This is a genomic window from Blastococcus sp. SYSU D00922 (assembly GCF_054050495.1).
Genome location: NZ_JBJGZL010000003.1, coordinates 56427 through 168783 on the forward strand (window position 1 = coordinate 56427; position 112357 = coordinate 168783).

Annotated in this window: 112 protein-coding genes, 1 tRNA gene and 1 riboswitch (2 of these 114 only partly in view); of the genes, 43 read left to right on the forward strand and 70 right to left on the reverse strand. The window is 74.1% G+C overall.

Annotated features, from left to right (window positions below; translation table 11 throughout):
- Positions 1-281, reverse strand: partial view of an ABC transporter ATP-binding protein gene (locus ACI78T_RS05175; RefSeq protein ID WP_456557016.1) — the start only. The gene continues 634 nt to the left of window position 1, outside the view; the window shows 281 of its 915 coding nt (coding positions 1-281); the start codon lies at positions 279-281; its stop codon lies beyond the left edge, outside the window.
- A 91-nt stretch (positions 282-372) separates the two neighbouring features.
- Here ACI78T_RS05175 and ACI78T_RS05180 point away from each other — a divergent pair, with 91 nt between their 5' ends.
- Complete coding sequence (locus ACI78T_RS05180) at positions 373-1068, forward strand: UdgX family uracil-DNA binding protein (protein WP_456557017.1); 696 nt, start codon at positions 373-375, stop codon at positions 1066-1068.
- A gap of 207 nt (positions 1069-1275) precedes the next feature.
- Here the strand turns inward: ACI78T_RS05180 and ACI78T_RS05185 are convergent, their stop codons facing one another.
- A complete protein-coding gene (locus ACI78T_RS05185) occupies positions 1276-2643 on the reverse strand; it encodes an MFS transporter (RefSeq protein ID WP_456557018.1) in 1368 nt (455 codons plus the stop codon).
- Positions 2640-3287 carry a pyridoxamine 5'-phosphate oxidase gene (pdxH, locus tag ACI78T_RS05190; protein ID WP_456557019.1) on the reverse strand — a complete coding sequence of 216 codons (648 nt, stop codon included), beginning with the start codon at positions 3285-3287 and terminating at the stop codon, positions 2640-2642. Before pdxH ends, ACI78T_RS05185 begins: the two co-directional genes overlap by 4 nt.
- Before the next feature lie 200 nt (positions 3288-3487).
- On the opposite strand from pdxH, the gene ACI78T_RS05195 reads away from it, so the two are divergent.
- The 3 genes from ACI78T_RS05195 to ACI78T_RS05205 all read left to right on the forward strand — a co-directional run bounded on the left by ACI78T_RS05195 (position 3488) and on the right by ACI78T_RS05205 (position 8621).
- A complete protein-coding gene (locus ACI78T_RS05195) occupies positions 3488-4618 on the forward strand; it encodes a citrate synthase 2 (protein ID WP_456557020.1) in 1131 nt (376 codons plus the stop codon).
- 96 nt (positions 4619-4714) lie between these two features.
- Positions 4715-5830 carry a phosphoserine transaminase gene (gene serC / locus ACI78T_RS05200; RefSeq protein ID WP_456557021.1) on the forward strand — a complete coding sequence of 372 codons (1116 nt, stop codon included), beginning with the start codon at positions 4715-4717 and terminating at the stop codon, positions 5828-5830.
- 103 nt (positions 5831-5933) lie between these two features.
- Entirely contained in the window at positions 5934-8621 is a 2688-nt protein-coding gene (locus ACI78T_RS05205) for an ATP-binding protein (RefSeq protein WP_456557022.1), read from the forward strand.
- Positions 8622-8625: 4 nt separating this feature from the next.
- On the opposite strand, the gene ACI78T_RS05210 is transcribed toward ACI78T_RS05205, so the two are convergent.
- The gene (locus ACI78T_RS05210) at positions 8626-10101 is read right to left on the reverse strand and encodes a circularly permuted type 2 ATP-grasp protein (RefSeq protein WP_456557023.1); all 1476 of its coding nucleotides are present in this window, start codon (positions 10099-10101) and stop codon (positions 8626-8628) included.
- A complete protein-coding gene (locus tag ACI78T_RS05215; RefSeq protein ID WP_456557024.1) occupies positions 10098-11996 on the reverse strand; it encodes a S9 family peptidase in 1899 nt (632 codons plus the stop codon). Before ACI78T_RS05215 ends, ACI78T_RS05210 begins: the two co-directional genes overlap by 4 nt.
- A 237-nt stretch (positions 11997-12233) precedes the next feature.
- Between ACI78T_RS05215 and sepH the strand changes: the two genes are divergently transcribed.
- Complete coding sequence (gene sepH, locus ACI78T_RS05220) at positions 12234-13169, forward strand: septation protein SepH (RefSeq protein WP_456557025.1); 936 nt, start codon at positions 12234-12236, stop codon at positions 13167-13169.
- 73 nt (positions 13170-13242) lie between these two features.
- Positions 13243-13716: a general stress protein gene (locus ACI78T_RS05225; RefSeq protein ID WP_456557026.1), complete on the forward strand. Its 474-nt coding sequence runs from the start codon at positions 13243-13245 to the stop codon at positions 13714-13716.
- Here ACI78T_RS05225 and ACI78T_RS05230 read toward each other — a convergent pair.
- Positions 13713-14519 (reverse strand): TrmH family RNA methyltransferase, encoded by an 807-nt coding sequence (locus tag ACI78T_RS05230; protein ID WP_456557027.1) that lies wholly within the window; start codon positions 14517-14519, stop codon positions 13713-13715. The genes ACI78T_RS05225 and ACI78T_RS05230 overlap by 4 nt on opposite strands.
- A 148-nt stretch (positions 14520-14667) precedes the next feature.
- On the opposite strand from ACI78T_RS05230, the gene ACI78T_RS05235 reads away from it, so the two are divergent.
- Genes ACI78T_RS05235 through ACI78T_RS05245 form a run of 3 tightly spaced genes read left to right on the forward strand, consistent with a single transcriptional unit; the run spans position 14668 to position 16801 of the window.
- The gene (locus ACI78T_RS05235) at positions 14668-15387 is read left to right on the forward strand and encodes an ABC transporter ATP-binding protein (RefSeq protein ID WP_456557028.1); all 720 of its coding nucleotides are present in this window, start codon (positions 14668-14670) and stop codon (positions 15385-15387) included.
- Positions 15384-16184: an ABC transporter permease gene (locus ACI78T_RS05240; protein ID WP_456557029.1), complete on the forward strand. Its 801-nt coding sequence runs from the start codon at positions 15384-15386 to the stop codon at positions 16182-16184. Before ACI78T_RS05235 ends, ACI78T_RS05240 begins: the two co-directional genes overlap by 4 nt.
- Entirely contained in the window at positions 16100-16801 is a 702-nt protein-coding gene (locus tag ACI78T_RS05245) for a TetR/AcrR family transcriptional regulator (RefSeq protein ID WP_456557030.1), read from the forward strand. The genes ACI78T_RS05240 and ACI78T_RS05245 overlap by 85 nt, the downstream gene beginning before the upstream one ends.
- A gap of 1 nt (position 16802) precedes the next feature.
- Here ACI78T_RS05245 and ACI78T_RS05250 read toward each other — a convergent pair whose 3' ends face one another.
- Genes ACI78T_RS05250 through ACI78T_RS05260 form a run of 3 tightly spaced genes read right to left on the reverse strand, consistent with a single transcriptional unit; the run spans position 16803 to position 20085 of the window.
- A complete protein-coding gene (locus ACI78T_RS05250; protein ID WP_456557031.1) occupies positions 16803-17669 on the reverse strand; it encodes an alpha/beta fold hydrolase in 867 nt (288 codons plus the stop codon).
- A 44-nt stretch (positions 17670-17713) separates the two neighbouring features.
- On the reverse strand, positions 17714-19267 hold the full coding sequence (locus tag ACI78T_RS05255; RefSeq protein ID WP_456557032.1) for an APC family permease: 1554 nt from the start codon (positions 19265-19267) through the stop codon (positions 17714-17716).
- Entirely contained in the window at positions 19264-20085 is an 822-nt protein-coding gene (locus tag ACI78T_RS05260; protein WP_456557033.1) for a thioesterase family protein, read from the reverse strand. Before ACI78T_RS05260 ends, ACI78T_RS05255 begins: the two co-directional genes overlap by 4 nt.
- Positions 20086-20112: 27 nt before the next feature.
- Here ACI78T_RS05260 and ACI78T_RS05265 point away from each other — a divergent pair, with 27 nt between their 5' ends.
- Positions 20113-21081, forward strand: a complete 969-nt coding sequence (locus ACI78T_RS05265; protein WP_456557034.1) for an aldo/keto reductase — start codon at positions 20113-20115, stop codon at positions 21079-21081.
- A 16-nt stretch (positions 21082-21097) separates the two neighbouring features.
- Here the strand turns inward: ACI78T_RS05265 and thpR are convergent, their stop codons facing one another.
- The 5 genes from thpR to ACI78T_RS05290 are packed head-to-tail and all read right to left on the reverse strand — an operon-like array spanning position 21098 to position 25499.
- Positions 21098-21673 carry an RNA 2',3'-cyclic phosphodiesterase gene (gene thpR, locus ACI78T_RS05270; protein ID WP_456557390.1) on the reverse strand — a complete coding sequence of 192 codons (576 nt, stop codon included), beginning with the start codon at positions 21671-21673 and terminating at the stop codon, positions 21098-21100.
- Positions 21670-22056: a hypothetical protein gene (locus ACI78T_RS05275; RefSeq protein WP_456557035.1), complete on the reverse strand. Its 387-nt coding sequence runs from the start codon at positions 22054-22056 to the stop codon at positions 21670-21672. The genes thpR and ACI78T_RS05275 overlap by 4 nt, the downstream gene beginning before the upstream one ends.
- Positions 22057-22097: 41 nt before the next feature.
- Complete coding sequence (locus ACI78T_RS05280; protein WP_456557036.1) at positions 22098-23489, reverse strand: MFS transporter; 1392 nt, start codon at positions 23487-23489, stop codon at positions 22098-22100.
- Positions 23486-23920 carry a MarR family winged helix-turn-helix transcriptional regulator gene (locus tag ACI78T_RS05285; RefSeq protein WP_116450132.1) on the reverse strand — a complete coding sequence of 145 codons (435 nt, stop codon included), beginning with the start codon at positions 23918-23920 and terminating at the stop codon, positions 23486-23488. Before ACI78T_RS05285 ends, ACI78T_RS05280 begins: the two co-directional genes overlap by 4 nt.
- A 43-nt stretch (positions 23921-23963) precedes the next feature.
- Positions 23964-25499: an NCS2 family permease gene (locus ACI78T_RS05290; protein ID WP_456557037.1), complete on the reverse strand. Its 1536-nt coding sequence runs from the start codon at positions 25497-25499 to the stop codon at positions 23964-23966.
- Between the two features lie 140 nt (positions 25500-25639).
- Here ACI78T_RS05290 and ACI78T_RS05295 point away from each other — a divergent pair, with 140 nt between their 5' ends.
- Positions 25640-25852, forward strand: coding sequence for a DUF2530 domain-containing protein (locus ACI78T_RS05295; protein WP_456557038.1), 213 nt, complete (start codon positions 25640-25642; stop codon positions 25850-25852).
- On the opposite strand, the gene ACI78T_RS05300 is transcribed toward ACI78T_RS05295, so the two are convergent.
- Positions 25849-26643, reverse strand: a complete 795-nt coding sequence (locus tag ACI78T_RS05300) for a DUF3027 domain-containing protein (protein ID WP_456557039.1) — start codon at positions 26641-26643, stop codon at positions 25849-25851. The genes ACI78T_RS05295 and ACI78T_RS05300 overlap by 4 nt on opposite strands.
- Positions 26644-26715: 72 nt before the next feature.
- Here ACI78T_RS05300 and ACI78T_RS05305 point away from each other — a divergent pair, with 72 nt between their 5' ends.
- Positions 26716-28242: an MFS transporter gene (locus ACI78T_RS05305; RefSeq protein WP_456557040.1), complete on the forward strand. Its 1527-nt coding sequence runs from the start codon at positions 26716-26718 to the stop codon at positions 28240-28242.
- Complete coding sequence (locus ACI78T_RS05310; RefSeq protein ID WP_456557041.1) at positions 28239-28730, forward strand: DUF2771 family protein; 492 nt, start codon at positions 28239-28241, stop codon at positions 28728-28730. The genes ACI78T_RS05305 and ACI78T_RS05310 overlap by 4 nt, the downstream gene beginning before the upstream one ends.
- Here the strand turns inward: ACI78T_RS05310 and ACI78T_RS05315 are convergent.
- Positions 28727-29122, reverse strand: coding sequence for a cold-shock protein (locus ACI78T_RS05315; protein ID WP_116449707.1), 396 nt, complete (start codon positions 29120-29122; stop codon positions 28727-28729). The genes ACI78T_RS05310 and ACI78T_RS05315 overlap by 4 nt on opposite strands.
- Positions 29123-29274: 152 nt before the next feature.
- On the opposite strand from ACI78T_RS05315, the gene ACI78T_RS05320 reads away from it, so the two are divergent.
- Both ACI78T_RS05320 and ACI78T_RS05325 read left to right on the forward strand, forming a co-directional pair.
- Positions 29275-29634, forward strand: coding sequence for a YidH family protein (locus ACI78T_RS05320; RefSeq protein ID WP_456557042.1), 360 nt, complete (start codon positions 29275-29277; stop codon positions 29632-29634).
- On the forward strand, positions 29631-29951 hold the full coding sequence (locus ACI78T_RS05325; protein ID WP_456557043.1) for a DUF202 domain-containing protein: 321 nt from the start codon (positions 29631-29633) through the stop codon (positions 29949-29951). The genes ACI78T_RS05320 and ACI78T_RS05325 overlap by 4 nt, the downstream gene beginning before the upstream one ends.
- A 4-nt stretch (positions 29952-29955) precedes the next feature.
- Here the strand turns inward: ACI78T_RS05325 and ACI78T_RS05330 are convergent, their stop codons facing one another.
- Complete coding sequence (locus tag ACI78T_RS05330; RefSeq protein WP_456557044.1) at positions 29956-30447, reverse strand: hypothetical protein; 492 nt, start codon at positions 30445-30447, stop codon at positions 29956-29958.
- Between the two features lie 76 nt (positions 30448-30523).
- A complete protein-coding gene (locus ACI78T_RS05335; protein WP_456557045.1) occupies positions 30524-31090 on the reverse strand; it encodes a hypothetical protein in 567 nt (188 codons plus the stop codon).
- A 76-nt stretch (positions 31091-31166) separates the two neighbouring features.
- On the opposite strand from ACI78T_RS05335, the gene ACI78T_RS05340 reads away from it, so the two are divergent.
- Both ACI78T_RS05340 and ACI78T_RS05345 read left to right on the forward strand, forming a co-directional pair.
- The gene (locus ACI78T_RS05340; protein WP_456557046.1) at positions 31167-31934 is read left to right on the forward strand and encodes an endonuclease/exonuclease/phosphatase family protein; all 768 of its coding nucleotides are present in this window, start codon (positions 31167-31169) and stop codon (positions 31932-31934) included.
- 51 nt (positions 31935-31985) lie between these two features.
- The gene (locus tag ACI78T_RS05345) at positions 31986-32306 is read left to right on the forward strand and encodes a hypothetical protein (protein WP_456557047.1); all 321 of its coding nucleotides are present in this window, start codon (positions 31986-31988) and stop codon (positions 32304-32306) included.
- 23 nt (positions 32307-32329) lie between these two features.
- On the opposite strand, the gene ACI78T_RS05350 is transcribed toward ACI78T_RS05345, so the two are convergent.
- The 3 genes from ACI78T_RS05350 to ACI78T_RS05360 all read right to left on the reverse strand — a co-directional run bounded on the left by ACI78T_RS05350 (position 32330) and on the right by ACI78T_RS05360 (position 34832).
- The gene (locus ACI78T_RS05350) at positions 32330-33985 is read right to left on the reverse strand and encodes an AMP-binding protein (protein ID WP_456557048.1); all 1656 of its coding nucleotides are present in this window, start codon (positions 33983-33985) and stop codon (positions 32330-32332) included.
- A complete protein-coding gene (locus ACI78T_RS05355) occupies positions 33982-34209 on the reverse strand; it encodes a hypothetical protein (RefSeq protein WP_456557049.1) in 228 nt (75 codons plus the stop codon). Before ACI78T_RS05355 ends, ACI78T_RS05350 begins: the two co-directional genes overlap by 4 nt.
- A 101-nt stretch (positions 34210-34310) precedes the next feature.
- Entirely contained in the window at positions 34311-34832 is a 522-nt protein-coding gene (locus ACI78T_RS05360) for a hypothetical protein (RefSeq protein WP_456557050.1), read from the reverse strand.
- 47 nt (positions 34833-34879) lie between these two features.
- On the opposite strand from ACI78T_RS05360, the gene ACI78T_RS05365 reads away from it, so the two are divergent.
- The 5 genes from ACI78T_RS05365 (at position 34880) to ACI78T_RS05385 (ending at position 43614) form a co-directional block, all read left to right on the forward strand.
- Positions 34880-37132 carry a helicase-associated domain-containing protein gene (locus ACI78T_RS05365; protein ID WP_456557051.1) on the forward strand — a complete coding sequence of 751 codons (2253 nt, stop codon included), beginning with the start codon at positions 34880-34882 and terminating at the stop codon, positions 37130-37132.
- Positions 37133-37212: 80 nt separating this feature from the next.
- A complete protein-coding gene (locus ACI78T_RS05370; protein ID WP_456557052.1) occupies positions 37213-38502 on the forward strand; it encodes a class I SAM-dependent methyltransferase in 1290 nt (429 codons plus the stop codon).
- A gap of 95 nt (positions 38503-38597) precedes the next feature.
- A complete protein-coding gene (locus ACI78T_RS05375) occupies positions 38598-40283 on the forward strand; it encodes a DNA repair helicase XPB (protein ID WP_456557053.1) in 1686 nt (561 codons plus the stop codon).
- Between the two features lie 156 nt (positions 40284-40439).
- Positions 40440-41570, forward strand: a complete 1131-nt coding sequence (locus ACI78T_RS05380; protein WP_456557054.1) for a DUF3592 domain-containing protein — start codon at positions 40440-40442, stop codon at positions 41568-41570.
- Positions 41571-41853: 283 nt separating this feature from the next.
- A complete protein-coding gene (locus ACI78T_RS05385) occupies positions 41854-43614 on the forward strand; it encodes a DEAD/DEAH box helicase (protein WP_456557055.1) in 1761 nt (586 codons plus the stop codon).
- Between the two features lie 115 nt (positions 43615-43729).
- On the opposite strand, the gene ACI78T_RS05390 is transcribed toward ACI78T_RS05385, so the two are convergent.
- Both ACI78T_RS05390 and ACI78T_RS05395 read right to left on the reverse strand, forming a co-directional pair.
- Entirely contained in the window at positions 43730-46723 is a 2994-nt protein-coding gene (locus ACI78T_RS05390) for a helix-turn-helix transcriptional regulator (protein WP_456557056.1), read from the reverse strand.
- 61 nt (positions 46724-46784) lie between these two features.
- Positions 46785-46916 carry a hypothetical protein gene (locus tag ACI78T_RS05395; RefSeq protein ID WP_456557057.1) on the reverse strand — a complete coding sequence of 44 codons (132 nt, stop codon included), beginning with the start codon at positions 46914-46916 and terminating at the stop codon, positions 46785-46787.
- Positions 46917-47179: 263 nt separating this feature from the next.
- Here ACI78T_RS05395 and ACI78T_RS05400 point away from each other — a divergent pair, with 263 nt between their 5' ends.
- Positions 47180-47428, forward strand: a complete 249-nt coding sequence (locus ACI78T_RS05400; RefSeq protein ID WP_456557058.1) for a DUF6458 family protein — start codon at positions 47180-47182, stop codon at positions 47426-47428.
- A 55-nt stretch (positions 47429-47483) separates the two neighbouring features.
- On the opposite strand, the gene ACI78T_RS05405 is transcribed toward ACI78T_RS05400, so the two are convergent.
- Positions 47484-48788 carry an MFS transporter gene (locus ACI78T_RS05405; RefSeq protein ID WP_456557059.1) on the reverse strand — a complete coding sequence of 435 codons (1305 nt, stop codon included), beginning with the start codon at positions 48786-48788 and terminating at the stop codon, positions 47484-47486.
- A gap of 274 nt (positions 48789-49062) precedes the next feature.
- Positions 49063-49818: a phospholipid scramblase-related protein gene (locus ACI78T_RS05410; RefSeq protein WP_456557060.1), complete on the reverse strand. Its 756-nt coding sequence runs from the start codon at positions 49816-49818 to the stop codon at positions 49063-49065.
- Between the two features lie 62 nt (positions 49819-49880).
- Between ACI78T_RS05410 and ACI78T_RS05415 the strand changes: the two genes are divergently transcribed.
- Positions 49881-51164 (forward strand): ArgE/DapE family deacylase, encoded by a 1284-nt coding sequence (locus ACI78T_RS05415; RefSeq protein ID WP_456557061.1) that lies wholly within the window; start codon positions 49881-49883, stop codon positions 51162-51164.
- Positions 51161-51787: an HD domain-containing protein gene (locus ACI78T_RS05420; protein ID WP_456557062.1), complete on the forward strand. Its 627-nt coding sequence runs from the start codon at positions 51161-51163 to the stop codon at positions 51785-51787. The genes ACI78T_RS05415 and ACI78T_RS05420 overlap by 4 nt, the downstream gene beginning before the upstream one ends.
- Here the strand turns inward: ACI78T_RS05420 and ACI78T_RS05425 are convergent.
- Complete coding sequence (locus ACI78T_RS05425) at positions 51762-52034, reverse strand: DUF4031 domain-containing protein (RefSeq protein WP_456557063.1); 273 nt, start codon at positions 52032-52034, stop codon at positions 51762-51764. The two genes, ACI78T_RS05420 and ACI78T_RS05425, sit on opposite strands and share 26 nt — an antisense overlap.
- Positions 52035-52071: 37 nt before the next feature.
- Here ACI78T_RS05425 and ACI78T_RS05430 point away from each other — a divergent pair, with 37 nt between their 5' ends.
- Positions 52072-53064 carry a Gfo/Idh/MocA family protein gene (locus ACI78T_RS05430; protein WP_456557064.1) on the forward strand — a complete coding sequence of 331 codons (993 nt, stop codon included), beginning with the start codon at positions 52072-52074 and terminating at the stop codon, positions 53062-53064.
- On the opposite strand, the gene ACI78T_RS05435 is transcribed toward ACI78T_RS05430, so the two are convergent.
- Complete coding sequence (locus ACI78T_RS05435; RefSeq protein ID WP_456557065.1) at positions 53061-53867, reverse strand: DUF72 domain-containing protein; 807 nt, start codon at positions 53865-53867, stop codon at positions 53061-53063. The genes ACI78T_RS05430 and ACI78T_RS05435 overlap by 4 nt on opposite strands.
- Before the next feature lie 25 nt (positions 53868-53892).
- On the opposite strand from ACI78T_RS05435, the gene ACI78T_RS05440 reads away from it, so the two are divergent.
- Positions 53893-54303, forward strand: a complete 411-nt coding sequence (locus ACI78T_RS05440) for a VOC family protein (RefSeq protein WP_456557066.1) — start codon at positions 53893-53895, stop codon at positions 54301-54303.
- Positions 54304-54541: 238 nt separating this feature from the next.
- On the opposite strand, the gene groL is transcribed toward ACI78T_RS05440, so the two are convergent.
- From groL to thrC, 3 genes are all read right to left on the reverse strand, one after another.
- On the reverse strand, positions 54542-56170 hold the full coding sequence (groL, locus tag ACI78T_RS05445; protein WP_456557067.1) for a chaperonin GroEL: 1629 nt from the start codon (positions 56168-56170) through the stop codon (positions 54542-54544).
- Between the two features lie 287 nt (positions 56171-56457).
- Positions 56458-56658, reverse strand: coding sequence for a cold-shock protein (locus tag ACI78T_RS05450; protein ID WP_135099472.1), 201 nt, complete (start codon positions 56656-56658; stop codon positions 56458-56460).
- Between the two features lie 210 nt (positions 56659-56868).
- A complete protein-coding gene (gene thrC / locus ACI78T_RS05455; RefSeq protein ID WP_456557068.1) occupies positions 56869-58170 on the reverse strand; it encodes a threonine synthase in 1302 nt (433 codons plus the stop codon).
- A gap of 12 nt (positions 58171-58182) precedes the next feature.
- Positions 58183-58311, reverse strand: a riboswitch (SAM riboswitch).
- A 139-nt stretch (positions 58312-58450) separates the two neighbouring features.
- Between thrC and ACI78T_RS05460 the strand changes: the two genes are divergently transcribed.
- Positions 58451-59308, forward strand: coding sequence for a hypothetical protein (locus ACI78T_RS05460; RefSeq protein WP_456557069.1), 858 nt, complete (start codon positions 58451-58453; stop codon positions 59306-59308).
- A gap of 19 nt (positions 59309-59327) precedes the next feature.
- Positions 59328-60149 carry an HAD family hydrolase gene (locus tag ACI78T_RS05465; RefSeq protein ID WP_456557070.1) on the forward strand — a complete coding sequence of 274 codons (822 nt, stop codon included), beginning with the start codon at positions 59328-59330 and terminating at the stop codon, positions 60147-60149.
- A 7-nt stretch (positions 60150-60156) separates the two neighbouring features.
- Here the strand turns inward: ACI78T_RS05465 and ACI78T_RS05470 are convergent, their stop codons facing one another.
- The 8 genes from ACI78T_RS05470 to ACI78T_RS05505 form a co-directional block, all read right to left on the reverse strand.
- Positions 60157-60771, reverse strand: a complete 615-nt coding sequence (locus tag ACI78T_RS05470) for a dihydrofolate reductase family protein (protein ID WP_456557071.1) — start codon at positions 60769-60771, stop codon at positions 60157-60159.
- A gap of 46 nt (positions 60772-60817) precedes the next feature.
- Positions 60818-61264 (reverse strand): hypothetical protein, encoded by a 447-nt coding sequence (locus ACI78T_RS05475; RefSeq protein WP_456557072.1) that lies wholly within the window; start codon positions 61262-61264, stop codon positions 60818-60820.
- A gap of 75 nt (positions 61265-61339) precedes the next feature.
- Positions 61340-62212, reverse strand: coding sequence for an ABC transporter permease (locus ACI78T_RS05480; protein WP_456557073.1), 873 nt, complete (start codon positions 62210-62212; stop codon positions 61340-61342).
- A complete protein-coding gene (locus ACI78T_RS05485) occupies positions 62209-65034 on the reverse strand; it encodes an alpha/beta fold hydrolase (RefSeq protein ID WP_456557074.1) in 2826 nt (941 codons plus the stop codon). Before ACI78T_RS05485 ends, ACI78T_RS05480 begins: the two co-directional genes overlap by 4 nt.
- 140 nt (positions 65035-65174) lie before the next feature.
- Positions 65175-66332, reverse strand: coding sequence for a LytR C-terminal domain-containing protein (locus ACI78T_RS05490; protein ID WP_456557075.1), 1158 nt, complete (start codon positions 66330-66332; stop codon positions 65175-65177).
- 213 nt (positions 66333-66545) lie between these two features.
- Positions 66546-66869, reverse strand: coding sequence for a DUF3263 domain-containing protein (locus ACI78T_RS05495; protein ID WP_456557076.1), 324 nt, complete (start codon positions 66867-66869; stop codon positions 66546-66548).
- Between the two features lie 118 nt (positions 66870-66987).
- Entirely contained in the window at positions 66988-67905 is a 918-nt protein-coding gene (rarD, locus tag ACI78T_RS05500; RefSeq protein WP_456557077.1) for an EamA family transporter RarD, read from the reverse strand.
- A gap of 25 nt (positions 67906-67930) precedes the next feature.
- A complete protein-coding gene (locus ACI78T_RS05505; protein ID WP_456557078.1) occupies positions 67931-68362 on the reverse strand; it encodes a CBS domain-containing protein in 432 nt (143 codons plus the stop codon).
- Between the two features lie 87 nt (positions 68363-68449).
- On the opposite strand from ACI78T_RS05505, the gene ACI78T_RS05510 reads away from it, so the two are divergent.
- The gene (locus ACI78T_RS05510) at positions 68450-68848 is read left to right on the forward strand and encodes a DUF5313 family protein (protein ID WP_456557079.1); all 399 of its coding nucleotides are present in this window, start codon (positions 68450-68452) and stop codon (positions 68846-68848) included.
- A 72-nt stretch (positions 68849-68920) separates the two neighbouring features.
- Here ACI78T_RS05510 and ACI78T_RS05515 read toward each other — a convergent pair whose 3' ends face one another.
- Positions 68921-69127, reverse strand: coding sequence for a dodecin (locus tag ACI78T_RS05515; protein ID WP_456557080.1), 207 nt, complete (start codon positions 69125-69127; stop codon positions 68921-68923).
- 168 nt (positions 69128-69295) lie between these two features.
- On the opposite strand from ACI78T_RS05515, the gene ACI78T_RS05520 reads away from it, so the two are divergent.
- A complete protein-coding gene (locus ACI78T_RS05520; protein WP_456557081.1) occupies positions 69296-69904 on the forward strand; it encodes an RNA polymerase sigma factor in 609 nt (202 codons plus the stop codon).
- Between the two features lie 3 nt (positions 69905-69907).
- Here ACI78T_RS05520 and ACI78T_RS05525 read toward each other — a convergent pair whose 3' ends face one another.
- The 4 genes from ACI78T_RS05525 to ACI78T_RS05540 form a co-directional block, all read right to left on the reverse strand.
- Positions 69908-70102 (reverse strand): hypothetical protein, encoded by a 195-nt coding sequence (locus ACI78T_RS05525; protein ID WP_456557082.1) that lies wholly within the window; start codon positions 70100-70102, stop codon positions 69908-69910.
- Positions 70103-70130: 28 nt separating this feature from the next.
- Positions 70131-72896 carry a helix-turn-helix transcriptional regulator gene (locus tag ACI78T_RS05530; protein WP_456557083.1) on the reverse strand — a complete coding sequence of 922 codons (2766 nt, stop codon included), beginning with the start codon at positions 72894-72896 and terminating at the stop codon, positions 70131-70133.
- Positions 72897-72985: 89 nt separating this feature from the next.
- Positions 72986-73058, reverse strand: a tRNA-Thr gene (locus ACI78T_RS05535).
- A gap of 75 nt (positions 73059-73133) precedes the next feature.
- Positions 73134-73844, reverse strand: a complete 711-nt coding sequence (locus ACI78T_RS05540; RefSeq protein WP_456557084.1) for a hypothetical protein — start codon at positions 73842-73844, stop codon at positions 73134-73136.
- Positions 73845-73993: 149 nt separating this feature from the next.
- On the opposite strand from ACI78T_RS05540, the gene ACI78T_RS05545 reads away from it, so the two are divergent.
- The 4 genes from ACI78T_RS05545 (at position 73994) to ACI78T_RS05560 (ending at position 78495) form a co-directional block, all read left to right on the forward strand.
- Positions 73994-74902: a universal stress protein gene (locus ACI78T_RS05545; protein WP_456557085.1), complete on the forward strand. Its 909-nt coding sequence runs from the start codon at positions 73994-73996 to the stop codon at positions 74900-74902.
- 54 nt (positions 74903-74956) lie between these two features.
- The gene (locus ACI78T_RS05550) at positions 74957-75724 is read left to right on the forward strand and encodes an ABC transporter permease (RefSeq protein WP_456557086.1); all 768 of its coding nucleotides are present in this window, start codon (positions 74957-74959) and stop codon (positions 75722-75724) included.
- A 103-nt stretch (positions 75725-75827) separates the two neighbouring features.
- Complete coding sequence (locus ACI78T_RS05555) at positions 75828-77174, forward strand: trypsin-like peptidase domain-containing protein (RefSeq protein ID WP_456557087.1); 1347 nt, start codon at positions 75828-75830, stop codon at positions 77172-77174.
- A 46-nt stretch (positions 77175-77220) separates the two neighbouring features.
- Positions 77221-78495, forward strand: coding sequence for a DUF445 domain-containing protein (locus ACI78T_RS05560; protein ID WP_456557088.1), 1275 nt, complete (start codon positions 77221-77223; stop codon positions 78493-78495).
- A gap of 109 nt (positions 78496-78604) precedes the next feature.
- Here ACI78T_RS05560 and rlmB read toward each other — a convergent pair whose 3' ends face one another.
- The 5 genes from rlmB to ACI78T_RS05585 are packed head-to-tail and all read right to left on the reverse strand — an operon-like array spanning position 78605 to position 82685.
- Positions 78605-79582, reverse strand: a complete 978-nt coding sequence (gene rlmB, locus ACI78T_RS05565) for a 23S rRNA (guanosine(2251)-2'-O)-methyltransferase RlmB (protein WP_456557089.1) — start codon at positions 79580-79582, stop codon at positions 78605-78607.
- A complete protein-coding gene (cysS, locus tag ACI78T_RS05570) occupies positions 79564-80964 on the reverse strand; it encodes a cysteine--tRNA ligase (protein ID WP_456557090.1) in 1401 nt (466 codons plus the stop codon). The genes rlmB and cysS overlap by 19 nt, the downstream gene beginning before the upstream one ends.
- A 25-nt stretch (positions 80965-80989) precedes the next feature.
- Complete coding sequence (gene ispF / locus ACI78T_RS05575; protein WP_456557091.1) at positions 80990-81496, reverse strand: 2-C-methyl-D-erythritol 2,4-cyclodiphosphate synthase; 507 nt, start codon at positions 81494-81496, stop codon at positions 80990-80992.
- Positions 81493-82155 carry a 2-C-methyl-D-erythritol 4-phosphate cytidylyltransferase gene (gene ispD / locus ACI78T_RS05580; RefSeq protein WP_456557092.1) on the reverse strand — a complete coding sequence of 221 codons (663 nt, stop codon included), beginning with the start codon at positions 82153-82155 and terminating at the stop codon, positions 81493-81495. The genes ispF and ispD overlap by 4 nt, the downstream gene beginning before the upstream one ends.
- Before the next feature lie 47 nt (positions 82156-82202).
- Positions 82203-82685 (reverse strand): CarD family transcriptional regulator, encoded by a 483-nt coding sequence (locus tag ACI78T_RS05585; RefSeq protein ID WP_026857724.1) that lies wholly within the window; start codon positions 82683-82685, stop codon positions 82203-82205.
- 172 nt (positions 82686-82857) lie between these two features.
- On the opposite strand from ACI78T_RS05585, the gene ACI78T_RS05590 reads away from it, so the two are divergent.
- Positions 82858-83664: a UbiA family prenyltransferase gene (locus tag ACI78T_RS05590; RefSeq protein WP_456557093.1), complete on the forward strand. Its 807-nt coding sequence runs from the start codon at positions 82858-82860 to the stop codon at positions 83662-83664.
- 1 nt (position 83665) lies between these two features.
- Here the strand turns inward: ACI78T_RS05590 and ACI78T_RS05595 are convergent, their stop codons facing one another.
- Genes ACI78T_RS05595 through ACI78T_RS05605 form a run of 3 tightly spaced genes read right to left on the reverse strand, consistent with a single transcriptional unit; the run spans position 83666 to position 86853 of the window.
- Positions 83666-85243 carry a cryptochrome/photolyase family protein gene (locus tag ACI78T_RS05595; RefSeq protein ID WP_456557094.1) on the reverse strand — a complete coding sequence of 526 codons (1578 nt, stop codon included), beginning with the start codon at positions 85241-85243 and terminating at the stop codon, positions 83666-83668.
- Positions 85244-85280: 37 nt separating this feature from the next.
- Entirely contained in the window at positions 85281-86252 is a 972-nt protein-coding gene (locus tag ACI78T_RS05600; protein WP_456557095.1) for a hypothetical protein, read from the reverse strand.
- A gap of 10 nt (positions 86253-86262) precedes the next feature.
- Positions 86263-86853 (reverse strand): RNA polymerase sigma factor, encoded by a 591-nt coding sequence (locus tag ACI78T_RS05605; protein WP_456557096.1) that lies wholly within the window; start codon positions 86851-86853, stop codon positions 86263-86265.
- Positions 86854-87053: 200 nt separating this feature from the next.
- Here ACI78T_RS05605 and ACI78T_RS05610 point away from each other — a divergent pair, with 200 nt between their 5' ends.
- From ACI78T_RS05610 to disA, 3 genes are all read left to right on the forward strand, one after another.
- Positions 87054-87737, forward strand: a complete 684-nt coding sequence (locus ACI78T_RS05610; RefSeq protein WP_456557097.1) for a hypothetical protein — start codon at positions 87054-87056, stop codon at positions 87735-87737.
- A 57-nt stretch (positions 87738-87794) separates the two neighbouring features.
- Positions 87795-89159 (forward strand): DNA repair protein RadA, encoded by a 1365-nt coding sequence (gene radA / locus ACI78T_RS05615; RefSeq protein WP_456557098.1) that lies wholly within the window; start codon positions 87795-87797, stop codon positions 89157-89159.
- A gap of 121 nt (positions 89160-89280) precedes the next feature.
- A complete protein-coding gene (gene disA, locus ACI78T_RS05620) occupies positions 89281-90366 on the forward strand; it encodes a DNA integrity scanning diadenylate cyclase DisA (RefSeq protein ID WP_142027640.1) in 1086 nt (361 codons plus the stop codon).
- 32 nt (positions 90367-90398) lie between these two features.
- Here disA and ACI78T_RS05625 read toward each other — a convergent pair whose 3' ends face one another.
- Positions 90399-91067, reverse strand: a complete 669-nt coding sequence (locus ACI78T_RS05625; RefSeq protein ID WP_456557099.1) for a MucR family transcriptional regulator — start codon at positions 91065-91067, stop codon at positions 90399-90401.
- A gap of 77 nt (positions 91068-91144) precedes the next feature.
- On the opposite strand from ACI78T_RS05625, the gene ACI78T_RS05630 reads away from it, so the two are divergent.
- Positions 91145-92032: an A/G-specific adenine glycosylase gene (locus ACI78T_RS05630; RefSeq protein ID WP_456557100.1), complete on the forward strand. Its 888-nt coding sequence runs from the start codon at positions 91145-91147 to the stop codon at positions 92030-92032.
- A gap of 150 nt (positions 92033-92182) precedes the next feature.
- Here the strand turns inward: ACI78T_RS05630 and ACI78T_RS05635 are convergent, their stop codons facing one another.
- From ACI78T_RS05635 to ACI78T_RS05665, 7 genes are all read right to left on the reverse strand, one after another.
- Complete coding sequence (locus ACI78T_RS05635; protein WP_456557101.1) at positions 92183-94720, reverse strand: ATP-dependent Clp protease ATP-binding subunit; 2538 nt, start codon at positions 94718-94720, stop codon at positions 92183-92185.
- A 372-nt stretch (positions 94721-95092) separates the two neighbouring features.
- Positions 95093-95440 (reverse strand): histone-like nucleoid-structuring protein Lsr2, encoded by a 348-nt coding sequence (locus ACI78T_RS05640; protein ID WP_456557102.1) that lies wholly within the window; start codon positions 95438-95440, stop codon positions 95093-95095.
- A gap of 174 nt (positions 95441-95614) precedes the next feature.
- Positions 95615-97129, reverse strand: coding sequence for a lysine--tRNA ligase (lysS, locus tag ACI78T_RS05645; protein ID WP_456557103.1), 1515 nt, complete (start codon positions 97127-97129; stop codon positions 95615-95617).
- A gap of 35 nt (positions 97130-97164) precedes the next feature.
- Positions 97165-97953, reverse strand: coding sequence for a type III pantothenate kinase (locus ACI78T_RS05650; protein ID WP_456557104.1), 789 nt, complete (start codon positions 97951-97953; stop codon positions 97165-97167).
- The gene (gene panD / locus ACI78T_RS05655; RefSeq protein WP_277394592.1) at positions 97950-98363 is read right to left on the reverse strand and encodes an aspartate 1-decarboxylase; all 414 of its coding nucleotides are present in this window, start codon (positions 98361-98363) and stop codon (positions 97950-97952) included. Before panD ends, ACI78T_RS05650 begins: the two co-directional genes overlap by 4 nt.
- A gap of 8 nt (positions 98364-98371) precedes the next feature.
- Complete coding sequence (gene panC, locus ACI78T_RS05660) at positions 98372-99244, reverse strand: pantoate--beta-alanine ligase (RefSeq protein ID WP_456557105.1); 873 nt, start codon at positions 99242-99244, stop codon at positions 98372-98374.
- A 5-nt stretch (positions 99245-99249) separates the two neighbouring features.
- Positions 99250-100200 carry a Rossmann-like and DUF2520 domain-containing protein gene (locus tag ACI78T_RS05665; protein WP_456557106.1) on the reverse strand — a complete coding sequence of 317 codons (951 nt, stop codon included), beginning with the start codon at positions 100198-100200 and terminating at the stop codon, positions 99250-99252.
- Positions 100201-100490: 290 nt separating this feature from the next.
- Between ACI78T_RS05665 and ACI78T_RS05670 the strand changes: the two genes are divergently transcribed.
- Positions 100491-101231 carry an SDR family oxidoreductase gene (locus ACI78T_RS05670; RefSeq protein ID WP_456557391.1) on the forward strand — a complete coding sequence of 247 codons (741 nt, stop codon included), beginning with the start codon at positions 100491-100493 and terminating at the stop codon, positions 101229-101231.
- 4 nt (positions 101232-101235) lie between these two features.
- Here the strand turns inward: ACI78T_RS05670 and ACI78T_RS05675 are convergent, their stop codons facing one another.
- Complete coding sequence (locus ACI78T_RS05675) at positions 101236-102750, reverse strand: DUF6779 domain-containing protein (protein ID WP_456557107.1); 1515 nt, start codon at positions 102748-102750, stop codon at positions 101236-101238.
- A 92-nt stretch (positions 102751-102842) separates the two neighbouring features.
- Here ACI78T_RS05675 and ACI78T_RS05680 point away from each other — a divergent pair, with 92 nt between their 5' ends.
- Positions 102843-103451, forward strand: a complete 609-nt coding sequence (locus ACI78T_RS05680) for a DUF1684 domain-containing protein (RefSeq protein WP_456557108.1) — start codon at positions 102843-102845, stop codon at positions 103449-103451.
- A gap of 3 nt (positions 103452-103454) precedes the next feature.
- Here the strand turns inward: ACI78T_RS05680 and ACI78T_RS05685 are convergent, their stop codons facing one another.
- From ACI78T_RS05685 to ACI78T_RS05695, 3 genes are all read right to left on the reverse strand, one after another.
- Positions 103455-104450 carry a glycine betaine ABC transporter substrate-binding protein gene (locus tag ACI78T_RS05685; RefSeq protein WP_456557109.1) on the reverse strand — a complete coding sequence of 332 codons (996 nt, stop codon included), beginning with the start codon at positions 104448-104450 and terminating at the stop codon, positions 103455-103457.
- A 151-nt stretch (positions 104451-104601) separates the two neighbouring features.
- Positions 104602-105333 (reverse strand): ABC transporter permease, encoded by a 732-nt coding sequence (locus ACI78T_RS05690; RefSeq protein ID WP_456557110.1) that lies wholly within the window; start codon positions 105331-105333, stop codon positions 104602-104604.
- Positions 105330-106019 (reverse strand): ABC transporter permease, encoded by a 690-nt coding sequence (locus ACI78T_RS05695; RefSeq protein ID WP_456557111.1) that lies wholly within the window; start codon positions 106017-106019, stop codon positions 105330-105332. Before ACI78T_RS05695 ends, ACI78T_RS05690 begins: the two co-directional genes overlap by 4 nt.
- Before the next feature lie 26 nt (positions 106020-106045).
- Between ACI78T_RS05695 and ACI78T_RS05700 the strand changes: the two genes are divergently transcribed.
- Positions 106046-107227 (forward strand): ABC transporter ATP-binding protein, encoded by a 1182-nt coding sequence (locus tag ACI78T_RS05700; protein ID WP_456557112.1) that lies wholly within the window; start codon positions 106046-106048, stop codon positions 107225-107227.
- Here the strand turns inward: ACI78T_RS05700 and ACI78T_RS05705 are convergent.
- The 7 genes from ACI78T_RS05705 to hpt all read right to left on the reverse strand — a co-directional run.
- Positions 107224-107739 carry a DUF3180 domain-containing protein gene (locus ACI78T_RS05705; protein ID WP_456557113.1) on the reverse strand — a complete coding sequence of 172 codons (516 nt, stop codon included), beginning with the start codon at positions 107737-107739 and terminating at the stop codon, positions 107224-107226. The genes ACI78T_RS05700 and ACI78T_RS05705 overlap by 4 nt on opposite strands.
- Entirely contained in the window at positions 107736-108239 is a 504-nt protein-coding gene (gene folK / locus ACI78T_RS05710) for a 2-amino-4-hydroxy-6-hydroxymethyldihydropteridine diphosphokinase (protein WP_456557114.1), read from the reverse strand. The genes ACI78T_RS05705 and folK overlap by 4 nt, the downstream gene beginning before the upstream one ends.
- Positions 108236-108598, reverse strand: a complete 363-nt coding sequence (gene folB / locus ACI78T_RS05715) for a dihydroneopterin aldolase (protein ID WP_456557115.1) — start codon at positions 108596-108598, stop codon at positions 108236-108238. The genes folK and folB overlap by 4 nt, the downstream gene beginning before the upstream one ends.
- On the reverse strand, positions 108591-109439 hold the full coding sequence (folP, locus tag ACI78T_RS05720) for a dihydropteroate synthase (protein WP_456557116.1): 849 nt from the start codon (positions 109437-109439) through the stop codon (positions 108591-108593). The genes folB and folP overlap by 8 nt, the downstream gene beginning before the upstream one ends.
- A complete protein-coding gene (folE, locus tag ACI78T_RS05725) occupies positions 109436-110047 on the reverse strand; it encodes a GTP cyclohydrolase I FolE (RefSeq protein WP_456557117.1) in 612 nt (203 codons plus the stop codon). The genes folP and folE overlap by 4 nt, the downstream gene beginning before the upstream one ends.
- On the reverse strand, positions 110044-112032 hold the full coding sequence (gene ftsH / locus ACI78T_RS05730; RefSeq protein WP_456557118.1) for an ATP-dependent zinc metalloprotease FtsH: 1989 nt from the start codon (positions 112030-112032) through the stop codon (positions 110044-110046). Before ftsH ends, folE begins: the two co-directional genes overlap by 4 nt.
- A gap of 282 nt (positions 112033-112314) precedes the next feature.
- Positions 112315-112357, reverse strand: partial view of a hypoxanthine phosphoribosyltransferase gene (gene hpt / locus ACI78T_RS05735; RefSeq protein ID WP_456557119.1) — the end only. Its footprint extends 542 nt past the window's final position; only the last 43 of its 585 coding nucleotides appear in the window; the start codon falls outside the window, past its right edge; the stop codon is at positions 112315-112317.

Genomic DNA, 112357 nt, shown 5'->3' on the forward strand with positions numbered 1-112357 from the left:
TAGGCGACCTGCTCGCCGACCTTCATCTTCGGGTAGAGCCCGCGCTCCTCCGGCATGTAGCCGATGCGCCGGCGGATGCCCTGGTCCAGGGCCTGCCCGCGCCAGCGGACCTCCCCCGCGTCGGGTCGCACCAGGCCCATGGCGATGCGCATCGTCGTCGTCTTGCCGGCGCCGTTGGACCCGCAGAACCCGAACATCGACCCGGGGGCGACGGTGAAGCCGACCCCGTCCAGGACACGGTTGTCGCCGAAGCTCTTGTGAAGCCCGTCGAACTCGAGCACATCTCCCCCAGCAGTAGGTGGAACGGTCCTGTCACGCACCGTATCCGCCCCTCGCCTCGCGCCCGGCGCGCCACTGCGGTGTCATCGGGACATGAGCGTCGAGCAGGGAGTCGCCCAGCCGCCGACCGGCGTGGGGCTCGACGGCCTGCGCGCCGCGGCCGCCGGCTGCCGCGCGTGCGAGCTGTGGGAGCCGGCGACCCAGACGGTCTTCGGCGAGGGGCCCGAGACGGCGCGCATCGTGTTCGTCGGCGAGCAGCCCGGCGACCAGGAGGACCGCAAGGGCGAGCCGTTCGTCGGCCCGGCAGGGCGGCTGCTGGACAAGGCGCTGGGCGACGCCGGCATCGACCGCCGCGACGCCTACATCTCCAACGCGGTCAAGCACTTCCGCTTCACCGTGAAGGGCAAGCGGCGGATCCACCAGACGCCCGGCCCGGAGCACCTGCGCGCGTGCCGCCCGTGGCTGGAGGCTGAGTTCGCCGTCCTCCAGCCGGAGGTGGTCGTCTGCCTGGGGGCCACGGCGGCCAAGGCGCTGATCTCGCCGTCCTTCCGGATCACCAAGGACCGCGGCCGGCTGATCCCGTGGACCCCGCCCGGTGTCGCCCCGGTGGTCGACGACGGCTCGCAGGAGGCGGACGACGACGAGCCGGACGAGGGCGCGCCCGCGCAGACGTGGATGCTCGCGACGACGCACCCGTCGGCGATCCTGCGGACGCCCGACGAGGCCCGCGACGCGGCCTACGAGGCGCTCGTCGCCGACCTGAAGGTGGTGGCCGGCGCCCTCGCCTGACGACGCGCCCTACTTCCGGGAAGTAGGGGTCCGGCCGCCGTCCTGGAGCCCTACTTCCCCGAAGTAGGGCCTCATCGCCGATCTACACCGCGAGGGCGGGGTTCCGGGGCCTCCAGCGGTCCAGCGAGGCCCCGTCTCCCCGCCCTCGGGCGGCTCACGCCCGCGCCCGGTCGAGCGATACCGGAACGTGTCGTAGCCGTGGCAGTGTTACGCGCTGCCCGGCCGGTCCTCGCCACTCTCGGGGGCGGGCGAGCCCGGCCGGGCCGCCACCGCCGAGCGCGACGCGCGGAAGAGCCAGAAGGACGGGACCACCAGCGCCACCACGGCCATCGCCACGACGACGACCACGCCGCCGGACACCATCGCCACGCTGACCGACGCGGCGCTCGCGATGGCCCCGGCCCGCAGGTCGCCCAGCCGCGGCCCACCCGCGACGACCACGATGAACACGCCCTGCATCCGGCCGCGCATGTCGTCCGGCGCGGCGAGCTGGAGCATCGAGGAGCGCAGGACGGCGCTGACCATGTCGCCGGCGCCGGCCACGGCCAGGCACAGGACGGCGAGCCAGAGCGTCGGCGCCAGCCCGAAGCCGATGATCGCCACGCCCCACACCGCGATCGCGGCGAGGACGACGGCGCCCTGGCGGTCGACCCGCGAGACCCAGCCCGACGTGAGCCCCATGACCAGCGCGCCGATCGACACCCCGGCGAACAGCCAGCCCAGGCTGTTCGGCGACTCGGCGTACCTGGTCTCCGAGAGCTCGGGGAAGACCGCCTGCGGCCAGGCGAACATCATCGCGATGATGTCGACGACGAACGTCATCAGCAGGACCGGCTGGGTGCGCAGGAAGGCGAAGCCCTCCCCCACCCCGCGGACGGCGGCCCGCAGCCGGAGCGGCCCCTCGACGCCGTGCGGCGGCAGCGACGGCAGCCCGCGCAGCAGCACCGCGGCCACCAGGAAGCCCAGCGCGTCGATCGCGTAGGCGAGGAACAGCTCCCCCATACCGATCAGGACGCCGGCCAGCAGCGGGCCGACGATCACGCCGGCCTGCCGCACCGTCATGGCCAGCGCGTTGGCCGCGGGGACGCCGGCCGGGCCGACGATCGCCGGGATCACGGCGCTGCGGGTCGGCTGGTTGACCGCGGCGAAGCCGGACACGCAGGCGGTGAGGATCCACAGCAGCACCAGGTTGCCGCCGCCCGGCAGCAGCGCCTGCAGGGCGAGCAGTGCGCTCGTCACCGCCGCACCGACCGAGGTGATGAGCATCAGCCGGCGCCGGTCCATCGCGTCCGCGATCGCCCCGCCGAGGAGCCCGAAGACGATCAGCGGCACCAGGGCGACGATCGAGGTGACGCCGACCAGCAGCGACGACCCGGTGAGCGCGTAGACCTGGAACGGGACGGCGACCAGCGTCATCTGCTGGCCGAGCATCGTCGCCGCGACGCCCCAGAACAGCCGCCGGTAGTGCGGGTTGCGCAGCGGCGTGGTGTCGATCGCCCAGCCGCGCCTCCCGGTGACGGGGACCGGCTCCTCGACCGCCTTGCCTCCCTCGACGGGGTCGACGGGAGACGTCATGGGGCGAGCCGCTGCACGACCCAGCCGCCGCCTTCCTCGTCGTCCCGCACGAACCGCAGCCGGTCGTGCAGCCGGTCCTTGCCGCCCTGCCAGAACTCCACGCGGTCGGGGATCACCCGGTAGCCGCCCCAGATCTCGGGGCGGGGCACCTTCTCCCCCGGCGTCTGCTCGTCGAGCAGGCGCACCCGCTCGGCGAGCTCCTCCCGCGAGTCCACGACCGTCGACTGCACCGAGGCCACCGCCGCGAGCTGCGACCCCCGCGGCCGGGGGTCCCACAGCCCGTCGGAGGCGGTGGGCCCGATCCTCTCCACCCGGCCGGCCATCCGGACCTGCCGCTGCAGCGCGTGCCAGGGGAAGACGAGCGCGGCGCGCGGGTTGGCGGCCAGCTGCGCGCCCTTGGCCGACGCGTAGCTGGTGCCGAAGACGACGCCGTACTCGTCGTAGCCCTTCATCAGCACGACCCGGGCGTCCGGGGCGCCGTCGGCGTCGGCCGTGGCCAGCACCACGGCGTTGGGCTCGGGCAGTTCCGCGGCCACGACGTCGGCGAACCACCTGTCGAACTGCTCCACCCAGGTGGACGCGAGCTCCTCCTCGGTCAGCCGGCCGGCGGTGTAGTCGTTGCGCATGCGGGTGAGGTCGGGCACGCCGCCATGCTGGCACCGTCCGCCGGCACCGGCTCGCGAAGGCGGGCCGCGCGGGATCCCCGCAGCACGCGGAGAGGGCTCCCCACCAGGCCCGGAGCGGCCCCGCCTGCACCGGGCGTCCCCGCACGGCCTAGTGTCGGAAGGCAATCTGCGTGCCATCCCCCCGGCGCGCAGGGTCCGCGCGCAGAGGAGCATGCGAGATGGCCGACGACTTCGTACCCGGCCTGGAAGGCGTCATCGCCTTCGAGACCGAGATCGCCGAACCGGACAAGGACGGCGGCGCCCTCCGCTATCGCGGCGTCGACATCGAGGACCTCGTCGGCAAGGTGACCTTCGGCAACGTCTGGGCCCTCCTGGTCGACGGGAAGTTCGGCCCTGGCCTGCCGCCGGCCGAGCCGTTCCCGATCCCCGTGCACACCGGCGACGTGCGCGTCGACGTCCAGGCCGCCCTGGCGATGCTGACGCCCATCTGGGGCTACCGCCCGCTGCTGGACATCGACGCCGAGGAGGCCCGCGAGGAGCTCGCCCGGGCCGCCGTCATGGCGCTGTCCTACGTCGCCCAGTCCGCCCGCGGCATCGGCATCCCCGCCGTCCCGCAGAAGCGGGTCGACGAGGCGTCGACCATCGTCGAGCGGTTCATGATCCGCTGGCGCGGCGAGCCCGACCCCCGCCACGTCGCCGCCGTCGACGCCTACTGGACGTCGGCCGCCGAGCACGGCATGAACGCCTCCACCTTCACCGCCCGCGTCATCGCCTCCACCGGCGCCGACGTGGCCGCCTCGCTGTCGGGCGCCATCGGCGCCATGTCGGGCCCGCTGCACGGCGGCGCCCCCTCCCGCGTCCTGCACATGCTCGACGAGGTGGAGAAGACCGGCGACGCCGAGAAGTACGTCAAGGACCTGCTCGACCGCAAGGAGCGGTTGATGGGCTTCGGCCACCGGGTCTACCGCGCCGAGGACCCCCGCGCCCGCGTGCTCCGCCGCTCCGCCGAGGAGCTGGGCGCGCCCCGCTTCGAGGCCGCTCTCGCCCTGGAGAACGCCGCGCTCAAGGAGCTGCGCGAGCGCCGTCCCGACCGCCCGGTCGAGACCAACGTCGAGTTCTGGGCGGCGATCGTCCTCGACTTCGCCGAGGTGCCCAGCCACATGTTCACCTCGATGTTCACCTGTGCCCGCACCGCCGGCTGGTGCGCCCACATCCTCGAGCAGAAGAACACCGGCCGCCTCGTGCGCCCCTCGGCCCGCTACATCGGTCCCGAGCCGCGCAAGCCCGAGGAGGTCGAGGGCTGGGACACCATCCAGACCAAGGCCACGACGCAGGTCGCGCCTGCCTGAAGGCGCACTCCCTGACCTCGACGGCCCGGTCCCGCTCCCCTGCGGTCCCGGGCCGTCGTCGTTCGCCCCGCTAACGAGAACCGAGAGGCACGCCCGGTGACCATCACCATCCCCGCAGAGCTCCTGCCCGCCGACGGCCGGTTCGGCTGCGGACCCTCCAAGGTCCGCCCCGAGGCGCTGCGCGCGCTGGCCGGCGAGGGCGCCGCGGTCATGGGCACCTCCCACCGGCAGGCGCCGGTGAAGAACCTGGTCCGGGAGATCCGCGAGGGGCTGACCCAGCTGTTCGACCTGCCCGACGGCTACGAGGTGGTCCTGGGCAACGGCGGGACGACGGCGTTCTGGGACGCCGCCGCGTTCGGCCTGATCCGCGACCGCGCGGCCTTCGGCACCTACGGCGAGTTCTCCGCCAAGTTCGCCTCCGGCGTCACGGAGACGCCCTTCCTGGGCGACCCGGTCATCGCGAAGGGCGAGCCCGGCTCGCTGGCGCTGCCGCGGGGCCAGGCCGGCATCGACGCCTACGGCTGGGCCCACAACGAGACCTCGACCGGCGTGATGGCGCCGATCGAGCGGCCGCACGGCGGCGACGACGACGCGCTGGTCCTCATCGACGCCACCAGCGGCGCCGGTGGCCTGCCGGTCGACATCGGGCAGACCGACGTCTACTACTTCGCCCCGCAGAAGTCCTTCGCCGCCGACGGCGGGCTGTGGGTGGCGCTGATGTCCGGGGACGCCCTGGCCCGGGTCGCCGAGATCAAGGCCTCCGGGCGCTGGATCCCCGGCTTCCTCGACCTGTCGATCGCGGTCGACAACTCGTCCAAGGACCAGACCTACAACACCCCGGCCGTCGCGACGCTGTTCCTGCTGGCCGACCAGATCCGCTGGCTGCTCTCCCTCGGCGGCCTGTCCGGTGCGGTCGCCCGGACCAGCGACTCGTCGAGCCGGCTCTACGGCTGGGCGGAGAAGTCGGATTACGCCACCCCGTTCGTGGCCGACCCCGCGCACCGCTCCCTCGTCGTCGGCACCATCGACTTCGCGGACTCCGTGGACGCCGCCGCCATCGCGAAGACGCTCCGGGCCAACGGCGTCGTCGACGTGGAGCCCTACCGCAAGCTGGGCCGCAACCAGCTGCGCGTGGGCATGTTCCCCGCCGTCGACCCGGACGACGTGAGCGCGCTGACCGCGTGCATCGACCACGTGGTCGAGCGCCTGTAGGAGGACGCGAGCCGGCGGTCAGGGACGCCGGGTAGCGTCCAGGACGCGACGTGAGAGCCGGGTCAGGCGCGCCTGTCGTCGGCTGGAGGTGAGTGTGGTTCCCGTGTCCTCGGGGCCCGGAGGCGGCGAGCTGTTCGCCGCGGGTGGTGACGCCGGGCGGCTCATGGCTGCCCACGACTGGGCGAGCAGCCCGGTCGGGCCGGTCGAGTCGTGGCCGGCCGGCCTGCGGCACGCCGTCCGGACGGTGCTGGTGTCGAAGTTCCCGATGGTCCTCACGTGGGGCCCGGAGTTCACGCAGTTCTACAACGACGCCTACGCCCCCTTCATCGGCGCGAAGCACCCGGCGATCGGGGAGGACATCCGCGTCACCCTGGCCGAGGGCTGGGACGCCCTGGGACCGCCGATCGCGCACGCCATGGAGACGCTCGAGGCCTCCTGGCTGCCCGGTCTCCTGCTCCTGCTGGAACGGTCGGGGTACCGCGAGGAGACCTACTTCACCGTCTCGCACGCGCCGGCGTTCGACGACGACGGCGCGGTCGCCGGCATGCACGGCGTCTGCACGGAGGTGACCGGTCAGATCCTCGGCGAGCGGCGGCAGCGGCTGCTGCACGAGCTCTCGCTCGCCGGCGGCCACCTGGGCGACGAACGGGAGACCGTCACCGCCATGTGCCGCTCCCTGGAGGGCGACGTCCTCGACCTGCCGTTCGCGGCGGTCTACCTGACCGGGCCGGGCGACCGGCGCTACCGGCTGGTGGCGGCCACCGGGTGCGATCCCGCGCTCCTGCCGGAGGTAGCGGTCCCAGGCGAACTACCCACCGAGGTCGGCCACCTGGGCCTCACCGGCGGCCCCTTCGGCGACGCGGTGACCGAGGCGCTGGTCCTGCCCGTCTCGGCCTCCCGCGAGGCGGAGCCGCTGGGGTACCTCCTCGTCGGGAAGAGCCCCAACCGCGCGCTGGACGACGAGTACCGGTCCTTCCACGAGCTGGTGGCCGGCCAGTTCGCCGCCGTCGTGGCCAACATCCGTGCGTTCGAGACCGAGCGCCTGCGCGCCGAGTCCCTGGCCGAGCTCGACCGCGCGAAGACCACCTTCTTCTCCGACGTCAGCCACGAGCTGCGCACCCCGCTCACCCTGCTGCTGGGCCCGATCGGCGACGTCCTGGACGATCCCGACGATCCGCTGCCCCCCGGCGCCCAGGAGCAGCTGCAGCTGGCGATGCGCAACGGCCAGCGGCTGCAGCGGCTGGTCAACGACCTGCTCGACTTCGCCAGCATCGAGGCCGGCCGGGCCAACCCGGTGCGGGTCGAGACCGACGTCGCCACGTTCACCTCGGAGCTCGCCGGCATCTTCCGCGCCGCGACCGAGCGCGCCGGGCTGCGCCTCACCGTCGACTGCCCACCCCTCGACCGCCCGGCCTACGTCGACCCGCGGATGTGGGAGAAGGTCGTCGTCAACCTGCTGGCCAACGCCGTCAAGTACACGTTCGTCGGCGGCATCGACGTCGCGCTCCACGGCGACGACGACGGCTTCCGGCTCACCGTGGCCGACACCGGCGTGGGGATCGTGGCCGAAGAGCTGCCGCAGCTGTTCCAGCGCTTCCACCGGGTCGCCGGCGCCACGGCCCGCACCCGGGAGGGCACCGGCATCGGGCTGGCGCTCGTGCACGAGCTCGCCGCGCTGCACGGCGGCACCGTCTCGGTGACCAGCGAGCCCGGCGTCGGCAGCACGTTCACCGTCGCGCTGCCCTACGGCGCCCCGGACGTGGCCGCGCCGGGCTCCCGGGCCGTCAGCCCGTCGGACGCGGCGCGCGGCGAGGCCGCGAGCTGGGAGCAGGACACGACCCGGCCCGGCCGGCCCGCCGCGGGCCCGTCGGCGGGGGCGAGCATCCTCGTCGTCGACGACAACGCCGACATGCGCGCCTACCTCACCCGGCTGCTCGGCCCGCACTGGACGGTGCGGACGACGGCCAACGGCGAGGAGGCGCTGCAGGCGGTCGCCGAGCAGCTGCCCGACGTCGTCCTGACCGACGTGATGATGCCGCGCGTCGACGGCTTCGAGCTGCTGCGCGCGCTGCGGGCCGACCCGGCCACCCGGCAGGTCCCGGTGATCATGCTGACCGCGCGCGCGGGCCAGGAGGCGTCCGTCGAGGGCCTCGAGGCCGGGGCCGACGACTACCTGGCCAAGCCGTTCCGGGCCGACGAGCTGATCGCGCGCGTGCGGGTGGCCCTCGACCGCGCCGCCGGCCGCACCGCCGCCGCCTCCCTTCCCAACCCTCCGGCGGACGTGGTCCCCGACCGGCCGACCGCCGCGCACGCACCCACTCCGGCTCCACCGGACGAGGGGACGCCCCGGCCGGTGACGCCGTCGCCGCGCCGGCCGCAGCAGGCCGCACCGGGTGAGGACGCCCGCTGGCGGCTGCCCTCCTCGGCGTCGTCCATCCCCGTGCTGCGCCGGCGGCTGCGCGGCTGGCTGGAGTCGGCCGGCGTCGAGGAGGACCAGGCCTACGACCTGCTCCTGGCCGCCTGCGAGGCGGCGACCAACGCGATCGAGCACGCGCAGGACCCGACCGAACCCTTCGTCGACGTCTCCGCCGCGATCGGCGACGGGTACGTCCGGATCGCGGTGCGGGACTACGGCCAGTGGCGGGAGCGGGTACCCAGCATGGACCGGGGCCGCGGCTCGACGCTGATGAGCGCGTTCGGGGAGATCACCGCCACCCCGAGCCCGGAGGGGACCACGGTGGTGATCACCAGCGCGCTCGCCGGCCGGACGTCGGCCGCCGCGCCGGGCTGACCCGTCAGCCGGTGATCCAGGTGTCCTTCGCGCCGCCGGCCCACCAGCCGGCCGGCTGGGCGGCGTCGGCCACCCGGGTCAGCGGAGCGGGGAGCGCGGTCGCCCCGCCGTCCCGGCCGGCGACCGAGAGCACCCGCAGGTCCACGTACCGGGGCTGCAGCGCGCCGTCGACCAGCGTCGGCAGCGTCGTCGGCGTCACCGGCTCGCGGGCCACGAAGCGGTAGGGAGCGGCGGACACCTCCGCCTGGAGGAAGGCGAGCTCGGCCGCGGTGCACGCCGGTCCCACGACCGTCCCCCGGCCGCCGTACCCGACGACCGGCGTCACCACGAGCTCGTGCAGCCGGTCGCGGACCTGGGCCCACTGCTCCTCGTGGGCGAGCACCCAGGTGGGCACTGTGCCCAGCAGCGGTTCCTCGCCGAGGTAGAAGCGGATCATCTCCGGCACCCACGCGTAGCCGGCGACGTCGTCGGCGAGCTCGTTGCCCGGGACGTTGGCCAGCCCGAGCCGTCCGGCCCGCACCGCCTCGGTGAGAAGGGAGTCCAGCGACTGCCCGGTCGGGGTGCGGAAGGCGGCGAGCAGCCCGTCGTCGAAACGCCGGTAGAGGACGTCGACCGGCATCCGCTCGCCGTCGATCGCGGCCTCGACACCGCCGTCGACCCGGGGCCACAAGTCACCGGCCCGGACCAGCGGCACACCCAGGACGTCGGCGAGCAGCCGGTGCTCGAACCAGGCGTTGTCGCTCTCGCCGGCGGTCAGGACGGCGATGCGCGGGTCACCGGTGCAGGCCGGGGGCGCCGCCGTCGCGAGGCCGGCGCGCAGCAGCGGCACGGCGTCGAGCGGGTCGGCGAGCCGCCCCGCCGCGGCGAACAGCTCGGGGACCGCCTCGCCGAGCGAGGCCCGCGCCGCCAGCGCGTAGCCGAGGCCGGCCGGCACCCGCAGGTGGTCGGCGGTGACCACCCACTCCCCCGTCGCGGTCCGGACGAGGTCCGCCGCTGCCACGGTGGCGCGGGCCTGCCCCGGCCACGCCTGACCGACCGCGTCGGGGTCCCGGCCGGGGCTGTGCGCGACCGCCCACTCCGGGAGCACGCCGGCGCGCACCACCTGCGGGTCCCGGTCCACGTCACCGCGCCGCCGTCCGGCCGCCCGGTAGGCGTCGGCGAGGAAGGCGTTGAGCGCCCGGTGCCGCTGCTCGACCCCGGCCGCGATGCGCGCCCAGTCGGCGGCGGGAAGGACCCGCGGCACGGGGTCCACGGGGAACGGGCGGACCGTCTGGCGGCCGTCCGCCCAGGCGGCCACCGACACCTCCCGGGCGGCGTGCCGGGCGGCCACCGCGGTCGCCGCGGTGGCCAGACCCGTCGTCCCCCACCCCCGCAGCACCGGCTCCAGGCGGGCGTACCCGTCCCGGAGCCGGCCGTCGGGGGTGACGGCCTCGTCCGCGGGGGTTGCCGGGTAGTCGGCGAAGGGGTCCCGGCTGCTCACAACCAGCGATCGAACCAGGCGGCGACCCGCTCGCCGAGTTCGACCAGGTGGTCGCGGCCCACGATGGTGTGCCCCTCGCCGGGCAGCAGCAGCAGATCGCTGGGTGCGCCCCGGGCCTGCAGCTCCTGGTGCGCCTGCACCGACTCGGCCACGGGCACGTTCGTGTCGCGGTCGCCGTGCACGAACAGCACCGGCGAGGTGAGCCGGTCCAGCGCGGTGATCGGCGAGAGCGCCGTCAGCAGCTCGCGGTCGGCGACGGGGTCGCCGTACTCGGTGACCGACGCCGCCGCCATCCACGGCTCGGTGCCGGCGAAGAAGGTGCGCAGGTCGCTCATCCCGGCCCCGGTGACCCCGGCGGCGAACAGATCGGGCCAGCGGGTCAGCGCCACGAGGGTCAGGTAGCCGCCGTAGGACCAGCCGTGCGCCCCGATCCGGCCGGGCTCGGCGATGCCCGCGGTGACCAGCGCGTCGACCGTCGTCCGGACGTCCTCGAAGGAGCCCTCCCGCGCGGGGCCGTCGTCGGCGGTCAGGAACGCGCGCCCGAAGCCGCCGGACCCGCGGACGTTCGGCGCGAAGACGGTGAGCCCGGTGGCCACCAGGGACTGGGCGAGCGGCGACCAGTCGGGCCGCTCCTGCCCCTCCGGCCCGCCGTGGAAGGTCACGACGGTCCGGTTGGGGCCGCGGACCCCGCGCGGCGTGTAGAGCCATCCCGACAGCGGCATCCCGTCAGGCGCTACGTAGTCGTACCGGACCGGCGCCACGAGACCGTCGCGGCAGGGGCGGGCCGGCGCGGAGTGCAGGGGCTGCGGCGTGCCGCCGTCCAGGGAGATGCGGTGCAGGCCGCGCGGCGAGCGCGGGCCGGTGAGCTCGGCGACCATCGTCCGGCCGTCGGCCGACAGCGACCAGCCGGGCATGACCGGCTCGGGCAGCGGGACGTCCCGGACGCACGAGCCGTCGGACAGCGCGTGCACGCGCAGCTCGGTGACCCCACCGGCGTTCCAGACGGCGAGGACGGTGCCGTCAGCGCGGAGGGCGTAGCCGTCGAGGTCGGCGTCCGGACGCCGGAGGACGACGCGGCCCTCCCCGGGGACGCCGTCGGCCGTCAGCGGCACCTGGACGAGGCCGGCCCGGTCGGTGAAGGGCTCCCCGGGCAGGGACGCCCGCACGAACACCGAGCGCCCGTCGGGCGCGAACCGGCCGTCCTCCGACGCGACCCCGCCGGGCGCCTCGGGGCCGATGAGCCTCCGCTGCACGCCCGTGGCGACGTCGACCACGACGACGTGGCGGTGGGCGCGGGGACCGCGGCGGGCCAGCACGAGCCGCTCGTCCGCCGAGACGGACGTGACCGACAGGAAGCCGCCGCGCGCGAGGGTGCGGTGCGCGCCCGTGGCGGCGTCCACGAGGACGACGTCGGCGTCGGGACCGTCGCCGGGAGCGATGGAGCACGCGTAGTGGCCCGGCCCTGTCCAGCCGCCGGCGAAGACGGTGGCGCGCGGGTCCTCCCCGGCGAGCAGCCGGGCACCGCTGCCGTCGGGCCGCACGACGTGCAGCTCGGCGCAGATGGAGCCGCCGGGGCTCACCAGGTAGGCCAGCCAGGCGCCGTCGGGCGACCAGGCGACGGAGACGACCTCCTGGGCCGGCGCGGACAGCACCGCCGGCGGCGTCGTCCCGTCCAGGTCGGCGACCTCGAGGCGCGGCAGCCCGGACCGGTCGGTGACGTAGGCGACGCGCGTGCCGTCCGGCGACAGCGCGGGGCACCAGGCGCCCGCGGCGGCCGCGATCCCGGTGACTGCGCGGCGCACCGCGGCGGGCAGCAGCTTCGGCGTGGCCTCGGTGGGGGCGGCCAGGACCCCGGCGGGCGCACCCTGCCGGCGGTCGGTCAGCGGGCTGACCATGTGGACACCTCCTCGTCCTGCTCGCGGCCCATGGTGCGGACCGCATGTTGCGTACACGTGACATCGCACGTATCGGCGGGCAACGTAGCGGTCCGCACCCCCCGCGCGGGGGGTCTGCGCTGCAGCGCCGGACGCGCCACGCCGGGTCGCCTCCGCGCCGCGCCCGCGGCGCGCGGATAGCCTCGTGCTCCGGTCCGTCTCACCGACGGCCGGTCGCGCAGTCAGGAGGTCCGCCCAATGCGCACGCTGCGCCTCGTGGCGCTCTCCGACGACGGCACGAGCCTCGTGCTCGCCGCCGAAGGTACCGACGGCGCCGAGGGCGAGCGGTTCGAGCTGCCCATCGACGAGCGCGTGCGCGCCGCGGCTCGCGGCGACGCCCGCCGGCTCACCCAGATCGACGTGGACGCCGGCGTGGAGCTGCCGCCGCGCGTCATCCAGGCGCGCATCCGCGCCGGCGAGACCCCCGAGCAGGTCGCCGCGGCGTCGGGCACCCGGGTCGAGCGGATCATGCGGTTCGCCCACCCGGTGATCCAGGAACGCCAGCGGATCGCCGAGCAGGCCCGCGAGGCCCGCGTCCGGCTCAGCGAGGGCTCCCCCGGCGGTGCCCTGCACCGGTTCATGGACGAGCGGCTCCGGCTGATCGACTCCGACATCGACGACGTCACGTGGGACGCCCACCGCACCCACGACGGCACGTGGCAGGTCACGGGCGCGTGGCGGGCCGGCGACAAATCCGGCCTCACCCGCTGGACGTTCGACCTGCCCTCGCGCACCGTCGCGCCGTTCGACGCGGCCACCATGGACTTCGCCGAGGGCACCCGGCTGGTGCGGGTCGTGCCCGAGGTCCCCGCCGGCGTCCCGGCGCCCGCCCCGCGGCCGCGCTCGGTCACCGTGGTCCGGCCCGACGACGAGCCGGTCGTCCACGACACGGTGACGCCGGAGGTGCTGCCGGCAGAGCTGCTCGGCCACGACGACGCCCCGGTGCGCGACGTCCACCCGGCCAGCGGCTCACCGGCCGACGAGCGGTCGTTCGACGCGTTGCTCGACGAGGTCGCCGACCACGACACCGTCGTCCTCGGCCGCACCGGCGAGGACGGCGACGACGGCGAGGACCCCCGCGCCCGCATCCCGGCCTGGGAGGACATCGTCTTCGGGGTCCGCCGCCACCGCTGACGGAGGTCTTGCCCGCGCTCCTGCTTGCCGCGAGGCTGGGAACCGATTGCCCGTCGCGACGGTTGGAGCGGACATGTCAGCTTCGGTGTCGATGCCGCTCGGCGGCGTCCAGGTGGGTTCCTACGACAGCTACGAGCAGGCGCAGGCCGCCGTCGACTACCTCTCCGACCAGAAGTTCGCGGTCGAGAACGTCACGATCATCGGCTCGGACCTGCGGCAGATCGAGCGGGTGACCGGCCGGCTCACGATGGGGCGGGCTGTCGCGGCCGGGGCGGCCGGCGGCGCGTGGTGGGGCCTGTTCGTGGGCCTGCTGCTCGGGATCTTCTCGACCGACGGCGCGGGCTGGGTCGGTTCGGTGCTCAGCGGCCTGCTGGTCGGCCTGGTGTTCGGCGCGATCTTCGGCGCCATCGGCTACTCGACCATGGGCGGCAGGCGCGACTTCGTGAGCACCAGCCGGATCGTGGCCGGCCGGTACGACGTCATGTGCAACCCCGCGCACGCCGAGGAGGCCCGCGCGCACCTGGCGCGATTCTCGCTGCGGAGTTAACGCAGAGCCGCGAAGGCGATGGCGGCCGCCGCCGCCACGCCGAGCGAGTCGACGCCGGGCCGCATGGGGATGCGGGCGCGCACCGTCGCGGCGCGCTGCGCCTCCGGCGTGAGGCCGGGCCCCTCCGCCCCGAGCAGCACGGCCGTCCGCGGGTGCGCCACCGGGTCGAGGTCCCCCAGGTCGACGGCGTCCGGGGCCGGGGTCAACGCCACGGTCGTGTAGCCGGTGTCGTGCAGCCGGGCCAGGCCGGCCGGCCACTCGGGCAGGACGGCGAACGGCAGCCCCAGCACGTGGCCCATCGAGACCCGCACCGACCGCCGGTAGAGCGGATCGGCGCAGCGCGGGTCCAGCAGCAGGCCGTCCACCCCGAGGGCCACGGCCGAGCGGGCGATCGAGCCCAGGTTCTCGGCGTCGTTGAGCGCCTCGAGGACCGCCAGCCGGCGGGGCGCCGCCGGGTCCGGCCCGGCCAGCAGCTCGTCGAGGTCCGCAGGCGGAAGGCGGTCGGCCGAGGCGACCACGCCGCGGGTGAGCCGGAAGCCGATGACCTCCGAGAGCACCCACTTGTCAGCCTCGTAAGCGGGCACGCCCTCGGGCAGGTCGAGCGCGGCCACCCGCCCCGGCACGCCGAACACCGCCCGCACCCGGTACGGCGAGGCCAGCAGCCGCTCCACCGCGGGCACGCCCTCCACAATCACCGGCCCCGTGCCGCGCGGCGTGCCCGCCGGCCGGTCGCCCGCCTTGAGGTCGCGGAAGTCGGCCACCCGGGGGTCCTGCGGATCGGTGATGACGACGGGCTGCGGCACGTCGCGATCCTCCCAGCCCGCCTCTCGCCATCCCGCGCCCGCCGGTGCGCGGACCCCGGCGGGACCAGGGACCTTCGGCACCGTTGACGGCACCTCGTGAACTCATCTAGCGTTGAGTTCATCAGCCGTTGAGTTCTGGAGGTCGGCCATGGATGCCGTCACCGTCACCGATCTGGTCGTCGACCGGGGCCGCAGACGCGTGCTCCCCGGGCTCTCGTTCGCCGTGCCCGCCGGACAGGTGACCGGCCTGCTGGGGCCGAGCGGCAGCGGGAAGACCACGCTCATGCGCGCCGTCGTCGGCGTGCAGCAGGTCCGCTCGGGCGAGGTCACCGTCCTCGGCGAACCCGCCGGCTCCGCCGCCCTGCGGACGCGGGTGGGCTACGTGACCCAGGCGCCGAGCGTCTACGAGGACCTCACCGTCCGGGAGAACGCCCGCTACTTCGCCGCCCTCTACGGGATGGGCGCCCGGGAGGCCGACGCCGCGGTCGCCGACGTGGGCCTCTCCGACGCGGCGGGCCAGCTGGTGCGCGACCTCTCCGGTGGCCAGCGGGGCCGCGCGTCGCTGGCCTGCGCGCTGGTGGGCAGCCCCGAGGTGCTCGTGCTCGACGAGCCCACCGTCGGCCTGGACCCGGTCCTGCGGGTGGAGCTCTGGGAGAGGTTCCACGCGCTGGCCGCCGCCGGGACGACGCTGATCGTCTCCAGCCACGTGATGGACGAGGCCGGCCGCTGCGACCGGCTGCTCCTGCTCCGCGACGGCGAGCTCATCGCCGACTCCACGCCGGCGCAGCTGCGCGCCGACGGCCGTTCCGAGGACCTGGAAGAGGCCTTCCTCAACCTGGTGCGTGCCCGTGAGGAGGTGGCGGCATGACCGCCGCGACGATCGACCGACCCCGAGCGACCCCCTCGCACCTGAGCCCCCGGCTGACCTCGGCGACGGCGCGGCGCGTGCTCCGCCAGCTCGCGCACGACCACCGCACGGTCGCGATGCTGCTGGTCCTCCCCAGCCTGCTGCTCGGTCTGCTCTACCTGCTGTGGAAGGACGTGCCCAGCCTGCCGGGCCAGCCGGGCATCTTCGACCGGGTCGGCCTGACCATGCTCGGCATCCTGCCGTTCGTGGTGATGTTCCTGGTGACCAGCATCGCGATGCTGCGCGAGCGCACCTCCGGCACCCTCGAGCGGCTGCTGACCACTCCCCTCGCCCGGCTCGACCTGCTCCTCGGGTACGGGCTGGCGTTCGGCCTGGCGGCGGCGCTGCAGGCGGGGGTCACGGTCACGGTCGCGACGACGGTCTACGACCTCGAGGTCACCGGCTCCGTCTGGCTGGTGGTGCTGATCGCCGTCGTCGACGCCGTGCTCGGCGTGGCCCTCGGGCTGCTGGCCAGCGCGTTCGCCCGCACGGAGTTCCAGGCGGTGCAGTTCATGCCGGTGGTCGTGCTCCCCCAGGTGTTCCTGTGCGGCCTTCTCGTGCCGGTGGACCAGATGGCCGGCTGGCTGCAGGCCATCAGCAACGTGCTCCCCCTCACCTACGCCGTCGAGGCGCTGCAGGAGGTCGGGCGGTCGGCCGAGGCGACCGGCACGATGTGGCTGGACGTCGCGGTGGTGACCGGGGCGGCCCTGCTCGCCCTCGCCCTGGCGGCGGCGACCCTGCGGAGGAGGACGGCCTGAGCACGGCAGAACCCGCACGACGGTCAGGACGGCGGCCCGGGAACCCCGACACCCGGGCCGCCGTCCTGAGCGCTGCCCGGCAGGCGTTCGCGGAGCGGGGCTTCGACGGCGCCACCATCCGCGGGATCGCCGGGGCGGCGGGGGTCGACCCCGCGCTGGTCCACCACTACTTCGGCAACAAGGACAAGCTGTTCCTCGCCGCGATCGAGGCGCCTGCCAACCCCGCCGACCTGCTGCCCGAGGTGCTCGCCGGCGGCCGCGACGACCTGGGGCGCAACGTCGTCCGGCTGCTGCTGCGCGTGTGGGACGGGCCCATGCAGCCGGCCGGTCTGGCGCTCGTCCGCTCCGCCGTGGGCAACGAGTGGACGGCGAAGCTGCTCCGCGAGTTCCTGGTGACGCAGGTGCTGCGCCGGGTGGTCGGCACGCTGGACATGCCGGTCCGCGAGCGGGAGGTCCGCGGCGCCCTGGCCGCCTCGCAGCTGATCGGCCTGGTGATGGGCCGCTACGTGCTCAAGCTGGAGCCGCTCGCGTCGGCGTCCCCGGCCTGGCTGGTCGAGAACGTGGGGCCCAACGTCCAGCGCTACCTGACCGGCGACGTCGAGCTGCCGCTGCGCTGACTCAGGACCCGTCGAGGACCTCTCGCAGTCGCGCGGCGAAGGCCTCCGGCTCGCCCTGCTGCCCGAACTCGCCGCCGAGGAAGCCGCCGTGGTCTCCGGGGAAGACCGTGACCTCCTGGCCCAGCAGGCGGGCCGTCGCCTCGGACGTGCGGCCGGTGAGCAGGCCCTGCGAGCGCTCGCCGACGGCGATGACGACCCGGGTCGGGGCGGCGGTGACGGCGGCGACGTCCGGCCGGTAGGCGGTGATCGCGTTGGACGCACCGGAGAGCAGCGGGTCCTCTCGCGCCCCGTCGTCGTCGACCGGCAGGCCGAAGGCGGCCGGGTCGGGAGCCGGCGCGGCCAGGTACTCGTCGGTGAACTCCCCCTGCCACGAGGAGAGCCCGATGAACGCCGCCATGCCGTAGCCCCAGCCCTTGGCGTGGTAGGTCTCCTGCACGGCGCGCTCGCCCGCGAAGGCGTGGTCGGCGTCCGGGAGCAGGGCGAGCAGCGGCGGCTCGTGGGCCACCAGCGTGGTGACATCGGCCGGGTGCGCGGCGACGAGGGCGAGCGCGGTCACCGCTCCCCCGCTGCTGGCGAACATCTCCACCGGACCGCCCACCGCCTCGATGACCGCGTGGACGTCGGCGGCGTTCTGCTCGGGCGTGTGCTCGGTCCGGCCGTCCGCGCGGGTGCTGCGCCCCATCCCGCGGGGGTCGTAGGTGATCACCGTGCGGTCGGCCAGGTGCCCGGCGAGGGAGCCGAACCCGCTGGCGTCCATCGGCGCGGCGATCAGGAACAGCGGGGGGCGGCCGTCCGCCGTCGGCAGGGGGCCGCGGACGTCGTAGGCGAGGGTCGCCTCAGGGGTGACGAGCGTGCGCGAGTCGGTCATGGTCGTGCAGACGGCGGGCGCGCCCGGAAGTCATCGGCCCCGGTTCAGGCCTCGCCGACGGCGAGCTGCGGGCCTCCGGGCTGCGGCCGCTCGGCGGCGTGCTCGGGCAGCACCCCGGTGCGGTGCCGCTGACGCAGCCGGTAGTACGCCAGACCGGTCAGCGCGATCGCCCCGATGAAGACGGCCGCGCCCCACTGCAGGTACCAGTGGTGCGGCTCCGTCGCGTTGTAGACCTCGCGCCGCGGCCAGCCCAGGTTGACCGCCATCCCAGCACCCCACAGGACGGCCAGCACGTTCACGGGCAGGCCCCAGCGCCCGAGGGAGAAGGTGCCCGGCTCGGCCGGCAGCGGCCAGCGGCCGCGCAGCCGGCTGATCAGCATCGGAACCGTGACCAGCAGGTACGCCAGGTAGATCATCACGACGGCGATGCTGGTGATCACGGTGAAGATCTGCGGCTGCCGGATGTTGATCAGCAGGATCGCGATCGAGAGCAGCCCGATGACGACGGCGGGGACGACGGGGGTCTTGAAGCGCGGGTGCACCCGGGCCAGCCGCGCGGCGGCGGGCAGGTTGTTGTCCCGCGCCATGCCGAACATCATGCGGATCGTCGCCGTGTGCACCGCCAGGCAGCAGACGGTGATCGCCACGACGATGGCCAGCAGGAAGACCCGGCCGACGCCGGTGCCGGCCGCCTGGAGCAGCACGTACTGCAGGCCCCCGGTGCTGGAGGACAGCTGGGGATCGCGGATGTCCTCCACGGCCATCAGGCCGAACAGCAGGATCAGCCCGCCGAGGACGAAGGAGGCGGTGACCGCCCGCAGGATCGCCCGCGGAGCGGTGCGCCGCGGGTCGACGGTCTCCTCGCCGAGCGAGCTGGCGGTGTCGAAGCCGTACATCACGTAGCCGGAGGCCAGCGCGGCGATCAGGAAGGCTCCCAGGTAGCCCAGGTCCTGCCCGGCACCGGTGCCCGCCGTGTCGAGGACGACGTCCGGACCGCGGGTCGCGTGCGCCGCGAGCAGCACGATGATGAGCACGGCGGCGACCAGCTCGATGAACACCCCGGCGCTGTTGATGCGCGACATCAGCTTCACGCCGAAGACGTTGACCAGCGTGGTGAAGACGATGAGCGCGCTGCCCAGGATCACGGCGTTGACCGCGTAGTCGTACGTGCCCGTGCCGTCGCCGACCAGCTGGAAGCCGGACCACAGCTGCGGCAGCGTGATCTGGTAGGCGAGCACGGTGGCCGACAGCGTCACGATCGAGGCCGTCAGCATCATCCAGCCGGCCATCCAGGCCGTGGTCCGGTTCCCGAGCCGCTTGGTCCAGTTGTAGAGCGAGCCGGCCACCGGGAAGCGGGCGGCGAGCTCGGCGAAGCAGAGGGCCACCATGAGCTGGCCGACGAACACCAGCGGCCACGACCACACGTAGGCGGGCCCGCCGGCGCCGAAGCCGAAGTAGAACAGCTGGAACGTGCCGGTGAGGATCGAGATGTAGCTGACGCCGGCCGCGAAGCTGGCGAACCGGCCGATGCTCCGGTCCAGCTGCTGCCGGTAGCCGAAGCCGGAGAGGTGGTCGTCGTGCTGATGGCCGCCGGTCACCGCGGGGCCCGGGCGAGCTGCCGGCTCTGCGCGACCAGCCGGCCGGTGGAGTCCCAGATGCGGTAGTCCTCGTCGACCCAGCCGCCGGCGATCTCGCTGGACCGCGCCTCGACCAGGCACCAGCCGGGCGCCGGCAGCGCGCGGACCAGCACCTGCAGCTGCACCGTCGGCGCCCAGCCCGTGTTGCCCATCGCGAAGCTGGTGGGCGGGAGCGCGTCGGCGAAGGTCAGCAGCGCCAGCGGGTCGGGCTCCCGGCCGTCGGCGAACCGCATCCAGGCACGCAGCACCGGCTCGCCCGACGGCTGCCCGAACGCCCACCCGGCGGTGGCGACGTCGAGCCGGGTGTCCACCCGCAGGGAGAGTCCGGGCACCTGCACCCCGGGCGGCGCGAGGTCGCGGTGCTCGGCGATCGAGAAGCACTCCTCGACCGGCGGCACGTCGGGCATCGGGTGGCTGTAGTCCGACGGCGCGGAGCCGAGCGTCGCCGTCGTGGCCTGGACCGTCAGCGCCGGGCCGCCGGCATCGGACAGCGTCACGAGGGAGTGCGCCAGGGTGCGACCGGAGGGGCCGGGCACGACCGCGAGCGTCGCGGGACCGGGGGCCGGCGCCCGCAGGTAGCTGGCCGACACGGCGACCGGGTGGGCGTGCGGGCTCTCCAGCACCGCGGCCCGGCCGACGACGGACAGCAGGTAGCCGCCGTTGAGGATGCCGTTGCCGACGTCCCATCCCGGGTCGAGATCGGCGGCGAGGCCACCTCCCTCGGTCCGCCGGACGGCGGTGGCGGCGTCGAACGCGGTGGTCGGATCGTCCTGCGGCACGGCGACCAGGGTGCCAGGGTGGTTCCCGTGGAGTACACGCACCTGGGCCGCAGCGGCCTGTCCGTCTCCCGCCTGTGCCTGGGCACGATGAACTTCGGCTGGAAGACCGAGGAGGCCGCCAGCCACCAGATCATGGACCGGGCGCTGGCCGAGGGCGTCAACTTCTTCGACACCGCGAACGTCTACGGCTTCGACGCCGGCAAGGGACGCACCGAGGAGGTCCTCGGCAGCTGGTTCGCCCGCGGCGGCGAGCGGCGCGAGAAGGTCGTGCTGGCCACCAAGGTCTACGGCGGGATGTCGGACTGGCCGAACGACACGTTCCTGTCGGCGCGGAACATCGTGCGGGCGTGCGAGGGGTCGCTGCGCCGGATGGGCACGGATTGGATCGACCTCTACCAGTTCCACCACGTCGATCTGCGCACGCCGTGGGAGGAGATCTGGCAGGCGTGCGAGACCCTCGTCGCCCAGGGCAAGGTGCTCTACGTCGGCTCCTCCAACCACGCCGCCTGGCAGATCGCCGCCGCCAACGAGGCCGCCGCCCGTCGCCACTTCCAGGGGCTGGTCAGCGAGCAGTCGCACTACAACCTGCTCACCCGGCACGTCGAGCTGGAGGTGCTCCCCGCGGCCCAGCACTACGGCGTCGGCATCATCCCGTGGAGCCCGCTGGCCGGGGGCCTGCTCGGCGGCGTCCTGGAGAAGACCGACGGCGGACGCCGGAACGAGGAGCGCCAGCAGAAGCGGATCGAGGAGCACCGGCCGGCGCTCGAGCGGTACGAGGCGCTCTGCCGGGAGCTCGGCCGACCGCCGGCCGACGTCGGGCTGGCCTGGCTGCTGAGCCGGCCGGCGGTGACCGCGCCGATCGTCGGCCCTCGCACGATGGAGCAGTTCGAGGGCTCGCTGTCCGCCCTCGACGTCGAGCTCGACGAGGCCACCCTCGCCCGGCTCGACGAGATCTTCCCGGGCTACCGGCCCGCTCCGATGGAGTACGCCTGGTGAGGGGCCGAAGTGGCCACTACGGCCCCTCACGGGGGACGGGCCAGGCGGCCAGCAGGTCGTAGGTCGGCTTCGGGCCCAGGTGGCTCTCCCACAGCCGCACCTCGCGCACCGGCCAGGCCGGACCGCGGTACTCCGCGAGCCGGTCGGTCAGCGTGCCGTCCGCCGGCCGGCCCGGCCGCCACCGGCCCAGCGTGAGATGCGGGCGGAACGGCCGGTCCTCGACCGGGAGGCGCAGGCGCCGGGCGGCGGTCGCCAGCCGGCCGGCAAGCTCCACCAGCGGGGCGACGTCGCCGTCGAGGCCGGCCCAGGCCACCTGGGGACGGCGGACCGACCCGAACCGCCCGCCCCCGGACAGCCGCAGCGTCATCCCGGGGGCGGCCGCCACGGCGGGAGCGGCCGCGGACAGCAGCCCGTCCACGCGGTCCTCCGGCACCGCGCCGAGGAAGAGCAGGGTGAGGTGCCAGCGGTCCGGCGTCCCCCACCGCGGCGCGCCCGGCAGCTCGCGCAGCGGGTCCAGCGCCGCGGCCAGGTGGGCGCGCACGTCGTCGGGCGGGTCGACGGCGAAGAACAGCCGCCGTCCCCCGGGGCTCAGCCCTGCACCGCCAGACCGGCCGCCTCGAGCGCCGCGACCAGCCGCAGCCGCTCGAGGTCGCGCGCCGGCCCCTCCGGCGTCGTCCGCAGCTCGTGCGGGACCTCCAGCTGGGCCGCCGCCTCCACGAGGACGTCGTCGTAGGCGGCGGTCAGCGCGCGGCGGCGCGCCATCGGAGCGCCGGCCGGGACCAGCGCCAGGGAGCGGGCCAGCCGGCGCACGTCGGCGGCGACCACCTGGAGCGGACGACGGCCGGGATCGGGGTTCCGAGCGGCCTTGCGGCGCTGCACGATGCGGCGGGCCCAGCGGAACACCGGGCCGGTCCAGGCGATGAGGGCGGCGACGACGGCGACCGTGCCACCGATCTGCAGCAGTGGGACGTGCATCTCCGCCTCCCGCCGTTGGGATGCCGGCGACGGTACTCCGGTCAGCGGCCCACGGTCTGGTGCCCCGACCCCTGCTCGGCGACCGCCTCCTGCGCGGCCCGCATCGGCGCCGAGGGCACCCGCGTCCCCGGGGCGCCGACGCGCAGGCGCAGCCGCGGCGGGGCCAGGCCGGCCTCGAGTCGGACCCGTCGTCCCCGCGCGAGCCACACGCCGGCACCGATGCCCGCCACGACGCAGACCGCGCCACCGAGGATGAGCCCCCACGGCGCACCGAGGTGCTCGGAGATCCAGCCGATCAGCGGCGCCCCGAGCGGGGTGCCGCCCATGAAGCACATGAAGTACAGCGCCATCACCCGGCCGCGCATCTGCGGATCGGCGCCGAGCTGGACGAAGCTGTTGTTCGCCACGCTGAAGATCAGGGCGGCGGCTCCGGTCGGCACGAGCAGGACGGCGAACGACACGTAGCCGGGCATCAGGCCCGACACCACGGTGAGCAGCCCGAAGACGACGGCGGAGACGACCAGGAACCGCTGCCGCGGCCGCACGCTGCGACGGGTGGACAGCAGGGCGCCGGTCAGCGACCCGACGGCGAACGTGGTGGACAGCAGCCCGAAGGCCTCCGCGCCCAGGTCGAACTGCTCGCGGGCCATCAGCGCGATGGTGACCTGGTAGTTGAAGCCGAAGGTGCCGATCACGAATGCCAGCCCCATGGCGAGGACCAGGTCGGGATGGGCCCAGGTGTAGCGCAGGCCCTCTCGGAGCTGCCCCTTCTTCCGGCCGACCGGTTCGCTCCGCCGCAGCTCGGACGCCCGCATCCAGGCCAGCGCCGCGATGGTGAACGCGAAGCTGGCGGCGTTGACGAAGAACGCCGGTGCGGTGTCGCCCGACGAGGCGCCGATGAGCAATCCGGCCAGGGACGGGCCGATCAGCCGCGCCCCGTTGAAGATCGTGGAGTTGAGGCTCACCGCGTTGGTGAGCAGCTGCGGCCCGACCATCTCCGAGACGAATGCCTGCCGGACCGGAGCGTCGATGGCCGCGACCGCGCCCAGCCCGCCGGCCAGCGCGAAGACGTGCCACAGCGCGACGACGTCGGTCGCGACGAGCAGCGCCAGCACGAGCGCCAGGACGCCCATCAGCGCCTGGGTCACCAGCAGCACGCGCCGCTTGTCGTAGCGGTCGGCGAGGACGCCGCCGTACATGCTCAGCAGCAGGCTGGGGCCGAACTGGAGCGCGGTGATCAGGCCGAGGGCGACACCGCTGTCCCCCGACAGCTGCAGCACGAGCCAGTCCTGGCCGATGCGCTGCATCCAGGTACCGGTCAGGCTGACCAGGTTGGCGGAGGCGAAGATCCGGAAGTTCCGGACCCGGAGCGCTCGGAACGAGCCCCTGCCCGGGTCCTGGGACGACGGCTGGTCAGCGTTCGTGCAGGTCACCCACCGGCGAGCTTCTCCATGATCTCGGCAGCCTCACGCAGCACGCCCCGTTCCTCCGCGGTCAGCTCCTGCAGCCGGCCGCTCAGCCACGCCTCCCGCGCGCGGGCCTCCTCGGTGAGCAGGTCCTCGGCGGCCGGCGTCAGGCCGATGATGACCTGACGCCCGTCCGTGGGGTGCGGGGTGCGGGTGACCAGGCCCATACCCTCCAGGGCCACGACGACGCGGGTCATCGACGGCGGCTGGACGCGCTCCTGCGCGGCCAGCTCCCCCGGGCTCATCGGGCCGTTGCGCTTCAACGTCGACAGCGCGGCCAGATGGGTGAGCGTCACCGAGGTGTCGACCCGCTGGTTCCGCAGCCGGCGGGAGAAGCGCATGACCGCCAGCCGCAGGTCGTGGGCCAACGCCGCGGTGTCCAGCGTCGTACGGCTCACGACCACCAGACTATCCGTTTCCTTAGCCGGACTCAGTAGCTGCTCAGAGCAGCTGCTGCAGCGGCTCGAGCAGGAAGTACACGAGGAACAGCAGCGCGATCACCCACATCAGGGGGTGCACGTCGCGCCGACGGCCGACCGCCGTCCGCAGCAGGACGTAGCTGACCACGCCGGCCCCGATGCCGTTGGTGATCGAGTACGTGAACGGCATCAGCGCGATGGTGAGGAAGGCCGGGATGACCAGGGACATGTCATCCCAGGCCAGGTACCTGATCTGGGTGATCATCAGCGCGCCGACGATGACCAGGGCGGGGGCGGCCGCCTCCGACGGCACGACCTCGACGAGCGGGGTGAAGAACATCGCGATCAGGAACAGCGCGCCGGTGACGACGCTGGCCAGTCCCGTCCGCGCGCCGTCGGCCACACCGGCGGTGCTCTCGATGTAGGTCGTGTTCGACGAGACGCTGCCGGCGCCACCGGCGGCGGCAGCGATGGAGTCGACGAGCAGCACCGGCTGCGACTTGGGCAGGTTGCGCTTCTCGTCGAGCAGGTCCGCCTCGGCGCCGACGGCCGTCACCGTGCCGACGGTGTCGAAGAAGTCGGCGATCATGATCGAGAAGACGATCAGCAGGGCGGCCAGGACGCCGATCCGCTCGAAGCCCCCGAAGAGGGAGAAGTTGCCGAGCAGGGAGAAGTCGGGGCTGCTCACGACGTCGTCGGGCAGCTCGGGCACCTGCAGGGCCCAGCCGCGGGCGTTCTCCGCGCCGTCGGCGCCGAAGCGCGGCCCGATGTCGGCGACCGCCTCCACGATGATCGCGAACACCGTCGTGACGACGATCCCGATGAGCAGGGCGCCCTTGACCTTGCGGACGACGAGCACGCTCATCAGCAGCAGCCCGACGACGAAGACCAGCATCGGCCAGCCGGCGAGCTGACCGCCGACGCCGAAGCTGATGAGCGGGTTGCCCGGCCGGATGATGCCGGCGTCGGCGAGCCCGATGATGGTGAGGAAGAAGCCGATGCCGACCGCGATCGCGGTCTTCAGCTGGGCCGGGATGGCCTCGAAGACCGCCTTCCGGAAGCCGGTCAGCACCAGGGCGGTGATGAGCAGCCCCTCGAGCACGACCAGACCCATGATCTCCGGCCAGGAGAGCTGGGTGGCGGCGAAGACGGCGACGATCGCGTTGATGCCGAGACCGGTGGCGAGGGCGAAGGGGTACCGGCCGACGACGCCCATGAGGATGGTCAGGGCGCCGGCGAGCAGCGCGGTCACGGCGGCGACGGACGCGAAGGGCAGGGAGTCCCCGTTCACGTCGGCGCCGGACAGGATGATCGGGTTGAGCACCACGATGTAGGCCATCGTGAAGAAGGTGGTCAGACCACCGCGGAGCTCGCGGCTCGTCGTGGAGTTCCGGGCGCTGACGCTGAAGTAGCGGTCGAGCCCGTTCTTCGGGCGCACCTGCGGCCCGGGGCTGCGGCGCGGCGTGCTCGTCGTGCCGTCGGCCACCACGTCCGCGGGCGTACCGCCGTCGGCGTTCGCGGTGGTCGATCCCGTGGTGGGACGGGACTTGTCGGGCATGTGGACTCCCCGTGTGGCGGTGGCTGGCGACGAGCGGCGACAGAGTGCCACACGTTCGCGGCATCCGACGCACGCGCCGTCGCTGCCGCCCGAAGCGGTTCCGCGATCGTGACCTTCCGGGCGCGCCCTACAGTCGCAGCGTGACCAAGCACGCCCCGCCGCCCCTCCGGGTGGACACCGCCCGAGTCGTGCACATCGGGATCGGGCTCTGGGCGGTGGCGCTCGTCGTCCTGCTGCTGCTGGGCGACCGCGTGGACCGCATGTGGACGTGGACCTGCGTGGCCGCCATCGGCCTCGGCCTGCTGGGCCTGTGGATCATGCGGCTGCAGGGCCAGACGCCCCGCCGCGACTAGTCCGTCAGGACGTCGAAGTTGCCGGTGTCGTAGCGCGCCGTGCGCACGACCTCGGTGGCCTCGTCGACGACCAGCGTCGCCTGGCTGTGCGCGCCGCAGCCGTAGTCGGCGGTGACCACGTGACCGTCGGCCGGTGAGTAGGCGTTCCCGCAGGCGCCCACGCGCTGGCGGAGCGAGCCGGCCAGCGGCAGGTAGAAACCGCAGGTCGCGCAGGGGCCGGGGGCCTGGCGGGCCATCGGGGCGCCGGGCCCGAAGTCGCCGGCGTTCCAGCGACCCAGGGCCTCGGCGCGGCCCTCGGCCGACATGACGCGCTCGCGTCCGAGCGCGAGCTCCTCGGCGACGACGCGGCCCTCCGGGTCCTCGGCCGAGTCGTCCTCGACCAGGTAGGACGGCGCCAGGCGCGGGTCGTCCTCGGTGGAGGGCAGCACGTCGCCGACGGACAGGTCACCGGGCCGCAGCCGCTCGTGCCACGGCACCCACGCGGGCGCCAGCAGCGCCGAGTCACCCGGCAGCAGCACGACCTCGTCGACGGTGACCTCGTCCTCACCGGGGATGCGGGCGACGGTCACGGCCCAGTGCCAGCCCACGTAGCCGGGCAACCGGCTGGCGAAGGTGTGGGTCAGCACGTCGCCGACGACCTCGGGCGCGACGGCGCCGGTCTCGGGGACGACCGGCTCGGAGGCGACGCCCAGGTGCTCGCCGACCAGGGCCTCGTCGCCGGCGGTCTCGACGGCGGCGGCGCGGGCCTGCTCTACCGCGGCGGCCAGGACATCGGCGGAGGACTCGGTCATCCCGCCATTGTCCCTGACGCGTCCACCTCGTCGGGCGACCACCCGCCGCGCCGGGTGCGGCACGATGGTCACGTGTCCGCCTCCCGCCGTCCCCCGGGTGCGGGCCGGCGCCTGCGCACCACCGGGCGGACGACGCCTCCCCCGCTCGAGCGCGCGGACACGACGCCGCTCGACGTCCCGCCGCCGTCGACCCGGCCGATGTCCTCGGCGGGCGAGCCCCCGACGGCGGAGCTGCCCGGTCCCCCGGCGGGGAAGGTGACCGTCACCCGCGTCGCGGCCGCCCGCTCGCGGGAGCTGACCGCCGCGGCGGCCCGCCGGGTCCGGGCCGCGAGCCGGGCCGACGGAGCCGGGGAGAGCGGGCTGACCCAGCTGCTGTGGGTCAACGCCCTGCACATGGCCGGGGACGCGATGATCGCCGTCTCCCTGGCCGGGACGCTGTTCTTCGCCGCCGCCTCCGACGCGCAGCGCGGCAACGTCGCGCTCTACCTGCTCGTGACGATGGCCCCGTTCGCCGTCCTCGCGCCCGTCATCGGGCCGGCCCTCGACCGGCTGCAGCGCGGCCGGCGCTGGGCGATCGCCGCCAGCCACCTCGGCCGTGCCCTGCTGGCGCTGGTGATGATGCGGCACTTCGACGACTTCTGGCTCTACCCGGCGGCGCTGGGCGTCCTGGTGCTCTCGAAGGCGCACAACGTCCTGCGGGCGGCCGTCGTCCCGCGGGTGCTGCCCTCGGCCATGTCGCTGACGTCGGCCAACGCGCGCCTGTCGGTCTTCGGGCTGGCCACCGCCGGTGTCGCGGGCGCGATCGCGGCGGGGATCGCCGCCGTGCTGGGGTTCGACTGGGAGCTCGGCGCCACCGCCGTCGTCTTCGCCGTCGCCGGGGTGCTCGCCGTCCGCCTGCCCCCGCACGTCGACGTCCCGGCCGGCGAGCTGCCGGCCGACGTGCTGACCACCGCGGAGATCCCGGTCGGCAGCGGCCGGCGGCGGGTGAGCCCGCACGTCGTCCTGGCCCTGCGGGCCAACGCGGCGCTGCGCGGGCTCGGCGGCTTCCTCACCATCTTCAGCGCGTTCCTGGTCGAGGCGAACTACGAGGGCTGGGCGGGCACGCTCGCCCTCGGTGTCATCGCCGCTGCGGCCGGGCTGGGCAGCTTCGCCGGGACGGCGATCGGCTCGCGGATGCACACCGCGACCCCCGACCGCCTGGTCCTGGTCTCGGCGGCCTCCGCCGCGGCGATCACCCTGCTGGCGGCGATCTTCTACAGCTTCGCCATGGCGGCCGTGGTCGCCGGCGTCTCGGCGGTGACCAACGCTCTGGGCAAGGTGGCCCTCGACGCGATCATCCAGCGGGAGGTGCCCGACAGCCTGCGCGCCTCGGCCTTCGCCCGGTCGGAGACGTGGCTGCAGATCTCGTGGGTGGTCGGTGGCGCGCTCGGGATCGCGCTGCCGCCCATCGGCTGGCTGGGCTTCACCGTCGCGGCGGCCCTGCTCGTGCTCGCGGTCGGTCTCGTGGTGCTGAGCCTCTACCGCGGTCGGCGTCCGGCCCCGCCGACGGGGGTCTCCCCGGATGCCCCGACCGCGCCCGTGGGACCCTCGTGGTCGTGAGCAGGCGAGCCCCGACCCTGCTGCCCCTCCTGCTCGTGCTCCTGGTCGCCGGCTGCGGCTCGGGCGAGCCGGCCGGTCCTCCCGACGTCGACGTCGAGGTCGGTCCGCAGCAGCTCGGCGTGCGGCCCACCCAGTTCTGCCTCGACGGCGAGGGCCAGCGCTACGACAGCACGCCGCCGATCCTCGAGGTATCCCCCGGCGCCACGATCACGCTCTCGGTGCCGGAGTCGGTCGCCGAGAGCGGCTGGGCCGTGCAGGTCTTCGACGAGAAGCTCGAGGAGATGATCGGCGAGGTCGACGTCCCCGACGGCGAGCGCACCTTCGACGAGATCACCACCGACGACGTCGTCCCGCCGGCCTTCTACCTCGTGGTCGTCGAGGACAAGGGCGGCGAGTGCGGCGAGTTCTCCGGCGCGTGGCCGATCGGCTTCCTGCGCGCCGGCGGCGACCTCGGCGGGACGCCGACCTCGAGCGCTCCGGCGGGTTAGGCCTCCAGGTCGGAGGCGACCGCGCGCAGCACCGAGGCGACCTTGCGGGACTCCGACCGGTCCGGGTGCCGGCCGTGCCGCAGCCCCTCGCCGACGTCGTCGAGCAGCTTGATCAGGTCCTCGATGATCGGGACCAGCTCGTCGGGCTTCTTCCGGCTCTTGGCCGCGACCGTGGCCGCCACCGAGGGCAGCGGGTCGAGGATCCGCACCTGCAGCGCCTGGTCGCCGCGGCGGCCGGCCACGATGCCGAACTCCACCCGCTGGCCCGGCTTGAGCTCCGACGTCCCGGCCGGGAGGGCGTCCTTGTGCACGAAGACGTCCGGGCCGTCCTCGCGCGCGAGGAAGCCGAAACCCTTCTCCGGGTTGAACCACTTGACCTTGCCGGTGGGCACGTCGGACACCTCGTCGATAGCTTTCTGGTCCGGCACGCGGGCCGGGAGGACGACGGCGGCACGCGGCCGCTCTCCCGACAGGTTAGCCGCCCGCCGCTCCTGCCCGGACCTGCCTTTCCGCGCGCGGCGGGTCCCCGCCCTAGCCTGACCGCGTGGCCCCCTCCCCCGGCGCCGACGCGCACCCGGACTACCGGTTCACCCTGGCCAACGAGCGGACCCTGCTCGCCTGGCTGCGCACCGGGCTGGCGCTGGTCGCCGGCGGGGTCGCGGTGGCGACCTACGCACCTGACCTCGGCGTCCGCTGGGGCAGCTCGGCGGTCGCCCTGGCGCTCGTGCTGATCGGGCTCGGGACCGCGGCCGCGGGGTACCGCCGCTGGCGGGCGAACGAGCGGGCCATCGGAGCGGGCCGCCCGCTGCCCGCGAGCTGGCTGCTGCCTGCGGTCGCCGCAGCGGTGGCCGCCGTCATCGTGGTCGTCGCCGTCCTGGTCGGTGTCGAGGTGCTGTCCGCGTGAGCGCACCCGTCGAGACCCAGCCGGAGCGGACCGCGCTGGCCTGGCAGCGCACCGGCCTCGGGGTCCTCGCCGTCGCCGGGCTGCTCGGCCACCGCGCCGTCGAGCACGAACGGCCCGTCCTCCTGGTCCTGGCGGGAACCGCGGCACTGCTCGGCCTCGTCGTGCTGGGTGCGCTGGCCCCGGTGCGCTACCGGGGGGTCCGCCGGTGCCTGGGCTCCGGCGCCGGTGCCCGCGCACCACGGTCGGTCGCCGCCGTGACGGCCGTCGTCCTGGTCGTCGGGGCGGTCGCCGCGGCCGCCGTCGTCGTCCCCGGCTGACCTCTCAGGGGCAGGGGCGCCAGGCCTCGCCGTCCTGGACGAGGGGCAGGCTCTGCCGGTCGGTCAGCCCGTCGGCCGTGGTGAACGTGATGTCGGCCCGGCCGGACTTCTCCCCGTTGTAGGTGTTCACGTGGATGCCGTCGACGCGGTACCCGGTCAGGTCCGGTTCGGCGTAGTGCGCGGCGAGATCGCCGGGCGTGACGGCGTCGCGGTCCTGCGTGCAGAGGAGGTCGTGGGCGTCGTCCCAGCGCTCGTCGACGAGGGCCTGCGCGTAGGCACCGGCAGCCTGTTGGGCCGGTCGGAGGTCGTCGGCCATGCCGGCGAGGAGCAGCCCCACGGCGGTGGTGCAACCACCCACGAGCAGGACGCCGGCCAGCGGCAGGCCGACGGTCAGCCAGCGGGAGCGGCGCCGCCGGACCGGTGGCGGGGCCCAGTACTGCGGGTACGGCGGCGGGGCGGCGGGGTACTGCTGCTGCGGCGCGCCGGGGTACGACATGCGGCGGACGCTAGCGGCGACCCCGGCGACCGGAACGGCGCAGCGCCGATACGCACGCCTCCGGGTGATCGGCGGGTCAGGCGGCGTCCGCCCTGGGGACGACGTCCAGCCGGTCGAGCAGCTCGAGGAAGACCACCGCGAAGTCGTTGCCCGCGACCGCCCGGGAGACCTCCGCCCAGTCGACCTGCTCGCGGAGCGCGCGGGCGACCGGGAGCATCCGCGAGAAGTCGCAGTAGTGCTCGTCGAGCGCCATGAGCTTGGTGGTGACGATGTCGGTCGCCGTCAGCACCGGCATGTGCACCGACAGGACGGGGAGGGTCTCCGCCCGGTCGATCAGGTCGGTCTCCACCGGGTGCCCGCAGGTCCGCCAGAGGACGTCGACGAACGAGTCGCCGCTGACGACCTTGGTCAGCCAGTCCTCGGGCGGGTCCTGGATCTCCAGCCCGGCGTCGGCGAGGACCTTCGCCGCCCGCTCCGACTCCGCCTCGGGCACCAGGAAGTCGGCGTCGTGGTCGGGCTCCGGTGCGCCCCGCACCCAGGCGGCGTAGCCGCCGCAGAGCGCGAACGGGACGTCGCCCTGCTTCAGGGCGACGGCGGTCCGCTTGAGGAGGTCGCGGATCTCGTCCCGCTCCGATGGCTGCACGACGTCCTGCTACCCCCGGGCAGCGGCCGGGCGAACATCGGCGGTAGAACGTGCACGCTCGGGGCACAGGGCACCCGTGCGCATCGCCACCTTCAACATCCTGCACGGGCGCTCGCTCGAGGACGGCCGCGTCGACGTCGACCGCCTCGCCGCCGCGGTCAAGACGCTGGACGCCGACGTCCTCGGGTTGCAGGAGGTCGACCGCGACCAGCCGCGGTCCCTCGGCGCCGACCTCACCGCCGTGGCCGCCGAGGCCATGGGCGCCGTCGACTCGCAGTTCGTGGCCGCGCTGTCCGGGACGCCGGGCGGCACGTGGATGGCGGCCACCGGGGACGAGCAGCCGGGATCGGCCAGCTACGGCGTCTCGCTACTGTCCCGCTACCCGGTCGTCTCCTGGCGGGTGGTGCGGCTCCCGCCGCTGCGAGTCAGCGTGCCGCTGTGGTCGCCGATGACCCGCCGTCCGTTCCTGGCCCGGGACGAGCCGCGGGTGGCGGTGGCCGCCGTCCTGGACGGCCCGTTCGGCCAGTTCACCGTGTGCAACACCCACCTGTCGTTCATCCCCGGCTGGAACGGTGCCCAGCTGCGCCGTCTCGTGGGGTCGCTGACCGGCACGCGTGAGCCGCTCGCCCTCATGGGGGACCTCAACATGCAGCAGGCCCAGGCCGCGAAGGTCAGCGGCCTGCGGCCGATCGCGACGGCGACGACGTTCCCGGCGGCGCACCCGCGCCGCCAGCTCGACCACGTCCTCGTCCGCGGCGGGCTGGAGGCCACCGGGCCGGCCGAGGCGGTCCAGCTGCCGCTGTCGGACCACCGCGCGCTCGTCGTCCCGGTCGGAGCCGTCTGACCGTTACCCGACGACTCGCGAACCGGGCGCGGCTGCGCCACGATGCGGTGCATGGCCAGCAACGGTGCAGCCCGGGTCTTCTCGCTCGTCGCCACGATCGTGCGGGTCGTGTGCTCGGTGATCGCCGCGGTCATCGTGATCCACGCGGTGTTCGTCCTGTTCGAGGCGAACCCGGCGAACGGTCTGGTGTCGTTCACCGCCGGCTGGCGGGACACGTTCGGCTGGTTCACCAAGGACCTGTTCACCCCGTCCAACCCGAAGCTCGCCGAGGCGATCAACGACGGGCTGGCCGCGCTGATCTGGGTCGTGGTGGGCAGCCTGCTGTCGAAGCTGATCGTGCGGCTGACGCCGTCCTCCAAGGCGAACGCCTGAGGGACTTCCTGTACAGCAAGTCCCTAGGCGTTGCGGATCGACGCCGCCGACTGCAGGCCGAGCTCCTCGACCGAGACCTCGCGCATCTCGACCTTGCGGACCTTGCCGGTGACCGTCATGGGGAACTGCTCGACGACCTTCACGTAGCGCGGGACCTTGTAGTGGGCCAGCTTGCCGGCGCAGAACGCGCGCAGCGCCTCCGCGGTGAGCGGCTCGGCACCCTCGCGCAAACGCACCCAGGCCACGAGCTCCTCGCCGTACCGCTCGTCCGGGACGCCGATGACCTGGGCGTCGACGACGTCGGGGTGGGTGTAGAGGAACTCCTCGATCTCCCGCGGGTACACGTTCTCCCCGCCGCGGATGACCATGTCCTTGATCCGGCCGACGATGTTGAGGTAGCCCTCGTCGTCCATGACCGCGAGGTCGCCGGTGTGCATCCACCGGGCGCGGTCGATCACCTCGGCGGTCTTCTCCGGCTCGTCCCAGTAGCCGAGCATCACCGAGTAGCCGCGGGTGCAGAACTCCCCCGGCGTCCCGCGCGGCACGGTCAGGCCGGTCTCGGGGTCGACGACCTTCACCTCGAGATGCGGGTGCACCTGCCCGACGGTGGAGGTGCGCCGGTCGAGGTCGTCGTCGGCACCGGTCTGCGTGGAGACCGGTGAGGTCTCGGTCATGCCGTAGCAGATGGTCACCTCGGTCATGCCCATCTCGCTGACCACCCGCTTCATCACCTCGACCGGGCACGGCGAGCCGGCCATGATCCCGGTGCGCAGCGAGGACAGGTCGTAGTCCGCGAAGTCCGGCAGGGCCAGCTCGGCGATGAACATGGTGGGGACGCCGTACAGCGAGGTACACCGTTCGTCCTGCACGGCCGTCAACGTCAGGGCGGGGTCGAAACCGGGCGCCGGGATGACCATGGTCGCGCCGTGCGAGGTGGCACCGAGGTTGCCCATCCCCATGCCGAAGCAGTGGTAGTAGGGCACCGGGATGCAGACGCGGTCGGCCTCGGTGTACCCGCAGCCCTCGCCCACGAAGAACCCGTTGTTGAGCAGGTTGTGGTGGGTCAGCGTGGCGCCCTTGGGGAAGCCCGTCGTCCCGGACGTGTACTGGATGTTGATCGGGTCGTCGGCCGAGAGCTCGGCCTCCCGGCGCACCAGGAGGTCGTGGTCGGCGGCGCGGCCGGTCTCCAGCAGCCGGTTCCAGTCCTCGTCCCCGAGGAAGAGGACCTCGCGCAGCTCGGGGCACTCGTCGCGGACCTCGGCGACCATGGCCCGGTAGTCGCTGGTCTTGAACTCCGGCGCGCTGACCAGCACGGAGATGCCGGCCTGCTTCAGCACGTAGGACAGCTCGTGGGTGCGGTAGGCCGGGTTGATGTTGACCAGGATCGCGCCGAGCTTCGCCGTCCCGTACTGGACGAAGACCCATTCGGCGCAGTTGGGCGCCCAGATGCCGACCCGGTCGCCCTTCCCGACACCCATCGCGTCCAGGCCGAGCGCGCAGGCGTCGACCTCGGCGACCAGCTCGGGATAGGTGAAGCGGCGACCCGTCGCGCACTCGACCAGCGCCTCGTGGTCGCCCACCCGCGCTGCCGTCCGATCGAGGTTCGCCCCGATCGTGTCGCCCAGCAGGGGGACCGTGGAGGTCCCGCTGCTGTAGGACGGCAGCGCGGGGGCGGTCATGGCTTGCGGTTCTCCGCCAGCTGCACCCCGGCCCGGTTGGGCTTGTCCGTGGGGTGGGCGTAGCGCAGGGCCTCGACCGGCAGCGGGAAGCTGTGGTCCTCGCCGAAGGGCGACAGCGGACCGGCGGACACGCTCGTCAGCTCGGTGAGCGGCGGACCGCCGTCGTCGGACTGCCCCCAGGTGGGCTCCACCAGGTGCGCGTGCTTCTCGTTGCGCTTGGCCATGTCGCCTCCGTGTTCAGGTGCGCCGCGCGGCGCACGTCGGGGTCATCTTCTCGCGAGCACTACCCGGGCGCACGCACGCTCCCCCTCACGGGCCGGTCGGGTCACCGGCGCACCACCTTCGCGCCGTACAGGGTGGGCAGGCCCTCGGCGCTGAGCACCCACTGGTCCGCGCCGACGGGGGCCGCGCGGACCTCCCCGCCGTCGAGCCCCTGGACGGCGCGGGTGCGCCAGACGGCGGTGCTCAGCAGCTGCAGGCGGACCGGCTCCTGCAGGGGGTCGAGCTCGTCGAAGCCGTCCGGCTCGAACGCGATGATCGCCGGCCCGGCGATGCGCAGCCGCCCGGTCTGCCAGGGCGTGGCCGCGAGCTCCCGCTGCCACCGCCGCGTCCGCAGCAGGGCGCCGGTGCCGGCCGCGACGCCGGCCAGCCCGAGCAGGACCAGGGCGACGACCGCCAGCCCGAGCCCGGGCACCCGCCGTCCGCTGCCGGCCAGCGTCACCGCGGCCGCCCCGAGAAGCACCCCGAGGACGACGGCGATGACGCCCCCGCCCAGCCAGCGCAGGGCACCCGCCTGGTGCGCCGACAGCGCGGTGCGCGTCTGCGGGTCGTCGGCGGCCGGGTGCACCAGGTCATGCTGTCAGCTGCTTGCACGGACGTCGTAGCGTGGACCGGATGCCCACGGACCCTCCCGCGACGCTCGCCGGCTGGCTGCGCACCCGCAGCGACGAGCAGCTGAGCGCGCTGCTGGCGGCCCGCCCCGACGTGGCGCGCCCGGCGCCGTCCGACCTCGTGGCCCTCGCCAGCCGGCTCGCGGTGCCCGTCTCGGTCGACCGCGCGCTCGACGAGCTGGACGCCGCGACCCTCCAGGTGCTCGACGTCGTGCTGCTCGCCCCGACCGACGGCGTCGCACCCGACGAGCTGATCGCGGCGCTGCCCGACGTGCCCGACGACGTCCTGGAGGCCGGTCTCGAGCGGCTCACCACGCGCGCGCTCCTGTGGGGGGACGACGCCCTGCACGCCCCCGACCCGGTCCGCCGTGCCGTGCGGCACCCGGCCGGACTGGGCCGCCGGGCCACCGAGCTGCGCGTGCAGCTGCCGTCCGACCTGGCCGCGACGATCGCCGAGCTGGCTCCGGAGGAGCGCGAGGTGCTCGAGCGCCTGGCCGGCGAGCGCCCGGTCGGGCACCTGCCCGACTCCCCCAACGGCGGCTCGACCCCGGCCCGCCGGCTGCTCCAACGCGGCCTGCTGGCGCGCATCGACGCCCTGAACGTCGAGCTGCCCCGCGAGATCGGCCTGCACCTGCGGGACGGCCACCCCTACGGACCGCCGAAGCTGCGGCCCGAGCCGCCGGTGGCCACCCGCGACGTCGAGTCGGTCGACCGGCGCGCGGCCGGCGCGGCGCTGGAGAGCGTCGGCCGGATCGGCGAGCTGCTCACGCTGCTCGAGGAGGAACCGGCCGGCCTGCTGCGCAGCGGCGGGGTGGGCGTCCGGGACCAGAAGCGGCTGGCCAAGGCGCTGCACGTCGGCGAGCCCGAGGCCGCCTGGCTGCTGGAGCTCGCCTACGCCGCGGGGCTGCTGGACGTCGGCGGGCCGCACCGCGACGAGTGGCTGCCCACCCGCGCCTACGACATCTGGCGCGAGCAGGACCTGCCCGACCGCTGGGCGGTGCTGGCGGGCGGCTGGCTCACCGGGGTGCGGCTGCCCTCGCTGGTGGGGCAGCGCGACGTCGCCGGCAAGGCGGTGAACCCGCTGTCGCCGGACCTGACCCGGCACACCGCACCTGCGATCCGGCGCGCGACGCTGACGGTGCTCGCCGAGTACCCGGCCGGCTCCGGGCTCGAGCCCCACGACCTGGTGGCGCTGCTGCGGTGGCGCACCCCGCGGCGGGCCGACCGGCTGGCGCCCGTCCCGGGGATGCTCGAGGAGGCCGCGCGGCTCGGCGTCCTGGTCGGCGGGGTGCTGTCGACGGCGGGCCGCGGGCTGCTGACCGCCGGGGAGGACGGCGCCGCCGACGGCATGCGCGGCCTGCTGCCCGAGCCGGTCGACCACGTGCTCGCGCAGCCCGACCTCTCGCTGATCGCGCCCGGCCCGCTGGTCGCCGAGCTCGCCGACACCCTCGCCGTCGTCGCGGACGTCGAGTCCTCGGGCGGTGCGACCGTCTTCCGGGTGTCCGAGTCCAGCGTGCGCCGGGCCCTCGACGCCGGCTGGTCGGCGTCCGACCTGCACGACTTCTTCGGCCGGGCGTCGCGCACGCCGGTCCCCCAGGCGCTGGACTACCTGATCGACGACGTCGCCCGGCAGCACGGGCGGCTGCGGGTGGGGTCCATCGAGTCCTACGTGCGGTCCGACGACCACGGGCTGCTGTCGCAGGTCCTCAACGACCGGCGGACGGCGTCGGCGGAGCTGCGCCGGCTCGCGCCCGGCGTGCTGGTCAGCGGGCTGGGCGCCGACGAGGTGCTGACCGTGCTGCGCGAGGCGGGCTACGCACCGGCGGGCGAGCGCGCCGGCGGCGCCGTCCTGACCCGTCCGCCGGCCCGGCCGCGGGCCATGGGCCGCAAGCCGGGCGGCGACTCCTCCCCCGCTCCCCGCCCGCTCACCGCCGACGAGGTGGGCGCGACGGTCCGCCAGATGCGCGCCGGGGACGCCGCCCTGTCCGCCCGCCGTGGCGAGGCCGTGCGTCAGGTGCCGGGCGTGACGACGGCGACCACGCTGGAGCTGCTGTCGCGCGCGGTCCGCGAGGGCGCGCCCGTCTGGCTCGGCTACGTCGACGCGCAGGGCAGCGGCAGCCAGCGCGTGGTGCGGCCGGTGTCCCTGGTCGGCGGCTTCCTGCAGGGCTACGACGAGCGGCGCGGGGAGAACAGCACGTTCGCGGTGCACCGCATCACCTCCGTCGCGATGGTCGAGGAGGACCGGCCGGCCGAGTAGCCCGCGAGGGCCGAGGCTGTGGTGCCGCTCCCGCCGGGGGTGCAAGATCCACCGCGTCCGGCGTCCAGCAGGAGGCGCTCATGGCGGAGACGACGCCCGTCGCGGAGCAACTGGCCACGGCCCTGACCCTGGTCCTCGGGATCGACGTGCTGCCCGTGCGGCTGCGCGCCTGGGACGGCAGCGAGGCCGGCCCGGATGGAGCGCCGCTGGTCGTCGTCCGGTCACCCCGGGCGGTCCGCCGGCTCGTGTGGGCCCCGGACGAGGTCGGGCTGGCCCGGGCCTACGTCGCGGGTGAGCTCGACGTCGAGGGCGACCTGTACGCGCCCTTCGCGGCGCTGAGCGGGGCCGGCCGGCTGGCGCCGGGCGGTCACGTCCGCCTGTCCCTCGCCGACCGGCTGGCGCTGGTGCGGCGGGGGCTCGCGCTCGGGGTCGTCGGTCGGGAGCCGGCGCCGCCCCGGGAGGAGGTCCGGCTCGGCCGGTACGGCCGCCTGCACAGCCGCCGGCGGGACGCCGCCGCGATCTCGCACCACTACGACATCGGCAACGACTTCTACCGCCTGGTCCTCGGGCCGTCGATGGTCTACTCCTGCGCCGTCTGGGCGGACGAGGCCGTGGGACTGGAGGCCGCCCAGGAGGCCAAGCTGGACCTGGCCTGCCGGAAGCTGGGGCTGCGTCCCGGCGTCCGGCTGCTCGACGTCGGCTGCGGCTGGGGCGGCCTGGCGATGCACGCCGCGCGGACGTACGGCGCGGACGTCGTCGGCATCACGCTGTCCCACGAGCAGGCGATGCTGGCCCGCAAGCGGGTGGACGAGGCCGGGCTCACCGGCTCGGTGGAGATCCGGGTGCAGGACTACCGCGCGGTCGACGACGGCCCGTTCGACGCGATCAGCTCCGTCGGCATGGCCGAGCACGTCGGACGTTCCGAGCTGCCCTCCTACGCCGCCACTCTCTCCGCCCTCCTGCGGCCGAGCGGCCGGCTGCTCAACCACGCCATCGCGTGGGCGGCGCAGGCGACCACCTGGCGGAACGACACCTTCATCGCCCGGTACGTCTTCCCCGACGGCGAGCTGGTGTCCCTCGGCGACATGGTGGACGCGCTGACCACCGGCGACCTCGAGGTGATCGACGTGGAGCCCCTGCGGCGGCACTACGCGCTCACCCTGCGGGCGTGGGTGCACAACCTCGAGCGGCGGTGGGACGAGGCGGTCGCGCTGGCCGGCGAGGGGCGGGCCCGCGTCTGGCGGCTGTACATGAGCGCCAGCGCCCTGGCCTTCGAGAACGGCAAGCTGGGCGTGAACCAGGTGCTGCTGCAGAAGCCGGGCGGGACACCGCCGCCCCTGCGCCCGGACTGGGTCCCAGCAGGGAAGTAACGACGCCGCGAGGCGGTTACGGTGGAGAGTCCCCTGGCGCCCGTGCGCGCCGCCGTGGGACACGCATCCCCCTCCGGAAGAGGAACGAATCCCTGGTGAGTGACGGCCCGCTGATCGTCCAGTCGGACAAGACCCTGCTGCTCGAGGTCGACCACCCGCTGGCCAAGGAGTGCCGCGCGGCGATCGCGCCGTTCGCGGAGCTGGAGCGCTCCCCCGAGCACGTGCACACCTACCGGGTCACGCCGCTCGCGCTGTGGAACGCCCGCGCCGCCGGGCACGACGCCGAGCAGGTCGTCGACGCCCTGGTGCGCTACTCCCGCTACCCGGTGCCGCACGCGCTGCTGGTCGACGTCGCCGACACGATGGACCGGTTCGGCCGGCTCACGCTGGCGAACAACCCGGTGCACGGGCTGGTGCTGACGTCGTCGGACAAGGCGGTGCTGGAGGAGGTCGTCCGCTCGAAGCGGGTGGCGCCGATGCTGGGCGCGCGCATCGACGAGGACACGATCGTCGTCCACCCGTCGGAGCGCGGCCGGCTCAAGCAGGCCCTGCTCAAGGTCGGCTGGCCGGCCGAGGACCTCGCCGGGTACGTCGACGGCCAGGCGCACCCGATCGACCTCGACCAGTCCGGCTGGCACCTGCGCGACTACCAGCAGGAGGCGGTCGAGGGCTTCTGGGCCGGCGGCTCGGGCGTCGTCGTCCTCCCCTGCGGCGCCGGCAAGACGCTGGTCGGCGCGGCCGCCATGGCCGAGGCGAAGGCGACCACGCTGATCCTGGTGACCAACACCGTCGCCGGGCGGCAGTGGAAGCGCGAGCTGATCGCGCGCACCTCGCTGACCGAGGACGAGATCGGCGAGTACTCGGGCGAGCGCAAGGAGATCCGCCCGGTCACCATCGCGACCTACCAGGTGATCACCACCCGCCGGAAGGGCGAGTACCGGCACCTGGACCTGTTCGACGCGCAGGACTGGGGCCTGATCGTCTACGACGAGGTGCACCTGCTCCCCGCCCCGATCTTCCGGCTGACCGCCGACCTGCAGTCCCGCCGCCGGCTGGGCCTGACCGCGACGCTGGTGCGGGAGGACGGCCGCGAGGACGACGTCTTCTCCCTCATCGGGCCGAAGCGGTACGACGCCCCGTGGCGCGACATCGAGGCACAGGGCTACATCGCGCCGGCCGAGTGCATCGAGGTGCGGGTCTCGCTCGACGACGAGGAGCGGATGACCTACGCCGTCGCCGAGCCGGAGGAGCGGTACCGGATCGCGGCGACCGCTCAGTCGAAGCTGCCGGTGATCCGGCGCGTGCTGGAGCGGCACCCCGACGAGCAGAAGCTGGTCATCGGCGCCTACCTCGACCAGCTCGAGGAGCTCGGCACCGCGCTCGACGCCCCGGTGATCCAGGGCTCGACCACCAATCGGGAGCGGGAGAAGCTCTTCGACGCCTTCCGCGCCGGGGAGATCAAGACGCTGGTCGTCTCGAAGGTCGCCAACTTCTCGATCGACCTGCCGGAGGCCGCCGTCGCCGTCCAGGTGTCGGGGACGTTCGGCTCGCGCCAGGAGGAGGCGCAGCGGCTCGGCCGGGTGCTCCGCCCCAAGGCCGACGGCCGGCAGGCGCACTTCTACACGGTGGTCAGCCGCGACACCCTGGACGCCGAGTACGCCGCCCACCGGCAGCGCTTCCTCGCCGAGCAGGGCTACGCGTACACGATCGTCGACGCCGCCGACCTGGCCGGACCGGGTGAGGTCAACGGCCCCGACTGGGTGGACGAGCCCGCCGACTGAGTTGGCCGACAGGGTGCGCGAATGCACCGTTCGACCGCCCAGAACGACGTAACCGCGCACCGTGTCGCCGCCGCCGACCAGCACCAGGCTCGGCGCGGCGTCACTCGTTCGTGGTCTCGGCTCCACGTCGAGGATCCGTCCGCCGATCATGACTCCGTGCCGGCCCGATCCACCCGTCGTCCGTGGTGGGCGATCGGCTTCCTCGCGGTCGGCGGGCTGTGGATGCTCTTCGCCGCCTGCGTGTTCCTCAGCGGGTACTGGGCGACGGTCACGGTCACCGATGGCTCCGGCGACGGCTTCTGCGACGTCGTATGGCGGGACCCGGAGGGACAGCGGCACCGCGGCGAGGCGGACTGCTACGACGAACCGGTCGGCAGCAACTTCGAGGTGCGGGTGACCGGCTGGCCCGACGCCGGCGACCCCACCCTCCCCGAGACATACGTCGGCATCGGGCTGCTGTTCGGGCTGCCCCCGTTCGCGCTCGGGGCCGGTCGCCTCGTCCAGCTCGCCTGGCGGCATCGCCTGCCGTCGGCGCCTCATCTCGAGACGCCCGAGGGTCCCGGCGGGGCACTCGGGAATCCACGCACCGTCGCTGCCCTGAACCGGGTCCGGCGCCGAGCGTGGACCCTCACCGCGCTGGGCGTCGTCGGCCTCTGCGGCGTCGTCGTCGCGGCAGCGGTGGAGATCGAGGCCGACGAGGACCTGCGCGCTGTCGGAGTGACCACCGTGGGGACGGTCGTGCAGGTCGAGCCTGACTCCACCTGGAGCACCGGCGCCGCGTCGATTCGCTTCTCCGCTGCGGGCGACACACGGTCCCGCCAGGTGACCCTGGGGGGATACGCGGACGACTACGTGGCCGGCGACGTCGTGGACGTCGTCTACGACCCGGCCGACCCCGAGCGCTTCGTCATCGACGACGCGCTCTACGGCCCCGGCTGGACCGACTGGGTCCTCCTGCCCTCGCTCGTCCTCGCCGTGATCGCGCCCCTCGGGGTGCTGCGGCTCGCCAGGTACCGCGACATGCGGAAACTGCTGGTCGGCCGTTCCTGGGCGCGGGTGCAGGCCCAGGTCGGCGACCTCGTCTACCGATGGGAGTTCACGACCGCCGACGGCTCGGTCTGGCGATCGGGCCGTTACCTCGCCTGGCTCCCGGACTGGGCACCCGAAGAGCCCCTAGCCCTGCAAGTGCCCAGGCGAGCGGACTCGGTGTGGTGGGTCTCCGATGGCCGGGTCGCAGTCTTTGCACCCGACCCCAGCGGCACGCTCGTGCTGGCCCGCCGTCGCTGAGCGGCTCGCCCGGCCCGGAGACGACCCCTCCGTCACCACCCGAGCCAGTGGCGGGGACTCGTGGGGAATCGGTGACCGGCGGTGCGTGACGTTCCGGTCCCTCACGCATGAGGATCACCACACGGCCTACCTCTTGACGCGGCGTTCGCGCAGGTCAGCGGCTCGCCGTCCGGTCCTATACGTCGTCGGGAGCGTGGCACGCGGCAAGTGACCGGTTGGGCGTGTTGGGCCCTCGCCGGTGAAGATGGACCCCGTCATGGGGAGTGCATTGCGAGCGGAGGCCTTGAGCCCGCAGACGAACAGCCGACCGCTCCGAGCGTGGCAGCAGGCCGCTCTCGCGCAGTACGAGGAGCAGTCCCCCAAGGACTTCCTGGTCACCGCTACGCCCGGCGCGGGGAAGACCACCTTCGCGCTGACGCTGGCCTCCCGGCTGCTCGCGCGCCGTGAGGTCGCGCGGGTCATCGTCGTCGCCCCGACCGACCACCTGCGGCTGCAGTGGGCCGAGGCCGCCGACGCCATGGGCATCGTCCTCGACCCGAACCTCACCAACGCCGTCGGACCGGTGCGCGCCGGCACCCAGGGCTACGTGACCACCTACGCGCAGGTTGCCGGCAAGCCGATGCTGCACGCCGCCCGCGCCACCGCCGTCAAGACCCTGGTCATCCTCGACGAGGTGCACCACGCCGGTGACGGCCTCTCCTGGGGCGAGGCGGTCGAGGAGGCCTACGGCTTCGCTGCCCGTCGCCTCTGCCTGACCGGGACGCCGTTCCGCACCAAGCCCGACGAGCGCATCCCCTTCGTCCGCTACGAGGAGGACACGTTCGAGGGCGACGACGGCGAGGGCGGCGTCGGCCTGGTCAGCCGCGCCGACTACACCTACGGCTACAAGGAGGCGCTGGCCGACAACGTCGTCCGGCCCGTCGTGTTCGCCGCCTACACCGGCACCTCCCGCTGGCGGAACTCCGCGGGCGAGGTCGTCGCCGCGTCGCTGTCGGAGGCCGGCACCCGGTCGGTGGAGATGCAGGCCTGGCGGACCGCGCTGGACCCCAAGGGCCAGTGGGTGCCGCACGTCATCGCCGCGATGGACGACCGGATCACCCACCTGCGCGAGAGCGGCATGCCCGACGCCGCCGGGCTGATCCTGGCCAGCGACCAGGACGACGCCCGCGCCTACGCCAAGATCGTCCGCCGGGTGACCGGCAAGGCAGCCGAGCTGATCCTCTCCGACGACCCGAAGGCATCGAAGAAGATCGAGCGCTTCGCCACCGGCTCGGCCCGGATCGCCGTCTGCGTGCGGATGATCTCCGAGGGCGTCGACGTCCCGCGGGCCGCCGTCCTGGCGTGGATGACCTCGTACCGGACGCCGCTGTTCTTCGCCCAGGCCGTCGGCCGCGTCGTCCGCTCGCGGGCGCCGCACGAGTCGGCGACCGTGTTCCTCCCCGCGGTGCGGCCGCTGCTGTCGCTGGCCGCGTCGATGGAGGAGCAGCGCAACCACGTCATGCCTCCGCCGCGAAGCCAGCCCGACGAGGAGCTGGAGGCGCTCGACCTGCCGCCGCGGGAGCCGCGCGAGGGCGAGATGAAGCAGTGGGAGGCCCTCGAGGCCGACGCCCGCTTCGCCCACGTCCTGCACAGCGGGACGGCGCACACCGGTGAAGGCTCCGGCCCGGCCGTGGTGGTCGGCGAGGAGGAAGAGGAATTCCTCGGGATCCCGGGGCTGCTCACGCCGGCTCAGACGGCGGAGTTGCTGGCCAAGCGGGACGAGGAGCTGCGCATCCGGATCGCGCAGAGCCACCGGTCCGACGACGGCGACTTCATGATCGTCGAGGACCACCCGGACGAGGACGACGCCGGCCGCTCGTGGCGGGACGCCGCGGAGCTGCGCCGGGAGATCAACCGCCTGGTCAACCGCGTGGCAGCGCGGACCTCGCAGCCGCAGGCCGTCGTGCACACCCAACTGCGCACCCAGGTGCCCGGCCCCCCGTCGGCGTCCGCCTCGGTGGACGTCCTCCGCGCCCGCCGGGAACGCCTCCGCACGATGCTGTGACATTGCGACCCTCCGGGTCGCACCGCGGCCACGAGCCGTGCCCCAGCCTCGCGGAGCCGCTCCATCGCGACTGCGCGGAGCCCTCCGGGCCGCACTCGGCGCGATACTGCCGCAGCTAGGGCAGCAGGCCGCGCTGGGCGGCGATGGCGACGGCTTCCGTGCGGCCGTTCGCGCCGAGCTTGGCGAGGATGTTGCTGACGTGCACGCTGGCAGTCTTCTCGCTGATGTACAGCTCGGCGCCGATCTGCCGGTTCGTCCGGCCCGCCGCGAGCAGCCGCAGCACCTCGGCCTCCCGCGGCGTCATCACGGCGGAGACCTCGACGGCTCGCACCCCGGCCACATCGAGGCGGCCACGCCGCGCCAGCGCCTCCACCGCGGTCCGCAGCGGCGTCGCCCCGAGCCGGACGGCGACCTCGTGCGCGAGCTCGGCCTCCTTCGCCGCCTCCGCCCGCTCACCAGAGGCGAGCAGCGCCTCGGCCAGCCGCCACCGCGACCGGGCCTCCTCGTAGACGTGCCCGAAGCCGAACGCGTCGACCGCCTCGCGCCACAGCTCGACCGCCGCCTCGCCGCGCACCCGCGACGCCTCGGCCACCACCCGCGCCTGCCAAGCGAGCGCCTCGACCCCCATCGTCGCACCGTAGTTGCGCTCGTAGACCTCGACCGCCGACATCGCGACCTCGAGCAGCTGCTGCCCCGCCCGCACCCAGCGCTCGATGGCGGCCTCGTTCCCGTCCCGACGAGCGGCCGCCGCGGCATCGCCCACCGCCGCGAGCGCCGTGCCGGCCAAGCGCAGCACGCCCAGGTGGTCGTCGTCCCACTCCTGCCGGAGCCGGTCGTTCGTGGCCAGGGCGACGTCGACGGCCTTCTGCGCGTCGCCCTCCCAGGCCGCCAGGTCGATCTCGGACGCGGCGGTGACCAGGTCGAGCAGGATGTGCGCGTTCAGCCGCGGGATCAACGAGCGCGCCCAGTCGATGCGCTCGTGCGCCGAGGGGTCACCGCGGCCGACCAGCACCAGCAGCCCGTCGGCGCGCACGTGCGCCGACATCTCCGGCACCCGGGCCAGCACGTCCGCCTCGGCCAGGCTCTCGTCCCAGTCGCCGGCCATGTACAGCGCCGTCACCTGCAGGTGGCGCAGCTCCGCCGGGTAGTACGACCACTCGGCGCCGAGGTCGCGCGCCCGGCGGGTGCCCAGTCGCGTCCACTCGAGCGACTCGGCGATCCGGCCGTCCTCGAAGGTGACGGTCGCGAGGTTGAACAGCACGCGCATCTCGACCTCGACGTTGCCCGACCGGCGCGCCCGCGCCAGCGCCTCGTCGAGGCGGGCCTGCACCACCGCCGGGTCGCCGCCGGGCCGCGCCCGCACCTGCGTGACGGCGATGTCGGACCAGGCGCCGTCGAATCCGAGCGCGTCGGCCGCGGCCAGCGCCTCCTCGGCGACGCGGTCGGCCTCCTCCATCGCGCCGACCGAGTAACCCATCCGCGCGTGCGTCGCGGCCGCCCAGGTCCGCTCCTTGGACGGCGGCTGTGCCGGCACCAGCGCCATCGCCGCGGCGCTCTCGCGGTAGGCGCCGGTGACGTCCTCGACCCGCACCATGGCCTGGGCGAGCGTGTAGTGCACCCGCGCCCGCGCCGTCGGCTCGCCGTCGGGACCGAGCACCGCCAGCGCCGAGCGCAGGAGCGCCACAGCCCGGTGCAGCTCCCCCACCATGCGCGCCGCAGCGGCGGTCTCCATCAGCAGCGCGACCTGGTCGCGGCCGGCGCGCTCCGCCGCGTCGGGCACCGCGGTCCAGAGCGCCAGCGCCGCCTCCAGGTGCTGCAGCTGCTCCGCCGGGGCGCCGACCCGGCTGGCGGCGCTCGCGGCATCGAGCGACGCGCTGAAGGCCCCGGGCAGGTCATTGCTCTCCCGCGCGTGGTGTGCCCGCTCGGCCGCCGTGCCGGCGCCCGGAGCGCTCGCCAGGTACGCCGCGATGGCCGCGTGCAGGCGGACCCGCTCGCCCGGCAGCAGGTCGGCGATCACCGCCTCGCGGAGCAGCGCGTGCCGGAAGCGGTAGCGGCCGTCGTCGGAGACGACCAGAAGGTGGTGGTGGACGACCTCGGCCAGCGCCTGGTCGAGCTCGCCGTGGCCCAGCTCGCCGACGGCGGCCAGCAGCTCGTGCCGCACGCGGCGGCCGGCGACCGCGGCGATGCGGAGCACCTGCTGGGCGGCCTGGCTCCGCTGCTCCACGCGGGCGAGCAGCACGTCGGTCAGGGCCATCGGCAGGGCCTCGCCGTGCAGGCCGGCGGCCACCAGCTCCTCGGCGTAGAACGCGTTCCCCTCGGCACGCGCCACGACGTCGTCCACGACTGACTGCGGCAGCGACCCGGCCGACGCCGACAGGCGACGGACGAGCGTGCCCACCTCGTCGTCGGGGAGCGGCGCCAGCTCCAGCCGCTCGACGCCGGGCAGCCGCACGAGCTCGGCCAGCAGGGGGCGCAGCGGGTGGCGGCGGTGCAGGTCGTCGGCCCGGTAGGAGGCGACCACGGCGACCGGCTCGTCGGACAGGCGCGCCAGCAGGTAGCGGAGCAGGTCGCGGCTGGACCGGTCGGCCCAGTGGACGTCCTCGAGCACGATCAGCAGCGGGCCGGAGGAGGCCACCTCGCAGATCAGCCCGGCCACCGACTCGAACAGCTGCAGCCGGCCGTCGTCGGCGGGCTGGGGGGCGGCCCGGTGCGGCAGGGGCCGGCTGAGGTCGCGGGACTCCGTCGTGACCGGCACGTCGACCGGTGGGGGCGCGACCGGCCGCCCGGCCAGCAGCGCCGCCAGCACCGGGTTCTTCGTGGAGTTCGGGGCGAGCTCGGGTTCGTCGCCCACCGGCCGCAGCAGGTCGACGAACGGCAGGTAGGGCAGGCCGACGTCACCGAGGTCGACGCAGTGCCCGGTGAGCACCCGCACGCCGCGCTCGCCGGCGCGGGCAGTGAGCTCGTCGAGCAGCCGGGTCTTGCCGACGCCGGCGTCGCCCGACAGGAGGACGGTGCTCGCGCGGCCAGCCGCCGCCCGGTCGACGTGCGCCAGCAGGCGGGCGAGCTCGGAGGCCCGTCCCACCATCGGCGCGTCGTCCCAGCGTGGCACGGCGTCGATCGTGGCACGGGCCTCCGACAGGACCGAACCGATTGTCACCCCAGCGAGCCGGTCAGCTCGCGCGGCGGCGGTTGCGGAACCACGCGCCCCGCTTGGTGCGGGTGCCGCGACCGGCCGCCATGAGCAGCTCGCGGCGGTAGGCGAGCTCGGAGTCCAGAGCCGGGTTGCTGTAGTGGAGAGTCATCGTCGTGCCTTCCGTCGTCCCTGTGTGGATGACGGCAACGTTCGCCCTGAGGCGTGGGCCCCGGCATCGGTAGACCACGCACTCCCTCGGCCCCATGGGCGCTCTGAGGGGCCCTGAGGTACCTCAGACGCACCCTTTCGGGGGACTACGGCAGGCGAAACCGCAGGTGAGGCGGTTGGGTGCCGGATCTGGCGGGAACTGCTGCCCCGCGGCGCCTGCCGCCGGCTCCGGCCTGCCCGCAGCCGTGACGAAGGGAGTGCGGAATGAGGCTCGGAACCGGCATCGTCCTGCTCGCGCTGGGTGCCATCCTGACCTTCGCCCTGAACGTCGACGTCAGCGGCGTCGACCTGAGGGTGGTCGGCTGGATCCTGATGATCGTCGGTGCCCTCGGCATCGTGCTGGAGCTCGCCGTCTGGGGCCCGCGTCAGCGCCGGGTCACCCGGACCGACGCCTACGGCGACCCGGCCACCGGAACACCGGTCCGGCGCAGCACGACCGAAGAGCGCTACTGAGCGAACCCGCTCCGCGCGAAGGGCCCCGTCGACGACGACGGGGCCCTTCTGCGTCTCAGCGCAGCTCGGTGCCCTTGGTCTCCCGCAGCGTGAGGATCACGGCGAAGGCGACCGCCGCGGCGATGGCGACGTACCAGAAGAACCACAGCGGGTGCCCGGCGTCGGACAGCGCCGTGATGACCAGGGGCGCCGTCCCGCCGAACAGCGCGACCGTGAGGTTGTACCAAGCGCCGATGCCGGTCGCCCGCAGCTCCGTGGGGAACAGCTCGCTCATGATCGCGGGGGCGATCGAGGCCATCAGCGCGTAGAGCCCCAGCCCCGTGCAGAACACGATGATCAGCGAGAAGAGGTTGTCCCGCACGAGGAACGACAGCGGCACGATCAGCACCGCCATCGCCCCGGACCAGATGAGCAGCTGCGGCTTGCGCCCGATGTGGTCCGACAGCTTGCCGAACGGGTAGCAGAGCGCCACGAACAGCGCGGTGCCGATCGAGAGCGCGATGAACACGTCGGTCTTGTCGGCATCGCGGAAGCTGATCGCGAACGGGGTCAGCGCGCTGAAGAACGTGTAGTACGACAGCGTCGACAGCAGCGTGAACGCGCACAGCTGCACCACGGCCTTGGGGTGGTGCTTGATGGTCTGCAGCAGCGGGTTCTTCGTCGCGCGGGCCTTCTCCGCGTTCTCCTCGAACTGCTCGGTCTCCACCAGCGACCGGCGCAGCCACATGCCGATGAGCCCGAGGGCGCCGCCGATGAAGAACGCGATCCGCCAGCCGTAGCTCTCCAGCTGGTCGTCGCTGAGGGTGCTGGTGAGCAGGACGCCGAGGAGCGAGGCCGCCAGCAGCGCCGACCCGGTGGAGACGTAGAAGAAGGACGAGTAGCGGCCCCGGTGCGCCGGCGGGGCGATCTCACCGAGGTAGGCCGACGCGTTCGAGACCTCGCCGCCCAGCGACATGCCCTGCGCCACCCGGGCGAGCAGCAGCAGGATCGGCGCCAGCCACCCGACCTGGTCGTAGGTCGGCAGGATCGCGATCACCATCGACCCGCCGGCCATCAGCAGGATGGTCAGCAGCATCCCCGCCTTGCGGCCCTTGAGGTCGGCGAACCGGCCGAGCAGGAGCCCGCCCAGCGGGCGGAAGAAGAAGGCGAGCGCGTAGGTCGACGTCGCCCCGATCAGGGCCAGCGCCTCGTTCTCGGACGGGAAGAACTGGCCGGCGAAGAAGACGACGAAGGTGGCGTAGACCGTCCAGTCGAACCACTCGACGGCGTTGCCGATGCTGGCCGAGACGAGCGTCTTGACCGGCAGCCTGTGCCGTTCTCCCGTGGTCGTCGCCGTGCCGTGCTCGACCGTTCCGGCCATGGTTCTCCCCCGTCGTCCCGGGCGGCTGTGACCCGGACCACGCTAAGCGGGGCCGCGGGGGGCGGCATGTCGGGAGAGTGGGGTCCGGACCGGATGACGGCCGCCTCGCGGCGAGATGCACAACGCGGCTCCAGGCCCCCGACCGAGGTCGGGGCGGTAGTCCGTGAAGGCGTAACCAAATGGCACCCGGGGGCACGATGCACCCGGCCCGGACACCTCCGACGCTACCCCTGAAACCGAGTCCCTGTCGTGCCGAGTGGGAGGCGCCCTCCCCTCAGTTGAAGCCCCGGTCGTCCTGCTTGAGCGCCGTGTCGACGGTCAGCGCGGAGGCGATCACCATGCTGGCCAGCGGTTCCGGCAACCGGTAGTGCACCAGGACCACGTAGCGGTCGGCCGTGGTGAACAGCGTGCGGGCCAGCCCCTCCCACGTCTTCGTGATGCGAGCCACCTCGACCCCGGCCGCGTCGGTGATGGCGAAGTCCCACGCCCGCCAGTTCTCCGCCTGGATCGCGCCCACGAGCTGACCATTCGCCACCAGGTCGAAGCGGATCTTGCCGAACACGTTGGCCTGGACGATCTCGCCGACCGGGGCGCCGTCCGGCCTTTGCACGACCACCCGCGACTTCACGAACTTGGCCGGCCGGGTCAGCACGAGCACCGGCCCGCGGCTGTCGCGGACCTCGAGCGTGTGGGTGAGGAACTGGTCGAGGTTGGACACGAAGCGGACGGCCTTCTTCAGCCCGCTCTGCCCGACCTGGACGACGGCGCCGATCTGCCGCCCCTCGCCGTCGAGGACGGCGTACTCGTTGGTGAGCTCGATGAGCTTGGTCTTCTGGCTCACCAGCAGGACCGGCTGCTCGTACAGCGAGGGACCGACAGCCGGCGCCGCGACCGGCGCAGGTGCCGGCGCGGGCGGCGGGGGTGCCGCCTGCTGGAGGCGCTCGGTCCAGCCCTGGCCGTCCCACCAGCGCCGGCCCCCTCCTCCGGCCGGGTCGGGGTACCAGCCGGGCGGCGGAGGAGGCTGCGTCACGGCGGTCAAGCTAGCGCCCGTGCCCGCCCGGACGCGGGAAGGGCGCGTGCCAGACTCCGGCCATGACGCGGGCGACGGCCGACCTGACCGACGCGGAGGCACGCGTCCTCGACGCGGTGGACGAGCGGTGGACCGTCGAGCGCCTCGCGGCGCTGGTCGCCGTCCCCTCGGTGGGCGGCACGCCCGCCGAGAGCGAGGCGCAGCACCTGCTCGCCGGCTGGCTCGGCGAGCTGGGCTGCGACGTCGACACCTGGCAGATCGACCTCGCCGAGGCGGCCACGGCCGCCGACGCCCCCGGGCAGGAGGTCGAGCGCACCGAGGCGTGGGGCGTGGTCGGCACGGTGCCGGCCGCCGAAGACGGCCGCCCGGCACTGGTCCTCGCCGGGCACACGGACGTCGTCCCGCCCGGCGACCGGGCGCTCTGGGACGGCGACCCGTTCGTGCCCCGCATCGCCGGAGGTGACCTGCACGGCCGCGGCGCCTGCGACATGAAGGCCGGCGTCGTTTCCTCCCTCGCCGCAGTGGCCGCGGTCCGCTCGGCCGGCGTCCGGCTGGTGCGCCCGGTCGCGCTGCACGCCGTCGTCGGCGAGGAGGACGGCGGCCTCGGCGCCTGGGCGACGATCCGGCGGGGGCACCTCGGCGACGTCTGCGTCATCCCGGAGCCGACCGCCGGGGCGGTCGTGACGGCCAGCGCCGGGGCCCTGACGTTTCGGCTGGAGGTCGAGGGCCACGCCGCGCACGCCGCCATGCGCGACCGGGGCGTCAGCGCGGTGGAGAAGTTCGCGCTGGTCCACGCCGCGCTGCAGCAGTTCGAGGCGGAGCGGCAGAAGGACGCCGATCCCCGCTTCGGGGACGCGGCGTTCCCCTACGGCCTGTCGATCGGCCGCGTACGGGCCGGCGACTGGGCGAGCTCGGTGCCCGACCGGCTGGTGGCCGAGGGCCGCTACGGCGTCCGGGTCGGCGAGCCGGTGCCGGTGGCCAAGGCCGCCTTCGAGGAGCGGCTGGCCGCCATCTGCGCCGCGGACCCGTGGCTGGCCGAGCACCCGGTGCGGCTGGCCTGGACCGGCGGCGCGTTCGCGAGCGGCCAACTGCCGGCCGGTCACGACCTGCTGCCGGCCGTGCAGGCGGTCGTCGCCGACGCCGGTGGCGGGACGCCGGAGGAGCGCGCGGTGGCCGCGGGGACCGACATGCGGCTGTACGCGGCGGCCGGCGTCCCGACGCTGCACTACGGGCCCGGCGACCTGCACCTGGCGCACGGCCCGCTCGAGAAGGTGCCGGTGGCCGACGTGGTCACCGCCGCGCGCGCGTTCGCGCTGCTGATCCTGCGCACCTGCGGCGTCCGATGACCGGGCTGGTGGAGTTCGAGGCGTGGGCGCGGCTCGCCGGCGACTCCCCCACCTCCCGCACCGAGTGGGCCGCGCTGGTCGCGGCCTGGAGCGAGCCCCACCGGCGGTACCACGACCTCGCGCACCTGGCGGCGGTCCTCGGGCTGCTCGGCGAGCTGGGCACGGGCGACCTGGTCCCCGTCCGCCTGGCCGCCTGGTACCACGACGCCGTCTACGACCCGCAGCGTCCGGACAACGAGGAGGTCAGCGCGCAGCGCGCCCGCGCCGGGCTCCGCGGCCTGGTCGACGACGACGTGGCGGCCGAGGTGGAGCGGCTCGTGCTGCTCACCGCCGGCCACGACGCCGCCCCGGACGACGCGAACGCCGCGGTGCTCTGCGACGCCGACCTCGCCGTCCTGGCCGGGCCGCCGGACGCCTACGCCACGTACGCCTCGGCCATCCGCGCGGAGTACGGGCACCTGTCGGACGAGGAGTTCACCGCGGGGCGGATCGCCGTCCTCGAGCACCTGCTGTCGCTGCCGACGCTGTACCGCACCCCGGCGGCCCAGCCGTGGACGGCGACCGCGCGGGCGAACATGACCGCCGAGCTCGTGCTGCTCAGGCGCCGCGCCGGGTCTTCCTGACCCGGAGCCCCGCGGCCAGCAGCCGGGTGAGCAGCTCGCGGGCCCCCACCGGCTCGGCGCCGGCGGCCACCGCGATGTCGTAGAGGTCCTCGGGGACGTCGTAGTGGTCGCCCTGGAACGCCCGTCGCGGGATCCCCAGCTCGCGCTCGACGAAGGCGTGCAACTCGTCGTAGGAGACGTCGCTGACCAGGTGCGACCACAGCCGCCCGCGCCACGGCCACACGGGGGTGTCGATCAGCACGGCCACGGAACGCAGTCTGCCTGCCCCGGCTAGCGTCTGGCGGGTGACTGCAGAGATCCGCTGGGGCATCGTCGGGCCGGGGCGCATCGCCGAGAGCGTCGTCAAGGACTTTCCGGTGGTCGACGGCGCCCGGCCGGTGGCGGTCGCCTCTCGGTCGCTGGAGCGGGCCGAGGCCTTCGCCGCCCGTCACGGCATCGAGCGGGCGCACGGCTCGTATGCCGACATCGTCGCCGACCCCGATGTCGACGTCCTCTACGTCGCGACGCCGCACCCGCAGCACCACGCGCTCGCGATCGCCGCCCTCCGCGCCGGCAAGGCCCTCCTCGTCGAGAAGTCCTTCACGGCGACCACCGCCGGGGCGCAGGAGGTCGTCGACCTGGCGCGGGAGACCGGCGTCTTCGTCATGGAGGCGATGTGGACCCGGTTCCAGCCGGCGATCGTCGCGATGCGGGAGCTGATCGCCGACGGCGCGATCGGCGAGGTGCGCTCCGTCCAGGCCGACCTCGGCGTCGCCCGCGAGTACGACCCGGTCGATCGCCTCTTCGACCTGGCCCTCGGGGGCGGCGCGCTGCTCGACCTCGGCGTCTACGTCGTCTCCTTCGCGCAGATGCTGCTGGGGACGCCGGAGCGCGTGGTCGCGGCCGGGTCGCTCTTCCCCTCCGGTGCCGACGCGGAAGCCTCGCTGCTGCTCGACCACGGGGACGGGCGGACGGCGACCCTCATGACGTCGCTGCGCAACGCCCTCCCGGGCCAGGCGCGCGTCTTCGGGACGACGGGCTGGATCGACGTGCCGCCCCGCTTCCACCACCCGTCCGCCATCGTGCTGCACCGCGCGGGTGCCGAGCCCGAGACGATCACCCGCCCGCCGCGGGGCGCCGGCTACTCCCACGAGCTGCTCGAGGTCACCGAGGGCGTGCGGGCCGGCCGGTCGGAGAGCGCGGTCATGCCGCTGGCCGACACCCTCGCCGTCCAGGCGGTCCTCGGGGAGGCCGCGGAGCAGCTCGGCGTCCGGCACGCGGAGGCACCCGCCCTCTAGACGGGCACCCCCGGCGTCTTCTGCCCCTCCGCCCACGCGCGGCCGAGCGCCTGGTCGGCCGTCGGCACGCGGGTCCGCGTCCCCCCGGCCCGGACGACGGCGTCGGCGAAGTGGACGGCGTCGATGATCGCCGCACAGCCCGGGTCGTTGTTGAAGTAGACGAGGACGTCGTCGTCGCCGTAGGTGGACGCCAGCCGGTCGGCCCACAGCTGCAGCGTCTCGGGGCGGTAGCGCCAGGCCTCGTAGCCGTGGTGGAAGCGCAGGTAGCCCCAGTCGGCGGTCCGCCACAGCGGGGCGACCGGCTGCTCGTCGCGGTCGGCCCAGCACAGCGCCGCGCCGTACCGCTCGAGCAGGGCCCGGACGTCGTCGGTCCACCAGCTCTCGTGCCGGGGTTCGACGGCGACCCGCGTGCCGCCGGGGAACTGCGCCAGGCACTCGCGGAGCAGGTCGGCGTCGGCCTTCAGCGTGGGCGGCAGCTGCAGCAGGATCGTGTCGAGCCGGTGCTCCAGCCCCTCGGCCCGGCCCATCAGGCGGGCGACCGGCTCCTCCGGCTCGCGCAGCCGCTTGATGTGGGTGAGGAAGCGGCTGGCCTTCACCGCCCAGCGGAAGTCCGGCGGCGTGCGCTCGCGCCACTTCACGAACGTCTCGCGCTCCGGCAGGCGGTAGAAGGCGTTGTTGCTCTCGACCGTCGCGAAGAACTCGGCGTAGTGCTCCAGCCACAGCCGCTGCGGCAGCTTGGCCGGGTAGAACAGCCCGCGCCAGTCGCGGTACTGCCAGCCCGAGGTCCCGATGATCACGGTCACGGGTGGCCGCCTACCCTCCGCGGTCATGACTGACGCACCCGCGGGCCCGACGTCACCCGCTCGGTTCAAGGACCTCTGCCTCGACGCCCGCGACCACCAGGCGCTCGCCGACTGGTGGTGCTCGGCGATGGGATACGTCCGCCGCGACTCCGTGCAGCCACCCGAGGAGGGCTGGGTGCGTCCCGCCGACTGGCCGGTGCCGATCGTCGACCCGTCGGGCGCCGGGCCGCTGATGTGGATCGTGCCGGTCCCGGAGTTCAAGATGGTGAAGAACCGGATGCACCACGACGTCCTCGGCGACACGCAGGCTTTGCTCGCGTTGGGCGCCACCATGGTGCGCCCCCGGGACGAGGACACCGAGCCCGACGGCGCCATCGAGTGGGACGTGCTGGCCGACCCCGAGGGCAACGAGTTCTGCGTCTTCTCCCCGGAATGACCGGTCACCGAGGGCGGGGAAGTCGGGGTGTGCCGACGCCGTCGGAGCCCCGATTCCCCGCCCTCGTGCGGAACGGGCCACCCCTACTCCGGGGAAGTAGGGGTCTGGACGGCGGGCCAGGGGCCTACTTCCCCGAAGAAGGCCCCTGGACCGCAAGGCCCCACGAACGCTGACAGGGGCGGCCCGCCGAAGCGGACCGCCCCTGCCGGGCAGTGCTGGTGGTGCTACGTGGCTGGACTCAGAAGTCCATGCCGCCCATGCCGCCGTCGGCGCCCGGCATGGCCGGAGCGTTCTTCTCCGGCTTGTCGGCGATGACGGCCTCGGTGGTGAGGAAGAGCGCCGCGATGGAGGCGGCGTTCTGCAGCGCCGAGCGGGTCACCTTGGCGGGGTCGATGATCCCGTTGGCGACCAGGTCCACGTACTCGCCGGAGGCGGCGTTGAGGCCCCAGCCGGTGTCGGAGTTGCGGACCTTCTCCGCGACGACGCCACCCTCGAGGCCGGCGTTGACGGCGATCTGCTTCAGCGGCGCCTCGAGCGCGACGCGCACGATGTTGGCACCGGTCGCCTCGTCACCCTCGAGCTCGAGCTTGTCGAACGCGACGGCCGTGGCCTGCGCGAGGGCGACGCCACCACCGGCGACGATGCCCTCCTCGACGGCGGCCTTGGCGTTGCGCACCGCGTCCTCGATGCGGTGCTTGCGCTCCTTGAGCTCGACCTCCGTCGCGGCACCGGCCTTGATGACGGCGACGCCACCGGCGAGCTTGGCCAGGCGCTCCTGGAGCTTCTCGCGGTCGTAGTCGGAGTCCGACTTCTCGATCTCGGCGCGGATCTGGTTGACGCGACCCTGGATCTGGTCGGCGTCACCAGCGCCCTCGATGATGGTCGTCTCGTCCTTGGTGGTGACGAACTTGCGCGCGCGGCCCAGCAGGGAGATGTCGGCGTTGTCGAGCTTGAGGCCGACCTCCTCGCTGATGACCTGGCCACCCGTGAGGATGGCGATGTCGGCCAGCATGGCCTTGCGGCGGTCACCGAAGCCCGGGGCCTTGACGGCGACGGACTTGAAGGTGCCGCGGATCTTGTTCACGACCAGGGTCGCGAGGGCCTCGCCCTCGACGTCCTCGGCGATGATGGCCAGCGGCTTGCCCGACTGCATGACCTTCTCGAGCAGCGGCAGCAGGTCCTTGACGGAGCTGATCTTGCCGTTGACGACCAGGATGTACGGGTCGTCGAGCACGGTCTCCATGCGCTCGGAGTCGGTGACGAAGTACGCCGACAGGTGACCCTTGTCGAAGCGCATGCCCTCGGTGAGCTCGAGCTCGAGGCCGAAGGTGTTGCTCTCCTCGACGGTGATGACGCCTTCCTTGCCGACCTTGTCCATCGCCTCGGCGATGAGCTCGCCGATGGCGGGGTCAGCGGCGGAGATCGAGGCGGTGGCGGCGATCTGCTCCTTGGTCTCGACGTCCTTGGCGGTCGAGAGGAGGTACTCGCTGACGGCCTCGACGGCCTTCTCGATGCCCTTCTTCAGGGCCATCGGGTTCGCGCCGGCGGCGACGTTGCGCAGACCCTCGCGGACGAGAGCCTGGGCGAGCACGGTGGCGGTGGTGGTGCCGTCACCCGCGACGTCGTCGGTCTTCTTCGCGACCTCCTTGACCAGCTCGGCCCCGATCTTCTCCCACGGGTCCTCGAGCTCGATCTCCTTGGCGATGCTCACACCATCGTTGGTGATGGTGGGCGCGCCCCACTTCTTCTCGAGTACGACGTTGCGGCCCTTGGGGCCGAGGGTCACCTTGACGGCGTCGGCGAGGGTGTTCATGCCCCGCTCGAGGCCGCGGCGCGCCTCTTCGTCGAACGCGATCATCTTGGCCATGTGGTGATGTCCTCCATGCATTGATCGCTGCACGGCCGGGTTCGGCGCCCGCGACGGACGACACCCGCGACGTGGACGCTCCTGCGGCCCACGAGCCGGTGCCTCACCGTTCCGACCTGATTGGCACTCAGGAGCCCCGAGTGCCAGAAATCAGTCTGGCACTCGACCCCTGCGAGTGCAAGAACGGGGTCCCCCGCCCGGCTGTTCCCGAGCCTGGGAAGCCGGGGGGAAGCACCGAGGCCCGGCCCCCTGGACGGGGACCGGGCCTCGATGAGGTGGTGCTGGATTCAGGCCGCGACGACCTGGTCCGCCTGCGGGCCCTTGGCGCCCTGGACGACCTCGAAGCTGACCCGCTGGCCCTCTTCGAGGCTCTTGTACCCGTCCATCTGGATGGCCGAGTAGTGGACGAAGACGTCCTGGCCGCCGTCGACGGCGATGAAGCCGAAGCCCTTCTCGGCGTTGAACCACTTCACGGTGCCCTGTGCCACGTGTGCTCCCACGTTCGTGCGTGCGGACGGCGCCCTCTTGATCGGGGGTGCCGGGTCTAGCTCTTCCGCCCGTGGACACGAACGTGGAACTCGAACCGCGCGAGAACGTACATCAGGAAATGCCTGGTGGCGCTACATCCACGCAGGACCGATACCCGGATGTGACGACGTGGCGTCGCCCGATCCGGTAGGAGAACCCGACCCTAGCCCTCAGGCGATGAGGCCGGCCGCCCGGACCGACTTCAGCGACGGGTCGACGCGGTGGGTGAAGCCGACGACGGGCTCGAGCGGGTCGAGCGTCTTCAGGCCCTCGCCGGTGTTGAGGACGACGGTCTCCTTCGCCGGGTCCAGGCGGCCGTCCTCGACCAGCTGGCGCAGCACCGCGACGGTGACGCCGCCGGCGGTCTCGGCGAAGACGCCGGTGGTCCGGGCGAGGTCGCGGATGCCCTGCACGATCTCGTCGTCGCCCACCCGGCCGACCGAGCCGCCGGTGCGGCGGATCGCGTCGAGCGCGTAGGGCCCGTCGGCGGGGTTGCCGATGTTCAGCGACTTGGCGATGCCGGTCGGCTTCACCGGCTTCACGACGTCCCAGCCGTTGTCGAAGGCGGTGGCGATCGGGTCGCAGCCGGCCGACTGCGCACCGAAGATCGTCCACTCGGTGGCCTCGACGATGCCGGCGGCGGTGAGCTCGCGGAAGGCCTTGTCCACCTTGGTGAGCAGCGAGCCCGACGCCATCGGGATGACGACCTGGGCCGGGATGCGCCAGCCCAGCTGCTCGGCGATCTCGTAGCCCATCGTCTTCGAGCCCTCGGCGTAGTAGGGCCGGACGTTCTGGTTGACGAAGGCCGTGTCCTCGAACTCGTCGGTCTCGGCGAGCTCGCTGGTCAGACGGTTGACGTCGTCGTAGGACCCGTCGACGGCGACCAGCGTCTGGCCGTAGACCGCCGACTGCACGACCTTGCCGGGCTCCAGGTCGCTCGGGATGAAGACGAACGACGGCAACCCGACGCGGGCGGCGTGCGCGGCCACCGAGTTGGCCAGGTTGCCGGTGGAGGCGGCGGCGATCTTCTTGTAGCCCAGCCGCTTGGCGGCGGTGGCGGCCAGCGACACCACGCGGTCCTTGAAGGAGTGCGTCGGGTTGGCCGAGTCGTCCTTCACCCACAGCCCGCCGGTGATGCCGAGCTCGGCGGCGAGCCGGTCGGCGCGCACGAGCGGCGTCAGGCCGGGGTCGAGCGACACACGGTCGGCCGGGTCCTGGCCCACGGGCAGGAGGCCCGCGTACCGCCAGATGTTCTGCGGCCCGGCCTCGATCTGCTCGCGGGTGACCGCCTTCATGAGCTCGGGGTCGTAGTCGACCTCCAGCGGGCCGAAGCACTCGGCGCAGGCGTGCTCGGCGATCAGGCCGAAGGTCGCCCCGCAGTTGCGGCACACGAGGCCGCGGGCGGGACACGGGGGGATCGGGCCACCGGCAGCGGAATCGGCCTGGAGGGATCCGGGTGCGGTCAGGGTCATGCGACGACTACCTCCTCATCTTCCCCGCAGCGGGCCGTCGAGCCGTGCGGGACGGAATTGGCACCTTCCGCTGCGCATGCGCGCAGGCGGCGGTTGCCGGGGCTTCGTCGGGCCGTGTCCCTCTGCCCCTCTGGATGAGTGGAACGCCGCCGATCGTACCCACCGGGTCCCGTGGCTCCCCGCCCGGCCGGGTGCGTTCCACGTCACCACTCCCCTTGCCGCCCTCCCCGAGCCCCAGCACGATCGGCCGGCAGCAGACGACCGGAGCGGGGAGAACGCCGTGGACGGGCACCGACGCACGCTGCGTGCCGTCCTGGCGGTCGTCCTCGCCGTCGTCGTCGCCGGCTGCACGGCACCGGACCGGACGACGGAGCGCCCGGCCGCCCCGGGGTCGACGACCGCGGCCGTCACCGCACTCAGCGGGGTCCTCCTGCAGTTCCGGCGCGATGTCGCCCGGGGGCGCGTCGAGGTGCGGCTCACGGCGTCGGCCCCCGACCTCGCGGTCGACGAGCTGGAGCTGGTGGCCCCGGGCCTGACCGCCGAGCCCGGCGACCCCCGCGGTGCCGTGCTCCGGCCGGGAGCGGGTGTGGACTTCCCGGTGGTGGTGGGCGGCGACTGCGCCGTCGCCGCCGGTCCTCCGACGGCCATCGTCCGGCTCCGTGACGGGACGGGGGTCGCGCGGGAGGTGACAGTGCCGCTCGAGGACGACGGCCTCGTCGGGCGGCTCCACGAGGGGCTCTGCTTCGAGGAGACGCTGCTGCGGCAGGTCGAGTTCGAGGTGGCCGACCTGCGGGAGGCGGACGGCCCGGCGCTCCGTGCAGCCGTGCGCGTCCGCCGGGTCGGCGGCGACGAGCCCGTGCGGATCACACGGGTCGACCCGAACACCGTCTACGACATCACGCCGGTCGGCCGGCTGCCCGCGCTCGACGGCGACGGCGCGGTGACCGCCGTCCTGCGGCTGGTCCCGGCCCGCTGCGACGTCCACGCGCTCGGCGAGAGCTACCGGACCGGGCTGATCGGGCTGGTCGTCGAGCTCGGCGACGAGGAGCCGCGCTCGTTCGTGCTCACACCGGACCCCGCCGTGCGGCAGCGGATCGAGGCGTTCGCCGTGGAGACCTGCCGCGAGGGCGCCGGCTGACCCCGGGCACGATGGCCCCGTGGCCGCCCGCATCGTGTACACCGATCTCGACGGCACGATGGTCGGCCCGCGGGGGTCGTTCTGGCACACCGCCGACCGCGAGCTGACGGCCTCACCGGCCACCGCGCTCCTGGAGCTGCACCGCGCCGGGGTCCCGTTGGTGCTGGTCAGCGGCCGCACGTTCGAGCAGGTGATCGAGGCTGCGCGGATCTTCGCGTGCGACGGCGCCATCGCCGAGCTGGGTGCCACGGTCGCGTGGGACGCCGGCCGGGGCGTCCACCGGATCCGCGGCCGGCTGCCCGAGGCGTACGGCGACCGGACGCCGATGGACGTGATGGCCGAACTGGGCGTCGTCGAGGACCTGATCGCCGAGCACCCGGGCCGGTTGGAGTGGCACGCCCCGTGGCATGCCACCCACGACACCGACGCCCTGCTGCGCGGCCGGGTGGACCCGGTCGCCGTCGACGCCTGGCTCGCCGAGCGGGGCGCCGGCTGGCTCACGCTCAAGGACAACGGCGCCATCCCGGCGACGTCGCGGTTCGGCCTGGACGACGACCCGCTGCCGCCGCGGGTCTACCACCTGATGCCGCGCGGCATCTCCAAGGGCGCGGCCATCGCCTGGGACCTCGAGCGCCGCGGCCTCTCCCCCGCCGACGCCATCGCGATCGGCGACAGCGTCAGCGACCTCGACATGGCACCCGCCGTCGGCCGGCTGTTCATCACCGCCAACGGGGCGTCGGTCGACGGCATGACCGGGCTGATCGAGGCCGTCCCGAACGTGACGGTCACCGACGCGGCCATGGGCGAGGGCTGGGCCCAGGCCGTCCGCGCCGGCCTCTGAGGGAACGTCAGACGACGTCGTAGGTGAGGTGGGTGGCCGTCGACGTCACCGTCGCGTCCCGCTGCACCAGCGTGCGCGCGGCGCCGCCGGTGAACAGCGGTGTCCCGGCGCCGAGCACGACCGGGGCGAGGTGCAGGGACAGCACGTCGACCAACCCGGCGGCGACGGCCGAGCCGACGGTGGCGCCGCCGCCCATGACGACGACGTCGAGGTCCTCGCCCTTGTCCGACGACGCGGCCGCGGCGCGCTCCCGTGCGGCGTCCACGGCGTCGGACAGGCCGGTGGTGACGAACGTCCAGTCGAGGTCGGTCAGCCGCACCGTTTCCGGCACGGTGCTCGTCACGACCACGAAGGCGGGCTTGCCGACCTCACCGGCGCCGTAGCCCACCTCGTCGTTCCAGCCGTCGGGCCCGTCGACCACGTCGAAGAGCCGCCGGCCGAGGACCACGGCACCCGACCGGGCGGTCGCCTCGCGCACGATCCGGCGGTCGTCGGGGTCGTCGGAGAACGCCCACGTGTGCAGCGCCTCACCTCCGGTGCCCAGGCCGTTCCGGGGACCGGGGTCGGGCCCGGTCACGAAGCCGTCCACCGAGACGGCGATGTCCGCGATGATCCGAGTCATGACGGGCAGACCCGTCGCCCCCCCCTAAGTCATCGCCCCCCCCGGGTCAGAGGGACATCCAGCAGTAGAGCGCGCCCCCACCGCTACGGGCTCGCTTCGCGAGATCGGCGATCTCCTCGAGTGCCTCCGCGAGGTCGCCGGGATCCCACCAGCCGGCCAGCTCCTCCGTGCGGACCCAGGGCTCCGCCACCTGCCGGAGACGGTCCGGCGAGGCGCCGGCCAGTGCATCCGTCAGCGCGTCGCTCAGCCGGTGCACCCACACCTCGTCCTGCGCCTCCCCTACCGAAGCGCCGGCGTTCGCGGCGACGAGCGCATCGACGTCGCCACCGACGAGCAGCGATTCGAGGGTCGCCATCGGGACGACCGGATCGAGACCCTTGAGGTCGACCACGGGGAGCCCCGACGGCGCAGCGGACGGACCTCCCACCGACGTGATCGTCCGCGCCGCTTCCTCATCGCTGCCGGCGACGAAGTAGTCGCACAGGAGTCCCATGGTGCGGACCGTATCCAGGCCGCGGCTCCTCCCCCAGGACCGTCACACGGTCGGGCGAGCGGCCTGCGTCCGGAGCTAGGACGTGACGTCGCGGCGGGCGAAGTGCCGGAACCCCAGCGCGGTGAAGATCGCCGCGTAGACCAGCGACTGGATCACGCCGCGGAAGAGGTCACCGGAGTCGACCGGCGTCTGGAGCAGGTCGGTCCAGGCGTACTCCTCCGCCGTCGGGAACCAGTCGCGGATCGCGCCCAGCTGCTCGACCTGGTCGAGGATCGCGAACACGAACATCGTGAAGACGGCGCCGCCCACCGCGGCCAGCGGCGCGTCGGTGATGGTGGAGAACCAGAAGGCCAGGGTGCCGACGACGAGCAGGTGGACGGCGAGGTAGGCCAGCATCCCGGCCAGCCGGAGCATCCCCTCCCCCTGGCCGAGCGTCACGCCCACCGGCGTCTGGATGTCACCGAACCCGAACGCGATGCCGCCGGCCACCACCGCCACAGCGGTGAGCGCGACCAGCGCGGCCACCGACTGGATCAATGCGGCGTACCACTTCTGCCGGAGCAGCCGCATGCGCGGCACCGGCGTGGCCAGGGCGTAGCGGAGCGACCCCCACTGCGCCTCCACGGCCACCGTGTCGCCGAAGAACAGCGCGTAGACCACCACCAGGAAGAACCCGGTGGTGGCGAAGAGGACGAACAGCGTGAAGTTCAGCCCGCTCGACGTCGCGACGTCGACGAGGTTGACGAACTCGTTCTCGGCCGCCTCCTCGCTGCCGCCGAGCTGCAGCGCCGCGATGAGGATGAGCGGGAGCGCCGCCATGAGTGCGAAGACGCCGATGGTGCGGCGTCGCTTGAACTGCCGGCGCAGCTCCACCGACACCCGCAACGTCCGCTCCGGCCGGTAGCCGGCGACCGCGCCGGTCGGCTGCACGTGCTCGGTCGTGCTCATGACTCCCCCACCAGCGCCAGGAAGGCGTCCTCGAGCCGGCGACGCGGCGTGAACTGGTCGACGTCGATGCCGGCAGCCACCAGCGCCTGCAGCGCGGCCGCCCGGCCGTAGCCGTCAAGGTCGGCCACCAGCCCCTCGTCGGTGCGCCCGGCGGTCACGCCGGGCAGCCCCTCGAGGACGGCGATCGCCCGGTCGGTGTCGGCGTCGTCGGTGAGGCCGACGAGCACAGCCCCACCCGTGCCGACGATCTCCTCCACCGTGCCCTGCGCGATCTTCTGCCCCTTGGCCATGACGACGACGTGGCTGCAGGTCTGCTCGATCTCGCTCAGCAGGTGGCTGGAGACGATGACGGTGCGCCCGGTGGCGGCGTAGTTCTGCAGCACCTCGCGCATGGCGTGGATCTGCGGCGGGTCCAGCCCGTTGGTCGGCTCGTCGAGCACCAGCAGGTCGGGCAGGCCGAGCATCGCCTGCGCGATCGCGACGCGCTGCCGCATGCCCTGGCTGTAGCGGCGGACCGGGCGGTCGAGCGCGGTGCCCAGGCCGGCCACCTCGATCGCCTCCTCCATGTGCGCGTCCTCCGCGGGCCGGCCGGTCGCCGCCCAGTAGAGGCGCAGGTTGTCGCGACCGGAGAGGTGCGGCTGCAGCCCCGTCCCCTCGACGAAGGAGCCGAGCCGGGACAGCACGGGCGCCCCGGGCCCGGCCGCGTGCCCGAAGATGCTGATCCGCCCCTCGGTCGGCCGGATCAACCCCATGAGCATGCGCAGCGACGTCGTCTTCCCCGCTCCATTGGGGCCCAGCAGACCGAGGACCTGCCCGCGACGGACCTCGAACGAGAGGTCGCGGACGGCGACGAAGCCGTCCTTGTAGGCCTTGGTGACGCCCTCGAACCGCAGCGGCACGTCCTCGCCGTCCGGTTCGACGGCCGAGACCTGGCGTCGCCGCCGTCGGCCCCACAGCAGCGCCGCCGCCCAGCCGAGCAGACCCAGGCCGGCCAGCACGGCCAGCAGGACCCACCACCGCACGGAGCTGCTGTCCGCCTGCGCGATGCCCTCCACCTGGGGCACGGCGAGCGCCGTGTCGGCCAGCGCGACGGAGTACACCGACGACTCCGCGGGCAGGGCGAACGCCTGGTCGGTCGAGGAGACGACCAGCCGCATCGTGTGGCCGGCCTCGAAGCGGTGCACGATGCCCGGCAGCGTGATGCGCACCGGCGTGGGCTGCGCCGGATCGGCCGAGAGCCCGGTCAGCGCCAGCGGGGCCACCAGCCCGGCGGGGAGCGTGGTGCCGCCGCCCGGGGCGACGTCGTAGAGCTTCGCGAACAAGGTCGCCGTCCCGGCGGGTGCGGCGACGGCGATCTCGGCCGTGGGGGCCCCGACCACCTCGACGGCCGCGTCGAGCGGCTCGCTCTCGAAGGCGGCGAACTGACCGGGGATCTCCAGCGTCGAGCCGCCCAGGGCGGAGGTCAGCGCGCCGAGGCCGGGAACCGTGGTGAGAGCCCCCGGGGTCCCGCCCGCCGGGGTGACGACCGGCTGGGTGGAGCCCTCGAGCTCGACGTCCCGGCGACCGGTCGGCTCGGCGCCCTCCAGACCCGGGTAGACGTCGGCGCGGACCGTCTGGGTGCCGCCCTGGACCCGCCCGACGCCGCTGCCGAGGCCGGTGGGCGCCGGGTACTCGAAGCCGGTGCCGGGGTCCTCGCCCTGGCCGCGCAGGTGGAAGTCGAACCAGCCGACGACCTGCTCGCGCAGGTACTCGGTCACCCTGTCCGAGGCCGCGGCGTCGTGCCCGCCCGCGTACCAGACCACCTTGACCGGGGTGCCGGTCGCCGCGATGCCGCGGGCGTTGGCGTCGGCCTGCCCCAGGCCGAACAGGGAGTCCTGGGTGCCCTGGATCAGCAGGGTGGGGGCGTCGATCCGGTCGAGCACACCGGCGGGGCTGCTCCGGTCGAGCACGGCGGCGATCTCCGGGGTCAGGGTGCCGGTGGCAGCGGCCGTCTGGTAGGCGGCGCAGATGTCCGCGCGGAACCGGCCGCAGGTCAGCGCCTGCTCGATCGCGGCGGGGTCCAGGGAGGAGAGGTCGGGCAGGCTCAGCCCGTCGGCCGCGGCGGGCTCGGTGTCGCCGTCGTCGCCGTCCTCGCCGTTGGCCCCGCCGAACCCGTCGAGCAGCCCGCCGCTGGGGACCGAGCCGACGCCGAAGAACAGCCCGGCCCACAGCCGCTTGAAGACGCCGGCGGCGTCGTCCTGCGGGGTGGCGGCGGGCGTGGCGTCGTCGACGGTGCCGGTCTGCGACGGGAACAGCGCCGCGGTGAGGGAGTTCCACGTGATCTGGGGCGCGATCGCGTCGACGCGGTCGTCGTACGCAGCGCCGAGCAGCGACACCGCGCCGCCGTAGGACCCGCCGGCCACGCCCACCCGGGGGTCGCCGTCGCCGTCGAGCTGCACGTCGTCCCGCTCGGCGAGCAGGTCGATCAGCACGGAGAGGTCGGCGATCTCGTAGCGCGGGTCGTTCAGGCCGATCTGCCCGGTGCTCTCCCCGAACCCGCGGGCCGAGTAGGTGAGCACGACGTAGCCGCGCTCGGCGAGGTCCTGGGCGTCGTCGGCCACCGACTGCTTGCTGCCGCCGAAGCCGTGGGCGAGGACCACCGCGGGAGCCGGCTCGTCGCCGGCGGGGAGGAAGAGGGTGGTGTCGAGCTCCACCGCGTCCGCACCGCTGCCCGAGGGCACCCGGCTCTCCTCGGTGCGCACCTCGTCGGCCGCGGAGGCGGCGGGCGCGAGGGCGAGCAGACCGCCGGACAGCAGCAGGGAGGCGAGGACTGCGGACGTCACGCGGGCGCCGGAGCGCGGGCGGGGACGCACCAGCCCGCGGAGGGGGCGCACGAAGCGGCCAACGGACGACGGGCGGCCGGTGTTCCGGGCGCCCGACGTCCGGTTCCGGGATCGACCGCGGGCCGCCCCCGGGCCCTGGATCAGGGCTGCCAGTCGCCCGTCGTGACGACGACGAGGCCCGGCGCGTCGACACCGGCGGGCAGCTCGAAGAAGCGCGGCGTCGGGCCCTGGAGCTGCGGGAACATCTCCTGCAGCTGCAGGGCGGCCTGCCGCTGGTTCTCGTCGCCGTCGGTGAAGAACACCGTGCTGGCGGCCACGTCACCGGCGGTGTAGGCGCCGACGGCGGGGGTCTCCCAGCCGCCGGCCGCGACCGTCGCCGCGACCTTGGCCGCCAGGCCGTTGATGTCGGTGGAGTTGAGCACGGTGACCGGCACCCGGACCGGGGAGGCCGCGACCGGCTCGGTCTCGATCGGGTTGTCGGGCAGCTCGGGCAGCGACGAGACGTCCGGGACGACGGGGGCCGTCGTGGCGGGGGCGGTGTCCGTCTGCGCGGCGGCGTCCTGGGTCTCCGGCGAGACGTAGGAGTAGACGCCGAGGACGCCGAGCGCCACGACGGTCATGGCCACCAGGCCCTTGAGGACGGTGTGCGTCTTGCGCGGCTCGTCCTCTTCGAGGACGGCGACGGCCGAGCCCTTGTGCCCCTGCGCCTTGCGGCGGGCGGCGTCGGCGGCCTGGCGCTCGGCACGCATGGCGGCGCGGCCACCGACGGGGCCCGTCCCCGGACCGCGGACCGGCGCGGGAGCGTCGTCGTCGGCCTGGGCCGGGCGCCGGCCACGGCGGACGGACCGTTCCGGGATCGCGGTCGTGCCGGGCGCGTGCGCGAACTCGGGGTCGCTGAACGGGTCGTCGGCCTCGGAGCGCGTCGTCCAGTCGCCGAAGGTGGGGGCGCCGGCGGCCGTCTTCTGGTTCGGCACCCGGGGAGCGGGCGCGGACCGGCGGAGACCGGAGCGGCCGGTGGAGACGAGGACGGACTCGTCGTCCGGCAGGGAACGCGCGGTGCGCACCGGGCGCTCGAGCAGGTCGCCCCGGGCTCCGGCGCCGTGGTTCGGGGAGCGCAAGGCGTCGTCGGCCACGACGTCGGCGCCGCCCTGGTAGGAGGCGACCGAGGTCAGCGGCGCGGGAGCCGCAGCCGGACGCGGCGGAGCCGCGACGCGGGCAGCCGGGACGGGAGGCAGGGGCAGCCGGGAGCGCGACATCTGCCGCGGCCCCTCCGGCGTGCGCACGGCGGCGCCGGGCACGGGACGGGAGGCAGCCGGCCGGCCACTGCCGGCCCGGTCACGACCCGGTGCGGTGGGGTGATCGCTCAGCTCGGCGGACGCACCCCGCCAGAGACCGTCGGGAACGTCCGTACGCCGACGACCCGGGGCCATGGGGGCGCTGCCCCGGTCCCGTCCGTCACTGCCTGAATCGGCGTGCCTGCCCACGGTGAGTAAATCTAACCGGTGTAAGTCTCATCCGAAAGGACCTTGGGACGAACGCGTTCGTGCCCGCGCGAGTCGCAGCCGCCGCAACCGCCTGACCAGCAGCGGGTCGGCGGCCAGGGCGTCGGGCCGGTCGACGAGGGCGTTGAGCACCTGGTAGTAGCGCGTCGGGGTCACGCCGAAGAGGTCGCGGATCGCGGTCTCCTTGGCCCCCGGACGGCGCCACCACTGCCGCTCGAAGGTGAGCATCTCGTGCTCCCTGCGCGAGAGCCCCACGCCCGGGACCTGCGCGGAAGCCTCCGCGAGGCCCTCCGGCCGGGGCGGGGAGACCACCGGGTTCGGGTCGTCGGTCATCGCTCGTCCATCTCCTGCTCGTCCGGCCGCCCGGGTACCCGGGGCCGCCAACGCCTGCGACGGTAGCCGCGGGGTCCGACAGTTCCGCGCAACCCGTGAGGCGTCGTCCCGCAGCCCGTCAGAGGCGGGCCGGGACCACCTCAGCGGCCGCCCGGCGGCTCGACGCCCGGGCGTGTCGCAGGGTGTCGACGGTGAACACCGCCAGGGCCACCCAGACGATCGCGAAACCGGCCAGCCGCGCGGGCGGCATCGGCTCGCCGTAGACGAAGACACCGATCGCCAGCTGCATGGACGGTGTCAGGTACTGCAGCAGCCCCACCGTCGACAGCGGGATCCGCCGGGCGGCCGCGGCGAAGAGCAGGAGCGGCACCGCCGTGGCGACCCCGGAGCTGACGAGCAGCAGCGCGTGACCCGCGCCGGCGTTGCCGAACGTGCCATCACCGTTCGAGTGCGCCACCGCCAGCACCGCTGCCGCCGGGAGCGCCACGAGCGCCGTCTCGACGAACAGGCCTGGCGCCGCCTCGGTCCGCACGATCTTCTTCATCAGCCCGTACAGGCCGAAGGTGACCGCGAGGGCCAGCGCGATCCACGGCGGGCGCCCGTAGTCGATGGTCAGCACGAGCACCGCGACCGCGGCGATCCCGACGGCCGTCCACTGCAGCGGTCGGAGGCGCTCGGCGAACACCACGACCCCCAGCAGCACGCTCACCAGGGGGTTGATGAAGTAACCGAGCGAGGTCTCGACGACGTGCCCGGAGTTGACGCCGTAGACGAAGACCAGCCAGTTGCCGGCGATGAGGACGGCCGCGCCGAGCAGCACCAGCAGCCGGCGCCGGTCGGTGACCAGCGCGCGGACCTGGCCCCACCGCCGCACGGCGGTGAGGAGGACCGCGACGAAGAGCAGGGACCAGAGCACCCGGTGGGCGACGATCTCCAGCCCGCCGGCCGGCTCGAGCAGCGGGAAGTAGAGAGGGAACAGTCCCCACAGGGCGTAGGCGCCCAGCCCGGAGACCACCCCCAGGCGACGCTCGTCCACGGCCGCACCGTACGCGGCGCCGCGGTCAGGGGGTCTGGATGTAGTCCACCAGCTGCCGGCGCTCCTCCTCGAGCTCGTCGAGCCGCGCCTTGACGACGTCGCCGATCGAGACGATGCCCACCAGCTCGCCGTCCACCACCACGGGGACGTGGCGCACCCGCTTGTCGGTCATCGTGCGGGCGAGGTCGTGCACGCTCGCGTCGGGCGGGCAGGTGTGCACCTCCGCCGTCATCACGCTCGAGACCGGTTCGGCGAGCAGACCGGCGCCGCGGGTGTGCAGTCCCCGGGCGACGTCCCGCTCGGAGACGATGCCGTCGATGCGGCGGCCGTCGGAGGAGACCACCAGCGCGCCGATGCCCTTCTCCGCCAGCAGGGCGAGCGCGGTGCGGACGGTCTCCGATGCGTCGATCGTGGCGATCTCGCGGCCCTTGTGCCGCAGCAACTGGCTGATCTGCACGGGAACCTCCTCGGAGGACGGTGCGGGGAGTGTGCACCCGCGCCCGCCCGGGGGCAACGGCGCGCGGATCCGGCCTACCGTCGAGGCGTGAGCTCGCAGCGCCCGAACCCCGCGCAGTGGGTCTGGTACGCCCTCGGCGGCGGGCTGCCGCGGGAGCTGTCGCCGTGGGTGCTGGCGGACACGACGGGGCCCACCTGGATCTGGCGGCACCTGGCCCGCGCCGCCGTCCAGCTGCTGCCGCTCCTGGTCCTGTGCCTCGTCGTCGTGCCGGTGCCGTTCGCCTACCGGGCCTCGGCCGCCGTGGGCGGCCTGCTGCTCGGCCTCCTGTTCTCGATCGCCTTCATGACCGAGACGATCGAGCACCGGGCGACGAAGGCCGGCTACCCACCCGGGACGGCGGGGCGGCTGCGGGCCGAGCGCAGCGAACGTGCCCGCGTCGAGCGCTCCTCCCCCTACCGCCGCGACGGCGCCGGCAGCTTCGACTGAAGAAGCTCTTTCGGCCTCCCTGCAGGGTCCCGCCGCGAGCTTGCGAGCGGTGGGGGGCAGGGAGGTCCTTCATCAGTCCACCCGGAAGCCGATCTTCACGGCGACCTGGAAGTAGGCGACGCCGCCGTCCACCACCTGGCCGCGGATCTCCTGGGCCTCGAACCACTCGATGTTGCGGACCGTCTGCGACGCCTTGGCGATGGCGTTGCGGATCGCCTCGTCGACGCTGACCGGGCTGCTGCCGACGATCTCGCTGAGCCTGTACACGTGGTCGCTCACGGTGCCTCCTACGTAGGGCGGGACGGTCGTCGAACCCTGGCACGCACCCGGGGCCGGTGCCTACGTACGTAGTTCTGAAGGGGCCGAATACGTCGTCCGACGGATTTGGCGAGAGCCCGCCCGCAGAAGTCTTCGAGTCGTTCCCGGACGACCTCGAAGGAGCCCCCGATGACCGCTCTCGCCCTCGCCCCCGCCCCCGCGATCCCCGCGCCCCGGCGGGCCGACCGGACCGACCTCCCGGTCGTGGACCGCCGGCACCTGCAGGCCCTCGCGGCCGGTGACGACGCCACGTGGCAGACGACGGTCCGGCGCTACGAGGGCCTGCTCCGCTCCGCGGCACGCGTCGTCCTGCGCAGCGACTCGGACGTCGACGAGGCCGTGCAGCGCACGTGGGTGCTGCTGCTGCGCAACGCCGCCCGCATCAACGACCCGGCGTGCCTGCCGGGGTGGCTGTCCACCACCGCGCGGCGCGAGGCGCTGGCGATCCTGCGGGCGCAGCAGCGCGCGGTCCCGACCGAGGACGTCGCCGAGCAGGTCGCACCCCACGACCCGGACATGGCGGCGGCGCTCATGGAGCAGGAGCTCCGCGAGGCCCTCGACCGGGCCGTGGAGAAGCTGCCGGACACCCAGCGCCGGATCGTGCAGGCGCTGCTGCGGGAGCCGGAGTCCTACGACGCGCTCAGCCAGGAGCTGGGCATCCCTCGGGGCAGCCTCGGCCCGCTGCGGGGCCGTGCTGTCAAGGCGCTGCGGGCCCAGCTGGAGCCGAGCCTGCGCTGAGCGCTACTGCTGGCCGCCGCCCGGACGCCGCTTCGCGACCACGTGCTGGATGCCCTCGCGCAGCGCACCCTCGAACGTCAGATCCGGGGTGGTGTCGACCACCTCGCGGAGCTCGCCGACGAGGTCGTCGTCGTCGAACTCGACGGAGTCCTCCCGGTCGTCACCGGGCTTGGTCAGCGAGAACTTCACGGGCGACATCGGCGTCCTTCCGCAGGTGGGAACCGGGTTACCGGGCCACTCTGGCGGCCAGTGCCGCTGCTTGTCCACGGTTGCTGACCTGGAGCTTGTGCAGGACGCGGGACACGTGGACGCCGACGGTGCGCTCGCTGATGAACAGGCTCCTGGCGATCTGCCGGTTGGTCGCCCCGGTGCCGAGCATCTCCCAGACCTCGTGCTCCCGTTCGGTCAGCCCGTAGGGCCGGTCCTCGGCCGGGGTGCGCGGCGCCGGCGCCGCGGACAGGCGGGTGCGGGCGAGCAACGCGTCGATCTCGCCCAGCAGCGGCGCGGCTCCCAGCCGATCCGCGATCTCCCTCGCCGCCGACGCCGCGGCGGACGCACGGTCGCGCCGCTTCTCCGCGACGTGGCACTCGGCCTGCCGGAACAGGCAGTACGCCTCCTCCAGCGGCCGGTCGACCGCCCGCCACAGGTCCACCGACGCCGCCCAGCCCTCCGCCCTCGCCTGGCCACGAGCCCGGTCCCGCTCGTTCCGGGCCATCCGGTGGTCGGCCGCCTGCCCCTGGTCGTCGTCGTCGGTCGGGGCCAGCCCGTCGAGCTCCTCCTCCAGGGCCGCCAGGCGTGCCTCCGCTGCGGGGTCCGCGCGGCCGGGCACGGGCCCGCGGCGATCGGCCTCGTTGCGCAGCCCGATGACCAGCAGCTCGGTGCGGAACGCCGTGTCCTGCGTGTGCGCCAGGCGGTCGAGGGCCTCGGCGACGACGCGGTGGCACCCGGCGTGGTCCCCCTCCCGCGCCAGCAGCGCGGCGGTCACCGTGGCGATCGCCGCGACGACGGTCGGCTCGTCGACGTCGCGCAGCGGGTCGGCGGCGGCCAGGCTGGCGCGCGCGCCCGCGGTGTCGCCCGTCGCCAGCCGCAGCTCGGCCCGCTCGAGGTGCAGGTGCAGCCCCTGGCCCTGCGTGACCCGCCCGTCGAGCAGCTCCGCGAGCACCTCCTCGCAGCGCCGGTACTGGCCGCGCCGGCGCAGCATGTTGGTCGCGTTGCAGGCCAGCGCCGAGCCGACCGCCAGCTCCAGGCCGTACTCCGGCAGGATGCGCAGCCCCTCGAGCGCGGCGGCGCACGCCTCCGCCGGCATGCCGGAGTACTCGTAGGCGATCATCAGGTTCGCGTAGCTGCGGCACAGCACCGCGTGGTCCTCGACATCCCGCGCCAGCCGCACTCCTTCGCGGATCACGTCGAGGCCGGACGGGTCTCCCCGGAACGCCGCGGCCGCCCCCCGGGTGGTCAGGGCGTCGGCGAGCACCGCCGTCGTGCCGTGCTGGCGGGCGGCGGCCACCGACCGCTCCGCGTACCGGACGGCGTCGTCGAACTCGGCCATGATGAACGCCGCGCGCGCCTGAGCACCCCAGACCTGGGCGTGGCAGGCGGTCACCTCGGCGTCGAGCGCCTCGGCCGCCTGGGCGTACGCGGCCCGGCTGCGGCCGGTCTGCCCGGCCTCCCAGAGGAAGCAGCCCAGCCGTTCGAGCGCGCTCGCCCGATCCGGCGCGGGGATGTGCGGGTCCTGCAGCGCCTGGTCCAGCAGGGTGACCGCGGCGGCGGGATCGCCGGCGAGCCGGGCGACGCCGGCCGCCTCCAGGGCCAGGTCCAGGTCGCCCTCGCCGTCCGGCCGCCCGAACTGCAGGGCGCGCCGGTAGTGCGCCCACGACTCCGCATACGCGTTGAGCCGGCGGGTGCTCCGCGCCGCCCGGAGGCTCCACTCGGCTGCCTGCGGCTGCGCGCCGGCCGCCTCCCAGTGCACGCTCACCGCGGCCGCCGTCACGACGTCGTCCGAGCGGTCCTCGGCCAGCGCGCGGGCCGCCCGGCCGTGCAGGTCGCGTCGCTCGAAGGGGAGCAGCTGCCCGAGCACCGCGTCGCACATGAGGCTGTGCCGGAACGCGTAGTCGGCGCCCTGGACGACGAGCACGCCGGCGCCGACGGCCTCGCGGACCGCCGCCCCGTAGCGCTCCGGCGGCAGCCCCGAGGCCCGGAAGAGGTGCTCGTCGGACACCCACAGGCCGAAGACGGCGGCGGCACGGACGAGGGCGGCGGCGTCGGGACCGAGGCGGCGCACCCGCGCCAGCAGCATGTCGGTGACCCGTCGCGAGCCGGGGTCCTTCACCAGCTCTCCCAGCAGGTAGGGGTGACCCTGGGTCTGCTCGTACCAGCTGTCGGCGTCGACGGTGTCGTCCCCGGTGAGCGCGGCGACCAGCTGCCGGGTCTCCTCGCGGTCCAGCCGCTGCAGCTCCATGCAGGTCGCCCCCGGGAGCCGGGTGAGCTCGGCGACCGCCTCCTGGACCCGAGCCAGGTGCGGGTCCTCGTCGTCCCGCAGCGTCAGCACGAGGCTCAGCCCGCGCCGCCGCGCCTGGACGGCCAGGTAGACGAGGAAGTCGCAGGTCGTCTCGTCGGCCCACTGGAGGTCGTCGATGACGATGGTGGTGGCGGTCGGCGAACCGGCCGGCGCCAGGGCGTCGGCCCAGCGCCGGATCGCACGCAGCCGCTCCTCGGCCGACTGCTCCGCCGCGTCCGAGGCGTCCGGCCAGCCTCCCCGCGCGTCGAAGATCATCTCGAGCGCAGCCAGGGGCAGTGGCTGGCCGGCCAGCTGCAGGCACGCGCCCTCGACGACCTCGGTGACGGCGCCGACGCGCTCGGCGGCCACGAGGGAGGACTTGCCGACGCCGGCCTCGCCGCAGATCAGGACGATGTGGCCGGGTTCGGCGAACGCAGCAGCGACGGTCGCCCGATGGTGCGCCCGCCCGACGTAGGGGACCCCCACCCCGATCACCCCGACATCCTGCCTGCGCGGATGCGGGTCGTCCAGGTTCTTCCGGCCCTTCCCGGACCGGATGGCGTGTGCGGGGCACGGCGATGCGGAGCCGACGAGGGGACTTGAACCCCTAACCGCCCGATTACAAGTCGGGTGCGCTACCAATTGCGCCACGTCGGCGGACGGGAACGAGTCCCGGCACAAGGATAGGGACCACCCCGGTCGGCAACCGGGTGGCCTCGGCCGGTGACGGCCTCAGGCGGCGTCGGTGCCGGCGGCCGGGTCTCCCTGCACGGGTCGTCCCTGGACGTAGTCGGCGGGATCGGTGCCCAGGGCCGGCCCCTCGGCGAGCCAGCGCGCGAAGCCCGCCGGGTCACGGCGCTCGAGCTCGTCGAGCGTCTCCTCCCGCCGGCGGACCAGCGCCTGGCGCTCGACCGGGCTGAGCCGTGCCCCCATGGCGGCGGTCGTGCGGATCCACTCCCGGCCCAGGGCCGGTGTGGAGAGCGCGGAGAGGCTCGCCGATCCCGTCGCCGTCGCAGGGGGCGGGGGCTCCACCGGGAGCCGCAGCACCTCGGCCCCGGACGTCGACCAGGACGGGCGCGCGGGCGGGCGACCCTGGCGCCGGGAGGAACGAGCGGCCCGGAGGAGCAGCCATGCGGCCAGCGCCAGCACACCGATCAGGACGGCGACGACGCCACCGGTCAGGACCGTCAGGCCGGCCAGCGCCAGCAGGCCACCCACGGTCCACGCGGCGGCCTGGACGGCGGACTCCAGGATCGGCCGGCGGTCCCGCCGCGGGATGTCCCGCGTGATGCCGACGGCGATGCACGCGGCCAGCAGCCCGGCGACCCCCACCGCGACCCGTCCGGCCGGTTGCAGGCCGAGCCCGCCCAGCACGACGAGGGCGCCGGTGCAGAGCACGCCCAGCCACCGCAGCAGCCGGGCCAGGAGTCCGCGGACGGGCACTGTCGGCCTCCAGGGCGACGGTGGGACAGAGCCCCTCCCCTACCCGCCCCGTCGCGCGGTTGCACACAGGCGCGGGAGGTCTTCCCTCCCGCGCCGAGGACGAGGACGCTCGGGGGCAGGCGGACCCAGCCGACACCCGGAGGTGCCCCATGACGACCTCGACCCCCACCGCTTCCCTCGGCGGACCGGCCCCGGCGACGCCGGAGGACGGCTCCCCCCGCGAGATCCTGGTCGGGATCGACGGTTCGGAGGTGGGACTCGGGGCCGTGCGGTGGGCCGCACGGGAAGCGGTGCGGCGCAACGCCCCGCTGCGGCTGCTGCACGCCGCCCCGTACCTCGGGTCCCCCAGCGGTGGCGCTCCACCGCCCGAACTGCCGCGGGCACGGCGCATCACCGCGCAGGCCTACACCGTCGCTCGGCACACCGACCCCGCCGTCCGCGCCTCGACCGAGGTCGTGCCCGGCGACCCGACCGACGCGCTGCTGCGCGCGGCGGCGGCCGGCCAGCTCGTCGTCCTCGGCAGCCTGGCCACGGGCGCGCCCGACGAGCTGGTGCTCGCCAACGTGGCGGTCCGGGTGGCCGCCCGCTCACCGCAGCCCGTGGTCCTCATCCCCCGCTCGCGGTCCGGGGAGCCGACCGGGCGCCCGACGGTGGCGGTGCTGGGCGTCGGCGACCGGCAGGACGACGAAGCAGTGGCCACCTTCGCCGCCGAGTCCGCCCGGGCGAACGGCACGAACCTGACGCTGGTCCAGACCCGGGCCCCGAGCCGACGGCACGCCGCCAGCTGGGTCGACGACGACGACCAGTGGCGGGAGCGCTATCCCGAGCTGACCGTGACCCGCACCGAGATGCCGAACATCGGCGCCGACCACCTCCTGCAGGCCACGTGCCCGACGCCGCTGCTGGTGATCAGCACCGGGTCCGGCAGCCTGCTGCACCGGAAGCTCGACGGCTCGCACCTCCGGCTCATGCGGCACTGCACGTCGCCGCTGGCGCTCATCCCGCCGGTGCACCGGAGGGGCACCGACCCGCGCGAGGAGATCGTCGCGCTCGGCTGACCGCCGTCCCCACCCCCCCGGGGACCCACCACCCGCCCGGCAGGATGGCGCCCCGTGGGTGCCTCCGTGGTCGACCTCGGGCCGCGGCTGGCCGTCGTCCTCGTCGTGCTGACCGCGGTCGCCGCCATCGGCGGACGGCTCTCCGGGTTGGGCCAGGACCGTCCGGTCCTGGTCGCCGCGGTGCGGGCGACCGTGCAGCTGGCCGCGGTGTCCGCGGTCCTGCTGGCGGTCGTGCGGTCGCTGTGGCTGTCTGCCCTGTTCGTCCTGCTGATGCTCACCGTGGCGACCGTGACCTCCGCCGGCCGGATCACCGGGGCGGGGCTGCGGGACAGCCGCCGGGCGCTGCCCGCCGGGTTGCCGATCGTCGTGGGCGCCCTCCCCGTCGTCGCCCTCGTCCTGGCCAGCGGCGCGGTGCCGCTGCGCGGTGAGGCGGTGATCCCGATCGCCGGGATCCTGATCGGCGGCGCGATGACCGCGACGTCCCTGGCCGGACGACGGCTGCGCGACGAGCTGACCGCCCGGCGCGGCGAGGTCGAGGCCGCCCTCGCCCTGGGGCTGCCGCGCCGCGACGCCGTCCTGCTGGTCGGGCGACCGGCAGGGGCGACCGCCCTCGTGCCCCCGCTGGACCAGACGCGGACGGTGGGGCTGGTGACGCTCCCCGGGGCATTCGTCGGCGTCCTGCTCGGGGGCGGCAGCCCGCTCGAGGCGGGGGCGGCCCAGCTGCTCGTGCTGATCGGGCTCCTGGCCGCCCAGGTGCTCGCCGTCTGGGCGGTCACGGAGCTGATCGCGCGCGGCCGACTGCTCGACGGAGTGCCGGCGTGAGCCGTCCAGGAATCTCACAGGGCGTGCACAGCGCTGCACCAGAGCGCCATCCGACAGTGGAGGCATCCGCGGCCGAACGGCTGCGCGCGAGGAGGACACCGACGTGACTGAGCACGGACACCCCACCACCCCGGGTTCCGGCACCGGCCCGGGGACCGAGCCCCGCTCCGGCGAGGCGGTGAACCCCGCTGCCCCGACGCCGTCCTACGGGTACGGCGCCTCCGGCACGTCCCCCTGGGCCGCGCCGCACACCCACCCGACGACGCCGCAGCCGCCGTCCTACCCCGGCTACGGGGGCTACCCCGCGCCGACCGTCGAGTCGCCCGCCGCGACCGAGACCACCACGGCGCCGCGCCGCGCGGGCCGGCTCCGGATCGGCCTGGCGGGCCTGGTGGCCGGCGCCCTGATCGGCGGCGGCGCCGGAGCCGGTGTGGCGACGCTGTTCGACGACCCGGCGAGCGCGTCGGGCGGCAACGCCGCCGCGCAGAACGTCGTCATCCAGGACCCGGAGACGGCGACCACCGCCACGGCCGCCGCGGCGAAAGCCGCGCCCAGCGTCGTCACCGTCTACGTGACCAGCAGCTCCGCGTCGGGCAGCGGCTCCGGCGTCGTCCTGACCGAGGACGGCTACGTCGTGACCAACAACCACGTCGTCGCCGAAGGCGGGGACGCGGAGAACGTCCAGGTGCGCACCTCCGACGGCACGCTGTACGACGCCACCGTCGTCGGCACCGACCCGGCCTCCGACATCGCCGTCCTGCGCCTCGAGGGCGCCGACGGGCTCACCCCGGCCACCTTCGCCGACTCCGACGACGTCCAGGTCGGCGACGTCGCGGTGGCGATTGGCGCCCCGCTCGGCCTGTCGAACACCGTCACCGACGGCATCATCAGCGCCACCGACCGCGCGGTCGCCACGGGTTCCACGCAGGACGACGCCACGGTCATCGACGCGCTGCAGACCGACGCCGCGATCAACCCGGGCAACTCCGGCGGCGCGCTCGTGAACGGCGCCGGCGAGGTGATCGGCATCAACACCGCCATCGCCACCGTGGCCTCCGGGGCGCCGGGCTCGCAGTCGCAGAGCGGCAACATCGGCGTCGGCTTCGCGATCCCGAGCAACACGGCCAAGCGCATCGCGCAGGAGATCGTCGAGACCGGCTCGGCCACCCGCGCCGTCCTCGGCGTCCGGGCGCAGACCGCCGCGGACGACCAGAACTCCGGCGTCGGCACCGGGGCCGAGATCGTCAGCGTCGAGCCGGGCAGCGCCGCGGCGGACGCCGGGCTCCAGCAGGGCGACGTGATCACCGCCGTCGGCGACCGCCCGGTGACGACGTCGACCGAGCTGACCGCCGCGGTCCGCAGCCAGGCCCCCGGCGCGACGGTCGAGCTGACGGTCCGGCGCGGTGAGCAGACGCAGACCGCCGAGGTCACGCTCGGGTCCACCAGCTGAGCCCCGCGGACGGTGGCGGTCGGGCCCGGTCCCTAGGCTCCTAGAGGTGCCGGACCTGACCGCCCCCCTCGCCGGCTCGCTGGACGATCCGGAGCGGGCCCGCGACCTCGCCCGCATGAAGCGGCTGGCGACCGGGCTGTTCCTGGCCGCCGCCGCCGTCTTCCTCGCCTGCGTCCTCGTGGGCGAGGACGCCGGCGCGTGGGTCGGCTACGTCCGGGCCACCGCCGAGGCCTCGATGGTCGGCGCGCTGGCCGACTGGTTCGCCGTCACCGCGCTCTTCCGGCACCCGCTGCGGCTGCCGATCCCGCACACGGCGATCATCCCGCGCAAGAAGGACCAGATCGGCGCCAGCCTCGGCACCTTCGTGCAGGAGAACTTCCTGACCCGGGCCGTCGTCGAGGAGAAGCTGACCACCGTCGACGTGCCCGGCCGGCTGGGCGGGTTCCTCGCGGCACCGGGCCGGGCCGAGCGGCTGGCCGGTGACGCCTCGGCCGTGCTGACCGCGCTCACCTCCCTGCTGCGCGACGAAGACCTCCAGCCCGCCGTCGCCTCGCTGGTCGACCGCAAGGCCCACGAGACGCCCGCCGCCCCGGTGCTGGCCCGGATCCTCGAGCTCGTCGTCGAGGGCGACCGGCACCAGGAGGTGCTGTCGGCGGCGCTGCGGCTGCTGGCCCGCTTCCTCAACGAGAACCGCCTGGTCTTCCGCGCGCAGCTGGGGGACGCCTCCCCCGCCTGGGTGCCCGACTGGGTGGACGACCGGGTGTTCGACAGGGTGTTCGCCGGGCTGCAGGGCTTCCTGGAGGAGGTCGGCGCCGACCCGCGGCACGAGCTGCGCCGTTCCTACGACGCCCGCCTGCGCGCCTACGTGCACGCCCTGCGCACCGACCCGGACACCGCGGCCCGCGTCGAGGACCTGAAGAAGGAGCTGCTCGAGCACCCGGCGGTCCGTGCCTGGTCGGGGTCGCTGTGGGCCAACGCGAAGAACGCCGTCCTGGCTGCTGCCGCCGACCCGGACTCCGAGCTGCGCGCGCGGATCGCCGCCCTCATCGGCGACGCCGCCCGGCTGCTGCAGACCGACCCCACGGTGCGCGAGCTCGTGCAGCGGCACACCCACCGCGTCGCCGGCTACCTGGTGGAGCGCTTCTCCGGCGACCTCGCCGACCTGGTCAGCAGCACCGTCGCCCGCTGGGACACCGACGAGACCAGCCGGCGCATCGAGCTCCAGGTCGGTCGAGACCTGCAGTGGATCCGGGTCAACGGCACCGTCGTCGGCGGCCTCGCCGGGCTGGTGATCTACACGATCGCCCAGCTGCTGGGGTAGCCCTGTCGCGCCGAGTGGGGCCCGGAGGGCTCCGCGCAGGCGCGACGCCGGGGCTCAGCTCAGCGGGGGGACGGCTCTTGGCCGCGGTGCGGCCCGGAGGGTCGCAGTGTCATCGCCGGGCTGCTCCGGCTGCGTAGAGGGCGATACCGGCGGCGACGCTGACGTTGAGCGACTCGGTGTCGCGGTCGATCGGGATGCGGACGACGACGTCGCAGCGCTCCCGCACCAGCCGGGACAGGCCGGCGCCCTCCGCCCCGACGACGAGGCAGACCGGGTCGGCGAAGCCGTCGTACTCGTGCAGGTCCACGTCGCCGTCGGCCGCCAGGCCCACCGTCTGCAGGCCCGACTCCTGGTACGAGCCCAGGGCGCGGGCGAGGTTGACCGCACGGGCGACCGGGATCCGCGCCGCCGCGCCCGCGCTGGTGCGCCAGGCGGAGGCGGTCATGCCGACCGAGCGGCGCTGGGGGACGACGACGCCGTGTGCGTCGAAGGCCGCCGCGGACCGGACGACGGCGCCGAGGTTGCGCGGGTCCGTGACGCCGTCCAGGGCGACCAGCAGCGGAGCGCGCCCGGAGTCGCGGGCGACGTCGAGCAGGTCCTCGGGGTGGGCGTACTCGTAGGGCGGGACCTGGAGGCCGATGCCCTGGTGGAGGGCGCCCTGCGACATCCGGTCGAACTCGGCCTTGCCCACCTCGAGCAGCGGCAGACCCCGGTCGGCGGCCAGGGCCAGCGCCTCGGTGATCCGCTCGTCGGTGGTGCGGCCGGTGTCACCGGTGACCACGTACAGCGCGGTCGCCGGGATCTGCGCGCGGAGCGCCTCGACCACGGGGTTGCGGCCGAGCAGCAGCTCGGGTGCCTCCTCGGCGCGCTGCCGGGCGCGGGTCCGCTCGGCGCGGGCCTTCGCCTCGGCGGCGGCACGTCGCTGGGCGGGGTGCCCGGGACGGGCGGCGGCCGGCGGCGTGGCACCGCGGCCCGCGAGCGAGCGGCGGTTCTTCCCGCCCGTGCCGGCGGTCGCCCGCTTCTTCCCTGCGCCGTCGCTCCGGCCTCGGCGCTGGCTGTTGCCGGCCATCAGCGGGTCAGCTCCCATCGGGTTCCCTGGGGGGTGTCCTCGACGGAGACGCCGAGGGCGGTGAGCTGGTCGCGGATCGCGTCGGCCGCGGCGAAGTCCTTGCGGGCGCGCGCCGCCTGCCGCTGCTCCAGCGCCAGTGCGACGAGACCGTCGGTGGCCTGCGCGAGGCGGTCGTCCGAGCCGCCGGCCCACGTCGCGTCGAGCGGGTCGAGCCCCAGGACGCCGAGCATCGCCCGGACGGACCCGAGGGCGCCGGCGACCGCGCCGTCGTCGCCGTCGGCGAGCGCGGTGTTGCCCTGGCGCACCGTCTCGTGGATCGCCGCGATCGCGGCGGGGGTGCCGAGGTCGTCGTCGAGGGCGGCGCTGAACTCGGCGCAGAGCACCGGAGCACCGGCGTCGACCCCGACCCGCTCGGCGGCCCGCTTCACGAACGACTCGATGCGGCGGAAGGCGACGCCGGCCTCGGCCAGCGCCTCGTCGGTGAACTCGATCGTGGACCGGTAGTGCGGCGCGATGAGGTAGTAGCGCAGCTCGATCGGGCGGACCCGGCGCACGACCTCGTCGACCAGCGCCGTGTTGCCCAGCGACTTGCTCATCTTCTCGCCGCCGAGGGTCACCCAGCCGTTGTGCAGCCAGTACCGCGCGAAGCCGTGACCGGCCGCCCGCGACTGCGCCTGCTCGTTCTCGTGGTGCGGGAACCGGAGGTCCAGCCCGCCGCCGTGGATGTCGAAGTCCGGCCCGAGGAACCGCTCCGCCATCGCCGAGCACTCCAGGTGCCAGCCGGGCCGGCCGCGGCCCCAGGGCGTCGGCCAGGAAGCGGTCTCCGGCTCTGACTCCTTCGCGGCCTTCCAGAGGGCGAAGTCGCGGGGGTCGCGCTTGCGCTCGTCGGTCTCGGTGTCGGCGGCCGCCTGCATGTCGCCGAGCTTCTGCCCGGTCAGCGCCCCGTACTCGGGGAAGGAGCGGACGTCGAAGTAGACGTCGCCGCCCGAGGCGTACGCGTGCCCGCGCTCGATGAGGCGGTCCATGAGTGAGACCATGTCCGGGATGTGACCGGTCGCCCGCGGCTCGTAGGTGGGCGGCAGGACACCGAGGACGTCGTAGGCGCGGGTGCAGGCCAGCTCGTTCGCGTACGCCCAGGCCCACCACGGCACGTCGTGCTCGACGGCCTTGACGAGGATCTTGTCGTCGATGTCGGTGACGTTCCGGACGTAGGTCACCTCGAAGCCCGACGTCATGAGCCAGCGGCGGAGCACGTCGAACGCCAGCGCGGCGCGGACGTGGCCGATGTGCGGCGGGCCCTGGACGGTGAGCCCGCAGACGTAGACGGAGACCTGACCGGCACGCAGGGGCGTGAAGTCGCGGACCGCGCGGGCGGCCGTGTCGTACAGGCGGAGGCTCACTGGGGGGAGTCTACGGAGCGCTCGCTCAGGGCCGTGCCTCGCTGGGCCCGGCCTCCCCCGTGCGGACCACGAGCGCCGTCGCGATCGCGGCCCGGCCCTCGCCGCGGCCGGTCAGCCCGAGCCCGTCCGTGGTGGTCGCGGCCACGCTGACCGGCGCACCCAGCGCCTCGGACAGGACCGCCTCGGCCTCCGCGCGGCGCGGGCCGAGCTTCGGGGTGTTCGCGACGAGCTGGACCGACGCGTTGCCGATCGTCCAGCCCGCCTCGGCCAGCACGTCGCGCACGTGCTCGAGGACCGCGACCCCCGCGGCCCCGGCCCAGCGCGGGTCGTCGGTGCCGAGCAGTCCGCCGATGTCGCCCAGGCCGGCGGCCGACAGGAGCGCGTCGGTCAGCGCGTGCGCCACCACGTCGCCGTCGGAGTGCCCGGCGCAGCCGTCGGCGCCGGGCCAGTCGAGGCCGGCGAGCCGGCACGCACGTCCCCGCTCGATCGGGTGGACGTCGGTGCCGATCCCCACGCGGGGCAGCGGGGTCACCGGTTCACCTGCCCCTCGGCGACGGCGAGGTCGTGCGCCACCGTCACCTTCGCGGCCCGCTCGTCGCCGGCCACCGTGCGCACCGGGACGCCGGCGGCGCGGACGACGGCGGCGTCGTCGGTCAGGTCGGCATCGCTGGCGAGGGCCGCGTACGCCGAGGCCAGGACGGCGCGGTCGAAACCCTGCGGTGTCTGCACCCGGCGGAGCGCCGACCGCGGCGGGGCGTCGGTGATCACGCCGTCGTCGTCCACGACGACCGTGGTGTCGACGACCGGCAGCACCGGGACGACCGCCGGGTGGCCGTCGGCCACGGCGGCCAGGACGCGGCGGACCAGGTCGGGTGGGGTGAGCGGACGGGCGGCGTCGTGCACGAGGACGACGTCGGCGCCCGGCGCCGCGGCGTCGAGCCCGGCCCGGACGGACGCCGTCCGGCTCGCGCCGCCCTCGACGAGGCGGACGTCGGCGGGCAGCGCGGCGGCGAAGGCGGCCCGGCAGCCGGACGGGATGGTCACGACGATCTCGCCGACCCCTCCGGCACGGAGGGCGTCGACCGACCAGGCGACGAGGGGCCGGCCCGCGAGGAGCACGAGGGCCTTGGGCAGATCAGCCCCCAGACGCAGACCACTCCCGGCCGCTGCGACGATGCCGACAGCGTGCACGGGAGTGGTCTGGGTGTCTCTGGGTGGAGCAGGAACCGAGCCGGAGCTCAGCTGGCGAGGACCTCGTCGAGGAGGACCTCGGCCTTGTCCTCGTTCGTGCCCTCGGCGAGCGCGAGCTCGCTGACCAGGATCTGGCGGGCCTTGGAGAGCATGCGCTTCTCGCCGGCCGAGAGGCCGCGGTCCTTGTCACGACGCCAGAGGTCGCGCACGACCTCGGCGACCTTGTTCACGTCACCCGAGGCCAGCTTCTCGAGGTTGGCCTTGTAGCGCCGCGACCAGTTGGTCGGCTCCTCGGTGTGCGGGGCGCGCAGCACCTCGAAGACCCGGTTCAGGCCTTCCTGGCCCACGACGTCGCGGACGCCGACGATCTCTGCGTTGTCAGCCGGAACGCGCACGGTCAGGTCGCCCTGGGCGACCTTCAGCACGAGGTAGGCCTTCTCGACGCCCTTGATGGTCCGCTGCTCGATCGCCTCGATCAGCGCGGCACCGTGGTGCGGATAGACGACGGTCTCGCCGACAGTGAAGCCCATGTGGATGTGACCCCTTTCGCTGACTCCAGACTACCACGGCAGACTGACCAACGGATCGGCTCCGGGCAGTAAATATGCAGGTCAGCGGCCTGACGAGGTACGGGAGAGGGGTTGACAGAGCGTGCCCGATGTGCCTCTGCGCGGTCGCGTCACGGCCTCCACCGTGCGGGCCATGGTCCTCGCGACCCACGCCGGGCCGGCCCTCGCGGTGACCACCGTGGCCACCCTGCTGGGGGTCGCGGCCGGAGTGCCCGTGGGGCGCGTGGTGCTGCTGTGCGCGGCCGTCCTCGCAGGTCAGGCGTCCATCGGCTGGAGCAACGACTGGCTCGACGCCGACCGCGACCGCACCGTCGCGCGCGCCGACAAGCCGGTCGTCCAGGGCGCCGTGACCCCCTCGCTGCTGCGCTCGGCGGCCCTCGTCTCGGTGGTCCTGGCGGTCGTCCTGTCGCTGCTGCTCGGCGTGGTGCCCGGGGTGCTGCTGCTCGTCCTGGTGGCCAGCGGGTGGGCCTACAACGCCGGGCTGAAGCGCACGGCGGTGTCGGTGGTGCCGTACGTGACCGGTTTCGGCGCCCTGCCCGCGGGCGTGGTCGCCGCCGCGCCCGGGACACCGCTGGCGCCCTGGTGGCTGGTCACCGCCGGTGGCGCGCTGGGCGCTGCCGCCCACCTGGCCAACGTCGCACCCGACCTGGAGGACGACCTGGCGACCGGCGTCCGCGGCCTCCCCCACCGCCTGGGCGCCGTGCCGTCCGCCGTCCTCGGGGCGGCACTGCTCTTCGGCGCCTCCCTGGTGCTGGCGCTGGGCCCCGAGGGCGCACCGACCGGGCTCGGGATCGCCGTCCTCGTGGTGGCCGTGCCGGCCGTCGTCGTCGCCGCGCTGGCCGGCAGCGCCCGGTTCCGGCGGCTGGCCTTCCCCGCGGTCATGCTGCTGACCGTGCTCGACGTCGTGCTGCTGCTTGCCGGGGGCGCGGCGCTGACCTGACTCAGGGGGCGTCGGTGCCCCGGAGCCGCTCCTGCTCGACGACGGCGGGGAGGTCGCGGAGGCGGTCGAGCCCCTGCAACGGCCGGCGCATGCGGTGGTTGCCGGCCAGCCGTTCCCTGGTGCGGTCGAGGAAGGCCCAGTAACCGGCGGTGTAGGGGCAGGCGTCCTCGCCGAGCCGCTTCCGCGGGTCGTAGCGGCAGCCGCCGCAGTAGTCGCTCATCCGGTCGATGTAGGCGCCTCCGGCGGCGTAGGGCTTGGTGGCCAGCGCCCCGCCGTCGGCGTGCTGGCTCATGCCGACGACGTTGGCGACCATCACCCACTCGTAGCCGTCCACGAAGCTCTCGTGGAACCAGTCGGTCATCGCCGAGGGGTCGATCCCCCGCTGCAGCGCGTAGTTACCGAGCACCATCAGGCGCGGGATGTGGTGCACCCAGCCGTCCCGGCGCAGGTCGCCGAGCACGTCGGACAGGCACGCGGCGTCCACCGCCGCGTCGTCGAGACCGGCCAGCCAGTCCGGCACCCGTGCGCCAGCCTGCAGGAAGTTCGCCTGCCGGAAGTCGCGGCCCAGGTGCCAGTACATGTGCCAGATGTAGTCGCGCCAGCCCATGACCTGCCGGACGAAGCCCTCGACGCTGTTGAGCGGCAGCAGGTCGCCCGCGGCGGCGCGGTCCCGGGCGCTCTGCTCCGTCGCGACCACCACCTCCAGCGGATCGAGCAGGCCCAGGTTCAGGGCGGGCGACAGCAGGGAGTGGGCGAGCCAGCGGTCGCCCGCCAGCATCGCGTCCTCGTGCGGCCCGAAGGCACCGAGCCGGTGCTGCAGGAAGTCCTCCAGCCGGTGCAGCGCCTCCGCGCGCGTGACCGGGAACAGGCGCGGGCCGTCGTCCCCGACGAAGGAGACGTCGCCGTCGGCCTCCCACCGGTCGAGGTCCGCGCGCACCTCCTCGTCGATCTCGTCCTCCTCCGGCCACCACGGGTCCGGGACGCCGATCCGGCCGTCTGCCGGTGGCGGCTCGCGGTTCTCGGCGTCGAGGTTCCAGCGGCCGCCCACCGGCTCGGCGCCGGTCATCAGGACGTCGTGGCGGCGGCGGGACTCCCGGTAGAAGTCCTCCATGAGCAGGCGCCGCCTCCCCCGGCCGTCGGCCCAGGCGGCGAACTCCGCCTGGGTGGTGACGAAGCCGCGAGCGGCCAGGACCCGCACGTCCCGTCGTGCCAGCACGAAGTCCCGGCTCCGCCACGAGGTCGGCGCGCAGACGCTCAGCGGTCCGGCCACCCGGTCCAGCACCTCGGCGTAGGTGCCGACCTGGTGGAACTCCGCCCGGTCCCCCAGCTCCGCGGCGCGGTGCCGCAGGGCCGACAGGACGAGGTGCGCCTTCTGGCGGTGGAACCGCCGGCGGGCCAGCACGGCGCGGGACTCGATCAGCAGGACCGGCTGGTCCGGCTCGTCGAGGAAGTGCGGGCCGAGCTGGTCGGCGAAGCACCAGCGCCGCGTCCCTGGTGCCCGGTTCGGGAAATCGGCGAGGGCCGGGTCCGCGTCGTGCGGTCCCGGCCCTCCACCCTGCTCGTCCGCGCTCGCCGCCACCGGCCCCATCGTGGGGTGGGCGGTGCGGCGGCGCGACTCAGTTGCGGCCGTTCCCCTTGCCGGAGCCGCCGCTGCCGCCCCCGTTGCCACCGCCGTGGCCACCGGCGTTCCCGGTGCCCTTGCCGCTCCCGCGGTTGCCGGACTCGGTCGTCGCGGTCGGCTGGGCGGGAGCCGTGGTCGGCTCCGCGACCGCGGGAGCGGTGGTCGGCTCGGTCTCGATCAGCTCCTCGAGCTCCACGCCGTCGACCTCCACCTCCGCGAGGTCGACGTGCTTCTGCTGCGCCCAGGTCCGGACCAGCTGCCCGAACCGGAAGCCCTCGTCGCCCCGGAGGGCGGCCGCGGCCTCGAGGGCCGCCTTGTTCTGGGCGCCCTCGCTGACCCAGGACCCGAAGGACTGCCCCTCGGCCGGGCCCTTGTCCGCCCACGCCTCGGCGTCGAACGCGTCGGCGGACGGTTCCGCGGGCGTCGTGGTGGCGACCGCCGTCGGGATGCTGGCGGCGTCCGGGGTGCCCTCGTCGTCCTGGACGGTGACGTCGGCGGTCTCGTCGCCACCCTCGATGTCGAGCGGCGTGATCGTCTCGACGACGGACGCCACGCTGTCCTGCACGGGGTCGGGCAGCACGCCGACGATGCCGGCGCCGGTCACGGCGACGACGACGGCGCCCGCACCGGCGGTGGCCTGGGCGACGGCACCGGCGGAGGCGACCTTGGCGAGGAGTGCGGGGAAGAGCATGGCGAAACGTCTCCGGTTCCGGATGCGGGCGGCCCGCCGCGAGGGCGCGCTCCCGTCCGATCTGGCCGTCCGGGCGGACGGGCTCGACTGGTCGGCGAGAAGACCGGTGGCGAGCAGTTCGGCGAGGGCCGCGTTCGGGCGACCCGGCCGGGTCGCCGTCGCGCGCACCGCCCCGGCGAAGGACGCCAGGGCGGCTCCCTCGTCGGGCACGGGCCGGCCGGCGAGGTAGGCCTCGAAGGCGTCCTCGACGGCGGGATCGTCTGCTGCTGTGGTCATCTCGCCTCCGTCATCGCCGGGAAGCCGGAAAAGGGTGCGCGGCGACGCCCACCCGCTCGGAGGAGTTCTCCAGTTCCGCCCTGAGCGCGCGCAGGCCGCGCCGTTGGAGGGCCTTCACCGAGGCCACCGAACGGCCCATGACCTGGGCGACCTGGTCGACGGTCAGGTCGGCCAGGATGCGCAGCAGCAGAACCGCCCGCTGGTCGCCGGGCAGCCCCGCGCACAGCCGCTCGACGGCGTCCGCCCCGATCCGGTCCAGCGCGTCGTCCTCGACGTCACCGCCGAGGTGAGCCGACAGGTCGCCCGGGTCGTCGACCGTCTGCGGACGCCGTCCGCGCCGCCGCCAGTCGTCCACCAGCCTGCGGTGGGCGATGGTGAACACCCAGGCGCGCAGCGCGGCCTCGTCCCCCCGGAAGCCGGCCAGGCCGGTGAACACCCCGATGAAGGTCTCGCTGGCCAGGTCGTCCGGCTCGGTGGCGCCGTGCAGCCGGAGGTAGCCGGTGACCGACGGCGCGAGATCGCGGTAGAGGGTCTCGAAGGCCCACGCGGCTCCGGCCTGGGCGGCGGCCAGCACGTCGTCGAACGGCAGCCCGGTGCTCATCGCTCCCCTTCGCGTCGTCCCGTCGTCCCCCTCCTGATCGGCAGCCGGGCCCGCCCACCGCACCCACCGTGGCGCGGGGACGGCGACGCGAGGGCGTCCGGCCTTCCCTCCGGGCGGAGCACCCGGGGTGCCCGTTAGGCTCCGGTCGACCCGCGTCACCGATCCCGGTGGCGGAGGAAGCTGTGTGGAGGTCGACGGCTGTGAACCGCGCGCTGGGCGCCGCCACTGCGGGCGTGCTGCTCCTGTCCCCCTTGGCGCTGTCCGCGTGCAGCGCGGGACAGGTCACGCAGACCAACACGCAGGAGCGCGACAAGGTCGGCGCCATGGCCCAGGTCGGTGACATCACCGTCCGCGCCGTCGAGCTCGAGAGCCCCCGGGGCGGCGCCGGCTACGAGGCGGGCGACGACGCGGAGATGACGCTCGCCATCGTCAACGGCGGCCAGGAGGCCGACACGCTCGTCGGGGTCGACGGCGAGGGCTTCGGCGACGCCGAGATCGAGAGCACGGGCTCGCCCGAGACCGGCGCCAACAGCGGCAGCAGCACGGGCACGGGCGGCTCGACCGCCACCGGCACGGGGTCCAGCGCCACCTCGGACGAGATCGAGATCCCGTCGGACACGACCGTCTTCGTCGACGGCGACGCGGCGTCCATCACCCTCACCGACCTCGACGAGGACCTGAACGTCGGGCAGTACCTCGAGGTCACCCTGTCCTTCGAGAACGCCGGCGACGTGACCGTCCTGGTCACCGTCGCCAACCCCGAGGACGTCGAGGAGCGCGGCGAGGCCTTCGACTTCCACCACGAGGAAGGTGGCTCGGAGGAGGGCACCGAGGACACCGCGCGCGAGCGGGAGTCCGCCGAGGAGGAGACCGGCGGGGAGTAACCCGCTCCTCCGTCCCGGGTCCCGGGAACTGTCGTCCCCCCGGGTTAGCGTCGCGGCGTGCCGCCCGCTGGAGTGAAATCCGCCCGTCCCGCCCACCGCTGCACCGAGTGCGGCTACGCCTCCGCCAAGTGGGTCGGTCGCTGCCCCGAGTGCCAGGCCTGGGGCACCGTCGAGGAGTTCGGCGCCCCGGCAGCCGCCCTCCGCGCCGTCGCCGCGGGCCCCGTCACCGCGCCGGCCCGCCCGATCGCGCAGGTGGAGCTGGCCGGCGCGCGCGCCGTGCCCACCGGCATCACCGAGTTCGACCGCGTGCTGGGCGGCGGTCTCGTGCCGGGCGGCGTCCTGCTCGTGGCGGGCGAACCCGGCGTCGGCAAGTCCACGCTGCTGCTCGAGGTGGCGCACCGGGTCGCCGCGGGCAACGGCCCCGCACTCGTGGTCTCCGGCGAGGAGTCCGCCGGCCAGGTGCGGCTGCGCGCCGAGCGCATCGGTGCGCTGCACGAACGGCTCTACCTGGCCGCCGAGACCGAGCTGTCGGCGGTCCTGGCGCACATCGAGCAGGTGAACCCCACGCTGCTGATCCTCGACAGCGTCCAGACCGTCCGCTCCCCCGGTGAGGGCACGGACGGCGGGGCGACCCAGGTCCGCGCCGTGGCCGGCGCGCTCACCGCCGTCTCGAAGGCGCGCGGGATGACGACGATCCTGGTCGGCCACGTCACCAAGGACGGCGCCATCGCCGGCCCGCGCACCCTCGAGCACCTCGTCGACGTCGTCATCTCCTTCGACGGCGAGCGGCACTCCACGCTGCGCCTCATCCGCGCGGTGAAGAACCGCTTCGGCCCGGCCGACGAGATCGGCTGCTTCGAGATCGGCGACGCAGGGGTGGTGGGCGTGCCCGACCCCTCCGCGCTGTTCGTGTCCCGCCGCACCGCGCCGGTGCCCGGCAGCTGCGTCACCGTGACGATGGAGGGCAGCCGCCCGCTCCTGGCCGAGGTGCAGGCGCTGGTGGCCGGCTCGAGCGGGGGCGGCTCCCCTCGCCGGGCGGTGAGCGGCCTGGACTCGCAGCGGGTCGCGATGGTGAACGCCGTCGTGGAGCGCCGGGGCGGGGTGAAGCTCGCCGACGCCGACGTCTTCGCCGCGTCCGTGGGTGGTGTCCGCATCGGCGAGCCGGCAGCCGACCTGGCGCTGGCCCTGGCGATCGCCTCGGCCGCCAAGGACCGCGCGCTGCCCGAGGGGATGGTGGCGCTCGGCGAGGTGGGCCTGTCCGGCGAGATCCGCCGCGTCGGCGGAGCCGGCCGGCGCCTCGCGGAGGCGGCCCGACAGGGCTACCGGACGGCGCTGGTGCCACCGGACGCCGGCGCCGCCCCTCCCGGGATGCGCCTGATCGAGGTCCCGGACCTGGGCGCCGCCTTCCACCGCCTGTTCTAGCTCTCTAGAGTCTCGTTTCAGCGTGCCGATTCCGGCGCTGGGCGGGACCCGAGCAGGGACCCCGCACGGTGCGGGCACGTAGACTCAGCCGCCAGCAGCATTTCGACCGTCAGGAGCGCTCGTGCCCACCGAGGTGGACCCCGAGGTCGCGTTGCGCGAGCTCCTCGGCCGAATCGCCCCGGGGACGGCGCTGCGCGACGGTCTGGAGCGCATCCTGGCCGGTCGCACCGGCGCCCTCATCGTCCTCGGCTACGACCGCGTGGTCGAGTCGCTGTGCACCGGCGGCTTCGCCCTCGACGTGGCGCTGTCTGCCACCCGGCTCCGCGAGCTGGCCAAGATGGACGGCGCGGTGATCGTCTCCTACGACGGCACCCGGATCGTGCGGGCCGGCGTGCACCTGATGCCCGACCCGACGATCCCCACCGAGGAGTCGGGCACCCGGCACCGGACGGCCGAGCGCGTGGCCCTGCAGACCGGCTTCCCGGTGATCTCGGTGAGCCAGTCGATGCACATCATCAGCGTCTACGTCGCCGGCCGGCGGTACACGCTCGAGCACCCGACGACGATCCTGGCGCGCGCCAACCAGGCCCTGGCCGCCCTGGAGCGCTACAAGCTGCGCCTCGACGAGGTGGCCAGCACGCTGTCCGCGCTCGAGATCGAGGACCTCGTGACGGTGCGCGACGCGATGAGCGTCAGCCAGCGCCTGGAGATGGTGCGGCGCATCGCCGACGAGATCGAGGGCTTCGTCGTCGAGCTGGGTACCGACGGCCGCCTGCTCGCGCTGCAGCTGGACGAGATGCTGGCCGGCGTCGAGGAGGACCGCGGGCTGCTGGTCCGCGACTACCTGCCCGGCGGCGGGCGTCGTCCCCGGACGATCGACCAGGTGCTCACCGACCTGCGGGCCCTCACCGCCACCGAGCTGCTCGACCTGTCGGCCGTCGCCCGCTGCTACGGGCTGCCCACGTCGCCGGATGCCCTCGACTCCCCCGTCAGCCCGCGTGGTTACCGGCTGCTCAACCGGGTGCCGCGGCTGCCGTCGGGGATCATCGACCGGTTGGTCGACCACTTCGGCGGCCTGCAGAAGCTGCTCGCAGCCACCATCGAGGACCTGCTCGCCGTCGAGGGCGTCGGGGAGGCCCGCGCCCGGGGCATCCGCGAGGGCCTGTCGCGGCTCGCCGAGACCTCGATCCTCGACCGCTACAGCTGACCGCCCGCGGCGACGGCTGAGCCCCGGTCCGCTCAGCCGAGGGTGAGCGTCGCGTCCGCCGACACCTTGGTGTCCAGCCGGCCGCGCAGCACGTACGTGCCGGGCGCGGGGGTGTCCCGCGGCGCCGTGCAGCTGGGCTCGCTGGTGAGCCCACCCCAGACCAGCGCCATCGAGACCACCTCGCCGGGCGCGAGGGTGCGCAGGTCGCTGCTGGCCTCCGGGAAGCAGTCGTTGCTGCCCCACACCCGGTTGCCGGCCGTGTCGAGCAGGAGGATCTCCTGCAGCCCCTTGTCGAGCGCCCGAACGCAGGGCACCGCCGAGAGGTTCGCGACGGCCAGCTCGAAGGTCGGCTTGCTGCCCACGGCGGCGCTCGCGGGGGCACGCACCTCCAGGCCCAGCATGTCGTCGGTGCAGGGCCCACCCGCGGCCGGTGCCGGAGCAGGGGCGGCCGTCTCGGCCGCGGTCGCCGCCACGGGCGGCGGATCGGGTGTCGCGACGGCGCTCAGCGACGGGACCACGCGCTCCAGGGCCGGCTCCGGGACGGTCGCGTCCGACGCCGCGGCGTTCCCCCCGTCCCGGTTCACGAGCAGGGTGAAGCCCAGCCATCCCGCGCCACCCAGGACCGCCAGCAGCACGACCAGCACGACGGCCCGGCGACGCCAGTAGACGTGCGAGGGCAGCTCGCCGACCGGGTGCCACACGCCTGGAACGGTAGTGGGCGGCCTCGGGGCGGGTCGGCTCGGCACGCCGCTCCCGGCGGACGGCAGACTGGTCTCCCGTGACCGCTGCCCCGGAGTCCCCGCGCGTGGCGGGCGAGGCAATCGTCGACTGGTACGCCACCGCCGCCCGCGACCTCCCGTGGCGTCGGCCCGGCGTCGACGCGTGGGCGGTGCTGGTCAGCGAGGTGATGCTCCAGCAGACGCCCGTGGCCCGCGTGGAGCCGGTGTGGCGGGACTGGATGGCCCGCTGGCCGACGCCGGCCGATCTGGCCGCCGTGGCCCCCGCCGACGTCATCCGCGCGTGGGGCAAGCTCGGCTACCCGAGGCGGGCCCTGCGGCTCCGGGAGGCCGCCGTCGCGGTGGTGGAGCGGCACGGAGGCGTCGTCCCGGCGGACGTGGCCGCGCTGGAGGCGCTGCCGGGCGTGGGCACCTACACGGCCCGGGCAGTCGCCTGCTTCGGGTACGGGCAACCGCAGCCGGTCGTGGACACCAACGTGCGCCGGGTCGTGGCCCGGCTGCTGCACGGCCGCGCGGAGGCCGGCACCGCCCGGGCCTCCGACCTCACCGACATCGCGGCGCTGACGCCGCCGGACCCTGCGCGGGCGACCCGGTTCTCCGTGGCCGCGATGGAGCTCGGCGCGCTCGTCTGCGTCGCACGGACCCCGCGGTGCGGCGACTGCCCGGTCCGCGACCGCTGCGCCTGGCGGCTGGCCGGGGCGCCCGCGCACGCGGGCCCGGCCCGCCGGGTGCAGAAGTTCGCGGGTACCGACCGGCAGGTCCGCGGGCGGCTGCTCGACGTCCTGCGGGCGGCGCACGAGCCGGTGGACGCCGCGGCGCTCGAGCGGGCCTGGGACGACCCCGTGCAGCGCAGCCGGTGCCTGGACTCGCTGCTCACCGACGGGCTGGTCGAGCAGACCGACGACGGGCTGTTCCGCCTCCCGGCTTGACCCGCGCCGAGATCCCGCGATCTCGGCGCCTCACCCCCGCCGATGCGCCGAGATCACGGGATCTCGGCACGAGGGGTGGCCACCCCGGGGACGACGAAGGGGCCGCCCCCACCTGGTGGTGGGAGCGGCCCCTGTCGTCCGTGCTGAGAGTTACTCGGCCTGCGCTGCGGCCGGGCCGTCCTCGTCGCCCTCGGCGCCCGAGAGGGCCACCGGCGGGGTGTCGGGGAGGTCGATCGGCTTGGCCTCGCCGCGGAAGGTGAACTTCGCGTCGGCGCCCTCGCCCTCGACGTCCACCACGATGATCTGACCAGCGGTCAGCTCGCCGTAGAGGATCTTCTCCGACAGCGCGTCCTCGATCTCGCGCTGGATGGTCCGGCGCAGCGGCCGGGCACCCAGCACCGGGTCGAAGCCGCGGTGCGCGAGCAGCTTCTTCGCAGCCGGGGTGATCTCCAGCGACATGTCCTTGTTCGCCAGCTGCGTCTCCACGCGGGAGACCATGAGGTCGACGATCTCGATGATCTCGTTCTCGGTCAGCTGGTGGAACACGACGATGTCGTCGATGCGGTTGAGGAACTCGGGCCGGAAGTGCTGCTTGAGCTCTTCGTTGACCTTCAGCTTCATCCGCTCGTAGTTGCTCTGGGTGTCATTCCCGACCTGGAATCCGAGACCCACGGCCTTCGAGATGTCCCGCGTACCGAGGTTGGTCGTGAGAATCAGGATCGTGTTCTTGAAGTCCACGATCCGGCCCTGACCATCGGTGAGCCGGCCGTCCTCGAGAACCTGCAGCAGCGTGTTGAACACGTCCGCGTGCGCCTTCTCGATCTCGTCGAAGAGGACCACCGAGAACGGCTTGCGCCGCACCTTCTCGGTCAGCTGGCCACCCTCGTCGTAACCGACGTAACCGGGAGGGGCACCGACGAGACGGGACACGGTGAAGCGGTCGTGGAACTCACCCATGTCGATCTGGATGAGCGCGTCGTCCTCGCCGAACAGGAACTGCGCCAGAGCCTTCGCCAGCTCCGTCTTACCGACACCCGAGGGGCCGGCGAAGATGAAGGAACCACCGGGACGGCGCGGGTCCTTGAGGCCCGCCCGCGTGCGCCGGATCGCCTGGCTGACGCTCTTGATGGCCTCTTCCTGGCCGATGATCCGCTTGTGGAGCTCGTCCTCCATGCGGAGCAGACGCGTGGTCTCCTCCTCGGTGAGCTTGAAGACGGGGATGCCGGTCCAGTTGGCCAGCACCTCGGCGATCTGCTCGTCGTCGACCTCGGCGACGACGTCCATGTCGCCGGCCTTCCACTGCTTCTCGCGCTCGGCCTTCTCGGACAGCAGCGTCTTCTCCTTGTCGCGGAGGGACGCGGCCTTCTCGAAGTCCTGCGCGTCGATCGCCGACTCCTTCTCGCGGCGGATGCCGGCGATCCGGTCGTCGAACTCGCGCAGGTCCGGCGGGGCGGTCATCCGCTTGATCCGCATCCGGGCACCGGCCTCGTCGATCAGGTCGATCGCCTTGTCCGGCAGGAAGCGGTCGGAGATGTACCGGTCGGCCAGCGTCGCCGCGGCCACCAGGGCGGCGTCGGTGATGCTGATCCGGTGGTGCGCCTCGTAGCGGTCGCGCAGCCCCTTGAGGATCTCGATGGTGTGCTGCAGCGTCGGCTCGCCGACCTGGATGGGCTGGAAGCGGCGCTCGAGAGCGGCGTCCTTCTCCAGGTGCTTGCGGTACTCGTCGAGCGTGGTGGCGCCGATGGTCTGCAGCTCACCGCGGGCCAGCATCGGCTTGAGGATGCTGGCGGCGTCGATCGCGCCCTCCGCGGCACCCGCACCGACGAGGGTGTGGATCTCGTCGATGAACAGGATGATGTCGCCGCGGGTGCGGATCTCCTTGAGGACCTTCTTGAGCCGCTCCTCGAAGTCACCGCGGTAGCGGGAACCGGCGACGAGCGCGCCGAGGTCCAGCGTGTAGAGCTGCTTGTCCTTCAGCGTCTCGGGCACCTCGCCCTTGACGATGGCCTGGGCCAGGCCCTCGACGACGGCGGTCTTGCCGACGCCGGGCTCGCCGATGAGGACGGGGTTGTTCTTGGTCCGCCGCGACAGGACCTGCATGACCCGCTCGATCTCCTTGGCCCGCCCGATGACCGGGTCGAGCTTGGAGTCGCGCGCGGCCTGGGTCAGGTTGCGGCCGAACTGGTCGAGCACCAGCGAGGTGGAGGGGGTGCCCTCGGCCGGACCGCCGGCCGCGGCCGGCTCCTTGCCCTGGTAGCCCGAGAGCAGCTGGATGACCTGCTGGCGGACGCGGTTGAGGTCGGCGCCGAGCTTCACGAGCACCTGGGCGGCGACGCCCTCGCCCTCGCGGATCAGGCCGAGCAGGATGTGCTCGGTGCCGATGTAGTTGTGACCGAGCTGCAGAGCCTCGCGCAGCGAGAGCTCCAGCACCTTCTTCGCCCGCGGGGTGAAGGGGATGTGACCGGACGGGGCCTGCTGGCCCTGGCCGATGATCTCCTCGACCTGCTGGCGGACGCCCTCGAGCGAGATGCCCAGGGACTCCAGTGCCTTGGCAGCGACGCCTTCACCCTCGTGGATCAGGCCCAGGAGGATGTGCTCGGTGCCGATGTAGTTGTGGTTGAGCATCCGGGCCTCTTCCTGGGCCAGGACAACAACGCGGCGGGCTCGGTCGGTGAACCGTTCGAACATCTGCTGCTTCTCCTTCGACCGGCTGGTCCGGCACTGTCCTTCTCCTGTGCTGGGGAAGGAGCACCCGACATCCGTCGGCGCTGGGGGGCACCGGTCTTTCCACTGTAGTCGCGGACCACGTCGTCCCGTCGCGCATGAACAGGGGCGGTGGGTGGCTGCCCGTTCCAACCGATGGTGGCGGGCCCGTGTTCCGGCGCGGTTACGCCGTCAGCGGACGCCGGGACACGCTCCGCGTCCGCGCAGGTGGAGTCGCTACACCCGGCACCACGGGTGCCCCGGGGACGACGACGGCCCGGCCCCCCTAAGGGGAACCGGGCCGGTTCGCGTGCGGACACGCGCGGAGGTCACAGGGACCTCACGAGTCGCCGTGATTCAGTGCGCGGCCTCGTAGGCGTCGACGACGCTGGCCGGGATGCGGCCGCGGTCGCTGACGTTGTGGCCGTTCTTGCGCGCCCAGTCCCGGATGGCACCGGCCTGCTCGCGGTCCATGCGGCCGCCGGTCGAACGGCCGCGGCCGCCACCGGAGGCGGAACGGGAGCCGCGGCCCACCTTGCGGGCGGCCGAGACGTACCGGGAGAAGACGTCGCGCATCTCCTTGGCGTTCTTCTCCGCCAGGTCGATCTCGTACGAGGTGCCGTCGAGGGAAAAGCTCACCGTCTCGTCGGCAGACAGGTTCTCGTCGAGGTCGTCGCTCAGGATGACCTGAACCTTGCGCGCCATCGATGTTCCTCACTTCTCGCAACCGAGTTGCGGCTGAACGGAAATTGTCGCCCGGTGGGGACGACGAGAACCATTACAGCACAACACTCCGCGAAATGGTCAATGCACTTCGACTCGACATCTCGAAGTGGTGAAACGGACCGCGCCGGTTCTAGTGAAAGGCGCGCGGTGGTTTCACTGGGAGGAAATTGGGCGGACCAGCGGGAACAGGATCGTCTCGCGGATTCCGAGACCCGTGAGCGTCATCATCAAGCGGTCCATACCCATGCCCATACCGCCGGTGGGCGGCATTCCGTACTCGAGCGCCTCGAGGAAGTCCTCGTCCAGCGCCATGGCCTCCGGGTCGCCGGCCGCGGCGAGCGCAGCCTGGGCGGTGAAGCGCTCGCGCTGCACGACCGGGTCCACGAGCTCGGAGTAGGCGGTCGCCCGCTCGATCCCGCCGATGTAGAGGTCCCACTTCTCCGCGAGCCCGGGCTCGGACCGGTGCGCCCGGGTGAGCGGCGAGGTGTCGAGGGGGTAGTCGATGACGAACGTCGGGGCCTGCAGCGTGTGCTGGACCAGGGCCTCGAACAGCTCCTCCACCACCTTGCCGGGGAGCCACGCCGGGTCGACGCCGACGTCGTGCCGCTCGGCGATCGCCCGCAGCTTCTCCACCGGCGTCTCCGGGGTGACCGGCTCGCCGACGGCCTCGGAGACCACGGAGTACAGCGGCACCTGCGGCCACTCCCCCGACAGGTCGATCTCGGTGCCGTCGTGGTGGCGGGCGACGTGGTCCCCGAACAGCGCCAGGCAGCATTCCTGGATGAGCTCGCGCGTGAGCGTCGCCATCACCTGGTAGTCGGCGTAGGCCTGATAGGTCTCGAGCATCGCGAACTCGGGAGAGTGCGAGCTGTCCGCGCCCTCGTTGCGGAAGTTCCGGTTGATCTCGAACACCCGGTCCAGGCCGCCCACGATGCAGCGCTTGAGGAACAGCTCGGGCGCGATGCGCAGGTACAGGTCGAGGTCGAACGCGTTCATGTGCGTGCGGAAGGGCCGCGCGGCCGCACCGCCGTGCACCGTCTGCAGCATCGGCGTCTCGACCTCGAGGAACCCGCGGGAGGTCAGCCCGGCGCGCAGCGTGGACATGACCGTGGCCCGCTGCCGCACGGTGCGCCGCGCCTCGTCGCGGACGATGAGGTCCACGTACCGGCGGCGGACCCGCAGCTCCTCGCTCATGGGCTTGTGCGCCACCGGCAGCGGCCGCAGCGACTTCGACGTCAGTTGCCAGGAGTCGGCGAACACCGACAGCTCCCCGCGCCGCGACGTCCCCACCTCGCCGGTGACGAGGACGTGGTCGCCGAGGTCGACGTCGGCCTTCCAGGCCGCGAGCGAGTCCTCCCCGACCCGGTCGCGGGACAGCATGACCTGCAGCTCGGCGTCGCCCTCGCGCAGCGTCGCGAAGCAGAGCTTGCCGGTGTTGCGGAAGAAGATGACCCGGCCGGTGATCCCGACGGTCTCCCCCGTCATGGTGTCCGGCTCGAGGTCCGGGTGGGCCGCGCGGACGGCGGCCAGCGTCGTGGTGCGCGCGACGGTCACCGGGTACGGGTCGATCCCGCTCTCCCGCAGGCGGTCCAGCTTCGCGCGGCGCACCCGCATCTGCTCCGGGAGTTCTTCGCTGCCGCCGTCGTCGCCGATGGATCCGTCACTCACGGACCGAGAGCCTACGGACGGCGGCCGACGGGGACCTACCTGGCCTGGTGGCGCTCGAAGGCCAGCCGCAGGCCGTGCACGGTCAGGTCGGGCTCCCGCTCGCCGATCGAGCGGCAGCTGTCGACCACCAGCGGCGCCAGCCCGCCGGTCGCCACGACGACCGGCGCGGCGCCGAACTGCCCGACCAGCTCGGCCGCGATGCGGGCCACCAGGCCGTCCACCAGGCCGGCGAAGCCGAGCACGAGCCCCGACTGCAGGGCCGCGACGGTGTTCTTGCCGATCGCGTGCGTCGGGACGGTCAGCTCCACCGACCGCAGCTGCGCGGCCCGGTTGGCCAGCGCGTCGAGGCTGACCTCCACCCCGGGCGCCAGCGCGCCGCCCAGGAACTGCCCGTCGGGCCCGACGGCGTCCACGTTTGTCGAGGTCCCGAAGTCGACGACGACGACCGGCCGCCCGCGCCCGTCGGGCCGGCGGCCGAACATCTCGTGCGCGGCGAGGGCGGTGACGACGCGGTCGGCACCGACCTCGCGGGGGTTGTCCACGTGCAGCGGCACGCCGGTCCGCACACCCGGGCCGATGAGGACCACCGGCACCTCGAGCGAGTCCAGGAGCTGCCGCAGCGACGGCAGCAGCGCCGGCACCGTGGAGCAGGCAGCGACGCCCGTCACGTGGGTGTCGCGGAGCAGGCCCCGCCACAGCATCCGCAGCTCGTCGGCCGTGGCCCGGGGGGACGTCGTGACGCGCCAGCAGCCGATGCGCTGCTCGCCGTCGAACGTGGCGAGGACGGTCTGGCTGTTGCCGACGTCGACCGTCAGCAGGGTCACCGGACGGGGACGCCCAGGTCGCTGCGCCGCTGGTCCTCGGCGCCGGGCACCGGGGCCGACGGGTCCCCGCCCAGCTCGACGATGCGGTTGGCGCCGTCGACGTGGACGACCTTGGGGATGTAGCTCTTCGCCTCGGTCTCGTCCATGACGCCGTAGCTGATCATGATCACCATGTCGCCCGGGTGGACCAGGTGCGCGGCGGCACCGTTGATCCCGATGACGCCGCTGCCGCGCTCGCCGGGGATCACGTAGGTCTCCAGGCGGGCGCCGTTGGTGATGTCGACGATCGCCACCTGCTCTCCGGGGAGCAGGTCGGCGGCGTCGAGGAGGTCCTCGTCGATCGTCACCGAGCCCACGTAGTGCAGGTCGGCCTGCGTGACCGTCGCACGGTGGATCTTGGACTTGAGCATCGTGCGCATCATCGGGGCTCTCCCAGTGTCACGGCGGTGTTGTCGAGGAGTCGGGTGGTGCCGGCGCGGACCGCGACCAGCAGGCGGGCGGGCCCGGCGGCGGGCGCCGGCCCCAGATCGGTATCGGTGAGTTCGAGGTAGTCCTGAAGGAGGTCCGGCCGTCCGGCCAGCACCGCACGGGCGGCGGACAGGACGGCGTCAGGGCCCTGCGACCCCGCGGCCGCCCCGGCACGCAGTGCTGCCGAGATGGTGGCGGCCGCCGCCCGCTGGTCCTCGTCGAGGTAGCGGTTGCGGCTGGACAGGGCCAGGCCGTCGTCCTCCCGGACGGTCGGGACACCGGCCACCTCGACGGGCAGCGCCAGCTCGCGGGCCATCGCCCGGATGAGGGTGAGCTGCTGGTAGTCCTTCTCGCCGAAGAGGGCGACGTCGGGGCGGACGAGACCGAACAGCTTCGCGACGACGGTCAGCACTCCGGCGAAGTGACCCGGCCGGACGGCGCCCTCGAGGACGGAGCCCAGGGGCCCCGGGTCGACGGTCACCCCCACGGCGCCCGGCGGGTAGACCTCCTCGACCGGCGGGTGGAAGACGACGTCGGCGCCCTCCTCCGCGAGCGCCGCGAGATCGGCGTCCCACGTGCGCGGGTACCGGTCGAAGTCCTCGCCGGGCCCGAACTGGGTCGGGTTGACGAAGACCGAGACGACGACGGTGGCCGCGCGCTCGCGGGCCGCGCGCACCAGCGTGCGGTGGCCCTCGTGCAGCGCCCCCATGGTGGGCACCAGCGCGACGGGCCCGGGGAGGTCGGCGAGCAGCCGGCGGAGGTCGGCCGCGGTCTCGGCGACGGATGGGCCAGGGGTGGTGGGGCGGGCGGCTGACACGGTCACCGTGGTCACCGCGCGCCCGCCGCGTCCTCGTCGCGGGTGCCGGACAGCAGGTCGAGCAGCGGGGCGCCCTCGTGCCGCTTGAGCCGGCCGGAGGCCAGCGCCCGCTCGGTGGTGCGGCGGGCCATGGCGACGTACGCCGACACGGAGGTCGGCGCCCGCTCGGCGAGCGTCTCCAGGTGGTTGCGCACGGTGCCGACGTCCCCGCGGCTGACCGGACCGGTCAGGCCCCGGTCGCCCCGGCGCAGGCCGTTGTCCAGCGCGGCCGTGAGCAGCGGCTGCAGCACGCGGGCCGGGTCGGCCACACCCGCGGAGCGCAGCAGGTCGGCAGCCTCGGCGACGAGCGTGACGAGGTGGTTGGCGCCGGTGACGAGGGCCGCGTGGTAGAGCCGCCGGTCGTCCTCGTCGACGAAGAATGGCTCGCCACCCATCTCCAGGACCAGGGTCTCGGCGACGGCGCGGTACTCCGGCCGGCTGGTGACGGCGAAGGGTGCGCCGACCAGCCGGTCGGCGTCCTCGGGCGCCCCGGAGAACGTCATGGCGGGGTGCAGCGCGAGCGGCAGGACACCGGCCTGCTCCGCGGGCGTGAGGACGGCGAGGCCGTGCGCCCCGGACGTGTGGAAGGCGAGCTGGCCGGCGCGCCAGGCCCCGGTCTCGGCCAGGCCGGACACCAGACCGGCGAGGGTGTCGTCGGGCACGGCGAGCACGACGAGGTCGGAGGCGGCCACCACCTCGTCGGCGGGCACGAGCGGGACGCCGGGCAGCAGGCGGGCGGCGCGCTCGGCGGAGGCGGCGGACAGACCCGAGGCGGCGACCACGTCGTGGCCGGCGTCGGCGAGCGCTGCGCCGAGGACGGCGCCGACCCGGCCGGCGCCGATGACGCCCACGCGGAGGCGGGCAGGCGCGGCGGCCGCGGGTGCGAGGCCGGCAGCGCGACGGGTCCTGCGGGCAGCAGGCATCGTGCACCCTCTCGTTCCAGTCCCTCGCGGGTACCGGACGTCGGTGGCCTCCACCGTTGGAGGCCGCTCAGGGGTCGTGCGGGTGGAGCGGCGGTGCTGGTGGCGTCCCCCGCTGCAACCGGCTGTGTCGCGCGGATGGATCGCCGATGGCGAGTGTGTGACCGGTTCCGGCGCCCCGCAACGCCAGCGGCCTGTGTCATGCCTCACGGGGGTACCCGGACGGGTGGTGCGAGGGCTGCCTAGCGTGGGTCCTTCAGCGCACCGAGGGACAGGAGAACGGCGTGGGCACGATGGACGGGCGGACCGCCCTGGTCACCGGCGCGAGCCGCGGCATCGGGTTGGCGATCGCGCAGAGCCTGGTCGACCGCGGGGCCCGCGTCGTGGTCACCGCCCGGAAGCCGGACGCACTGGCGGAGGCGGTCGAGAGCCTGGGCGGACCGGAGGTCGCCGTCGCCGTCGCCGGCCACGCGGCGGACGCCGCGCACCGCGCCGAGGCGGTCCGCACCGCGGTCGAGACCTTCGGCAGCCTGGACATGCTGGTCGGCAACGTGGGCGTCAACCCGGTCTACGGGCCGATGACCGACCTGAACCTCGACGCGTTCCGGAAGATCCTCGACACGAACGTGGTGTCCTCGCTGGGCCTGGTGCAGGAGGCCTGGAAGGCGTGGATGGCAGAGCACGGTGGCTCGGTGCTCTTCGTCGCGTCGGTGGCCGGCCTCCGGTCGTCGGAGAACATCGGCGCCTACGGCGTCAGCAAGGCCGCGGTGATCAACCTGACCACGCAGCTGGCCGTCGAGCTCGGCCCGACCGTGCGCGTGAACGCGGTGGCGCCGGCCGTCGTGAAGACGCGGTTCGCGGGCGCGCTGTACGAGGGCCGGGAGGACGAGGTGGCCGCCGAGTACCCGGTCGGCCGGCTGGGCGTGCCGGAGGACGTCGGCGAGGCCGCCGCCTACCTGCTCGGGGAGGGCGCCGGCTGGGTGACCGGCCAGACGCTCGTGCTCGACGGCGGCCGGTTGTCGCGCGGGCGCTGAGCGCTCAGCTGCCGCGCAGCACCCGGGCCAGGACGTCGTCCGGCTCGTCGTCGTCGCGGTAGCGCCGCCGCCGCCGTCCGCCGGTGCTGGGGCTGACCCCGTTCTCGGCCAGGATGTCGGCCAGCCGCTTCTCCTGCGACGGCGGCGGGCCGGGCCGCTCCGCCGGGCGCTCCTCGGGCACGGCCACCCGGTAGCCGCCGCGGTCGTCCACCCGGATCGGCGGGTTCGGGCGGACGGCCGGACGCTGCGTCGTGACAGCAGCGGCGGGGTCCACGGGCGGTTCGTCGCCGCGACGACGGCGGGGCGGCACCTCCGGCCGGAAGGAGGTCGGCTCCGCGTCGATCAGCGAGCGGGCCGCCAGCCACTCCAGCGGGGAGGGCGGGTCGACCGGCGGCGGCGCGACGGAGCGGGCGCTCTCCCCGGTGTCGTGCGCGGTCGCCGACCACAGGGGCGTGTCCTCGTGGGTGTCCGCGGCCGGGGCGGAAGGGGCCCAGCGGTCCTCCAGCGAGGGAGACCACCGCTCCTCCGTGCGCGCCGGCTCCCACGCCGGGGCGGCGGGCGTCTCCCACGCGGGGGCCGACGACTCCCAGGAGGCGGTCGACGGGGTCTCCCAGCTGCGCGGCGGCTCCGGCTGGGACTCCCAGCTCGGCCGCCAGGACGGCGACGGCACCGGCCGCGATACCGGCGGGACGGGCGGCGGGGGCAGCGGCGGGCGCGCGGCGCGCTCGACCCGCACCTGCTCGAACTGCCGGGTCTCGCGCGGCTCGTCGAGGCGGACGGCGGGCCAGCCCCCGGTCAGCTCGCGCGGAGGGGCGTCGTCGGTCCAGCGGGTGGCGGCGTCCAGCGCCCGGCTCGGGGTGTCGGCCAGTTCGGCGCCGAGCCGGCTGGCCTGGGTGCGCATGACGATGCGCTCGATCAGCATCTCGCTCGACAGCTGCTCGGTGAGCTCCTGGCGGAGCCGGCCCATGTCGTCGCGCAGCTCGGCGAGCTGGCCGATCTCCTGGCGCAGCGAGGTCAGCTCGGCGACGTCGTCACGGAGGGCCGCCACCCGCGCCACCTCGTCGCGCAGGGCGGACAGCGCCGCGATGTCGGTGCGCAGCTCGCTGACGCGGGCGACCTCGTCCCGGAGCTCGGTCAGCCCGGCGATCTCCCCGCGCAGCGCGTCGAGCTCGGCCCGCATCGACTCCTCGGCCTCGCGGCGCAGCTCGGTCTCGAGCTCCAGCTCGTACTCGCGGCGGGCCGCGACCTCGCGGTCGAGCTCGTGCTCGTAGGCCCGGCGCAGTTCCGCCTCGCGCGCCCGGGCGGTGTCCTGGTCGCCGGCCCGGCGACCGGCCGCGACCGTGGCCAGCACGAACGCCCAGGCCACGCCCACGACGGCCAGGCGCAGGAGCTGCGGGTTGTCGGTGAGGAAGACGGTGAGGGTCGCCGCGATCGCCAGGACGAGGCCGCCGGCCTGCAGCAGCGTGCGACGCCCGGGGACGCCTGTGCGAGGAGCGACGTCGTCCTCGCGGAGGGGCATGACCCCAGCGTAGCGGCGGAACGCGCCGTCCTCCGGGCAGGAATCGAGGTCGTGACCGAGCTGTCGCCGACAGCGGCTGCGACAGTGGCGCGGTGACCCTCACCCTCCTCGCCTGGCGCCGCCAGGTCGCCTCGCTGTACGCCGCCGCACGGGCCGCGACCGACCCGGAGACCGGCTGGCGGACCTGGCGGGACGGCCGGGACGAGCTGTTCGCCGGGCACCCCGACTCCCCGCTCGACGAGGCGGCGCGTGCGACCTTCCGCGGCCTGCCGTTCGCGGACTACGACCCGTCGCTGCGGTTCGACGCGGTCGTGGAGCCGGCCCAGCCCGCCCGCCTGGAGATCCCGACGGCCACGGACGGCGTCGTCCCGTTCGAGCGCGTCGGGGCCGTCGACCTCGGCGCAGTCGGGCGGCTCGACGTGTGGTGGCTGGACAGCTACGGCGGCGGGGTGTTCCTGCCGCTGCGCGACGGGACCGCCGGGAGCACGACCTACGGCGGCGGGCGCTACCTGCTCGACACGGTCAAGGGCGCCGACCTGGGCGGGACCGGCGGCCGGCTGGTGGTGGACCTGAACTTCGCCTACCACCCGTCGTGCGCCTACGACCCGCGCTGGACGTGCCCGCTCGCGCCCGAGGGGAACCGGGTGGCGGCACCGGTCGCCGCCGGGGAGCAGCTGCCCCCCGGCGGCGCCTGGTACTGAGCGTCAGCCCTGCGCGAGGGCGCCGTCCGAGCTGAAGACCAGGCCGATCGAGACCTCGCCCTGCTGGATCGCCGCCTTGGTCAGCGGGCCTCCGGCGTCGTACTCCTGGAAGCCGGCGAACTCCAGGCCGTAGGTCTCCTCGAGCCCCGGCTGGCACGCCGGACGGGTCGGGCACTCCCCCGGCCCGCCGAGGGTCAGCGACCCGTCACCGCAGGCGTCGGCCAGCTCGGAGAGCGTGCTGACGCCCAGCTGGTCGGCGAAGTCCTGGGTGACCGCGAACGCGTTCTGGTCGGCCGCCTCGGCCGGCTCGCCGAACACCAGGCCGACGCCCTCCGCGAGCGGCGTCAGCGCGGCGACCGTCTCGTCGACGTCGCCGGAGGCCACCTCGGTGGAGTCGTCGCCCTCGATGAACTCGGTGACCGTGGCCAGGTACTCCGGGAACGCCTGGATCTCGCCGCGCTCCAGGGCCGGCAGGTAGAGCTCCCGGTTGCCGACCGTCTGCACGCTGGCGTCGAAGCCCGCGGCGGTCAGGACGTCGGCGTAGAGGGTGGCCAGGACCTGCGACTCGCTGAAGTCGGCCGCGCCGACGACCACGGGGCCGCTGCCGCCGCTGACGCCGGAGTCCAGGCCCTTGTCGGCGACGTACGCGGCGGCGACGTCCTCGACGGCCTGCCGCTCGACGTCGACGGCGGCGTTCATCTCGATCAGGTCGTCGGTGGTGAGCACCGCCGAGACGGCGTTCAGGGCCTCGAGCAGCGCCGGGCTGCTCGAGGCGGCGGCCGCGTTGACCGCCGGGATGACGTTGTCGGCGTTCTGCAGCTGCTTGTCGTCCTCGAGCACGACCAGCTGGTCCCCCGCGACAGGGGCGCAGGCCTCGCCGGAGGCCGAACCGCCGGCCTCGGCGTCACCGCCGGTGCCCGAGGAGCCGGACTCGCCGCAGGCCGCGGTCAGCGCGACCGCGACGGCGAGTGGAGCGATGAACCGGATGCGTGCGCGCATGTCTTCGACGCCCCGCCTTCTGTGTCCCGTGGCAGCCGGCTGCCACGCGTGTCTGGCGGGAGGACTCCCGCGCGACGATCGAACACCGTCGGTTGCGCGCAACGCAAACAGCTTCCGGCTTCGTTGCCGACCCTTTACCTGGTCGGACGACTCAGAGCGGCATCCCCGCTGCGGTCGGCTCCGGCCCGGCCACGGAGCGTTGCCGGGCCAGGGGGATCGGGAACCTCCGCGGCCCGGGCGTGAGGGCCCAGGACAGCCCGGCGAGCACCAGCTCGGTGAGGACGGCGAGCGCCGCGACCAGCAGCGCGCCGGCGAGGACGGCGCCGTAGTCCTGCTGGCGGAAACCCAGCGTGATGATCCGGCCGAGGCCTCCCCCGGCAACCAGCGCGGCGAGCGTCGCGGTGGCCACCACCTGGACGGCGGCGGTGCGCACCCCGGTCATGAGCAGCGGGGCGGCCAGCGGGAGCTCCACCTTGAACGCCACCTGCCGCTCGCCGAAGCCCATCGCCCGCGCCGCCTCGACGACGTCCCGGTCCACGCCGCGGAAGCCGACGTAGGTGTTGGTGAGGATGGGCGGGACGGCGAAGACGGCGAGGGCGATGGTGGTCGCCGTCGGACCGAAGCCGATGGGCGTGACGGCGAAGATGGTGAGCAGCGCGAGGGTCGGGACCGCGCGGGACACGTTGGACAGGGCGACGGTGAAGGCGCCGCCGCGGCCGACGTGCCCGAGCAGGATGCCGACCGGCAGCGCGAGCGCCATCGCGGCCAGCACGGCGAGCGCGGAGATCCGCAGGTGCTCGACGAGCAGGTCGAGGATCCCTCCGGGCCGGGTCCAGTTGAACGGGTCGTTGAGGTAGACCAGCGCCTCCTCGAGGAGGTTCATGCCCGCGCCCTCCTCGCCCACGGCGTGAGCGCGCGCTCGGCGCCGGCCAGCAGCAGGTCGGCCACCAGGGCCAGCAGGACGCAGCCGACCGCGCCCGTGACGATCTCCGCCCGGTAGAAGTTGGCCGCGAACCCGCCGGTGATCAGCTGCCCCAGCCCGCCGTGGCCGACGATCACGCCGACGGTCACCAGCGCGACGGTGGACACCGTCGCCACCCGGATCCCAGCCATGAACGCCGGGAGCGCCAGCGGCAGCTCCACCTGCCAGAACAGCCGGCCGGGCCCGTATCCCATGCCCCGGGCCGCCTCCCGGACGTCGTCGGGCACGGCCTGCAGGCCGGCGAGGAAGTTCCGGACCAGGATCACCAGCGAGTACAGGACCAGGCCGATGAGCACCGTCGTCGCGGTGATGCCGGTCAGCGGGGCCACGAAGGCGAACATGGCCAGCGACGGGATCGTGTAGATCAGCGTGGACAGCCCGAGCACCGGTCCGGCCAGCCACCGGCTCCGCCGGGCGACCAACGCCAGCGGCAGCGCGATCAGCGCACCGAGCACGACGGCGCCGATCGTGAGCCTGACGTGCTCGCCCAGATAGCCCATGATGGAGTCCCAATTGGAGGTCACGTAGGACGGGTCGAACCAGGGATTCGGCGCCTCGTCCACCGCGAGGACCTCGGCGCTCAGCATCGGGCGCGTACCAGGAAGGCCACGTCGTGGACGCTACTGCGCCCCTCCCCACCACCGCAGCTCCCAGCGGGGCCGAGGAGATCCGGCTCGAGGGTGTGAGCAAGGTCTACGACGACGGGACCGTCGGGGTCGCCGAGCTCGACCTGACCTTCGCCGCCGGCGAGCTCACCGTGCTGGTGGGGCCCTCGGGGTGCGGCAAGACGACGACGATGAAGATGATCAACCGGATCATCGAGCCGACCACCGGACGCATCCTCCTGGGCGGCGAGGACGTGACCGGGGCGGACCCGGTCAAGCTCCGGCGCCGGATCGGCTACGTGATCCAGAACGTCGGCCTGTTCCCCCACCAGACGGTGCGGGTCAACGTCGGCACGGTGCCGCGGCTGCTTGGCTGGGACAAGCGGCGGATCAGGGCCCGCGTCGACGAGCTCCTCGACGTCGTCGGCCTCGACCCCGCCGTCCACGGCGACAGGTACCCGCACCAGCTCTCGGGGGGCCAGCGGCAGCGGGCCGGCGTCGCGCGCGCCCTGGCCGCCGACCCGGGGGTCCTGCTCATGGACGAGCCGTTCTCGGCCGTCGACCCGATCGTCCGCGAGCGGCTCCAGTCGGAGTTCCTGCGCCTGCAGGAGACCGTCCGCAAGACCATCGTGTTCGTCACCCACGACATCGAGGAGGCGGTCCGCCTCGGCGACCGCATCGCGGTGATGAGCCAGGGCGGCCGGGTGGAGCAGTTCGCGACGCCCGCGGACCTGCTGGGCAACCCGGCCACGCCGTTCGTCGCGGACTTCGTCGGCGCCGACCGGGGGCTCAAGCGGCTGGCCGTCACGGGCATCGACGCCGCCGACCTCGAGCACCCGCCGGTCGTGCGGATCGACGACGGCCTGGCCGACGCCCGGGCGGTCCTGAGCCGGGCCGGCGCACGCTGGGCCGTCGTCCTCGACGACCAGCAGTCGCTGCACGGGTGGCTGTCGGCCGAGCGCGCGTCCGGGAGCGGCAGCGTCCGCGACGCCGGCAAGCGCATGGAGGCCTGGGTGCCGGTCGACGCCTCGCTCAAGACCGCCTTCGCGACGATGCTGCAGCACGAGGCCGGCTGGGTCGCGGTGCTCGACGGCGACCGGTTCCTGGGGGTGCTGACGCCCGAGTCGCTGCACGCGGCGCTGCGCCGGTCGGTGGACGGGACGGTGCCGGAGATCGCCGGTGCCGTCTAGCCGCTGACGCCCATGGTCGGCTCGTCGTCGGTCGTCCCGGGCGGGACCCGGCAGGTGGACTCCAGCCACAGCGCCGCGACGACCAGCCCGACCGCGCTCGCGATCCCGATCAGCGCGGTGACGGTGTCGCCGGCGGCCGCCTGCAGGTCGCCCACGGCCGGCCCGACGTGCAGCAGGACGCCGGTCCAGATGCCGGCGAAGACGGCGCCCACGTAGGCGCTCGCCTGCGCCAGGACGGCCAGCCGGGCGACCAGCATCGGCTCGACGGGCCGCACGGGGGCGGCGCCGGGCGTCCCGGTCCCCGTGCGCGTCCGCGCCTCGCGCAGGGCGGTGAGCCGCGCCTTCAACGTCCGCGCGCCCAGGGCCTCGGCGACGGCGAGCACCGCGAGCGGGACGGGCAGCCACCAGTCCAGCGCCGGCAGTTCCCCGTACCAGGCACGGACCAGCAGCCAGGCGGCGACCGCCAGACCGGCGGCGAGGACGGCGAGGTCGCGGCGGCGGACGGGGCTCAATGCAGGTGGTCCCAACGGGTCACCGCGAGCTTGTCGTCGGCGGGCAGCGCGGCGAGCAGGTCGGCGACCCGGCCCCGGCCCGGCAGCACGGCGCCGGGCTCCAGCGTCGACCACGGCAGCAGCACGAAGGCCCGCTCGTGCGCCCGCGGGTGCGGGAGGGTCAGCTCGGGGTCATCGGAGATCACCGGGGTGCCGTCGTCCTCGGTGACCGTGACGACGTCGACGTCGAGGGTGCGCGGCCCCCACCGGACCTCGCGGGTGCGGCCGGCGGCCTGCTCGAGCTCGTGCGCCCGGGCCAGCCAGCCGCGGGCGTCGCACGGCCCGCGCACGATGACCACGGCGTTGAGGTAGGGCGGCTGCTCGACCGGACCCCACGGCGGCGTCTCGTACAGCGTCGAGCGGGCGACCAGGCCGTCGTCCTTGAGGGCGGTGATGGCCGACCGGAGGGCGGCCGCGCGGTCGCCGAGGTTCGCCCCGAGCGACAGCACGGCGCGGCTCACGGGCGCTCCCGCCGGATGGCGACGGTGACGTCGTCGAAGGGCACCCCGAGCTCGGCCTGGGGCTTGTGCACGGTGATCTCGACGGCGGCCACCAGCGGGTTCGCCAGGCAGACGTCGGCGAGGCGCTGCGCCAGCGTCTCGAGCAGGTTCACCGGCTCCCCCGCCAGGACGGCGTACAGGTCGCGGGCGAGGTCGGCGTAGTTGACGGTCTTGTCGAGGTCGTCGCCGGCCGCCGCGGCGGCGGTGTCGACCTCGAGGACGGCGTCGACGCGGAACATCTGCCCGCGCTCGCGCTCGAACGCGTAGACGCCGTGGCGGCCGTGCGCGCGGAGCCCGCGGAGCGTGATCCGGTCAACCACGGCCGCTCCCCCGCGCCGCGCGGACCGCCTCGACGGTGCGGACGGCGTCGACCGACGCTGCCGCGTCGTGCACCCGCACGCCCCAGGCACCGGCCTCCGCGGCCATCACCGTGGTCGCCAGCGTGGCGTGGTCCCGCTGCTCGGCCGGCCGGGGCTCGCCGTCGGGCCCGGCGAGCAGCCGGCCGAGGAACGTCTTCCGCGACGAGCCGACCAGCACCGGCAGCCCCAGCCCGACGAGCCGGTCCAGCCCGGCCAGCAGCGCCCAGTTGTGCTCGGCCCGCTTGGCGAAGCCGAGGCCGGGATCCAGCACCAGCTGCTCGGGGGCGACGCCGATCGCGACGACGTCCTCGACGCGCGCGGTCAGCTCGGCGCAGACCTCGGTGACGACGTCGCCGTACCGGGCGGCGGCGTACATCTCGCGGCTGTGCCCCCGCCAGTGCATGAGCACCCACGGGACGCCGGTCTCGGCGATCAGCTCGGCCATGTTCTTGTCGGCCAGGCCACCGCTGACGTCGTTCACCAGCTGGGCGCCGGCGTGGATGGCGGCCTCGGCGACCTCGGCGCGGGTGGTGTCGACGCTGGTCCGCACGCCCGCGGCGGCGAGCTCCCGGACCACGGGGACGACGCGGCGGGCCTCCTCCTCGGCGTCGACGCGGTCGGCGCCGGGCCGGGTGGACTCTCCGCCCACGTCGACGTAGTCGGCGCCGGCGGCGTGCATCGCCAGCCCGTGCGCGATCGCGACCTCCGGGTCGGCGAAGCAGCCGCCGTCGGAGAAGGAGTCGGGAGTGACGTTGAGGACGCCCATGACCACGCACCGGCCGGGGCGCGGGAGGGAGATCACTTCCCCAGCACCAGGCTCATCGCCTCGTTCCGCGTCGCCGCGCTGTCGCGGAACATGCCGCGGACCGCCGAGGTCACGGTCGTGGAACCGGGCTTGCGGATACCGCGCATGGCCATGCACAGGTGCTCCGCCTCGATGACGACGATGACGCCGCGGGGCTTGAGCACCTCGTCCAGCGCGTCGGCGATCTGGCGGGTCATCCGCTCCTGCACCTGCGGCCGGCGCGCGTACACCTCCACCAGCCGGGCCAGCTTCGACAGACCCGTCACCCGGCCGTCCTCGGCCGGGATGTAGCCGACGTGCGCCTTGCCGTGGAAGGGCACCAGGTGGTGCTCGCACGTCGAGTACATCGGGATGTCCTTGACCAGGACCATCTCGTCGTGGTCCTCGGCGAAGGTGGTCGCCAGGATGTCGTAGGGGTCCTGGGAGAGACCGGCGAAGGTCTCGGCGTACGCGCGGGCCACCCGGGCAGGGGTGTCCTGCAGCCCGGGCCGGTCGGGGTCCTCGCCCACGGCGATCAGCAGCTCGCGGACGGCGGCCGCCGCCCGCGCCTGGTCGACCTCGCCCACGGTCCGCATCCCGCCGGGCCCGATGTCGCCGGCGGTCATCGCTGTGCGGGTGCTCCGACGTCACCCACCGGGGTGCTGCTCCCGCTGGCGTGGCCGTTGCCGTTCTGCGCGGCGACCTCGGCGGGGGTGAGCACCGGGGGCTGGTCGGAGGGCGTCCGCTTGCCGAAGCCGTTGTATGGCGCGAGCGAGGGGCGCTTGGTGACCGGCGCGCAGATGCGGGCCATGTCCTCCTTGGAGAGCGTCTCCTTCTCGATCAGCTCGAGGACGAGCTGGTCGAGGACGCCCCGGTACTCCACCAGGATCTCCCAGGCCTCGTCGTGCGCGGCCTCGATCAGCGCGCGGATCTCCGCGTCGATGTCGGCGGCGACGGCCTCGGAGTAGTCCGGGCGCGAGCCCATGTCGCGGCCCAGGAACGGCTCGGCGTCGGTGCTGCCGTACTTCACCGCACCGAGCTTGGCGCTCATGCCGTACTGGGTCACCATCGCGCGGGCCATCGAGGTGGCCTTCTCGATGTCGTTGCCGGCGCCGGTGGTCGGCTCGTGGAAGACCAGCTCCTCGGCCGCCCGCCCGCCGAGGGCGTAGGCCAGGGTGTCGATCATCTCCGACCGGGTCTGGGTGTACTTGTCCTCGGTCGGCAGGACGAGCGTGTGCCCGAGCGACCGGCCGCGCGGCAGGATCGTCACCTTGTGCACGGGGTCGAGGTTCGGCAGCGCGTGCGCGACCAGGGCGTGCCCGCCCTCGTGGTACGCGGTGACCTTCTTCTCCTTCTCGCTCATCGCCCGCGTCTTGCGCTCGGGGCCGGCGATGACGCGGTCGATCGCCTCCTCGAGGGTGGCGTCGGTGATGAGCGAGGCGTTGGTGCGCGCGGTGAGGAGCGCCGCCTCGTTGAGCACGTTGGCCAGGTCGGCACCGGTGAAGCCCGGCGTCCGGCGGGCGACGGTCTCCAGGTCGACGTCCGGCGCGAGCGGCTTGCCCTTGGCGTGCACCGACAGGATCGCCTTGCGGCCCAGCAGGTCGGGCCGGTCGACGGCGATCTGCCGGTCGAAGCGGCCGGGGCGCAGCAGGGCCGGGTCGAGGATGTCGGGCCGGTTGGTCGCGGCGATCATGATCACGCCGCCCTTGACGTCGAAGCCGTCCATCTCGACGAGCATCTGGTTGAGGGTCTGCTCGCGCTCGTCGTGACCGCCGCCCATGCCGGCACCGCGGTGGCGGCCGACGGCGTCGATCTCGTCGACGAAGATGATCGCCGGGGCGTTGGCCTTGGCCTGCTCGAACAGGTCGCGGACCCGGCTGGCGCCGACACCGACGAACATCTCGACGAAGTCCGAGCCGGAGATCGAGAAGAACGGCACCCCGGCTTCGCCGGCCACGGCGCGGGCCAGCAGCGTCTTGCCGGTCCCGGGCGGGCCGAACAGCAGCACGCCCTTGGGGATCTTCGCGCCGACGGCCTGGAACTTGACCGGGTTCTGCAGGAAGTCCTTGATCTCGTGCAGTTCCTCGACGGCCTCGTCGGCACCGGCGACGTCGGCGAACGTCGTCTTCGGGGTGTCCTTGGTGACCTGCTTGGCCTTGGACTTGCCGAACTGCATGACGCCGCGGCCGCCGCCCTGCATGGAGTTGAACAGCCAGAACAGCAGCAGCAGGAGGATCAGGAACGGCAGGAAGCTGACCAGCAGGCTCACCAGCAGGCTCTGCTGGGTGACGTTGGTGTCGAAGTCGACGGCGTCGTCGTCGCCCTGGCCGGAGACCCGGTCGTAGATGTCGTCGGAGGCCCCGAGCGGGTAGGACGCGGTGATCTGCCGGCTGCCCTCGACCTCGCTCTTCAGCTCGAGGTCGAGCGTCTGCTCCTTGTCGTTGATCGTCGCGGACTCGACGTTGCCCGCATCGAGCTGCTGCAGCGCGACGGAGGTGGACACCTCCTTGCCGGAGGTGCCGCCACCCAGGGTCCAGGAGAACGTGAGGGCGACCAGGACGACGAGGACGACCCAGAACCACACGGAGCGGAAGATCTTCTTACGTTCCATACACCGATGCCGGGCGCCGGGAGACCGGTCGGCCCGTCGACCCTCCTGATCGTCCGGGGACGCCGCCTGCGATCCGGGCGAGGACCCCGGCGCTGGGGACAGCGTCGTCGCGATCGACGGTACACCGGGCCGTCTGCGAATCCGCTGGGCGCGAGCTGGGGATGACCCGGTAGGTGGACTGTCGCGGCGAGTGGGACCCGGAGGGTTCCGCGCAGCCGCGACGCAGCGGCTCAGCGCATCAGGGGGACGGCACCTGGCCGCGGTGTCGTCCGGAGGACGACGTCAGGTATAGACCTCGGGCTTGAGGGTGGCGATGTAGGGCAGG

Excerpts from the sequence above, each read along its gene's own strand:
- ACI78T_RS05470 (WP_456557071.1), bottom strand. The coding sequence starts at position 60,771 with ATGACTCGGATCATCGCGGACATCGCCGTCTCGGTGGACGGCTTCGTG.
- ACI78T_RS05420 (WP_456557062.1), top strand. The coding sequence starts at position 51,161 with ATGACCGGGCTGGTGGAGTTCGAGGCGTGGGCGCGGCTCGCCGGCGAC.
- ACI78T_RS05365 (WP_456557051.1), top strand. The coding sequence starts at position 34,880 with ATGCCCACGGACCCTCCCGCGACGCTCGCCGGCTGGCTGCGCACCCGC.
- ACI78T_RS05685 (WP_456557109.1), bottom strand. The coding sequence starts at position 104,450 with ATGCGCGCACGCATCCGGTTCATCGCTCCACTCGCCGTCGCGGTCGCG.
- ACI78T_RS05400 (WP_456557058.1), top strand. The coding sequence starts at position 47,180 with ATGAGGCTCGGAACCGGCATCGTCCTGCTCGCGCTGGGTGCCATCCTG.
- ACI78T_RS05300 (WP_456557039.1), bottom strand. The coding sequence starts at position 26,643 with ATGACCGAGTCCTCCGCCGATGTCCTGGCCGCCGCGGTAGAGCAGGCC.
- ACI78T_RS05495 (WP_456557076.1), bottom strand. The coding sequence starts at position 66,869 with ATGACCGACGACCCGAACCCGGTGGTCTCCCCGCCCCGGCCGGAGGGC.
- thrC (WP_456557068.1), bottom strand. The coding sequence starts at position 58,170 with ATGACCCTGACCGCACCCGGATCCCTCCAGGCCGATTCCGCTGCCGGT.
- ACI78T_RS05215 (WP_456557024.1), bottom strand. The coding sequence starts at position 11,996 with ATGGTCAGCCCGCTGACCGACCGCCGGCAGGGTGCGCCCGCCGGGGTC.
- ACI78T_RS05185 (WP_456557018.1), bottom strand. The coding sequence starts at position 2,643 with ATGACGTCTCCCGTCGACCCCGTCGAGGGAGGCAAGGCGGTCGAGGAG.
- ACI78T_RS05240 (WP_456557029.1), top strand. The coding sequence starts at position 15,384 with ATGACCGCCGCGACGATCGACCGACCCCGAGCGACCCCCTCGCACCTG.
- ACI78T_RS05480 (WP_456557073.1), bottom strand. The coding sequence starts at position 62,212 with ATGAGCACGACCGAGCACGTGCAGCCGACCGGCGCGGTCGCCGGCTAC.
- ACI78T_RS05690 (WP_456557110.1), bottom strand. The coding sequence starts at position 105,333 with ATGAACCTCCTCGAGGAGGCGCTGGTCTACCTCAACGACCCGTTCAAC.
- ACI78T_RS05600 (WP_456557095.1), bottom strand. The coding sequence starts at position 86,252 with ATGACCACAGCAGCAGACGATCCCGCCGTCGAGGACGCCTTCGAGGCC.
- ACI78T_RS05370 (WP_456557052.1), top strand. The coding sequence starts at position 37,213 with ATGGCGGAGACGACGCCCGTCGCGGAGCAACTGGCCACGGCCCTGACC.
- ACI78T_RS05545 (WP_456557085.1), top strand. The coding sequence starts at position 73,994 with ATGACGACCTCGACCCCCACCGCTTCCCTCGGCGGACCGGCCCCGGCG.
- ACI78T_RS05585 (WP_026857724.1), bottom strand. The coding sequence starts at position 82,685 with ATGGGCTTCACTGTCGGCGAGACCGTCGTCTATCCGCACCACGGTGCC.
- ftsH (WP_456557118.1), bottom strand. The coding sequence starts at position 112,032 with ATGGAACGTAAGAAGATCTTCCGCTCCGTGTGGTTCTGGGTCGTCCTC.
- ACI78T_RS05525 (WP_456557082.1), bottom strand. The coding sequence starts at position 70,102 with ATGTCGCCCGTGAAGTTCTCGCTGACCAAGCCCGGTGACGACCGGGAG.
- ACI78T_RS05180 (WP_456557017.1), top strand. The coding sequence starts at position 373 with ATGAGCGTCGAGCAGGGAGTCGCCCAGCCGCCGACCGGCGTGGGGCTC.
- ACI78T_RS05440 (WP_456557066.1), top strand. The coding sequence starts at position 53,893 with ATGACTGACGCACCCGCGGGCCCGACGTCACCCGCTCGGTTCAAGGAC.
- ACI78T_RS05670 (WP_456557391.1), top strand. The coding sequence starts at position 100,491 with ATGGACGGGCGGACCGCCCTGGTCACCGGCGCGAGCCGCGGCATCGGG.
- ACI78T_RS05225 (WP_456557026.1), top strand. The coding sequence starts at position 13,243 with ATGTCAGCTTCGGTGTCGATGCCGCTCGGCGGCGTCCAGGTGGGTTCC.
- groL (WP_456557067.1), bottom strand. The coding sequence starts at position 56,170 with ATGGCCAAGATGATCGCGTTCGACGAAGAGGCGCGCCGCGGCCTCGAG.
- ACI78T_RS05235 (WP_456557028.1), top strand. The coding sequence starts at position 14,668 with ATGGATGCCGTCACCGTCACCGATCTGGTCGTCGACCGGGGCCGCAGA.
- ACI78T_RS05290 (WP_456557037.1), bottom strand. The coding sequence starts at position 25,499 with ATGCCCGACAAGTCCCGTCCCACCACGGGATCGACCACCGCGAACGCC.
- ACI78T_RS05250 (WP_456557031.1), bottom strand. The coding sequence starts at position 17,669 with ATGACCGACTCGCGCACGCTCGTCACCCCTGAGGCGACCCTCGCCTAC.
- ACI78T_RS05640 (WP_456557102.1), bottom strand. The coding sequence starts at position 95,440 with ATGGCGCGCAAGGTTCAGGTCATCCTGAGCGACGACCTCGACGAGAAC.
- ACI78T_RS05350 (WP_456557048.1), bottom strand. The coding sequence starts at position 33,985 with ATGACCGCCCCCGCGCTGCCGTCCTACAGCAGCGGGACCTCCACGGTC.
- ACI78T_RS05275 (WP_456557035.1), bottom strand. The coding sequence starts at position 22,056 with ATGCACGTCCCACTGCTGCAGATCGGTGGCACGGTCGCCGTCGTCGCC.
- ACI78T_RS05520 (WP_456557081.1), top strand. The coding sequence starts at position 69,296 with ATGACCGCTCTCGCCCTCGCCCCCGCCCCCGCGATCCCCGCGCCCCGG.
- sepH (WP_456557025.1), top strand. The coding sequence starts at position 12,234 with ATGCGCACGCTGCGCCTCGTGGCGCTCTCCGACGACGGCACGAGCCTC.
- ACI78T_RS05605 (WP_456557096.1), bottom strand. The coding sequence starts at position 86,853 with ATGAGCACCGGGCTGCCGTTCGACGACGTGCTGGCCGCCGCCCAGGCC.
- ACI78T_RS05695 (WP_456557111.1), bottom strand. The coding sequence starts at position 106,019 with ATGCTGAGCGCCGAGGTCCTCGCGGTGGACGAGGCGCCGAATCCCTGG.
- folE (WP_456557117.1), bottom strand. The coding sequence starts at position 110,047 with ATGACCGCCGGCGACATCGGGCCCGGCGGGATGCGGACCGTGGGCGAG.
- ACI78T_RS05590 (WP_456557093.1), top strand. The coding sequence starts at position 82,858 with ATGGTCCTCGCGACCCACGCCGGGCCGGCCCTCGCGGTGACCACCGTG.
- ACI78T_RS05330 (WP_456557044.1), bottom strand. The coding sequence starts at position 30,447 with ATGTCGTACCCCGGCGCGCCGCAGCAGCAGTACCCCGCCGCCCCGCCG.
- ACI78T_RS05475 (WP_456557072.1), bottom strand. The coding sequence starts at position 61,264 with ATGGGACTCCTGTGCGACTACTTCGTCGCCGGCAGCGATGAGGAAGCG.
- ACI78T_RS05405 (WP_456557059.1), bottom strand. The coding sequence starts at position 48,788 with ATGGCCGGAACGGTCGAGCACGGCACGGCGACGACCACGGGAGAACGG.
- ACI78T_RS05665 (WP_456557106.1), bottom strand. The coding sequence starts at position 100,200 with ATGCCTGCTGCCCGCAGGACCCGTCGCGCTGCCGGCCTCGCACCCGCG.
- panD (WP_277394592.1), bottom strand. The coding sequence starts at position 98,363 with ATGCTCAAGTCCAAGATCCACCGTGCGACGGTCACGCAGGCCGACCTG.
- ACI78T_RS05415 (WP_456557061.1), top strand. The coding sequence starts at position 49,881 with ATGACGCGGGCGACGGCCGACCTGACCGACGCGGAGGCACGCGTCCTC.
- ACI78T_RS05635 (WP_456557101.1), bottom strand. The coding sequence starts at position 94,720 with ATGTTCGAACGGTTCACCGACCGAGCCCGCCGCGTTGTTGTCCTGGCC.
- ACI78T_RS05675 (WP_456557107.1), bottom strand. The coding sequence starts at position 102,750 with ATGCCCCTCCGCGAGGACGACGTCGCTCCTCGCACAGGCGTCCCCGGG.
- ACI78T_RS05395 (WP_456557057.1), bottom strand. The coding sequence starts at position 46,916 with ATGACTCTCCACTACAGCAACCCGGCTCTGGACTCCGAGCTCGCCTAC.
- ACI78T_RS05195 (WP_456557020.1), top strand. The coding sequence starts at position 3,488 with ATGGCCGACGACTTCGTACCCGGCCTGGAAGGCGTCATCGCCTTCGAG.
- ACI78T_RS05355 (WP_456557049.1), bottom strand. The coding sequence starts at position 34,209 with ATGGCCAAGCGCAACGAGAAGCACGCGCACCTGGTGGAGCCCACCTGG.
- ACI78T_RS05345 (WP_456557047.1), top strand. The coding sequence starts at position 31,986 with ATGGCCAGCAACGGTGCAGCCCGGGTCTTCTCGCTCGTCGCCACGATC.
- rlmB (WP_456557089.1), bottom strand. The coding sequence starts at position 79,582 with ATGGGAGCTGACCCGCTGATGGCCGGCAACAGCCAGCGCCGAGGCCGG.